At 44.6% G+C, this 94,111-nt stretch carries 76 protein-coding genes (1 of these 76 cut by a window edge); 41 read left to right on the forward strand and 35 right to left on the reverse strand.

The features are described 5' to 3' along the window. Together KIV41_RS07860 and KIV41_RS07865 are read right to left on the reverse strand one after the other, a co-directional pair. Nucleotides 1-1,362, reverse strand: partial view of a solute:sodium symporter family transporter gene (locus tag KIV41_RS07860; protein WP_005438848.1) — the 5' portion only. The gene continues 360 nt to the left of window position 1, outside the view; the window shows 1,362 of its 1,722 coding nt (coding positions 1-1,362); it begins with the start codon at nt 1,360-1,362; its stop codon lies beyond the left edge, outside the window. Nucleotides 1,363-1,495: 133 nt separating this feature from the next. Beyond that, nucleotides 1,496-3,598: an alpha-galactosidase gene (locus KIV41_RS07865; RefSeq protein WP_285336021.1), complete on the reverse strand. Its 2,103-nt coding sequence runs from the start codon at nt 3,596-3,598 to the stop codon at nt 1,496-1,498. A gap of 232 nt (nt 3,599-3,830) precedes the next feature. Between KIV41_RS07865 and KIV41_RS07870 the strand changes: the two genes are divergently transcribed. Continuing rightward, the gene (locus KIV41_RS07870) at nt 3,831-4,892 is read left to right on the forward strand and encodes a LacI family DNA-binding transcriptional regulator (RefSeq protein ID WP_285336022.1); all 1,062 of its coding nucleotides are present in this window, start codon (nt 3,831-3,833) and stop codon (nt 4,890-4,892) included. On the opposite strand, the gene KIV41_RS07875 is transcribed toward KIV41_RS07870, so the two are convergent. Continuing rightward, nucleotides 4,889-6,349 (reverse strand): DUF2867 domain-containing protein, encoded by a 1,461-nt coding sequence (locus KIV41_RS07875; protein ID WP_285336023.1) that lies wholly within the window; start codon nt 6,347-6,349, stop codon nt 4,889-4,891. The genes KIV41_RS07870 and KIV41_RS07875 overlap by 4 nt on opposite strands. A gap of 94 nt (nt 6,350-6,443) precedes the next feature. On the opposite strand from KIV41_RS07875, the gene KIV41_RS07880 reads away from it, so the two are divergent. The 8 genes from KIV41_RS07880 (at nt 6,444) to fabV (ending at nt 18,631) form a co-directional block, all read left to right on the forward strand. Continuing rightward, nucleotides 6,444-7,820: an MATE family efflux transporter gene (locus KIV41_RS07880; protein WP_252040796.1), complete on the forward strand. Its 1,377-nt coding sequence runs from the start codon at nt 6,444-6,446 to the stop codon at nt 7,818-7,820. A 132-nt stretch (nt 7,821-7,952) separates the two neighbouring features. Next, nucleotides 7,953-8,624 (forward strand): ABC transporter ATP-binding protein, encoded by a 672-nt coding sequence (locus KIV41_RS07885; RefSeq protein WP_010448552.1) that lies wholly within the window; start codon nt 7,953-7,955, stop codon nt 8,622-8,624. Next, the gene (locus KIV41_RS07890) at nt 8,605-11,058 is read left to right on the forward strand and encodes an ABC transporter permease (RefSeq protein ID WP_038886157.1); all 2,454 of its coding nucleotides are present in this window, start codon (nt 8,605-8,607) and stop codon (nt 11,056-11,058) included. The genes KIV41_RS07885 and KIV41_RS07890 overlap by 20 nt, the downstream gene beginning before the upstream one ends. Then, entirely contained in the window at nt 11,058-12,182 is a 1,125-nt protein-coding gene (locus tag KIV41_RS07895; RefSeq protein WP_285336057.1) for a lipocalin-like domain-containing protein, read from the forward strand. The genes KIV41_RS07890 and KIV41_RS07895 overlap by 1 nt, the downstream gene beginning before the upstream one ends. A 328-nt stretch (nt 12,183-12,510) precedes the next feature. Beyond that, nucleotides 12,511-13,683 (forward strand): Na+/H+ antiporter NhaA, encoded by a 1,173-nt coding sequence (gene nhaA / locus KIV41_RS07900; protein WP_010448555.1) that lies wholly within the window; start codon nt 12,511-12,513, stop codon nt 13,681-13,683. A 583-nt stretch (nt 13,684-14,266) separates the two neighbouring features. Then, the gene (locus tag KIV41_RS07905; RefSeq protein WP_010448556.1) at nt 14,267-14,893 is read left to right on the forward strand and encodes a TetR/AcrR family transcriptional regulator; all 627 of its coding nucleotides are present in this window, start codon (nt 14,267-14,269) and stop codon (nt 14,891-14,893) included. Between the two features lie 69 nt (nt 14,894-14,962). After that, nucleotides 14,963-17,248: an acyl-CoA dehydrogenase gene (locus KIV41_RS07910; protein WP_285336024.1), complete on the forward strand. Its 2,286-nt coding sequence runs from the start codon at nt 14,963-14,965 to the stop codon at nt 17,246-17,248. A 180-nt stretch (nt 17,249-17,428) separates the two neighbouring features. Further along, nucleotides 17,429-18,631 (forward strand): enoyl-ACP reductase FabV, encoded by a 1,203-nt coding sequence (gene fabV / locus KIV41_RS07915; protein ID WP_010448559.1) that lies wholly within the window; start codon nt 17,429-17,431, stop codon nt 18,629-18,631. Between the two features lie 109 nt (nt 18,632-18,740). Here the strand turns inward: fabV and KIV41_RS07920 are convergent, their stop codons facing one another. Beyond that, a complete protein-coding gene (locus KIV41_RS07920) occupies nt 18,741-20,423 on the reverse strand; it encodes an aspartate:alanine antiporter (protein WP_010448561.1) in 1,683 nt (560 codons plus the stop codon). A 214-nt stretch (nt 20,424-20,637) separates the two neighbouring features. Then, nucleotides 20,638-20,904 carry a GrxA family glutaredoxin gene (locus tag KIV41_RS07925; RefSeq protein ID WP_010448562.1) on the reverse strand — a complete coding sequence of 89 codons (267 nt, stop codon included), beginning with the start codon at nt 20,902-20,904 and terminating at the stop codon, nt 20,638-20,640. Nucleotides 20,905-21,265: 361 nt separating this feature from the next. Here KIV41_RS07925 and KIV41_RS07930 point away from each other — a divergent pair, with 361 nt between their 5' ends. Further along, entirely contained in the window at nt 21,266-22,504 is a 1,239-nt protein-coding gene (locus tag KIV41_RS07930) for an iron-containing alcohol dehydrogenase (RefSeq protein WP_088880619.1), read from the forward strand. A gap of 58 nt (nt 22,505-22,562) precedes the next feature. Here KIV41_RS07930 and KIV41_RS07935 read toward each other — a convergent pair whose 3' ends face one another. The 5 genes from KIV41_RS07935 to KIV41_RS07955 all read right to left on the reverse strand — a co-directional run bounded on the left by KIV41_RS07935 (nt 22,563) and on the right by KIV41_RS07955 (nt 28,052). Beyond that, the gene (locus KIV41_RS07935; RefSeq protein WP_005444542.1) at nt 22,563-23,417 is read right to left on the reverse strand and encodes a MurR/RpiR family transcriptional regulator; all 855 of its coding nucleotides are present in this window, start codon (nt 23,415-23,417) and stop codon (nt 22,563-22,565) included. 310 nt (nt 23,418-23,727) lie between these two features. Beyond that, nucleotides 23,728-25,374, reverse strand: a complete 1,647-nt coding sequence (gene panP / locus KIV41_RS07940; RefSeq protein ID WP_285336025.1) for a pyridoxal-dependent aspartate 1-decarboxylase PanP — start codon at nt 25,372-25,374, stop codon at nt 23,728-23,730. Nucleotides 25,375-25,493: 119 nt separating this feature from the next. After that, on the reverse strand, nt 25,494-26,006 hold the full coding sequence (locus tag KIV41_RS07945) for a hypothetical protein (RefSeq protein WP_038884533.1): 513 nt from the start codon (nt 26,004-26,006) through the stop codon (nt 25,494-25,496). A 155-nt stretch (nt 26,007-26,161) separates the two neighbouring features. After that, nucleotides 26,162-27,067 carry a lysine exporter LysO family protein gene (locus tag KIV41_RS07950; RefSeq protein WP_038884532.1) on the reverse strand — a complete coding sequence of 302 codons (906 nt, stop codon included), beginning with the start codon at nt 27,065-27,067 and terminating at the stop codon, nt 26,162-26,164. A gap of 64 nt (nt 27,068-27,131) precedes the next feature. Further along, nucleotides 27,132-28,052 (reverse strand): HDOD domain-containing protein, encoded by a 921-nt coding sequence (locus KIV41_RS07955; RefSeq protein ID WP_045388466.1) that lies wholly within the window; start codon nt 28,050-28,052, stop codon nt 27,132-27,134. A gap of 369 nt (nt 28,053-28,421) precedes the next feature. Between KIV41_RS07955 and KIV41_RS07960 the strand changes: the two genes are divergently transcribed. Further along, the gene (locus KIV41_RS07960) at nt 28,422-29,003 is read left to right on the forward strand and encodes a TfoX/Sxy family DNA transformation protein (protein WP_010448582.1); all 582 of its coding nucleotides are present in this window, start codon (nt 28,422-28,424) and stop codon (nt 29,001-29,003) included. Between the two features lie 153 nt (nt 29,004-29,156). Here KIV41_RS07960 and KIV41_RS07965 read toward each other — a convergent pair whose 3' ends face one another. From KIV41_RS07965 to KIV41_RS07975, 3 genes are all read right to left on the reverse strand, one after another. Beyond that, nucleotides 29,157-29,705: a hypothetical protein gene (locus KIV41_RS07965; RefSeq protein ID WP_038887578.1), complete on the reverse strand. Its 549-nt coding sequence runs from the start codon at nt 29,703-29,705 to the stop codon at nt 29,157-29,159. Between the two features lie 207 nt (nt 29,706-29,912). Further along, nucleotides 29,913-30,410, reverse strand: coding sequence for a response regulator (locus KIV41_RS07970; RefSeq protein WP_010448586.1), 498 nt, complete (start codon nt 30,408-30,410; stop codon nt 29,913-29,915). Further along, nucleotides 30,403-32,346 carry an ATP-binding protein gene (locus KIV41_RS07975; RefSeq protein ID WP_252040790.1) on the reverse strand — a complete coding sequence of 648 codons (1,944 nt, stop codon included), beginning with the start codon at nt 32,344-32,346 and terminating at the stop codon, nt 30,403-30,405. Before KIV41_RS07975 ends, KIV41_RS07970 begins: the two co-directional genes overlap by 8 nt. Nucleotides 32,347-32,532: 186 nt before the next feature. On the opposite strand from KIV41_RS07975, the gene KIV41_RS07980 reads away from it, so the two are divergent. The 4 genes from KIV41_RS07980 (at nt 32,533) to KIV41_RS07995 (ending at nt 38,289) form a co-directional block, all read left to right on the forward strand. Then, complete coding sequence (locus KIV41_RS07980; protein ID WP_010448589.1) at nt 32,533-33,795, forward strand: DUF945 family protein; 1,263 nt, start codon at nt 32,533-32,535, stop codon at nt 33,793-33,795. Nucleotides 33,796-33,926: 131 nt separating this feature from the next. Continuing rightward, nucleotides 33,927-35,021 (forward strand): 3-phosphoserine/phosphohydroxythreonine transaminase, encoded by a 1,095-nt coding sequence (serC, locus tag KIV41_RS07985; RefSeq protein ID WP_162531061.1) that lies wholly within the window; start codon nt 33,927-33,929, stop codon nt 35,019-35,021. Between the two features lie 164 nt (nt 35,022-35,185). Continuing rightward, complete coding sequence (locus KIV41_RS07990) at nt 35,186-36,355, forward strand: extracellular solute-binding protein (RefSeq protein ID WP_285336027.1); 1,170 nt, start codon at nt 35,186-35,188, stop codon at nt 36,353-36,355. Next, the gene (locus KIV41_RS07995) at nt 36,355-38,289 is read left to right on the forward strand and encodes a diguanylate cyclase domain-containing protein (RefSeq protein ID WP_285336028.1); all 1,935 of its coding nucleotides are present in this window, start codon (nt 36,355-36,357) and stop codon (nt 38,287-38,289) included. Before KIV41_RS07990 ends, KIV41_RS07995 begins: the two co-directional genes overlap by 1 nt. Before the next feature lie 119 nt (nt 38,290-38,408). On the opposite strand, the gene dsdC is transcribed toward KIV41_RS07995, so the two are convergent. After that, nucleotides 38,409-39,353 (reverse strand): DNA-binding transcriptional regulator DsdC, encoded by a 945-nt coding sequence (gene dsdC, locus KIV41_RS08000; protein ID WP_285336058.1) that lies wholly within the window; start codon nt 39,351-39,353, stop codon nt 38,409-38,411. Between the two features lie 208 nt (nt 39,354-39,561). Between dsdC and dsdX the strand changes: the two genes are divergently transcribed. Further along, the gene (gene dsdX / locus KIV41_RS08005; RefSeq protein WP_285336029.1) at nt 39,562-40,899 is read left to right on the forward strand and encodes a D-serine transporter DsdX; all 1,338 of its coding nucleotides are present in this window, start codon (nt 39,562-39,564) and stop codon (nt 40,897-40,899) included. A 15-nt stretch (nt 40,900-40,914) separates the two neighbouring features. Beyond that, complete coding sequence (locus KIV41_RS08010; protein ID WP_285336030.1) at nt 40,915-42,246, forward strand: D-serine ammonia-lyase; 1,332 nt, start codon at nt 40,915-40,917, stop codon at nt 42,244-42,246. A 248-nt stretch (nt 42,247-42,494) separates the two neighbouring features. Here KIV41_RS08010 and cydC read toward each other — a convergent pair whose 3' ends face one another. The 3 genes from cydC to trxB form a co-directional block, all read right to left on the reverse strand. Further along, nucleotides 42,495-44,216 carry a cysteine/glutathione ABC transporter ATP-binding protein/permease CydC gene (cydC, locus tag KIV41_RS08015; protein WP_285336031.1) on the reverse strand — a complete coding sequence of 574 codons (1,722 nt, stop codon included), beginning with the start codon at nt 44,214-44,216 and terminating at the stop codon, nt 42,495-42,497. After that, entirely contained in the window at nt 44,209-45,996 is a 1,788-nt protein-coding gene (gene cydD / locus KIV41_RS08020; RefSeq protein WP_285336032.1) for a cysteine/glutathione ABC transporter permease/ATP-binding protein CydD, read from the reverse strand. The genes cydC and cydD overlap by 8 nt, the downstream gene beginning before the upstream one ends. A 103-nt stretch (nt 45,997-46,099) precedes the next feature. Further along, nucleotides 46,100-47,059 (reverse strand): thioredoxin-disulfide reductase, encoded by a 960-nt coding sequence (gene trxB / locus KIV41_RS08025; RefSeq protein WP_045388495.1) that lies wholly within the window; start codon nt 47,057-47,059, stop codon nt 46,100-46,102. A gap of 367 nt (nt 47,060-47,426) precedes the next feature. Between trxB and KIV41_RS08030 the strand changes: the two genes are divergently transcribed. Together KIV41_RS08030 and KIV41_RS08035 are read left to right on the forward strand one after the other, a co-directional pair. Then, nucleotides 47,427-48,086, forward strand: coding sequence for a 2OG-Fe dioxygenase family protein (locus KIV41_RS08030; RefSeq protein ID WP_010448603.1), 660 nt, complete (start codon nt 47,427-47,429; stop codon nt 48,084-48,086). Then, nucleotides 48,070-49,305, forward strand: a complete 1,236-nt coding sequence (locus KIV41_RS08035; RefSeq protein ID WP_285336033.1) for a cysteine desulfurase-like protein — start codon at nt 48,070-48,072, stop codon at nt 49,303-49,305. Before KIV41_RS08030 ends, KIV41_RS08035 begins: the two co-directional genes overlap by 17 nt. 76 nt (nt 49,306-49,381) lie before the next feature. Here the strand turns inward: KIV41_RS08035 and KIV41_RS08040 are convergent, their stop codons facing one another. Beyond that, a complete protein-coding gene (locus KIV41_RS08040; protein WP_088880632.1) occupies nt 49,382-50,206 on the reverse strand; it encodes a DUF2797 domain-containing protein in 825 nt (274 codons plus the stop codon). A 272-nt stretch (nt 50,207-50,478) separates the two neighbouring features. Here KIV41_RS08040 and KIV41_RS08045 point away from each other — a divergent pair, with 272 nt between their 5' ends. Then, nucleotides 50,479-51,804, forward strand: coding sequence for a GGDEF domain-containing protein (locus KIV41_RS08045; protein ID WP_285336059.1), 1,326 nt, complete (start codon nt 50,479-50,481; stop codon nt 51,802-51,804). A gap of 160 nt (nt 51,805-51,964) precedes the next feature. Here KIV41_RS08045 and KIV41_RS08050 read toward each other — a convergent pair whose 3' ends face one another. From KIV41_RS08050 to KIV41_RS08060, 3 genes are all read right to left on the reverse strand, one after another. Continuing rightward, nucleotides 51,965-53,335, reverse strand: a complete 1,371-nt coding sequence (locus tag KIV41_RS08050; RefSeq protein WP_010448608.1) for a DASS family sodium-coupled anion symporter — start codon at nt 53,333-53,335, stop codon at nt 51,965-51,967. A gap of 181 nt (nt 53,336-53,516) precedes the next feature. Further along, nucleotides 53,517-54,218, reverse strand: a complete 702-nt coding sequence (locus tag KIV41_RS08055) for a vancomycin high temperature exclusion protein (protein ID WP_373417598.1) — start codon at nt 54,216-54,218, stop codon at nt 53,517-53,519. Between the two features lie 225 nt (nt 54,219-54,443). After that, nucleotides 54,444-56,132 carry an NAD-dependent malic enzyme gene (locus KIV41_RS08060; RefSeq protein ID WP_038887680.1) on the reverse strand — a complete coding sequence of 563 codons (1,689 nt, stop codon included), beginning with the start codon at nt 56,130-56,132 and terminating at the stop codon, nt 54,444-54,446. 217 nt (nt 56,133-56,349) lie between these two features. On the opposite strand from KIV41_RS08060, the gene KIV41_RS08065 reads away from it, so the two are divergent. The 4 genes from KIV41_RS08065 to KIV41_RS08080 all read left to right on the forward strand — a co-directional run bounded on the left by KIV41_RS08065 (nt 56,350) and on the right by KIV41_RS08080 (nt 62,192). Beyond that, nucleotides 56,350-58,704, forward strand: a complete 2,355-nt coding sequence (locus KIV41_RS08065) for a helicase-related protein (protein WP_285336034.1) — start codon at nt 56,350-56,352, stop codon at nt 58,702-58,704. A gap of 135 nt (nt 58,705-58,839) precedes the next feature. Then, the gene (locus KIV41_RS08070; RefSeq protein WP_285336035.1) at nt 58,840-59,598 is read left to right on the forward strand and encodes a phospholipase A; all 759 of its coding nucleotides are present in this window, start codon (nt 58,840-58,842) and stop codon (nt 59,596-59,598) included. A gap of 235 nt (nt 59,599-59,833) precedes the next feature. Further along, entirely contained in the window at nt 59,834-60,211 is a 378-nt protein-coding gene (locus KIV41_RS08075) for a hypothetical protein (RefSeq protein ID WP_029560994.1), read from the forward strand. Nucleotides 60,212-60,518: 307 nt separating this feature from the next. Next, the gene (locus KIV41_RS08080) at nt 60,519-62,192 is read left to right on the forward strand and encodes an alkaline phosphatase (protein ID WP_285336037.1); all 1,674 of its coding nucleotides are present in this window, start codon (nt 60,519-60,521) and stop codon (nt 62,190-62,192) included. Between the two features lie 92 nt (nt 62,193-62,284). Here the strand turns inward: KIV41_RS08080 and KIV41_RS08085 are convergent, their stop codons facing one another. The 7 genes from KIV41_RS08085 to KIV41_RS08115 all read right to left on the reverse strand — a co-directional run bounded on the left by KIV41_RS08085 (nt 62,285) and on the right by KIV41_RS08115 (nt 68,197). Beyond that, a complete protein-coding gene (locus KIV41_RS08085; RefSeq protein ID WP_285336038.1) occupies nt 62,285-63,388 on the reverse strand; it encodes a phosphoribosylaminoimidazolesuccinocarboxamide synthase in 1,104 nt (367 codons plus the stop codon). 204 nt (nt 63,389-63,592) lie between these two features. Beyond that, a complete protein-coding gene (locus KIV41_RS08090; RefSeq protein ID WP_285336040.1) occupies nt 63,593-63,985 on the reverse strand; it encodes a SulA-like leucine-rich domain-containing protein in 393 nt (130 codons plus the stop codon). Nucleotides 63,986-64,436: 451 nt separating this feature from the next. Continuing rightward, entirely contained in the window at nt 64,437-64,622 is a 186-nt protein-coding gene (locus KIV41_RS08095; RefSeq protein WP_010448626.1) for a hypothetical protein, read from the reverse strand. A gap of 178 nt (nt 64,623-64,800) precedes the next feature. Continuing rightward, a complete protein-coding gene (locus KIV41_RS08100) occupies nt 64,801-65,781 on the reverse strand; it encodes a J domain-containing protein (protein ID WP_285336041.1) in 981 nt (326 codons plus the stop codon). Between the two features lie 76 nt (nt 65,782-65,857). After that, the gene (locus KIV41_RS08105; RefSeq protein WP_010448628.1) at nt 65,858-66,517 is read right to left on the reverse strand and encodes an OmpA family protein; all 660 of its coding nucleotides are present in this window, start codon (nt 66,515-66,517) and stop codon (nt 65,858-65,860) included. Nucleotides 66,518-66,650: 133 nt separating this feature from the next. Then, nucleotides 66,651-67,340, reverse strand: a complete 690-nt coding sequence (locus tag KIV41_RS08110; RefSeq protein WP_010448629.1) for a DUF2786 domain-containing protein — start codon at nt 67,338-67,340, stop codon at nt 66,651-66,653. Between the two features lie 176 nt (nt 67,341-67,516). After that, nucleotides 67,517-68,197 (reverse strand): DUF3334 family protein, encoded by a 681-nt coding sequence (locus KIV41_RS08115; RefSeq protein WP_088880641.1) that lies wholly within the window; start codon nt 68,195-68,197, stop codon nt 67,517-67,519. Between the two features lie 264 nt (nt 68,198-68,461). On the opposite strand from KIV41_RS08115, the gene KIV41_RS08120 reads away from it, so the two are divergent. Both KIV41_RS08120 and KIV41_RS08125 read left to right on the forward strand, forming a co-directional pair. Next, nucleotides 68,462-71,497, forward strand: a complete 3,036-nt coding sequence (locus tag KIV41_RS08120) for an FAD-binding and (Fe-S)-binding domain-containing protein (protein WP_285336042.1) — start codon at nt 68,462-68,464, stop codon at nt 71,495-71,497. A 92-nt stretch (nt 71,498-71,589) separates the two neighbouring features. Beyond that, nucleotides 71,590-72,051 carry an isoprenylcysteine carboxylmethyltransferase family protein gene (locus tag KIV41_RS08125; RefSeq protein ID WP_285336043.1) on the forward strand — a complete coding sequence of 154 codons (462 nt, stop codon included), beginning with the start codon at nt 71,590-71,592 and terminating at the stop codon, nt 72,049-72,051. A gap of 81 nt (nt 72,052-72,132) precedes the next feature. On the opposite strand, the gene KIV41_RS08130 is transcribed toward KIV41_RS08125, so the two are convergent. From KIV41_RS08130 to hutC, 6 genes are all read right to left on the reverse strand, one after another. Beyond that, a complete protein-coding gene (locus KIV41_RS08130) occupies nt 72,133-72,858 on the reverse strand; it encodes a DUF3581 domain-containing protein (RefSeq protein ID WP_038887058.1) in 726 nt (241 codons plus the stop codon). 258 nt (nt 72,859-73,116) lie between these two features. Next, nucleotides 73,117-74,652 (reverse strand): histidine ammonia-lyase, encoded by a 1,536-nt coding sequence (gene hutH, locus KIV41_RS08135; protein ID WP_285336044.1) that lies wholly within the window; start codon nt 74,650-74,652, stop codon nt 73,117-73,119. An 11-nt stretch (nt 74,653-74,663) separates the two neighbouring features. Continuing rightward, complete coding sequence (gene hutU / locus KIV41_RS08140) at nt 74,664-76,361, reverse strand: urocanate hydratase (protein WP_285336045.1); 1,698 nt, start codon at nt 76,359-76,361, stop codon at nt 74,664-74,666. Nucleotides 76,362-76,473: 112 nt separating this feature from the next. Beyond that, nucleotides 76,474-77,487: a formimidoylglutamase gene (hutG, locus tag KIV41_RS08145; protein ID WP_285336046.1), complete on the reverse strand. Its 1,014-nt coding sequence runs from the start codon at nt 77,485-77,487 to the stop codon at nt 76,474-76,476. Nucleotide 77,488: 1 nt separating this feature from the next. Next, nucleotides 77,489-78,739 (reverse strand): imidazolonepropionase, encoded by a 1,251-nt coding sequence (gene hutI / locus KIV41_RS08150; protein ID WP_285336047.1) that lies wholly within the window; start codon nt 78,737-78,739, stop codon nt 77,489-77,491. A gap of 120 nt (nt 78,740-78,859) precedes the next feature. Then, nucleotides 78,860-79,567, reverse strand: a complete 708-nt coding sequence (hutC, locus tag KIV41_RS08155) for a histidine utilization repressor (protein ID WP_285336048.1) — start codon at nt 79,565-79,567, stop codon at nt 78,860-78,862. Between the two features lie 189 nt (nt 79,568-79,756). On the opposite strand from hutC, the gene KIV41_RS08160 reads away from it, so the two are divergent. Continuing rightward, nucleotides 79,757-80,500 carry a sporulation protein gene (locus tag KIV41_RS08160; protein WP_071236197.1) on the forward strand — a complete coding sequence of 248 codons (744 nt, stop codon included), beginning with the start codon at nt 79,757-79,759 and terminating at the stop codon, nt 80,498-80,500. Between the two features lie 5 nt (nt 80,501-80,505). Here KIV41_RS08160 and KIV41_RS08165 read toward each other — a convergent pair whose 3' ends face one another. Next, complete coding sequence (locus KIV41_RS08165) at nt 80,506-81,492, reverse strand: DUF3187 family protein (protein WP_285336049.1); 987 nt, start codon at nt 81,490-81,492, stop codon at nt 80,506-80,508. Between the two features lie 290 nt (nt 81,493-81,782). Here KIV41_RS08165 and thrS point away from each other — a divergent pair, with 290 nt between their 5' ends. The 14 genes from thrS to pheT all read left to right on the forward strand — a co-directional run bounded on the left by thrS (nt 81,783) and on the right by pheT (nt 94,029). Then, nucleotides 81,783-83,711 (forward strand): threonine--tRNA ligase, encoded by a 1,929-nt coding sequence (thrS, locus tag KIV41_RS08170; RefSeq protein WP_010448649.1) that lies wholly within the window; start codon nt 81,783-81,785, stop codon nt 83,709-83,711. A 3-nt stretch (nt 83,712-83,714) separates the two neighbouring features. Next, a complete protein-coding gene (gene infC / locus KIV41_RS08175) occupies nt 83,715-84,266 on the forward strand; it encodes a translation initiation factor IF-3 (RefSeq protein WP_081469140.1) in 552 nt (183 codons plus the stop codon). A gap of 123 nt (nt 84,267-84,389) precedes the next feature. Then, nucleotides 84,390-84,584 carry a 50S ribosomal protein L35 gene (gene rpmI, locus KIV41_RS08180; protein WP_010448653.1) on the forward strand — a complete coding sequence of 65 codons (195 nt, stop codon included), beginning with the start codon at nt 84,390-84,392 and terminating at the stop codon, nt 84,582-84,584. A 40-nt stretch (nt 84,585-84,624) separates the two neighbouring features. Then, entirely contained in the window at nt 84,625-84,978 is a 354-nt protein-coding gene (gene rplT / locus KIV41_RS08185; RefSeq protein WP_004727974.1) for a 50S ribosomal protein L20, read from the forward strand. Nucleotides 84,979-85,200: 222 nt separating this feature from the next. Then, nucleotides 85,201-85,746, forward strand: a complete 546-nt coding sequence (locus KIV41_RS08190; RefSeq protein WP_045390355.1) for an N-acetyltransferase — start codon at nt 85,201-85,203, stop codon at nt 85,744-85,746. 59 nt (nt 85,747-85,805) lie between these two features. Then, nucleotides 85,806-86,090 (forward strand): MazG nucleotide pyrophosphohydrolase domain-containing protein, encoded by a 285-nt coding sequence (locus KIV41_RS08195; RefSeq protein WP_010448672.1) that lies wholly within the window; start codon nt 85,806-85,808, stop codon nt 86,088-86,090. Between the two features lie 15 nt (nt 86,091-86,105). Further along, a complete protein-coding gene (locus KIV41_RS08200; RefSeq protein ID WP_285336050.1) occupies nt 86,106-86,486 on the forward strand; it encodes a RidA family protein in 381 nt (126 codons plus the stop codon). 10 nt (nt 86,487-86,496) lie between these two features. Further along, complete coding sequence (locus tag KIV41_RS08205) at nt 86,497-86,886, forward strand: VOC family protein (protein WP_285336051.1); 390 nt, start codon at nt 86,497-86,499, stop codon at nt 86,884-86,886. A 1-nt stretch (nt 86,887) separates the two neighbouring features. Next, nucleotides 86,888-87,202: a heavy metal-binding domain-containing protein gene (locus tag KIV41_RS08210; protein ID WP_285336062.1), complete on the forward strand. Its 315-nt coding sequence runs from the start codon at nt 86,888-86,890 to the stop codon at nt 87,200-87,202. Between the two features lie 143 nt (nt 87,203-87,345). Further along, nucleotides 87,346-87,801, forward strand: a complete 456-nt coding sequence (locus tag KIV41_RS08215; RefSeq protein WP_038885006.1) for a hypothetical protein — start codon at nt 87,346-87,348, stop codon at nt 87,799-87,801. 339 nt (nt 87,802-88,140) lie between these two features. Further along, on the forward strand, nt 88,141-88,950 hold the full coding sequence (locus KIV41_RS08220; protein WP_010448682.1) for a helix-turn-helix transcriptional regulator: 810 nt from the start codon (nt 88,141-88,143) through the stop codon (nt 88,948-88,950). A gap of 337 nt (nt 88,951-89,287) precedes the next feature. Continuing rightward, nucleotides 89,288-90,406 (forward strand): GGDEF domain-containing protein, encoded by a 1,119-nt coding sequence (locus tag KIV41_RS08225; RefSeq protein ID WP_285336052.1) that lies wholly within the window; start codon nt 89,288-89,290, stop codon nt 90,404-90,406. 233 nt (nt 90,407-90,639) lie between these two features. Further along, on the forward strand, nt 90,640-91,623 hold the full coding sequence (gene pheS / locus KIV41_RS08230) for a phenylalanine--tRNA ligase subunit alpha (RefSeq protein WP_285336053.1): 984 nt from the start codon (nt 90,640-90,642) through the stop codon (nt 91,621-91,623). 18 nt (nt 91,624-91,641) lie between these two features. Continuing rightward, nucleotides 91,642-94,029 carry a phenylalanine--tRNA ligase subunit beta gene (gene pheT / locus KIV41_RS08235; protein ID WP_285336054.1) on the forward strand — a complete coding sequence of 796 codons (2,388 nt, stop codon included), beginning with the start codon at nt 91,642-91,644 and terminating at the stop codon, nt 94,027-94,029. Nucleotides 94,030-94,111: the final 82 nt, after the last annotated feature.

Consider the following 94,111-nt stretch of genomic DNA (forward strand, 5'->3'; position numbering starts at 1 on the left):
GACCAATTGCATCGCAGCGTAAGAGCTAACAAATACGACCAAAGCAACTTTAGCGGCAATAGCAGGAACACGTTTTGAAATGTAGCCCACAAACACGATAGTGAAGATAGGCACACTAAAGAAGCCCGCAACCATTTGTAGGTATTGGAACAAGCCTTCTGGTGCGTACATGATGAAAGGGGCAATACAGACCGAAATGATAGCAATGATAACGCCGAAGATGCGGCCTTTACCGACTAACTCTTCATCCGATTTGTCTTTGCCAAATAGTGGTTTGTAAACGTTCAAAGCAAACAAGGTTGTTGAGCTGTTCAAGACACCGTTAAAGGTACTTAGGATTGCGCCGAACATAACCGCAACGAAGAAACCAACAAGCGGCTTAGGCAACACTTCGTTCACCAAGCGTGTGTACATCGTATCTGGGTTGCCCGCATCTGCGCCAAACATATGGAACGCAATGATGCCCGGAATGATTAGGAAAAGTGGAGAGATAACTTTAATCGCACCCGCCAGAATCACGCCTTTCTGACCTTCTTTCAGGTTCTTCGCCCCAAGTGCACGTTGGATAATTGATTGGTCAGTACCCCAGTAGTACAAGTTCACCAACAATAGACCTGTGAACAGGGTCGAGAACGGCAGTGGATCGGTCTCTTTACCCACGGATTGCAGCTTTTCTGGGGCGGCCGTCAGCAATACGTCCAAACCTTCCATAAAGTTACCGCCGCCTAATGCCATCAGACCAAATACAGGGATCATCAAACCGCCGGTGATCAAGCCTACGCCATTGATCGTGTCTGCTATTACCACGGCTTTTAGACCGCCGTAAATCGCGTAGAAGAAACCCAGTAAACCGATAGTGGCCGAAATAAGGGCGATAGAGCTGAATTCAGAAATGCCCAGTAAACCTTGTACATCAAAGATTTCGCCCAGTACCACTGCGCCAGCGTAAAGAGTGGTCGGTAGAATGTTGATGACGTATTGGCACAAGAACAACAAGGTAACGAACTTCTTCACCGACATGTCGTAACGACTTTCTAAGAAGTCTGGAATAGTGGTGATGCCTTGCTTGAGGTAGCGAGGAACAAGCAGCAGCGCAATGATAACCAGTGTGACGCCAGAGGCCACTTCCCAGCCCATCACACTCATGTTGTGGGTGTAGGATTGCGCACTCATACCAACAAAGCTGGTGGCACTCAGGTTGGTAAGAATCAAAGAGCTGGCAATCAGACCGCCTGTTAAGCTTCGTCCACCAAGGAAGAAGCCGTCTTGAGAGGTGTTTTTATCGTTTTTAACTTTGCTGTAAGTGAACACCACAACAAAGCCTGTAAACAGCAAGAACGAAAGTAATACTGTAATAGACATTTTGTTTCCTTAACAAGTTAAGCAATTAAGTTTTGCTTGTTAGTTGTAGGGTGTCCCTCTAGCGCGTATAGGAGTGTTTTATCAGGAACAACGCGAAGTTGAAACCCGGTCGCTAGAGGGCACAGGTAGAGGTTTAAATTTTCTTAAGGTGTACAATCAGTGCCGATTCTGGATCGAGAATCGGAAGCGTCACCCCAATTTCCTTTAAGTTATCGCCACTTAACGTCAGGGTTTTGTCTAGCCATTGCGGACGTTGCTTCATCAACTGGAAGCTGGTTTTTGGCATTTCAACAATCTTGACTTCGTAACGGGCGTTTTCATCCGCACAACTGACGCGAAGTGGAGATGGCAGTGCATGGTTTGGCATGGCCAACTGACACACCGTAATCAGCATTTCTTGTCCGTTCTCAACGCCATAGATGTTCTGGTTTTGATCGGCAGGATCGATGCGGAATGTACGTCCAGAATGAAGCAAATCGCGATACTGTTTGTGCAGTTGAATGTAATGAGCAAACGCTTGTTTTTCTTCCGCGCTTTCTTTTACTGGATCGAGCTCCACACCCATGTGACCACTTAACGCCGTCACGCCACGCATGTTGATCGCATGGCGACGATTGGTTGAGTGACACTCTGCAGGACCAATGTGAGCACCCATGACTTCAGGTGGGAAGAAGTAGCTCATACCACGTTGAATCGCTTGACGTTCCAGCGCATCGTTACAATCAGAAGCCCAGAAACGGTGAGTGCGTTTAAGGATTTCAAAATCAATACGACCGCCACCCGAAGAGCAAGACTCAATTTCAACCGCAGGGTGTGCTGCTTGAAGCTCGTCTAGCAACCGGTAAAGCGCTTTCGTTTGACCATGCACAGCGGGTTTACCTTGATGTCCTGGTTGAACCAATTCACGGTTCATGTCCCATTTCAGGTAGCTGATGTTGTAACGAGTCAGTAAGTCATTCAAACGCTCAAACAGGTAGTTGAAGCAATCTTGGTTTTGCAAATCCAATACGTATTGCCAGCGACCTGAAGGTTGGTGGTAGCCTTGCAGACTCAATACCCAATCTGGGTGTTTGCGATAGAGATTTGAGTCTTGGCTGACCATTTCTGGCTCTACCCAAAGACCAAACTCCATGCCTTTGTTGTTTACGTGCTCGATGACAGGCTCTAGACCATTTGAGTACTTCGTCTCATCCAAGTACCAGTCACCAAGCGCTGCGCGTTCGCCATCACGACCAATGAACCAACCATCGTCAATGATGAAGCGCTCGACACCCATCTCAGCAGCTTCGGTTGCCATCTGCATGATGTATTCAGGTTTATGATCGAAGTAGATGCCTTCCCATGTGTTTAAGTGAACAGGGCGAGGTTTGTTGTTTGGAAATTGAATAATATTGGCACGAACAAATTCGTGGAATCGCTCTGATATTCCATTCAAACCCGAGTTACTGTATGTCGCGTAAAGCCAAGGTGATTGGTAGGTTTCACCGCTTTGTAGACGCTTTTCACCAGACAGTAGCAGTTCACCTGCTTGAACAAAGCGACGACCGTCACTACGAACGTCGGCACGAAGTTGGTGGTTACCACTCCAACCAAGATGGAAGCCCCAAACTTGCCCCAATTGCTCACTAAAGCCATTAGTGCCCGCGAACAAACCTGGGAAGTTTTCGTGAGAGGTGCGACCGCGGCGGTTTTCTTGCATAAAGCCACCATGCTCAAAGCTCAAACGCTGAGTTTGAAACTCATGACACCAACGCCCGTGGAACGTCATCAGCTCGTTTGCATGGTTAGGAAGTGGCAGGGTAGAGGAGAGCTTACCCAAGCAATACTCACCGGCAGTCGTGTTTTTCACGGTGATGCGTTTCTGTACCACATCACTGTTAAAGTCCAGTTGTAGCTCAATCAATAATTCAAGACCAGCAATGTCATCTTGCAGAGTAAATGTCGCGCTGTTGTCATCGTGCTCAATGGATGTGGTTGTGAACACGGGAGCCCAGTCTTCGCCGTTACGATGCCCCTCAATCCCAGGCGCATTAAAGTGACCGCTACCAAGCTCAGGACAAAGTGATAGGGGTACGTCGACATCAAGACGAGCCTGCGAGATAGGACGCTCGGTTGAGAGCATTAAATCGGGATCGATCTGAGCGATCTTTGCTCCCCAATGAAGGATTTCAGGAACACGATCCACTTTGATGATCATGCTGTGATTCTTGGATTTTAAGTGAACAATTTTTTGCATGTTGTTTCTCTGTTTTCGCAAACATTTAATCTGCAAATAATCATGCGCTTGTTTGGTTTTATTTCGATTGAATAGCCGTTTAAATGTGACTTTGAACAGGTTTTAGAACTTGGTTTTGTGTGCTAGATCTGCTGTTTTCGGGAACATTTTTTCATGTTTTTTACGACATTGTTCACGAGAATATTCGAATGAATTTGGTAGAGTGAACTGCAAATCAGAATAGGAGAACGCAGTGGCAGTCACGTTTAAAGATGTTGCACGGTTAGCTGGAGTATCTACGCAAACCGTATCGCGCGTAACTAATGGCGCGGATAACGTCGCAGAAGAAACACGAAAACGAGTTAACGACGCGATTAAAAAGCTTGGCTATGTGCCGAACAAAGGGGCACAAATGTTGAGCCGAGCGAAGTCGCGGATCATCGGTATTGTCTCTTTGGATATCTCACTGCACGGTGTGGCTCTTATTGCTAATGGCGTTCGCAACCAAGCACATGAGATGGATTACGCGACGGCGCTGGCAGTGTTAGGTGACAACTCCATTGAGGAATTCCGTAGTGCAATCCGAGAGCTTATTGCCCAACAAGTTGATGCCATTATCATCAACGCTCCGGTAACCAGAGAGATGGCAGAGAATCTAGTGGAGCAGTTCAGTCAGCTCACGCTGGTTTTTATTGATGTACCAGAGGGGACGCCCGTCAACTCTCTCAGTTGTGATCATAAAGCTGGGGCAAATTTGGCGGTCTCTCATTTGATTGAGCACAAACGCGAGTCTTTTGTGTGCATTTCTGGCCCCAAGGCATCCACCGCTTCTCAGACTCGTTACCAAGAGTGGCAATCACAGATTCAGCAACATGAACTGGTGCAAGTGGCGTACTATGAGGGGGATTGGCAAGCAGCCAGTGGCTATGACGCAGTTAAAGACGCCGTGTTAAAGGGTGTACCTTTTGATGCTGTATTGGTGGCGAATGATCAGATGGCGCTTGGCGTGTTATGCGCGCTTTCGGAGGCTGGTATTAATGTCCCTAAAACCGTGTCTGTTGTTGGGTTCGATGGCATTCAAGATAGCCAGTTTTTCTCACCCCCTCTGACTACGGTTAAGCAAGATTTCAATGAGCTTGGACGAAGGGCGGTCAAACTTGTACTGAGCCAGATGGAGAAAGGGCAAGGCGTTGTGTCAGAAGTTTTGCCTGTCAGCTTGGTTGAACGACAAAGCACATCAGCAAAGGCGGACACGCTTTATGACAAGCAAGAAATACTGGCTCATCTAGAAAATATCCGCCGATTATTGCCTTAACCGTCAGGTTGGACTTTGCTTTGGCTTTCGAGTGCTTCTGCTTCTTTCGCTATGGCCTTAACCATGCCTTTGAAGATGAACAGGTGAGCAGGCATCATCGCAAACCAGTAGAGTAAGCCCGGAAAGCCTTGCGGGTGCCACCATGCAGTGATATCGAATTCACGCTCCTCACCATCATCTTTAATGGTGATTTCCAAACGACCAAGCCCTGGCCCTTTCATGCCAAAAAATAGCGAGAGGAACTGGTTCTCTTCGCAGCGAATGACTTTCCAAGAATCAATGAAATCACCCACTTTGAGCTCTGGACCGGGAGGGGAAACACGAATGGGTTTTCCGCCACCAAAGAAGATATCGAGCCATTCTCGGGTGCGCCAAAGGATGTTAGCAAAGTAATAGCCTTTTTCAGGGCTCCCGATCTTTTGTGCCACCTTCCAAAGTGATTCGGCAGAAGCTTTAGTCTTGATGCTCGCTCCCGCTTGTTTTGGATAGTACCCATAGCCCGGCTGCCAGCGTTTGAGTGCGGCAGGTTCGAAGCCCCAGACGTTACTGCGTACAAAAGTGCCTTCCGTTGCGATCGTGTCCTTAACAGACTGTTCGTAGCTAATCAGCTGCTGTGGGAATCGCTGATGAATGGCTTTGGTATCGGCAATGTAGTCGTGTTCTAAACCTGCAAGTAACGCTTTACCGATATTTGCAGGAACCGATGTCACGATGGCCAACCAATACGATGCCATTTTAGGTGTCAGTAGTGGTGTTGACCAAAGTCGATAAGGCTTCTTGGTGATCTTACAAATGACTTCAAATTGTTCGCGATAACTTAGTGTATCTGGACCACCAACTTCATATATTTCACTCTCTGTTGGTTTGGTTTCTGCCAGTTTAAGCAAATAGTGATTCAGGTTGGGTAGGGCAATTGGATTGGCTTTGGAATCTACCCATTTAGGTGCAATCAGAATCGGCAGGTTATAGACGAAGTCGCGCATGATCTCGAACGCAGCAGACCCTGGGCCAATAATTACGCCCGCTCGAAGCTCTGTAACGGGCACACCTGCTTGGCGAATAATCTTACCTGTCGCTTTACGTGCTGCTAGGTGTTGAGAGTTACCAGTTTGCGGTTGAATCGCACTCAAGTAAATAACGTGCTGGATGCGACTTTGCTCAAGTGCTTGCTTGAAGTTTTCAGCGAGGCTTAATTCATATTCAACAAAGTCATGTCCTTGCGCCATACCATGCACGAGGAAAAAGGCCAGATCAAAGTTATTGACCACTTCCAAGGTAAGCTCTCTGTCGGCAAGATCAAGATAGAGCAATTCAAGGTTTGGGTGAGCTTCGACTCTAGAGCTCAAGTAGTCAATATGGCGGGCTGCTGCAGTGACGTGATGTCCTTGAGCAAGTAGCAAAGGGATAAGCTGTGAGCCAACATAACCGGATGCGCCTAGTACCAAAATCTTTTTCATCGAAAGCCCTTTTATTTGCTGGTGGAATAATCACCTACAGGTATAATCATGGAATACTTTTCCCTTTCTATCAATAAGTTGTGAGTGGTTTATCGTGACATTCTTATCTCAAGTTATGGCTCATGCTGATAAAGCATTCTTACGCCGTCTAGTCGCTATCGCGTTACCAATAACACTACAGAGCATCATGTTCTCGAGTCGAGGTTTGGTCGATGTTCTAATGTTAGGGCAACTGGGCGAAGCTGAGATTGCAGCTGTCGGCGTAGCGGCACGTGCCACATTTGTCACTACGATTATGCTTGTGGGTGTTACAACTGGTGGGGCGTTGCTCACCGCACAGTATTGGGGAGCGGGAAATAAAGAGGGGGTAAGGCAAAGTACATCTTTAACTTGGCTCATTTCCATGGTTTTTGCTGCCTTTACGGTTTTGCTATTTGTCTTTTTTCCCGAAGCTATTATGGGCTTAACGACTGACTCCCGAGAGGTAATAAGTCTAGGAGCTGAGTACTTAGTTATTACATCGGTTAGTATGTTTGCGGTTGCCTGTGTTGCAAGTATGGCTGTCGGTTTACGTGCTATGCATCAACCTGGCACCAGTACCTTCTTTAGTGGTATTGGCATCGCTTCAAATATTTTCCTGAACTGGGTGTTGATCTTTGGTCATTTAGGTATGCCAGCGCTCGGCATAAAAGGCGCTGCTATTGCTACGGTTATCAGCGGTGCAATCGAAGTGGCGTTTTTGTTTGGCTACTTGTGGCGCAAGAAACACACGATTGCATTTGGTTTAAGTGATCTTGCCGCTATTTTGGTGGTCGACAAGATAATACGCTTTCTTAAGCTCTCTCTACCTACGACGTTTAATTTCCTAGCGTGGGCCGGTGGACTTTTTGCTTATCATGCCATTATGGGACAAGCTGGTGTTCAGGGCTTGGCCGCACTTTCGGTGATGACACCCGTTGAATCAATAGCGTTGGCGATGATGATAGGCATGTCTAATGCGGCAGCAGTACTTGTCGGGAATCAGTTGGGAGCAAAGAACTTCGAACCTGTTTACTATCAGGCATGGGCAACTATAGCTCTTAACTTATTGATTGCTATTGTCGTTGCTATCACGCTTCTGATTACTAATAACCTTATATTGGACGCGTTCAGTGCTTTAACTATTGAAACAAGGAAGTTAGCTGAGCAATTTATGTTAATCCTAGCATTTGGTGTAATACTTCGTTCGATCCCTATGATGGCTATTGTTGGTGTATTGCGAGCTGGTGGAGATGTTAAGTTTTGCCTTTACCAAGATCTTGTTGCTCAATGGCTGATTAGTATTCCTTTAGCTGCGTTTGCTGCGATCAAATTGGGATTGGAGCCTCAATGGGTGTATTTGTTTTTCCTAACTGAAGAAGTCGTCAAGTGGGTTGGATCGCTTATGCGAATGGCCAGTAAAAAATGGATGAAAAATTTGATCGAATCATGATGCTTAGGTGACTAATTGGTTGTATTTAGATATCCAAAGTGTGACCGAGGAATCAAAATACTTCCTACCAACAAGATTTTAGTGTAGATTCGGAACCCAAATTTCTATACCACCATTCGAGCGGCAAAATCAATGTTGAAACTGTCAGACCTATGCAAAGGCTATGTAGACGGGGGCGAATTTCATCCTGTTTTACAAGGGGCAGAATTAACATTACAGCAAGGTGAGCAGGTTGCATTAATGGGCGAAAGCGGTTCAGGAAAAAGTACCCTTTTGAACTTAATCGCTGGCCTTGATACGGCTGATTCCGGTGAGATCACCTTTCCCAACTTCGCGATGCATGATGCTCCAGAGCATTTGCGTACGCTATATCGCCGCAACAATATTGGTAATATCTTCCAGCAGTTCAATCTACTTCCTACCTTGAATATCGCTGACAACATCCGTTTCTGCCGCCAATTAAAAGGCTTACCAGAAGACAAAGGTTTGTGGCGTCAAATTCTTTCAGCCCTAGACCTCATGCCGCTTTTAGGTCGTTACCCTGAAGAAGTATCTGGTGGTCAGCAGCAACGTGCAGCGATTGCTAGAGCCTTGTACATGGAACCCAAGCTACTACTTGCTGATGAACCAACGGGGAGTTTGGATGAGCGTAATGCAGAAGCAGTAATGCGTTTGTTGACCTCCTTGGCTCGCCAACTAGAGTGTACTCTGCTATTGGTAACGCATAGTGAAAAAGTTGCTGAACATATGGAAGGTCGAATTCGCCTGCAAGGGGGACAGCTGCATGTTATGGCCCGTAGTTAAGGCACTACTTGGTCACTACCGCCGTTACCCTCTACAAATTATCTTGGTTTGGCTTGGGCTTACACTTGGTGTGTCCCTTTTGGTTGGTGTTACTTCTATAAACCAGCATGCTAGGCAAAGTTACGAAACAGGTGAAAAGCTATTTTCTAACCCGTTACCTTACCGTATTCGTACAAAGCACTCTGCGAACAAAATTCCTCAAGGATTTTATATCCAACTCCGTCGTGCGGGCTTTAATCAATGTGCGCCGTTTGATGTCCTTCATTTAGATACACAATCTGATCTCAGCTTAATGCTCGTGGGAATTGACCCAGTCGCGATGTTGCCATTGCGCCAAGGTAAATCTTTAGGCGATTTACCAATGCTGAGCCTGATGAAACCACCATACCCGATACTAGTCAGTCAAGACCTTGCTGAGCATATGCAATGGCAAACAGGTGATTTTATTCGCTTGAATGATGGCAGTAAATTAGGGCCAATTAAAGTTGATACCGACCAACTGTTATCGGGTACACGTTTAGTCACGGATATTTCATTGTTACGTATGCTCAAACGTAGCTCCGGTTTATCAGCGATTGCTTGTGGCGAAATGCCAGAGGAGAAAGTTCAAGCGCTCAAGAACATACTCCCGAATGGAATGACTTTAGTTCGTAACAGTCGTTCTGAGCTTGAGTCTTTAACTAAAGCATTTCACATGAATCTGACAGCCATGGGGATGCTGTCATTTTTAGTCGGCTTGTTCATCTTCTATCAAGCAATGTCACTGTCTTTCATCCAACGCCAACGTCTGGTTGGCATTCTGCGTCAGACAGGGGTTAATGGTATTCAGTTAGCCCAAGCACTACTTCTTGAACTAACCTTCCTCATCCTCGTTGCTTGGGCATGTGGCAATTTCTTTGGATTGATTCTAGCGAATGAACTCATTCCTGCGGTATCTGCCAGTTTGAGCGATCTTTACGACGCAAATGTTGGTTTGACCATTGGCTGGTCGTGGGAGTCGAGCCTTTACAGTCTGGCGATGGCTTCAGTGGGGGCATTGATATCCTGTTTATGGCCACTCGTCCGTTTACTTAAATCTCAGCCAATTCGACTTTCATCTCGTTTATCTTTGATGCGATTTGCTGGCAGAGAGTTTTCTTGGCAAGCATTAGCTGCATGTGCATTCTGCGTGGCTGCCGTCGCAGTTTATCAAGCGCCAAAAACACAAGAATCAGGCTTTACCATCATTGCGCTTATGCTCATTAGTGTGGCGCTATTTACGCCATTTTTGATGTGGCACATGTTCCAAAGCTTTTCTTATTCTTTGCGTTGGGTGCGAGTGCGATGGTTCTTTGCTGATGCAGCTGCGAGCATGAGCTACAGAGGCGTCGCTACGATGGCATTTATGTTGGCATTGGCTGCAAATATTGGCGTAGAAACTATGGTTGGTAGTTTTAGAGATACTACTGATAAATGGTTAAACCAACGACTTGCAGCGGACATCTACATTTACCCGACCAACAACTCAGCAGCAAGAATGAGCTCATGGCTACAAGAGCAGCCAGAAGTCGACGCGGTATGGTGGCGTTGGGAAAAAGATTTGCCTACTGATCGCGGTGCCTTGCAAGTAGTGAGTACGGGGTCATCTGAAGGGGAACTAGACTCACTTACTGTAAAACTGGGTGTTCCAAACTATTGGTATCACTTACACCACTCAAAGAGTTTGATGGTGAGCGAATCCATGGCATTAAAGTTAGGTATACGTCCTGGTGATTATATAGACATGGCTCAGCCTCTGGGGGGCGGATGGCAAGTCGTCGGTATTTACTATGATTATGGCAATCCTTACAACCAAATAATGGTTTCACACCGTAATTGGCTGTATGCGTTTGCAGGCACTGGAAACGTTGCGTTAGGAGTGTTGCTGCAAGATAACGTCAAGAGCGAGGGGCTGAAGCGCCGATTGGAAAATGTATTCCGTCTTTCTCAAGACCGAATCTTTGACAACAACAATATTTATAATCAAGCGATGAGAGTCTTCGACCATACTTTCGCAATTGCCGATACGTTGGGCAACATTACTTTGATTATTGCGGTGTTTGGCTTGTTCTTTGCGACCTTAGCGGGTGAGCTGTCAAGGCAGCGACATTTCTCGTTATTACGTTGTATGGGTGTATCCGGTAAAGAGCTTGTTGCGCTTGGAGGAATGCAGTTGTTTGTCTTTGGTGCAATCTCAGCCATTATCGCGGTACCGTTAGGCCTCGCTTTAGCTCATTTAATCGTTGATATCATTATTAAACAATCTTTTGGTTGGTCTTTAGAGCTCCAATTAATCCCATGGGAGTATGCGCAAACTATTGGTTGGGCGATGATTGCTATTATTGTTGCTGGTGCTTTGCCAGTAATCCGAATGATTAAGAGTACGCCAATGAAGTCATTAAGGGATGCATTGTGATGAAAGAGCAAAATCAAAATCGCACTCGCTCTATAACGGCATTGGTGTTCGTCGCGGCGATACTCGCATTGGGCTTTTTTGTTTACGTGACCTACTGGGCAGTAGCAACAGCAACCGAGGATAACGAACTCAACGCTATGCTCAAGAGAGAAGACAAAACGATCTTCGAACCGGTGTTACCTGACGAGCATGTATCACTTCCTAAAGATTTTCGTTTTCACCCTGAGTATCAGCATGAATGGTGGAACTATTTTGCTCGGCTCCAAGATAAGCATGGCACTGTTTACAATGTCCAATGGAGTTACTTTAGAGTCGCGACTGATGAGCGAGAAATGAGAGGCTGGCAAAGTCCACAGCTTTATATTTCACATATCGTTATTAGCCGGGGTAATAAGGTTTGGCGAGAGCAACGAGTAGCGCGAGGTGGAATTGGTCAAGCAGGAATGACTAACCACCCGTTCCGGCTATGGATTGACAACTGGAATTGGCGCTCTTTAGGGGCGACTCCTTTTCCTGGCAAGCTAGACGTGTCGACAGATACATTTGGCCTTGAGTTAAATACCACGACAAGTGGGCCTTTTGTGCTTAATGGTGAACGAGGGTTTCAAGTTAAGCATGCGCTGCAATCAGTTGCCTCGTTTAGCTTTAGTGCACCGTATTTAAATGTAAAAGGAACACTGAAGCTTAATGGCAAAGACGTGGCTGTCTCCGGTGACGCATGGACTCAAAAAGAGTGGGGAAGTGGCTTAATTGGAGATGGGCAGCAAGGTTGGGATTGGTTCATTTTCAACTTGGATGATGGTAGGGCATTAACCGTAAGCCGTTATCGTCATAATGGGCAGTTACCGCATTTATTTGGTACGTTGTCTACTCGATCCGGAAAAGTGATCAATTTGACGGAGAACGACTTTACCATTACACCTCTTCAGGTCACAGGACTATCAAACGGTCGGCGTTTACCACTACAATGGATTATCAACGTGCCTAAGTATGATATTAACTTGACCACAAGGATTACAAAGTCAGATATGTGGTTGCCATTTGTGATTCCCTACTGGGAGGGGCCAACTCTCGCCTCTGGTTCTAATGAAGCTTGGGGATTTATGCAGTTGACAGGGTACTAGATTCTGAAAAAAACCACCTATATGGTGGTTTTTTTGTGTCAGAAACACCTAGTTTTCATCAAGAAACAGCTTGCGAATCACGAAAATGACTACGATATTTAACTAAGTTAATAGTAATCTATGGAATAACAAGTTTGGATATCACGCAGGCATGGAAGTAATAACTGAAGAGCATACTTAAGAAAAATACGATGTATCGTATAGTTAACTTCGGAAATTTCGAGGTTTATACTCTGAACAAGCGATTATTCCTAAGTTTTCGATAGCTATACACTCTAATCATTCTTTGTTAATCGTTTATTAAGATAATAAATATAAGGGCGAAACCATGAACGATGTCATTCGTGACTTTTTCAAAATGGAATCCGCAGGCGGTATCCTTCTAGTGATTGCAGCAGCAATCGCAATGACTATTGCAAATTCACCGCTTGGCGAAAGTTATCAAGCTATGCTGCATACTTATGTATTTGGTATGTCAGTGTCTCACTGGATCAACGACGGCCTAATGGCTGTGTTCTTCCTACTAATTGGCCTTGAAGTAAAGCGTGAGTTACTTGAAGGTGCACTAAAGTCTAAAGAAACCGCGATCTTCCCTGCAATCGCAGCGGTAGGCGGTATGTTAGCTCCAGCACTTATCTACGTTGCTTTCAACGCAGGTGATGCAGAAGCGATTTCTGGTTGGGCAATTCCAGCTGCAACCGACATTGCATTTGCGCTTGGTATCATGGCTCTTCTCGGTAAGCGTGTACCAATCAGTTTGAAGGTTTTCCTGCTGGCATTGGCTATCATTGATGACCTTGGTGTAGTGGTTATCATCGCACTGTTCTACACAGGTGACTTATCCACAATGGCGCTTATTGTCGGCTTCATCATGACAGGTGTCCTGTTCATGTTGAACGCAAAAGAGGTGACCAAGTTAACCCCGTACATGATTGTTGGCGCGATCCTCTGGTTCGCAGTACTAAAATCAGGAGTTCACGCAACACTTGCAGGTGTGGTAATTGGCTTTGCTATCCCGCTAAAAGGCAAAAAGGGTGAGCACTCTCCACTTAAACATATGGAGCACGCACTTCACCCATACGTAGCGTTCGGTATTCTTCCTCTGTTTGCTTTTGCAAACGCAGGTATCTCGCTAGAAGGTGTGTCGATGTCGGGTCTGACTTCAATGCTGCCGTTAGGTATTGCAATGGGCCTACTAGTAGGTAAGCCGCTGGGTATCTTTACGTTCAGCTGGGCAGCTGTGAAGTTAGGTATTGCGAAGTTGCCTCAAGGTGTTAACTTCATTCATATCTTTGCGGTATCAGTGTTGTGTGGTATCGGCTTTACCATGTCGATCTTCATTTCGTCACTGGCATTTGGCAATGTGAGCCCAGAGTTTGATACTTACGCTCGACTGGGTATTTTGATGGGCTCGACTACGGCGGCCATCATTGGTTACGCATTACTGCACTTCTCTTTACCTAAGAAATCTGCAGAAGAAGTAACCGCTGAGAAAGCATAGTAGCAAGTCGCTAAAATGATAAAGAAGCCTCCCTATTGGGAGGCTTCTTTGCGTTTAGTCGTGATGTGGTTATACCAATTCCATCAATTATCTGATCATTCTTGCTGGTTAATAACGGTGTTAAAGATTTTGTAGGTAGAGTAACTAACTAGCTGCAATCTTTGCCTTGTTCTAAATGATTTTACAGATGCAATTTTTTGAACATCTAATTAACGGAACTGGTATTACGTAATCAAGGAAATGCAGACGAAAAAAAGCCCAAGCTAAAAAGCGCTTGGGCGGATACAAACATAGGAGTTAATAAGAAAAAGCAGCAATGTAGCAACTAGAAAGAAACAAGTTTGACGGCCAGAAAAACTTAAAATGCCCTAGTTGTTACAGTAATTAAGACCAACCGCATTCCAAACAGTTCCATTTTTTTTAAGAAATTTTTTCACAAAACAATATTCGCTTTAAATTCATCCCTTTAACTATTCATTTTGTCGCCTGGTCAGACCAATGACTGAAAATGTGATGTTAATCATTTGTTAATCTAAGGTTTCGGGAGTATATTTCAAACAGTTGTTTAATACGAGTGATTGAAATGGCACCGAGAAGTACAACAAAAGAAAAGATACTTGATGTAGCAGAAGGACTATTCGCAGAATATGGCTTCAATGACACATCATTAAGAACCATTACTGGTAAAGCAAATGTCAATCTTGCTTCGGTTAACTACCACTTTGGCGATAAAAAAACATTGGTACGAGCGGTATTAGATCGATATCTAGAGGCTTTAATGCCAAGTATCCAAAGCTCGCTGATCGAGTTAAATACGCGCGATGAGTACAACATGGATGAAGTATTTGAATCGTTGCGTTTGCCTTTGAGGGCGTTGAATAGTGTAAGACCAAATGGAACGGCGCTATTTATGCTTCTAATTGGCCGAGGTTATACCGACGTGCAAGGGCACTTGCGTTGGTTTATCAGTACTCGATATGAGGAAGTGCTGAACCTGTTCATGTTCTCTATCTCGAAAGCCAACCCTGAACTGACTGAAGAACAGCTGTTCTGGCGATTGCACTTCACATTAGGCACTTGTGTTTTCACTATGGCATCAAGCCAAGCGTTAACCGAGATTGCAGAAAGTAAGTTTGACAAAGAGGTCGACGCGAAGTCTGTCGTGGACCTGTTAATTCCATACTTGTCGGCAGGTATGTCCGCTAAGTAAACCACATTAAACCAATAAAAAAGATAAGCTAAAGCCGCAAGCGGTGACGTGAACAAAAGGATCTGAACTATGAGCTCTCTACGAAGAAAATGGATTAGTGACCCAGCATTCAAAATGTTTAAAAAAGTACTGCCTCCATTGTCCAGTACTGAAAAAGAAGCAATGGAAGCAGGTAGCGTGTGGTGGGATGCTGAGTTGTTCTCAGGCAAGCCGAACTTTACAACACTACATCATTACCCGAAGCCTGCACTGACGCCTGAAGAGCAAGCTTTCATGGACAATGAGCTAGAGACTTTACTAGCAATGCTGGATGATCAAAAGATCGTAAAAGACGATAGAGATCTTCCACCAGAAGTATGGGAGTTCTTACGCAAGGAGCGCTTCTTCTCGCTGATCATTTCAAAAGAATACGGTGGTCGTGAGTTTTCTGCTCTGGCTAACTCAACCATTGTTTCTCGCATTGCAACGCGTAGTATCAGTGCGGCAGTTTCGGTCATGGTGCCTAATTCACTTGGGCCAGGCGAACTACTTTCTCACTATGGTACTCAAGAACAGAAAGATTACTGGCTGCCACGCCTAGCAGACGGTACAGATATCCCGTGTTTTGCTCTAACTGGTCCTGAGGCAGGCTCTGATGCCGGTGGTATCCCAGACCAAGGTGTGGTTTGCTATGGCACGCACGAAGGCGAAGAAGTGCTTGGTATCCGACTTAGCTGGGATAAACGTTACATCACACTGGCACCGGTCGCGACTGTACTAGGGTTAGCATTTAAGCTTCAAGATCCAGATGGTTTGCTTGGCGATAAGAAAGATGTGGGTATTACTTGTGCGTTGATTCCTGCTGATCACGAAGGTGTGGAGATTGGAGAACGCCACGACCCACTAGGTTCTGCGTTCATGAACGGTCCAACACGCGGTAACGATGTATTTATACCTATGGATTGGTTGATTGGTGGCTCCGAGTATGCAGGTAAAGGCTGGCGTATGTTGGTAGAATGTCTATCAGCTGGACGAGGTATTTCCCTTCCTGCATTAGGCACCGCGATTGGTCACCTCACAACACGCACAACCGGCGCTTATGCTTATGTTCGTAAGCAGTTTGGTATGTCGATTGGTAAGTTTGAAGGTGTAGCAGAGGCAATGGGGCGTATAGGTGGTTTAACTTACCTACTAGAAGCGACTCGAACGCTAACCACAACTTCTCTGGATATGAAGGAAAAGCCAGGCATTGTGACTGCGATTGCGAAATATCACATGACTGAAATGGCACGTACCATCCTGAACGATTCTTTCGATATCCATGCTGGTCGCGCTATTCAAGACGGCCCAATGAACTACCTAGCGAAACACTACCTAGGTATTCCAGTCGCGATTACGGTTGAAGGTGCAAACATTCTGACTCGTAACCTAATGATCTTTGGTCAGGGTGCGACACGTTGTCATCCATACGTTCTGAAAGAGATGGAAGCGGCGGCAAATCCTGATCCGAAAGAGGGGGCGAAAGAGTTTGATGATCTGTTGTTCAAGCACATCAAACACGCAATGGGTAATACCTTTGGTGCATTAGGTGCAGCACTGACAGGCTCTCGCTTTGTGAAAGCGCATATGAGTGGTCCAACTCAGCAATACTACAAAGACATCACACGCTTAAGTCGCGCGCTGGCAGTGAGCGCAGACTTCGCAATGTTAACCCTAGGCGGTGACTTGAAGCGTAAAGAGATGATCTCAGCTCGCCTAGGCGATGGCTTAAGCTACTTGTACATGGCGTCAGCGGCGCTTAAGAAGTACGAAGACGAAGGTCGTCAGCAAGGTGATTTGAACTTTGTTCACTACGCGGTGCAGCACTGTTTGTACAACGCATCGAAGTCACTAAATGAGGCATATTCTAACTTCCCTGTGAAATATGTTGGTGGTGTTCTTAAAGGCTTGCTGTTCCCATTGGGTAACCACTTCAAAGCGCCAAGTGATGAACTTTGTGTTGGTCTTGCTGAAGCTATGATGACACCAGGAGCTCAACGTGATCGATTGACTCACCTGTGCTACATCGGCAAAGAGGAAGACGACAGCGTTGGTCTAATGGAGCAAGCGTTTTTAGCAATGTACGATGTAAAGCCGTTGGAGCGTAAGCTAATGAAAGCAGCGAAAGATGGCAAAGTAGCGCGTAAAGGCCTACTACATGATCGCTTGCAACAAGCATTTGAAGCTGAGGTGCTGACTGAGCAAGAAATTGATCAAATCATGGCCGCGGACAAACTACGATACAAAGCAATTCAAGTTGACCACTTTAGTCACGATTTCTCAGAAGTTCGCACTAATGTCACCTCGAAAAAGTCGCACTTAAACTCAGCAGCTTGAAGCGTTTGAGTATAAAATGAGACAAGCACCTCAATGAGGTGCTTTTTTTTGTGTTTGAGCCTCTAGGTTTTTCTGTTGAGTGCTCCAACCACTTGCATTTTCGCAGCATTTTTACAGAAATTAGGTGCGAAGTAGGGCTGAACCTTTTATCCTAGCAACGTTTTTTAAAGGAAGTTGAATATGATCATCAAACCTAGAATTCGTGGATTTATCTGTACTACTACGCACCCAGTGGGTTGTGAAGCTAACGTAAAAGAACAAATTGCTTACACCAAAGCGCAAGGCCCAATTAAAAACGCGCCAAAACGCGTTCTTGTTGTGGGTGCATCAAGTGGCTATGGCCTATCTTCTCGTATCGCTGCGGCATTTGGTGGCGGTGCTTCGACTATTGGTGTTTTCTTCGAGAAAGAAGGCTCAGAGAAGAAGCCAGGTACAGCTGGTTTTTACAACTCGGTAGCGTTTGAAAAGCTAGCTCGTGAAGAAGGTCTGTACGCGAAAAGCCTAAACGGCGACGCTTTCTCAAATGAAGCAAAACAGAAAACAATCGATCTGATCAAAGAAGACCTTGGTCAGGTAGACATGGTAGTTTACTCACTGGCTTCTCCAGTACGTAAAATGCCAGAAACGGGTGAACTTATCCGTTCAGCGCTTAAACCTATCGGTGAGACTTACACGTCGACTGCTGTTGATACCAACAAAGACGTAATTATCGAAGCAAGTGTAGAGCCTGCAACAGAGCAAGAAATCCAAGACACCGTAACCGTAATGGGCGGCGAAGACTGGGAACTTTGGATTAACGCACTATCAGAAGCTGGCGTTCTAGCGGATGGTTGTAAAACAGTTGCATACAGCTACATCGGTACTGAGCTAACTTGGCCTATCTACTGGGATGGCGCGCTGGGTAAAGCGAAAATGGACCTAGATCGTGCAGCAGCAGCACTGAACGAGAAACTGTCTGCAACCGGCGGTAGCGCAAACGTAGCGGTACTTAAGTCTGTTGTGACTCAAGCAAGTTCTGCAATTCCTGTAATGCCTCTATACATCGCCATGGTATTCAAGAAAATGCGTGAAGAAGGCGTACATGAAGGTTGTATGGAGCAGATCTTCCGTATGTTCAGCCAACGTCTTTACAAAGAAGACGGCAGCGCTGCAGAAGTAGATGAAGTGAACCGTCTACGTCTGGATGACTGGGAACTGCGTGAAGACATCCAACAGCACTGTCGTGACCTATGGCCACAAATCACCTCAGAAAACCTTAAAGAGCTAACTGACTACGTTGAGTACAAGGAAGAGTTCTTGAAGCTCTTCGGCTTCGGTGTGGATGGTGTGGATTACGAAGCAGACGTGAACCCAGCAGTAGAAACAGATTTTACGCAAATCTAATCGTTTCTTATTGAATTGAAAAAGGCGCTCAATGAGCGCCTTTTTTATGTCCTAAACCTTGGCGATGAATAGAGAGCACTTCTTAGTCAGTAATGCTCATTCAAAGGTGTTAACTTAGAATAATCAGGATCGTACCAGCGAGGGTCATCAATATATTAGCGATAGCGTATGTACCAGCATAGCCCAATGCCGGGATAGTTGATTTAGCGTACTCATTTACCACGTCCATAGCAGGAGCACATGTACGAGCTCCAATGATGGCACCAAAGAGTAGAGCTCGGTTCATCTTAAGTACATACGCACCGACTAGGTATGCTAGAACAACAGGCACCACACTAACGATAAATGCAAGACCAATTACTTGTGGACCAACTTGTGTCAAATGTTCAAACATTTTGCCACCAGCGCTTAAGCCGATACCCACCATAAAGAACATCAAACCTAGATCTTTGACCATGTTTAATGCCCCTTGAGGAACATAACCAAAAGTAGGGTGGTTGGCTCGAAGAAATCCTAGGGTAATGCCCGATAGTAACAAGCCTACCGCGTTACCAAGGCTAAAAGATACCTGTCCAAATGTCATGGTTACCAAGCCAAACATAATGCCCAAGATAAAGAAGCTACAGAAAGCCAATAAGTCTGCCATTTGGCTGTGGATAGATATGAAACCGATTTTTTCTGCTAGGCCATGAACACGGCTCTTCTCACCACTGACTTGTAGTACGTCACCTTTAGCAAGAACAATGTCCAAATCCATTGGCATTTCAATCTGAGCACGTACAACGCGGTTTAGGAAACAGCCATACTCTGATAGGTTGAGATCAGAGAGGCGCTTGCCAGAAATAGCATCACTTTTTACGACGATTTCTTCTTCTACAATTCTAAGGTCAAGTAGGTTACGGTCGAACACCTCTTTACCGTTACGGAAGCTTGGATCAAGACGAGCGTGGCTATCAGGGAAGCCTACCAATGCAATCTCATCTCCTTCTTGAAGAATGGCATCACCATCAGGATGGGCAAGAATGCCATTACGACGAATACGCTCAATGTAGCAACCTGTCTGGCGGTAGATACCGAGTTCACGTAGGTTCTTTCCATCAGTCCAGTCAATCAGTTCTGGACCAACGCGGTAGGCGCGAATAATAGGCAGGTAGACCTTACGTTGACTCGAGTTGCCAAGTCCACGCTCTTGCGCGATTTGTTGTGCTGAATCTGAAAGGTTCTGCTTTTGCAGCTTTGGCAGCAGTTTGGCGAACATGATCATGCTGATCAAACCAACCAGGTAAGCCATCGCGTAACCGACAGATAGATTTTCTAATACTAGAGAAAAATCCATATTACGTGGAATCGTGGCAAGACCAGAGTTCAATGCATCTTGAGCGCCCACCAACACAGGCGTAGCAGTAAGAGCCCCTGCCATCATACCGGCAGATAAACCGAAATCGAGTCCCAAGTAATGGCTGCAAAAGTAAGTCAAACTTACTGCCGAAACTAATACTGTCATGCTCAAGATGAAGTAATGTTTTCCGTCGCGGAAAAATATACCAAAGAAGTTTGGACCGGCTTCAATTCCTACACAGTAGATAAACAGCATAAAGCCAATTGTCAAAGCTTCTGCATTGAATGAGAATCCTAAGTGGCCCATTATCAACGATGTAATAAGAACGCCAATTGAATTTCCTAACTGTAGGTTTCCAAAGCGAATTTTTCCAATTGCAAGGCCAATGGCCAATACAACGAAGATTAGAAGAATAGGGTTTTGATCGAGAAGGTGTACGACGTCTATGTTCACAGCGTGGCTCGGTAAAATGTGTGCCAATGAGAAAGATTAAGAATGGCGAATTGTAACTAAATATAGCAAAAAGATAAGTGAAATTTTTTAGCTTTTTCTATTAGTTGCACTAGGGCTGTAATTGTCATTGTGAAATATACCCAACCAAATAGAGGTTACTTGGGTATAAAGAAAAAGCCGCAATAAGCGGCTTTTAAACATTCAGTAATTAAGATTACTCGTCGAATAGACCTAGGTGCTCTTTTGCGTAAGCTTCAAAGTCATCACAGCCACCGATGTGCTCTTGGTCGATGAAGATTTGAGGAACCGTTTCTACTGGTTTGCCAACTGTTTTCTCTAGGTCAGCTTTAGAAATACCTTCAGCGTGGATGTCTACGTAACGGTAGTTGAAGTCATCACGTTTTGCTTTCAGCGTTTCTGCGTGCTCTTTTGCACGAACACAGAATGGACAAGCTGGGCGACCAAAGATAACTACGAACATAATCTCATTTCTCCTAAAATCTATTCTAATTGAAAGTGCAGCTAGACCTCATGTCGGCATACGCTTTCGTTTGTTAGGATAACTATGCCCGATCCAGATACGGAAATAAAGCAGCAATTACCTCTTGTCTCGATAGGTGAAATCTATCGTGTAAAAACTGAACACGAGTTTGGCTTAAAGCCAAGAAAGGTGGGGTTATTGCCTTATTCAACCATAGAATTCAACGCTGTTAAGCGTGTGAAGTGACGCATAAAAACATACTTTTAGAAGGGTTATTAATGGCACAAGGTGCACTTGGTCAATTTATTTTGGTGCAAAGCATAGCACTCTAGTGTGAGTTGTTGTTTTGGGGAGGAAGTGTATGTTTCAGTTTATGACTGCGACACGGATTATCTTCGGCGAGGGGGCGCTCCAATCTTCGCTGTCTGTAATCAATCAATTTGGCTACAGCGTTTTACTGGTGACTGGTAAAGATACGCAGCGTGCCACACCTATTGTTAACTATCTAAAAGCGCAAAATATGCGCTATCAGCATGTCGCCATCAATGGTGAGCCCAACATTACTATGGTTGAAGAAACCGCAGTACTTGGACGCAAGTTCCAGCCCGATATGGTTATCGCGATTGGTGGGGGAAGTGTCATTGATATGGGTAAAGCGCTCGCGGCGATTATTCCTAACCAAGGTGACGTCTACGACTATGTCGAAGTAGTAGGTAGAAATGTTCCTTTAAAAACCAAACCGATTCACTTTATTGCCATTCCAACCACGGCCAGTACCGGCTCAGAAGTGACCAGAAATGCAGTGCTTAAATCGGGGCAAGACCAAGTGAAAGTCAGCTTGAGAAGCCCAGAAATGCTTGCCGACGTTGCGATAGTCGATCCAACCTTAACTTATGGCACTGATCAATATACCTCGGGTCGCGGCGCAATGGATGCGTTTACTCACCTGATGGAAGCTTATGTATGTGGTGACCCGAATCCGCTCACTGACATGGTTTGTGAGGAAGGGTTACGTCGCCTAAGCCGCTCGGTAATAGCTGGGTGTAAACAAGACTGTCACAAAGCTCGTGCAGATCTTTCTTTTGCGGCACTTTTAGGTGGTATGGCCATCACTAACGCTAAGCTTGGTGCGGCACATGGTTTAGCTTCAGCATTGGGAGGCAAGCTCGATGCGCCCCACAGTGTTATTACTGCCCGTTTGGCTCCTCATGTCATGCATGAGAATATAAATGCAGCGAGGAAAGCAGGACGTAGTGATGTGATTAGCCGTTACAAGCGATTGGCACAGCTCGTTACAGACAGAACCAATGCCAATGAGCACGATGGCGTACTTTGGGTGAGAATGGTGCTGGATAAACTTGAGCTACCTCAGTTAGGAAAATTTGGTGTGTGTCAGACGTCGTTTGAGCAAGTCGCCGATGATGCACTGAAATCGGTCGCTATCAAAGGCAACCCATTACCACTTACACAAGATCGATTAGTGTACATTCTTCGCCAAGTGTGTGATTGCAGCGATGCGTGCATAGGGGAGAGTTCGCATCATGTGAGCTCCGTGGAGGTGCTGGAATCTCGCACTGATCTATCGGATGTGAATCAATAGAATTCCGCTTGGGTTAGAAACGCAAAGGGGAGCTATTCGGCTCCCCTTTGTTAATTCGTTAGTACTGACTTAGCTTGTCGTAACGGCTGTCTTTCAGTGCGTCTTTTACGCGTTTAAGGTTTTCACGGAAGCCAGTGCCTCGGCGCAGCGTGAAACCGGTTGCTAGAACATCGATGACCGTCATTTGTACTACGCGACTTGCCATTGGCATGTACACGTCTGTGTCTTCAGGTACATCTAGCGTGATAGCCAGTGAACTTGCTTTCTCTAGCGGCGAGTCTTTCGCTGTGATGGCAATCACCGTCGCACCGTTTTCACGAGCAAGATTTGCAATCTCAACTTGGCTCTTAGTACGACCGGTGTGAGAAATCAAAACGATAACGTCATTGTCACTGCAGTTAATGCAGCTCATACGTTGCATTACGATATCTTCGAAACAAGTAATTGGAATGTTGAAGCGAATAAACTTGTTTTGAGCGTCACGCGCCACAGAAGAGGAAGCACCTAGACCGAAGAATGAAATGCGCTTCGCTTGAGTCAGAAGATCAACTGCGCGGTTAACTTGCATCGCATCAAGGCTGTTTTTCGCAACATCTAAACACGCCATTGTTGATTCGAAAATCTTATGGGTGTAGGCATCTGGGCCGTCGTCTTCTTCGACATTACGGTTTACGTAAGGTGTACCATTAGCAAGGCTTTGTGCAAGGTGAAGCTTAAAATCTGGGAAACCTTTGGTATCCAGACGACGACAGAAACGGTTTACAGTGGGCTCACTTACGTCAGCCATTTTAGCTAACGTTGCAATGCTTGAATGAATCGCAGTTTGTGGTGACGCCATGATTACTTCTGCAACCTTGCGTTCCGACTTACTGAAATTCTCCAGGTTTTTTTGAATTTTTTCTAATGTATTCATAGTGTTCACGAGGGTAAGAGAACAACTCGCTGGCTCTGTTAACGGCAAGAAATACGTCAGTTTCAATCTGTACTGAGGCGTTAACGAAAACTACCAGCGCCATAAAATTAGTATAAACCCGATCCTCAATCTGGCTAAAACAAATACGGTTACTATTTAGTGAGAATTTGACAAGCCTCAAACAAAATTTTGTAAAAACTACAGAATTGAATGTAGAAGGGGTGGTATTCGCCTCAAGTGGCACAATAATGATGTTTGAGTTACATCAAAAAGAAAGAAAATTTCAATTCAATGTAACTCAATCGGAGCCTTATTGATTCAGAATCTTATCGACTAATTCTTGAATCTTTCCAGTAAGGGTTGGGGCTTGTGTCGCGATCTCTCGCTGCTCATCAAGCACCGATGAAAGGATATCCCTGCTTGTAAGAGGGTTAGCAAGAACGACACGAAATACTATGGTATTCATTCGCTGCCATTTTTCTGGGTTCAACCGAGTCCGAGATACGAAAGACTTACCAGTTTCACGCTGGCGCTTCTGAATAAATTGAGTTAGCTGGTTGATAAGCTCATTGAGCTTTTCACGCTGGATGCCATCTGCTTGTGCAAGAGCATCCCGATAACTTTCTGGCAAGTAACGGTAAGTAAGCAGGCAAAGTTCTGGTTCGGAAACAAGCTCAAAGTCTGCCTGTTCTTTGATCAAGTCAGCAAAGTAACGTGCTTTCTCAATGCTCTGGTTAATGAGTAACTCATAGCCTGGGCGGCTGATGATATGCATTGCCGCATAGACCAACATCGCCATGCCTGAACGGGAGCCTTCCAGGGTATGACTACCAAGATCCTTTGAGCCTTTACGTAGAATATATTGAGCGTGGTGTTCAATAGATTTCATCGCATCAGGGTCTTTAAATAGAACCATACCAGCGCCCATAGGGATATAGAGTTGCTTGTGCGCGTCAATGGTCACAGAATCGGCTAATTCAACGCCAGCAAGTAGCTTGCGGTAGTGGTTTGACATTAATGTCGCGCCGCCCCATGCGGCATCGACATGGAAATGACAATCATGTTGTTTACATACCTGTGCAATTTCTTCAAGAGGGTCAATCGTGCCAGTTTCAGTCGTTCCAGCCACACCGACAACTGCAATTGGTTTAATTTTCTGGGCTTCAAGCTCAGCAATTTTTGCTCTTAAGTCGGACGGAACGATACGATTAGCGCCATCTGTTTTGATTGCAACTAGGCCTTCTTGGCCCAACCCGAGCACATCAGCTGCTTTTTTTAGAGAGTAGTGGCCACGCTCTGAAACTAAGATTGCTAAACCTTCATAGCCATAATGTTTCATGGCTTTGAAGAGGCCTTCTTTTTCTACGCCTTTGAAAGTGCCGTCTGCTTTTAGCGCTTTATTTCGCGCAACCCAAAGAGCGGTAATATTGGCGATAGTACCACCAGAACAAAACGCACCAAGAGAGTGTTTCGCGCTGTGCATCCACTTTGCGTAAAACTTATCGTCCTGACCGTATATAAGTCGATGGAGCATACCGAGAACTTGACGTTCAAGCGGAGTGAATGCTTTTGATGTTTCAATTTTCACCAAGTTTTGGTTTAGAGCAATCATGATCTTTGACAGCGGCATTAAAAAATACGGTAGGGCAGAAGTCATGTGTCCAATAAAGCTTGGTGCAGAGGTGTGTACTGAGTGCGAGACGAGCGTATCTAACAAGTGCTCGGTATGATCAGAGACGAACTCTGGCTGCTCAGGAATCTGAGCAGAAGAAAAGTCTTTTTCAATTTCACGCAAAGGCTTTTCTTCTGCCACGATATGCTCGCGTAGAAACTGGTTTAGATTTTGAGACAAGCTCTCTTCGATTTTAGTTAACGTTGAGTCTGGCCCTTCAGGAATAGTGAAGATCTTTAACAAGCTCTCAAAGCTAACATCTGCGGTTTTTTGTTCCTTAACCATGGCAAGAATTATTTGTAATTATATTAGTAAGACGAGCGCAACAATCTAAACCAAAACGGGAGCAAAGTCCCGTTTTAATTGTTGAAAACCAATTTGCTGAAATGAAAAACAGGGAGCGTTTAATCACACTTTTGCTTTTCGATTTTACTAATGGATTGATTGTATTTGTTCAGTGCAGCATCAATTTGCTTTGGATGGCTTAGGAGATCAGCAAATGCTGAGCGAAGATCATAATTCTTCTCATGATTTGCAGACTGTCGGTCAGAAAACGTTTTTTGTGCTGCCTTACCTAGATCATCATTTCGAGTCGCAAGCTGTTTGACATCATGCTGATCGAGCTTTAGCCAAGCTTCGACTGGCTGACCTGTTGCTACTCTGCTAGGGTCATTTTCTAAAAAATAATGTACGGCTTGTCGGTTTAGTTCGAAGTGATGCTTACGTCCCTCTAAAAACCAATTACTAACCTCATCTAGGTCAGGATATTGAGTCACTGTTAGGTCCACTAAGTCCTGATACCATTGCAGTGAAGCATCGATATAGGAATCGTATTTTTGAGCGAGACATTGCTGATCTGCAGCGAAAGTGTAGCCTGAGCAAGAAGCAAGCAAGGCTGCTACTACAAAGCGTTTCATTCTATTTCCTTTTGGGCTGTTGCATTAAGCAACTTTTAATTGGTATACCTGCCATGAATTCACATTCTTATCTCAGTGAGATACATAGCGGCAAGTATTAGCGTTTTATAATATTTTGCCGCATTGTAATAGATGTTAAAGAAAAAACCTGAGATCTAGCTAGCAAGTGACACAAAGAACAGCATCATGACAGGGACTAATAAGCTGAGAATAAAGCCACTAACAATTGCGATAGGCACACAGCGGACGCCACCTGTCGTTTGAATGACTGGTAGAGTAAAGTCCATAGCGGTTGCACCCGCATATCCGATAGAAGTACATGGATAACTTCTTATAAGAAGAGGTATTGCGACAAGAGCGACGAGTTCTCGCATAAGTTCAATTAGAAAAGATGCGCCACCAAATACAGGGCCAAAAGCATCGCCCATAAGAATCCCTGCCAAAGAGTACCAACCAAAGCCTGATGACATCGCAAGGGCTTGGTAGAGAGGAATATCTAATAGGAACCCAGCGATAACTCCACCTAACATACATGTCATTATTACCAAAGAAGCAATGGCCATGCCTTGCTTATTAAGCAAAATTTGACGCAAAGTAAGTCCGCTATTACGTAATTGAATACCAATGAAAAATAGTAGAAGGAAAAGAATCCATTCACTAGCGGTATCCACCCACTCAAGTCCAATAGGTAATATAAGGCCTGCTAGCAACCCTCCACCTACAACCAATACCAACTTAACGGACTCCATTGCCATCGATGATAAAGGTAATGCTTTGTGTTGAGCGTCTGTTTTAAGCGGTAGCAGCTTATCAATAAGAGGAAGAGCAAGAAGGTTACAAGTGCTTAAACAGACAAAAAACGTACCAGCATAGAGCAATATAGACTGCAAGTTGGTGCTGAGGTTATCAAGCGCCGCAAGGCTAAGGCCCATCAGCGCGAGAATGACGTAGATTAGATTTGACGTAGCGGCATTAATTCTAGCGAGCAACGAAGCTTGCGAAATTGGAATCAGATAGCCAACGACAAGAGGGGCAAATATAAACAACATCCCTGAGAACATAAAACCCTCAATTTCCTAGTAATTATAAAGTAGTAAATTGAGCGTATTGTAGTGTGATATGTCTCTAAAGACCACTTGCGTGAAGCACTTCCTTAATCATATTTTGGAAATCGTCATCGCTGGTATTACTTAATTCAAACAGTACCTCTGCTCCAGTCAAATTAAACTCTACTTCATGTTCATCTATACGTTCGTCTTGGTTTCGGAACATTAGAAGGTGATTCGCGATACGGGCAACATCAAGATAGCTTACTTCAGGACGGTGTGGGGTCAGCTTTTCATTGGAAGAAACTTCACTGAAATCGTTATCAAAGCCCCACTTCTCCAGAACTAGTTTGCTGGTGGCAGAACAGCGTGTTTGGAAGATCTGTAGCGCGATATCGCTATCGAGGTAATTGCCTCGGTCTAGGTAAAGGTGATACTCATTAACTAAACAGAATAAACCAATGTCAGCTAGCAAACCGACAAGTAACGCTTTTTCTTGCTCCAAATAAGCATAGCAATCTGGCTCATGCTTTTTGAAGTGCTGCACGACCAGAACCATAGTCGCGCCAAGCTCTCGTGATACAGCCGCGCTTTTTCTTAAGATTGAATTACATTCGCTGGTAAGGTTAACGGAGTGTTTGAGTTGTTCGATGGCTTGCGCTGTGACGATATCACGGACTCGAAGAATCCCTAGTCGAGATACTGCTGTCGTCAGATCATTGCAGGTGATATTGCGTCGGTTGAAAATCACGGAGTTGGCCACCCTTAGAACAACAGCGGCTAATCCAGGATCTTCAATTAAGCAGTTAGCAATATCTGAGATCGCGGTATTTTCTTCGGTGCAAAGCTGTTGAATCTTCAGTACCACATCCGGAATGGGTGGTAGTGATATTTTTCCAGTTGAAATCGATTGTTTTACTAAGTGTGAAAAATCGCTTTCAAGGGATTTTATTAGTTTTTCTTTGTTTTGCGGTAGCCAGTAAAATGATAAATGTTCCATAAAATGCTGTGCTGGAGAGCTTTCGTACAGTGTACCCTCGACTAAAGTCTATTATCAATTTATTGCTTAACTGGGTGGTGTATTTGGATGCTAAATCACCTACTTGACGGATGTTTGTTGTATTAAGTGTCAAAAAAACATCGTACTAGAAGGTGTAATGTGAAACTAATCACGTATCTTGTATTTATACTTTTCTATCTGTGACACAGATCCTAACTTATTTTTCAACGTTAAGTATGATTAGAAAAGTTGGTGAGCACAAATCACAAAATATCGCCAACAAACTGACAATTTTTCGCTACAAGCTGCTGTTTTATCTGGTGACATCGCTAATCGGGGTAATTTATTCAGATTAAGAGGTCAAAGGAAATGACAGACCAAGCTTTTTTTACTTATATAAAAAAATTTAAATCTTTCCAAAAGCGCTCTATGTTTGGTGGTATAGGGCTTTTTAGTGACGATGCTATGTTTGCATTAGTAAGCAATGACTGCTGCTACCTTCGCGGCGGAAAAGAACTAGACCAAATATTTGTCGACTTGGAGTGTGAGAAATACAAACACGTTAAAAAGCAAACAACGGCCACAGTAAATTACTACGACGTTACTGAGCTGTTTGAGGCTCGCGCACCAGAGTTAGATAAGCTCGTTGTTAAGTCAATAGCATGTTCTGTACGAGAGAGAGAGTTCCAAAAATCTTCTGCTAGTAAAAGACTACGTGATTTGCCGAATATGCAGCTTACGCTTGAGCGTATGGTTAAGAAGGCAGGCATTGACGATGTTGAAACATTCTTAGCGTTGGGACCTGTAGAAGTTTTCAATAAAGTTCGAGCGGCTTACGGCAGTGATGTTGATCTAAAGTTGCTTTGGAAGTTTGCCGGAGCGGTAGACGGCGTTCATTGGAAGCTTATCCAAGAGCCAAGAAAGAAACAGCTATTATCTCTTTGTCAATAGATTGATTTTATTGATTTTAAGTGGAGTTAGCGAGTCAATAAAAGGATGAGAGCTGCGCCTTGATATGGAAGTTAAAGTACGCGGTCACTTCACTGCAATAGATCAAAAAGCCGAGGTAGGAGTTGCCTCGGCTTTGTCATTTACGCTCGAAGTTTAAAACTTGAAGCGAGTAGTGAACATAAACTGGTCACCGTAGAAATCGTTAATTCTTGCTTCTGCACCGAGAGAGAATAGCTCTGTTGAGTGGAAGCGAGCATAAGCAGAACCTATCCAATCATCATTGTTATCGATGGAAACATAGCCAGCTTTACCACCAACCTCTAGCTGAGGACCAAGCCATTGACGAATGCCTACATTTAGCTCCATACCAACATCTGCACTGCTTGAAGATGTCGGTTGAACAACTCGCATCAGCATCGCGCCAGTTAAGTCTGCCCAGTTGTTTACTGGAGAGTGGAAGCCGAAGCCCGCTGCTGAATCAAAATCACCGTCAAACTCGGAGTCGATGCGAGCAATAACATGTGCATTTGGGTGGATCGACTTGCTGAAACCTGCACCAAAAGTAACAGGGCTAGCGCCGATACGCGCTTCGAAATAGTCGTAACTAAAGTTGCTCATGGTAGCTGGGCTATCACGATCTTCATAAGCCATTACTTGACTTGATGCTAGCAGAAGTGCTGCTGCTAAAAGTGTTTTACGCATAATCAACGATAAACCTTGTTAGTTGTCATTCCTTTGGTTCAATAAATAATTGAACCTTATCTAGATTGTTCGACATCATAATCAAAACATGGCGCTACGACCAATAAAATTGTGTCGAACATTTGTCATTTTAACGATACTCAAGCAAATAAAGTGCCAGCGGACTAGCGTAACCTCTATCCGAATGTGAGTTTGCTCAAAGTTAATTTACTCTCCGAAACTGGTTCTTCGTTCAGACATGGCATTTAGTATTGCTTCAGAGTCCAATATCGAAACCCAAGAGAGCAAATTATCATCGTGCTGAATCATAAAAGTGGTTAGCTGTTGAACTAGTGCAGATCGGAGTTCGTCTCCCCGCCAAGGCTTCGCTACGTAATAGTCAAGGCTTGCATTATTTACTGCTTCAACGGTGTCTTCTAACCCAGCTTGACCAGTGAGCAGTACCTTGCGAGCAACGCGAGTGTCATCTGCTTGATTTAGTTCAATCAAGAAGCTAATACCAGTTTGTTCTGGCATGATATGATCACATAGAATAAGCGCAAGCTTGATACCTTCCCCCTTCATTTCTGCGATCACTTCTTTCGCTTCTGTAACCGATTCTGCTCCTTCAATTACAAAGTTATCTTCAAACACAGCAAGATCTTGAAGTACGCTATCCAAGACCTCTCTTTCATCATCAACACATAAAATTAGATACTTAGACATGTTCTTCTCCTTTTGAATTAATCGGTAGCCACACAGTCATCGCGGTGTACTCTCCGAGCTTAGAATCTACTTCTATCCATCCGTGATGAGCAGACACAATTTGCTGGCATATAGACAAGCCAATCCCAAGTCCAAAGTTACCTTCTTTCTTGGTCGTAAAGTTGAGCTCAAATATCGCTTGTTGTTGAGACTTAGGTATTCCTGCGCCATTGTCTTGGAAAGACACAACGATATATCGTTTGTGCGCTTTCTTTTTTATTTCTGAGGTAATATTGAGCTCGCCTTTTTCTGGGAAGGCATCGATCGCGTTGGAAATGAGGTTGGTCCAAACTTGTTGCAACGCAATAGGCTGACAAAGAATTTTCGGAACTGGGGTGTAGTCCTTAGTCAAAGTATGCATTTTGAGCTTGTTCTCAAAGATCACTAATGTGTCTTCAATGCCCTCATGAATGTCAACAGAATGCATCACTTCATCATCTGCTCGTGCATATCCCTTTAGGCTTTTAACCATATCTGCTATGCGTGCAGCACAAACGTTTATTGAGCGCAAAGCAGAACCTGTCTGATGATAACTTTCAAATAAGTTGAGCGTGTCGATAGCTTGGCTGGGTGCAGAAGCCAAAGATTCCAACATAGAGTTGTCAGCATCAAGATTTAAGTTCACCATTTTTTTTGCAATATTTCTATCGACGACATGTGGTTTCAGCTGATTCACTCGCGCCCGAAGCTCAGCAGTAGAAGAGGGTTTAGAGGTTTGAGCATCATGCAATATTGCAACCCCTTTGGCTCTTTCTGGTGGCGTTGGTGATTGAGTTAATAGCTTTTCCAGTGTCATCGTGAGATTTTCTACACCCCTTAAAATGGCGGCTATGGGGTTATTAAGCTCGTGAGCGACACCGGCGACAAGTTGCCCCAGCATCGCCATTTTTTCTCTCTCTATGAGTTGCTGGTGTGCTGACTCGAGTGACTCGAGTGTTTTTTGCAGTTCTAATTTTGTGTTGATACTACGTTGAAGTCGACGATTAAAATGCCTCAACAATAGATTTGTAAACAGAGGAAGCAAGTTTGAGTCTGTTTGCATTACTTTTCGAAACTCTTTTCTATCCAGTTTAATAACTTTGGTTGTGGTTAGCGTCAACGCAGTAGAAAAAGAGTTCTCACCCGTCACGAAAGACATGCCACCGACAATGTTACCTTTGCTATGACGGACAACTTCTCTTTGCATTCCTAGCTCATCACGCTTGTAGAGCGCGACCTCTCCACTAGTGATAAACCATAAAAACGTATTCGGCTCCCCCTCTACTGTCAGTAAGTGTTCCGGAGAGTAGGTGCGACAAGCATTTGAGTCCTCTTTCTCAGCGAAAAAGTTTTGTAGAGCGCCAATAACTTGTTCTGCAAGTTCAAAATCAGATAGCGCATGATAATCGTTTAAGAAACCTGCTTGATAACTTTTCATTTGGGTTTCTATGTGCGCGCGGAGCAACTTTTGTTGATCCAGTATTTGGCTGTAACTAAGAAGGTTGTCTCGATCGTGCTTCAATACAAATTGAGTCAGTTCTTTCTGTGCGGTATTAAAAAGCACTTGGTCTGGCAAAGGTTTGGTCAGACAGTGGTCGAGGCGGCCTTCGTTAACCGCTGTAAGAATAGCGTCGATATCAGAGGAGCAACTGATGAGTATTTTCCTCGCTTTCTCAGTATGTGCTGCACGAGAAAGCCCAATCAAAAACTCAACACCATTTAAGTTTGCGTGGTGACTGGTTATAACCAGAGCGACGCTCTGTTGCCTTTCTTCTAGATACTCTAGAGCACTCTGTGCTTCTTCGATGGACTCTACAGAATGAATATCAAACCTACTCGCCAAAGGAGAGAGCTCTAAGCGAAACTGCTCTGCACTGACAGGGTTGTTATCTAGACAAAGTACGGCGTATCGATTCACAGGGCTAAAGGCTCCAGCTAAGACTTGGCCGTAACACCATATCAAGAAATAATGAATACGGTTGGGAGCTAAGTATGGTTATAGAGCTATCACTGGTACTAAGCCTCAATAGTCTGATTTATCTCAATGTTTCCACTGGCTAGTCTTTGCGTTAGACTGAGTTAAAACACATCAAGTAAAGACACTATGCAAAACTTAAAAAAATTCGGTGCCATTGGTGGCGCTATTTCTTTGGCATTATGTTGGCCATTAGCCGTTGGACAAATTGGCCAATCGATCATTGAAGATGGCATCGCGAACATGAATGATGACATGGTGAAGGGCGAAATCGTGGAATACGATCGTGGTTACCTTTCTTCCGTTGTGCTGACTCGCTATACGGTGGTTGACCCTGAAGTTAAAAGCCAGCTTGAGCGTGATGGCCTACCAACAGCTTTTGATGTTACAAGTGATTTGTCTCATGGCTTAACTAGCCTAACCGCAGACTCAAAGTTAGTTGATGCCGATTTTTTACCGCTAACCATGCACAGTACGACTCAGCTGAATGGGAATACAGATTTCACTCTCAATCTAGCCAGCTGGAGTTACCAAAATGAAGCTCAGGGGATGCACCTTTCTTCTAGCCCGGCGCATATAACCGGTAATGTAACAGTGCTTGGTGATCTGAATTACCAGGTATCAGTTCCTTCTGTTCAGATTGATTTTGAAAATGGTGAAGAAATTCATTTAACAGAGCTATCTGGAGAAGGAAAAGGTAAGCAAGCAAAAGGCTACTGGTTAGGTGAGCAGTCTTTTGCATTAGAGAAGTTAGACGTTGTTGATTCTACGCTTACACCGATGTTTCTCATTGAAAATGCGAACTACAGTGGGAAGACATCGCTAAATGAGACTGGCGATAAGCTGAGCACCAATCTTGTTGTGGGTGCGCAGAAAATGCGTCTTACTGATGGTACCGACGTGGATAGCTTTAAGCTTGATTTCGCCATTGGTGATGTTGATAGCCAATCATTCGATCAGATCATGTCAATGTATCAGAGTTCACCAATGCTGGATGAGCAAGAAATCCAAAAGCTATTGCCGCATGTAGATACACTATTTAGCAAAGGTTTTAACCTTTCAGTCAATGAGCTATCTCTAGCGTTTGGTGCTGGTAAGTTCCGTAACCAGTGGAAATTATCTATTCCTCAAGGGACAGACAACGTTACGCAAGACCCAATGAAGTTGGTGACAGCGACTACTGGTTCCCTAAACACCTATTTTTCTGATGAACTGGTCAACTTATACCCATTCATTCAAGAAGGTGTTGATGAGTTGATGGTGATGGAGCTTTTAGAGAAGACAGAAAGTGGCTATGAACTAAAAGCAGAAATCTCTGACGGGAAACTGAAGTTCGAAAATGGACAAGAATTTCCTTTAATCGCGCTGCTTATGCCTGCATTGATGCAATAGAGAAGTTTACAAAGTAAGTTTTTAGCTTTTTCAGTTTAAAAAGAGGTCGTAAGACCTCTTTTCTTGTTTTTATCCCTGCAAAAACGTGATATTAATTTCGTAATCTTTACTTAGCAGGAGCAATGAGCATCATGGAACAAAATACGGACAACGTATTTAACTTCAGTGCAGGACCCGCAGGTCTGCCAAAAGCAGTCATGCAGCAAGCACAAAAGGAGCTAATCAACTGGCAAGGTCTTGGTACTTCAGTGATGGAAATCAGTCACCGAAGCAAAGAGTTCATTAAGGTTGCAGAAGAAGCAGAGCAAGACCTTCGTGATCTTCTGAACATCCCAGACAACTACAAAGTACTGTTTTGCCAAGGTGGTGCTCGTGCTCAATTTGCCGCTGTTCCACTAAACCTACTGGGTAACTCGGAAACTGCGACTTACATTGATGGTGGTTACTGGGCAGAAAGCGCAGTGGCAGAAGCGAAAAAGTACTGTGAACCTGACGTCTTCAACGCGAAAACCACGATTGACGGTAAAGCGGCGGTTCTACCTGCAACAGAATGGAAAATCTCACCAGACGCAGCCTATGTCCACTTTTGTCCGAACGAAACCATCGATGGTGTTGAAATCAATGATTTGCCGGTGACAGATAAGCCAATCGTTGCAGATATGTCTTCGACGATTCTTTCTCGCGAAATCGATATCTCTCAATACGGCGTTATTTATGCTGGGGCGCAAAAAAACATCGGTCCTTCAGGCATCGCAATTGCAATTGTTCGTGATGATCTTCTTGGTTTGGCGAAAGATGTATTGCCAAGCATTCTCGACTACAAAGTGTTGGCAGAAAAAGAATCGATGTTTAATACGCCGCCAACATTTGCTTGGTACTTATCTGGGCTTGTGTTCAAGTGGCTAAAAGCGCAGGGCGGTGTAAAAGCGATAGAGCAAGTTAACCGAGAAAAAGCTGCGCTGTTGTACGATTACATCGACCAGTCAGACTTCTATCGTAATGGTGTGTACTCTGCTAACCGCTCTTTGATGAACGTACCGTTCCAACTAGCGAAACCAGAACTTGACGGCACATTTTTAGAACTGGCTGATGCGAAGGGGTTGAAAGCGCTTAAGGGGCATCGTGCGGTTGGTGGTATGCGAGCTTCAATATATAACGCAATGCCACTAGAAGGTGTCCAAGCTCTTGTCGACTTTATGCGCGAGTTTGAACAAAAGTACGCTTAACTAAGAGCTGTGATATAATTTTTGAAAGCGTCGCAATTGCGGCGCTTTTTGCTTTTTAGAGATTAGCAATCTCATGGAAGCACTCGCACATTTTTGTGGCGGAACTTTGAACAACCATAATAGGTTCGCTATTTTTGTGGCACCATTTACTTATGAGAACTTTAGTGAAAAATCTCTATCTGACAATCCTGTTCTGTTTATCTTCTATCGCTCATGGACAAGAGATCCAAGTGTGGAGCGGTATTGAATATTCAACGGTCGCTGAAATCAAAGAACGATTTGAAGCGGAGACTGGCAACACGTTGGCGATTCGAGAATTCGATGTGAATAATATTCGCTCAGAGCTGTTGTTAGCGAAGCAGACCAGTATCACTTTTCCAGATGTTATTTGGGTGCCTTCCGATTTCTTGGGTTTACACGATTATTTTGACCTAGCAAAAGTACCATCTAGTTGGATAGATGAAGATAGCATGGAGCCCAAAGCTCTAGAACTAGTGACTGTTGATGGGGGCGTATATGGCGTGCCTTTAGGCTTAGGTAATCACTTAGTTTTATATGTGAATACTAAGTTGACTCAAGATGTTCAGCCCACTTGGGAGGCATTATTGGAAGAGGCTAAACGAGGCGAGTTTCCATTAGCCATGCAGTACCCAAATATGTATTTCTTGATGGCATTTGTTCCTATGTTTTCCGACTATCGGGCGCAACCAGTCACAGATATCGATGTAGGCGCGTTAGCGGCAGCGTTAAAGTTTTATGGATCACTCGCAACCAATAATATTGTGAAAGATAAGTGCACCCAAGAGCAAGCTCGTGAGCAGTTTATTAATGGTGAGGTGGCTTATCTCATTGATGGTGATTGGGCTCTTGGTGAGTTGAAGCAGCACTTTAGCAAAGAGCTTAGGGTCAGTGGCTTACCGACTTATAACAACCATCACATGCATTCATTAAGTGGTGGCAAGGTATTGGCTTTCAACACTGAGGCAATGGCTAATCCTGAAAAACGAAAAGCGATGCGCACTCTAGCTACTATTGTTCAAAAGCCAACGTTTATTGAAGATGTAATCATTAATCAGAATCTTATCTCTACCAATCGGTCGATTAATCGTAAATGGTATGACACTGACAGCACTTACTATAGTGATTTATATAAACAATTAAGTCCCGCATATGCTATGCCAAGTACGGTAGAGATGGCAGTGACTTGGGAAGCGCTAATAAGAGGTTACAAACGCTATACAGCGGGAATGCCAGCCAAAGACGCCGCTCAATTTGTTGTCAAGTTCATTAATGAACACTCTCAACACATACATCAGCGTAGGAAGTCACAGTAATGGTCAGTTTACGAAGTATCTTAACCCTGATTGTGGTGATTGGTTCATTGCTACCAGCCTATTGGGTTGGTACCAGCATGATCGATAAACACCAAGAAGACTTACTAGCACAGAAAGCACTTAAGCTTGAAAATAGCAACCAAGGTATTCGAAAAACCGTCGAGGATGATCTTACCTTTATTGCAAACTTAACACGCTGGTATTCAAAAGATCGGCTTTTAGTTCAAGGTATGGACAATGTCCTGTATTCGAGCATTATTTGGCAAAAAATCCAAACGTTTGAAAAGTTGGCAACCAATGTCAGCGCTACTTACATCATCGACAAAAATTGGCAGCCAATGTATGAAAGTAATGGCTCGGTCTATCACCTAGAAGAGAGTAAGTTACTTCAGAAAATAAGGACTGCCGGAGATGTTTATAAGCAAGGGAAGATGTATCACACCACATACTTCGATGAGGGCTTAGTAATGCAAGGAGGACAAGCGGGAATCGCCTTTGTCAGCCCTCTGCTGCCTTACACTTTATTACCGAATTCGGAATATGAACCCCAAGGGTATTTGGTGGTTCTCATCTCTTATCAAGATCTAATGAAAGTATCGCAACCTTTCTTGTTCTCGCAAGAGAGTGTTGATTTTCATTATGGAAGTCTGAAGAAGGTCAAAGGGGAAGTGAATCGAAATCTCAGCATCATTGAAATAAACAGTGCGGGCTTTATGTCTCCTTTGACGGTAACAATGGTTCATACTTTCTCTGATCTAGCGAGGAACCAGGAGTTAACTAAGTCAAAGCAGCAGCTATTGAATATCATTATTGCCACATTAGTTGTGACCTTATGTATTGCCATACTAGTAAGCCGCTGGTTAACTCAGCCAATTAAAGAAATGGAGTTGGTGGTCAGAAGCTTTAAGAACAACCAAAGACCCAATTTAGAATCAAAGCGGTATCAATTTAAAGAGTTCAAACAGCTAATGTCATTATTGGACTCTATGTGGTGCCAGTTAACTTCGAATATGGAAGAACTTGAAGTTCGAAACAAAGCACTTCGCCAAGCGAACCAGCAAGTTCATGACTCCAACGCACAATTGGCTGAGTTCAATCAAGGGCTAGAATTAATAGTTGAAGAAAAAACAGCTGAACTCAGAGAAATGCTGGCAAGAGAAGAAGCTTATCAAACGAAGCTAATGTCGCTAATCAACTTTGCGACTAGCCATGCAGGAATAGGGTACCACGCGATTCCTGGGGTGATTAATACAGGTTTAGATAAGCTATTCCCCAATACTGAAATGCGTTTTAGTTTTTATAAGGTGTCTGGTGAAAGAGTGAAGACCATGCGTTCTTCGACGGGTGCAACGTTAGGGTACTTTAATTATGGGCAAAGTGACCTCAACGAAGATGAGGTGATTTTGATAGAGTTATTTAAGAAACAGCTCTATTCGTGGTTAGAGTTAGAAGACTTCGCTAGACGCGATAAGCTATCTAAATGTTCAAACCGAAAAGCATTTGATGAAGATTTTGAATATGCGTGCCAGTGTGTCGCTCAATCAAAGTGGAAGTCGATGTCGATTCTGGTTGTAGATATTAATGGGTTAAAGAAACTAAATGATAACTACGGCCATGACAGAGGTGATTTGCTTATTTCAAAGAGTACTCAGCTCATGCGAACCGCGTTAGATGATGAGTCTAAACTTTATCGTATAGGCGGTGATGAGTTTGCTGTGATTGCTAAGAATTGCGGTGTAGAGCAACTTGGTTGCTTAATAAATAAACTGGAGTCGGCTCAAGAAGATAAATGGATCGAGTTATCTGATAATCATCGTCATGCTATTCAGTTTTCTGTCGGTGGGGCTTCAAGCCAAACCGCAGCATTGGATAAATTGGTTTCCATTGCTGATGAAGAGATGTATTGCAAGAAAAGAGAGTTCTACTCAAGTTAAGCACCCTAATCAATAAGACCTCGCCATCCGCGAGGTCTTTTTATATCCAGACTGCCATTATTCAGATTCAGCAAACAAGCCGAAGCTGACTCGAAGAATCAAGCATCTTGGCATATCCACTAGGGCTTTGCTTCCACTTCATTGAACAGCCAAGAAATAAACAGCTCGAGTTTCCGAGAGTGCTTCTCATTGGCGGTAACGACATAGTACTTCTGCTTGCATTGCAGAGTTTGGTTTTTAAAAGGGGTGATCAGTTCGCCGGATTTAAGTCGTTTTTCCACCAGCGATAGTCGACCGATAGCAACGCCCGCATTATGCATTGCGGCACTAACGGCTAAATCGGAACGGTCGAATGAAATGCTTGGAATATCGTCAATGTCTGTTATGCCATTTTCCTTTGCCCACAGCGTCCATTCATCGTGATGGGAGTTGTAGTCCCATGCTTGGTTGTCGTGAAGCAGGGTGGTGTTTACCAAATTCGCTGGCTTTTCAAATAGGTTAAATTGTTCTGCATATGTTTGAGTGCAGACCGGGATTATCTCTTCGCTCATCAATTCTTTCGACCACAACTTTTTCGGCATTTGCTCATCGAAATAGATCGCGGCATCGATGCCATAGCCTTGGAAATTGACGTTCTCATTGCCAGTAAGAATATTCAGCTCTATGGAAGGGTGTTTTTGCTTAAATAGATACAATCTAGGTACAAGCCAACATTGGGCAAAAGAAGGGCGAGAGTAAATCGTCAGCTCTCCGGAGACTTCGCCATTTCTGACTTCCATTACCTCTTGATTTAACTCGTTGAGTGTTCTGTTCAAGGCGAGGTAAATACGTTCCCCTTCTTCTGTGAGCGTGATTTTTCGGTGAGAGCGGGTAAACAAGGCAATGCCAAGCTCCTCTTCGAGCTTGTTGATACGGTGAGAGATGGCGCTGGGCGTCATGGAGAGCTCTTCTGCCGCAAGAGAAAATGAGCTGTGTCGTGCTGCCACTTCAAAAGTATGAAGCTTGGAAAGCTGAAAACTATTGATGCGTTGGTTCTTGGCGAAAATATTGTCTCTGGTGTACATGTGCGTTATTGAGTCGAACTTGATAGAACACATAATAACGGCGTTGTTATAGTTGGGCTCACCTATGGGTTGAAAAATTCACTAAACGTCGTGTAAATCACGCTTTTGTTTAAATTCACTTCATCTAAAGGTGAGTTTTGATCGTTTGTCAGGGCTATGGATTCCTCGTTTAATTGCAGTCAATTAAAACAACAACATAGGTCTGAACATGGAATCCAACCTTTGGGTCATTACTACCCTCATAACGAGTATCTTAATGATCGTTTTTGCGATCGTTAAGTTTAAACTCCATCCTTTTTTAGCGCTGTTACTCGCCAGTTTTTACGTTGGCGGGATGATGGGCATGCAACCTTTAGAGATGGTCAGTGCTATCGAAAGTGGCATTGGCGGAACGCTTGGTTTTCTTGCTGTCGTGATTGGTTTAGGCACCATACTTGGCAAGATGATGGAAGTGTCTGGGGCAGCTGAACGAATTGGCCTTACCCTACAAAAGATTCGCTGGCTATCACCTGAAGTCATTATGGTGTTAATCGGTCTTGTTTGCGGAATAACCCTATTCGTAGAAGTTGGCGTGGTGCTGTTAATTCCACTGGCTTTTTCGATTGCGAAAAAAACCAATACCTCACTTTTAAATCTCGCCATTCCGCTTTGTACCGCCTTGATGGCAGTGCACTGTATTGTTCCTCCACACCCTGCCGCATTGTTTGTGACCAATGAGCTTGGTGCTGATATCGGTTCTGTGATTTTCTATGGTTTACTCATAGGTTTGGTTGCGTCTTTAGTTGGCGGTCCGTTGTTCTTGAAGGTGATGGGCGCACGTCTACCTTTCAAAACTGTACCTGAAGAGTTCACCTCACTAGAAGTGAAAGATGAAGCGCAATTGCCATCTTTGGGGGCGACGCTATTCACCGTGATGTTACCCATTGCACTGATGCTGTTAAAAACGGCGGCAGAACTCAATTTGGAACATGGCAGTGCGCTGTACACCACTTTGGAATTTATCGGCAACCCAATTACAGCAATGTTTATCGCCGCTTTTGTTGCTTATTACATGTTAGGTATTAAGCAGAACATGGGCATGAGTGTGCTGCTTGAGAAAACGGAAGGTGCATTTTCTTCGATTGCCAACATCTTGCTGATTATTGGCGCTGGTGGTGCATTCAACGGCGTATTAAAGGGCAGTGGCTTGGCGGATGTATTGGCACAGTTACTTTCTAATCTCGATATGCATCCGATCCTTCTTGCATGGCTTGTCGCGATTATTCTACATGCGGCAGTGGGTTCTGCCACCGTTGCCATGATGGGCGCGACGGCAATTGTGGCTCCGTTACTCCCACTTTATCCGAACGTAAGTCCAGAAATCATTACTCTGGCTATAGGCTCTGGCGCAATTGGTTGTACGATAGTGACCGATTCGCTCTTTTGGTTGGTGAAGCAATATTGTGGAGCCACGATGACAGAAATCTTCAAGTACTACACGACAGCGACATTCATTGCCTCTTTTGTTGCATTAGCAGGCACATTCCTTCTGTCGTACATGATCTAATAAAGGTAAACAATAATGACTACGCATAACGTAAACGCACTAGTAGCAGAATTCCCTTTGGTTGAGCGACTCATTGGGTTAGAAGAGGTGGTTTGGTTTAACCCAAATATCACCACACTTGAAGAAGGTCTACCGTACGTTGGCTTATGTGCTGCCAACATCAAAGACGCGAGTGAACGACTAAAACGCTTTGCTCCATACTTAATGAAAGCCTTCCCAGAAACGGCGGCTTCTAACGGAATTATTGAATCGAACGTTGTTGAAATCGACAAGATGAAGTCCTGCTTGGAAGCGCAATACGGCACTCAAATTCTTGGACGTTTGATGCTTAAAAAAGACAGTCATCTGCCTATTTCAGGTTCAATAAAGGCGCGTGGTGGCATCTATGAAGTGTTAACACATGCAGAGAAGTTGGCGATTGAAGCTGGGCTTCTATGTGAAAGTGATGACTACAGCAAATTGTTCAGTGAAGAGTTTCGTCAGTTCTTTCAGCAGTACAGCATTGCCGTAGGTTCGACAGGGAATCTGGGCATGTCTATCGGTATCATGAGTGCAAAACTCGGCTTCTCTGTATCGGTTCATATGTCAGCGGATGCAAGAGAGTGGAAGAAAAACAAGCTGCGCTCTCATGGAGTAAACGTGGTGGAGTACGAGCAAGATTACGGTGTAGCTGTAGAGCAGGGACGCAAAGAAGCAGAGAAAGATCCAACTTGCTTCTTTATTGATGATGAAAACTCTCAGACCTTGTTCTTAGGTTATTCCGTTGCAGGCGAACGCTTGAAGCAACAGTTTGAGGATATGGGTATCATCGTTGATGCAGAACACCCTCTGTTTGTTTACCTACCTTGTGGTGTGGGTGGTGGTCCTGGCGGTGTGGCGTTTGGTTTGAAGATGGCGTTTGGTGACCACGTTCATTGTATCTTCGCGGAACCGACACACTCTCCGTGTATGCTGCTCGGGGTACACACTGGCTTGCATGATGATATCGCGGTGCAAGATCTTGGTATCGACAACATTACTGCAGCTGATGGTCTAGCGGTAGGGCGTGCGTCTGGTTTTGTAGGGCGAGCAATGGAAAGACTTCTTGATGGTTACTACACCATGACGGATGAGCGCATGTATCATCATCTAGGTGAGCTAAGTGAACAAGAAGACATTCGTTTAGAGCCTTCTGCACTGGCGGGCATGATGGGGGCAGTGCACGTTTCACAAGCCCAAGCTTACCAAGCTCGAATGCAATTTAGTGAAGATAAGATGAAGAACGCCATTCACCTAGTTTGGGCGACGGGTGGCGGCATGGTACCGGAGGCTGAAATGTCTGCGTACCTTGCGAAATCTGGTCGATAATCGAGTTTGCTCTTGCTTTGGGAACTGCGAGAGTAATACCAATCGTAGCAAATAACTGTTCATTCTAGCTGGTTATAACGCTTGATAACTTTGTTTAAAATTTTGAATGTAGAGTAACTACTTATCGAAAATTTTAGCCTTGTTCTCAAGCGTTTTTCCTGCGCTACCTCTGAACACTTGCTTACTGTGATTGGTATAAAAAAGGGCTCATCAATGGATGAGCCCTTTGTCTATTTTGAATCCCTGTATTACAGAGATTGTAATAGCTGGTGGTAACGACCTTTCTCAGCTAGTAGCGCTTGGTGGTTACCTTGTTCGATGATCTCGCCTTGCTCCATCAAACAGATGTTGTCCATGCTTTCTAGCTCAATTAAACGGTGGGTGATAAATACCACGGTTTTGTTCGCAAAGTGCTCTTTGAACAGTTCCATTACCGTTTGCTCGGTGCGTTTGTCCAGACCTTCAGTCGGTTCATCAAGAAGCAGGATTGGGGCATCACGCAATAGAGCGCGCGCAATACCAATTCGACGCTTCTCACCACCAGACAGTTGACGACCGCCGTCACCTAGCCAAGCATCCAGTCCTGGTTCGTCTAACAGATTCGCCAAGTCCACTTTGGTCAGAATATCAGCTAGCTGCTCGTCCGTGGCTTCAGGGGCTGCAAGCAGCAGGTTGTCACGCAATGTGCCATTAAGAATATCAACACGTTGGCTGACTACTGTGATTGCCGCGCGCAGATCAGACTCACTCCAATCTTGCAGAGGCGCACCACCGATGCTCACTTGACCTTGGTTTACATCCCAGTAGCGACAAAGCAATTGAATCAGCGTCGATTTACCTGAACCAGTTTGACCAACAATCGCCGTTTTTGAGCCCAGTGGCAGTGATAGCGTGAGATCTTTCAGTACTTTTTGCTGACCATCAGGGTAGGTGAAATCTACCTTACTGAACTCAATATCTAGCGGCTTATCTTCACGTTTAGATTGTTCTGGGAAGATAACGTCTGGTTCCGCTAAGGTGATTTCGTTCAATCGACGCGCTGATGTCAGTGTTTGACCTAGATATTGGAAAGCACTGGCGATTGGCATCAGAATTTCAAAGCTTGCCATGGTGGCAAATGCGAACAGCGCAATCCAAGGATCTGGCGCACGACCACCAACGCCATCCGCAGCAAACCACAGCATAGCAACGAGCGTTAAACCATTCGCTAGCATCAGCAGACCAGAAGCCATACCCGTTAGGTTAGCGTTGACGAACTGGTTGGATAGCAGTTGTTTTTGCTTCTCTAGAATCACGTTACGGTAACGCTCTTCTGCACCGAACAGGCTCAGTTCGCTGTAACCTTGAAGCCAGTCCAGTGTCGCCACTCGCAGCTGTGCTTTATTTTGTGTCAGATGTTCGCCGTTATGCTTACCAAGTTTGTAGAACAGTACCGGCCACACTAACAGCATTACCGTTAGAATACCGCCAAGCAATAGGGCAAGATGCCAGTCAAAGAAAGCAAGTACTGCGGTTAGCGACAAGATGCCGAATACGCCAACAATCACAGGACTGATTAGACGCAAGTACACGTGGTCCATTGCATCTACGTCTGCCACTAGGCGGTTCAGTAGATCCGCATCACGCATGGTAGAAACGCGGCCAGGGATCAGCGGCGCAAGCTTCTTGAAGAAGAAGATACGTAGATCCGTCAGTAGCTTGAATGTAGCATTGTGGCTAACGACACGTTCGCCCCAGCGGCCAGCAGTACGCGCCATCGCAGCGCCACGAACACCTGCGCCAGGCAGCATGTAGTTAAAGGTCTCACGAGCAATGGTCAAACCCGCTACAGCGGCTGCAGAGATAAACCAGCCGGACAGCGTTAATAGACCGACAGAAGCGGCCAGCGTCAGAAACGCTAGAAGCATCCCAAGGGACAAACCAAACCAGTGCTTTTTATACAGTTTTAGATAAGGGAGTAAATCACGCATCTAAGTTCCCCTTGTCTGATTCACGTTGAGCTAGGTTGGCAGCCAACATTTCTTTAAATAAACCATCTTGCGATGCCAACGTTGCGTAATCACCACGTTGGACAATTTGTCCTTGCTGCATCACCAAAATCTGAGACACATTTTGCAGTGGTGCCAATTGGTGAGTGATCATCAAGTTAGTGGTGGACTCGGTGTATTTACCGATGCCTTCCATAACCAGTTTTTCGCTTCGAGCATCCAAGCTGGCAGTTGGTTCATCAAGCAACCAAAAACGACCGTTTTGTAGCATCGCACGAGCAAGTGCAAGACGTTGTGCCTGACCAACAGATAAACCACCGGAGCGGTCAGAAATTTGGTAATCCAAGCCATGCATTTCAACAAACTCTGCGGCGTGAGAGTCGTTGAGTACTGAATGGACTTGTTGGTCTTGAATATCTTGCTTACCTAAGGTGACATTGTCACGAATACTGCCGTGCAGGAGCATTGGGTTTTGCCCAATCCAACTGACGGCTTCTCGCCATGTAGACAAGTTCAGTTCAGACAACTCACAGCCGTTAATTTTCAAGCTGCCCTTGTATGGCATAAAACCAAGGATGGTATTCACTAAGCTGGTTTTACCTGCGCCACTTGGGCCGACTAGTGCGGTGCTTTGGTTGGCATCTAGGGAGAAGGATAAGGGACCGACAAGTTGCTTACCTTCAGGGCTGAAGATAACAAGATCGTTCGCTTCGATGTGAACCGCTGCGTTTTGATCAACAACTTTGTGACCATCTTTTACTTGGTCAACGTCTAGCTCTAGGAATTCAACGATGCTTTCTGCTGCACCGACTGCTTGTTGCTTCGCATGATAGAAAGTACCAAGGTCACGAAGTGGTTGGTAGAACTCAGGCGCAAGAATCAGAATAAACAAACCGGCGAAGAGGGTTACGCCAGCACCGTAGTAACCAAAGTTAAGTTCACCGATATAGCTAAAGCCAAAGTAAACCGCCGTAATCGCAATTGAAATCGAAGTGAAGAACTCAAGAACCGCTGAAGATAGAAAGGCAATCTTCAAGACATCCATCGTACGTGTACGGAAAACTTCAGATGCACCTTTTAACGTCTCGGTTTCTGATTGTGTACGGTCGAACAAACGAATAGTAGTCATCGCCTGCAAACGGTCATAGAAGTGACCTGAAAGACGCTGTAGCGCTTTAAAGTTCTTACGGTTTGCATCCGCGGCTTTCATGCCGACCAATGCCATAAACATAGGAACAAGAGGTGCAGTGACAAGGAAAATGAGGCCTGCCGCCCAGTTGATTGGGAAAACCACCACTAGGATGATGAAAGGTACCAATACAGACAACGACATTTGTGGAAGGTAGCGAGAGAAGAAATCTTGCATGTCTTCTACTTGTTCCAAAATCAACGTTGCCCAACTACCGGCTGGCTTGCCTTTGATGTAAGCAGGACCAAGTTGGTGGACTTTATCGAGAATAAGTTGGCGAATGTAAACGCGGATCTGTTCGCCGCAACGGTAACCGGCAATTTCGCGTCCCCAAGTACAGGCTGCGCGACCGACAACGGTGACACCCAATCCGACGAAGTGCCAAATAAGTTCACTCTTGTCGACATGCTCGATGATTAATTGGTGAAGAATGGAGGCGAGCAGGGCTGCTTGAGCCAATAAAAACACGCTTGATAGTACGCCTAGGCCTATCGCAACCATCAGCCAGCGCTTGGCCAACTTACTCTGTTGCTTAAGCCACTTATTCAAGCTGCTTTGCTTTTTCTTATCCATTGTGAAGGCTTAATGATAATTGTTTTAATGAGGCGGTAGTATACAAAAGAAAACCCAGCGGGAATACCGCTGGGCTTTAAGGATATGACACAAATGTGAAAAGTTATTTGTCAGTAAGTGCGTCTAGGAAACGTTCTGCATCCAATGCGGCCATACAACCGGTACCAGCAGAAGTAATCGCTTGGCGGTAGTTATGGTCCATTACGTCACCAGCAGCAAATACACCTTCGATGCTAGTTTGTGTGGCATTACCTTCAAGACCAGATTGAACGATGATGTAACCGTCTTTCATGTCTACTTGGCCTTCAAAGATTTGCGTATTTGGTTGGTGGCCGATCGCGATGAATGCGCCCATTACTTCCAAATCCTCTGTCGACCCGCTGTTCACATCTTTGATACGAACGCCAGTTACGCCCATGTCGTCGCCCAGAACTTCATCTAGTGTACGGTCTGTGTGAAGAACGATATTGCCGCTTTCAACCTTATCCATCAGACGCTTCACAAGGATCTTCTCTGCGCGGAATGAATCACGGCGGTGGATCAGATGAACTTCTGACGCAATGTTTGATAGGTAAAGCGCTTCTTCGACAGCAGTGTTACCGCCACCGACTACCGCCACTTTTTGGTTACGGTAGAAGAAACCGTCACAAGTGGCACATGCCGATACACCACGACCTTTGAATGCTTCTTCAGACTCAAGGCCTAGGTATTTTGCTGATGCGCCTGTAGAGATAATTAACGCATCACACGTGTACTCACCAGAGTCACCTTTTAGACGGAATGGACGTTGAGACAATTCCACTTCGTTGATGTGATCGAACACGATTTCTGTTTCGAATCGTTCTGCATGCTCTTTCATGCGTTCCATCAAACCTGGGCCAGTAAGACCTTCAGCATCACCAGGCCAGTTTTCTACTTCTGTCGTGGTCGTTAGCTGACCACCTTGTTGCATTCCCGTCACCAGCACAGGGTTTAGATTGGCACGCGCTGCATATACTGCTGCTGTGTAACCTGCTGGACCAGAACCAAGAATTAATAGTTTACAGTGTTTTACGTCGCTCATTATGGCTCCATAGAGGGCTGAACATTTCATCCGATTGTATGGAAAATCGTAGTGCTTTAAAAGCATAAACGGATTGAGCTGATCGAATTATTGGTTATAGGTTAGAACTTGCTGATGTTTACGGAGAACTGTTTTTCGCTAGCATAAAATGCTGTTCATAGTGGAGAGTTCTAGTTTCAAATGCTGTCTGTTATCTAATTTGAATGTTTAAGCTAACATATGGTTATATCATAGAGATGTATGTCGTTTTTTTGTTTTTGTTGAAGCTATCAACGTCAAATTCTGGTAATTACAGAATATTTGCGTATCCTAGAATGTAAATTAAATGTTAATCAAATAAACCAGATGTGCCTCATTAAAGGAGCCAATGATGTTACATTCACGTGAGAACACCCTACATTTAACTCAGCTCAGCATGGCAGCGATTGAGCAGCTTTCTCCTTCCTTCGAAGGTTTACCTCGTACTGAACACGCTGACGGCCAATATCGTCTTCGCCGTTACTCGGTGGTGGGGTTCGAAAACGGTCAGGTAGTCGATTTAAACAAAAACAGCTTTGTACAATCTTCTGATATCAACCGTTTCCAAGGTGATGTCATTCGTCAGTTTGAGCCGATTGAAAAAGGAATTCTTTCCAGTGAAGGTTTCCGAGAAATGTGTGAGCTGTTTGTTAACGCAAACCACTTACCAAACGGCCAGGAAATCGAAATCCACCAAATTCGAATCACTGCAATCTACGATGAAACTCAAGTTGCACCGGAAGGGGTACACCAAGATGGCTTTGATCACATCGCATTAGTTGGTGTAGGGCGTCACAACATCATGGGTGGTGACATTATGCTTTATAGCAGCCATAACCAAGCGCCTTTCTTCCGTAAAGTGTTGGAAAACGGTGAAGTGGCAATGTTGGCAGACAGCAAATTATGGCACAACGCCGTACCAATTCGCTCAGTGATTAATGATCAAGAAGGTCATATGGACGTATTTGTACTGACAGCGACGGACAAGCGAAATGAACTTCAATCTTAACCAAATTCGAGAGCAGTTTCCGGCATTAGCGCAATACCACAACGATCGGCCAGTGACGTTTTTTGATGGCCCTGGCGGATCACAAGTGCCGCAGTCTGTGTTGGATAGTATGGTTAGCTACCTTGGACGATTCAACTCTAACCTTGGTGGTCATTATTTCTCAAGTAGAGAGACAGTTGATGTTATGCAATCGGCTCGCGAATCGGCACAAGCTCTGCTAAACGCACCGTCTTCCGGCAATATCGTGTTTGGTGCGAATATGACTTCGCTGACATTCCAGCTTAGTCGTGCGATTAGCCGCGATTGGCAAGAGGGCGATGAGATCATCGTTTCAGCTCTAGACCATTACTCTAACGTGTCGAGTTGGCAGCAAGCGGCTGAAGACAAAGGCGTGGTGGTTCATCAAGTCAGAATTAATGAAGAAGATTGTACGCTGGATCTTGAGCACCTTCAGAGCTTGTTGAATGAAAAAACGCGCTTAGTCGCGGTGACTTACGCATCGAACACCACCGGTTCGATTGTCGATATGCACCGTGTGGTTGAAATTGCACACAACATTGGTGCCCAGGTCTATGTGGATGCTGTTCATTATGCGCCACATCATTTAGTTGATGTACAAGCGCTAGGTTGTGATTTCCTTGCTTGTTCTGCTTATAAGTTCTTTGGGCCACATGTAGGAATCGCGTACGTAGCAGACCAGTGGTTACACAGTGTTAAGCCCTACAAAGTTGAACCTGCGACCAATATTGGGCCGGGGCGCTTTGAAACCGGAACACAGAGTTTTGAAGGCTTGGCAGGCGTCACGGCTGCGGTTGAATACTTAGCCCAGTTTGGTGATGAAGATGCATCACTTCGTCAACGCTTAGAGCAAAGTTATGCGTTATACAGCCAACATGAGCAGCAATTGAGTGAGCATTTCTTGCAGCGTTTAGGGGCGCTGGACGGCGTGAACCTGTTTGGTATTAACAACGAAAGCAACCAACTGAGAACGCCAACTTTTGCGCTGACTTTTGATAAATACTCTCCAGAGTTCATCGCTAAGACATTAGGTGAGCACAATATCTGCGTGTGGAATGGGCACTTCTATGCACTAGGACTCGTTCGCCAGTTAGGCTTAGAAGAGTCGGGTGGTGTGGTGCGAATTGGTTGTATGCACTACAACACAACCGCAGAGATCGATATGTTGTTTGATGTGTTAGAGAGCATACTCGACGCGTAATCATCGACGATTCCACAAATCAAAAGCTCGAGCACTTGGCTCGAGCTTTTTTGTTTTTTATTGATTGAAGAAGTGCTTATTCGCTCACTTCCACTTCGTACGAGGTAAATTTACGCACGTTGATCACGCCAGTATCAAAGATAAGGTATTGGCCTTTAATGCCTTGCAATGTACCCGTTACAACTGGGTTTTTATCGAAGTTGTGTGAGGTGATTTTAGTCGGATGCTGCTGAACTGGGTAGCTTAGAGAAGTGATGCTTTCGCTTAACACTTCAATTGCGTCATCGCCGTACTGTTGCTTAATCTCTGCGATTTTGTCTTCCACTAATGGCAGTAGTTCTGCAAAACGATCTTGCAGTTCAATTGGGTCGCCATCGCCTTTCAACAGCGTTCGCCAGTTTGTCTTATCAGCAATGTGTTTCGCTAGCTCGATTTCAATCAAGCCAGAGATGTGACGAGTTTTCACTTTGAAAATAGGCAGACCTTGTGTCGCGCCTTGATCGATCCAACGGGTTGGAATTTGCGTGTGGCGCGTGATGCCCACCTTTAAACTTGAAGTATTCGATAGGTAAACGAAGTGGTCCACCATGCAGTTCTCTTCACCCCATTGTGGCTCACGGCAGGTGCCTTGTTCGTAGTGGCAAGTTTCTGGCTTCATGATGCACATGTCGCAGCTCGCCAATTTTTTCATACAAACAAAACAGTGGCCCTGTGAATAGCTTTTCTTAGTTTTCTTACCGCAAGAACAACAGTAAATATTGCCAGTATGAGTCAGGGTGAGTGTTTGACCGAGAAATGGGCTTAGGTCCACTTCTTCATCACCCACAGGGAGGCGGTAGCTCACGGCACCATCAAGGGAAGCACGCATTTTGTTTAGCGTACCTGTAGCAATTATTGACATGACATTACTCATTATTGTGTTTTTGCACAGTATACCAGAATGGCTTGCTCACTGCTTGTAGCACATGCTTGTGAAGTGTTTCGCAAACCAGTATTTAATTAAGTCCTAATGTTTTATGGAATGAACATCACAAGTTAGGATTGTTACTGTTTCATCGTTGAGAACGTTATTCTTTAGGCGTTTTAGTGGCTTGATAAATATCTTTATTTGAAGTTCGAAAAAACATTCAGTACATTGCACTATATAATCATCAATTACTCATGGCTGAAAATATGAAGTGGATACATAAACTCATTTTTGCGTTGTCTATATGCACTATTACCCTAGTCGCGCTTTATAGCCTGCTGGGCGATACTCGCAAATTGGTTGTGACTCCAGAGAAATATAAGTTCCATGCTACGAATGATTCCGCGGAGGGTGGGGCTAGTCAGTCGAGTATTAAGTGGGATGATGGTGACCTGCAGCTGAACTGCGACTTAAAGGAAAGTAGCTATGCTTGGCCTTACTGTGGGATCTCTATATACACAGACGTTAAAGAAGCAACCAAAGGTATTGATCTATCAAACTACCACACGGTTCGTATCAAGCTTCGTTATGCAGAGTCAGGTCAGGGAACAAAGAAAATAAGGTTGTACCTGAGAAACTTTAATGAAGTCTACTCAAGCCCACAAGATGAATACACAATCAAATACAACGGTATGCAGTTTGACTCCTCAGGCCATACACAAAGCATCGAGATTCCAATTCAAAACCTTCAGGTGATGACCTGGTGGCTAGCTGATAATAAAGTACCTATTGAGCATTCTGGGCCGGAGTTTTCAAATATCACTCGAATTGATTTAGCTACAGGAGCGGGTGCTGGACTAGGCCATCACAAAATCATCATCGAGAAAATGGAGTTTGAGGGAGCATATCTAGCCCAAGAAACGCTGTTGTTCACGTTACTGTTTTCATGGATGGCATTAGGGTTAGCATTCTCTTTAAACGAGTTGAGAAAAAGTAAGCGTGCTTTTGATAAAGCACAAAAGCGGCATCTTCATTTAGAAAGAACAAACAACACGTTGCGAGCGCAGAACTACGAGTTTGCAGAGTTAGCTCATCGAGATGCGTTGACCGGAGCAATGAACAGACACGCAGTTCGAAACTGGATGGAACAAAAAGCCCGCCAAGTGAGGTGGGGGACTGAGTCGTTCTCTATCTTGTACTTAGATTTAGATCATTTTAAAGCTGTTAATGATAAGTACGGACACCAAATGGGAGACGATGTGTTGCGAGAGTTCGTGATGGTTATTGCCAGCTCAATCCCAGAAGATCATCGTCTTGTTCGCTGGGGGGGAGAAGAATTTGTTGTCTTTTGTCCCGATTGCTCTGTTCATCAGGCCCAAGAAAGAGCAGAAAAGCTTAGAAAGAATGTAGAAAATCACCTTTGGATACATGGCGAAAAGTTAACTTGTAGTATTGGTGTTGCTGAGATGCAAAAGGAGCGAATGACTGAAGCGATGGCGAGGGCTGATGAGGCGCTTTATCAAGCGAAGCATAAGGGCCGCAATCGCGTTGAGGTTAACTTCGGGCTAGTTTCACTGAAGGTGGTGAAGTAGACCCTAGATATAAAAAAGGTGGTCGTACGACCACCAAAAGGGAAACTGCTGAACATGACTAGGGGGTAGTAGTTAGGTACTCACATTGATTACCGAGAACAGCAGCTGTAGTGCTAAATTTCCTAAAGAGAGCTGCGTATAAACGCGGCTCTCTTTGTTTTTACCAGAACAACCAAGCGAATAAAGTAAGAGCGGCGATACAGGCGATGTTGAGTACCATACCGATTCGCATCATCTCTTGCTGCTTGATGTGGCCTGTACCAAATACAATGGCATTTGGTGGCGTCGCTACTGGAAGCATAAAGGCACAAGAAGCAGCAACAGCGATTAGGGCTGATAGAATCACTGGCGATAGACCAAGTGCTTCTGCAATGGTGGCGAAAACGGGTACTAATAGTGCGGCGCTTGCTGTATTACTTGCAAACTCAGTCAAAAATACTACGAAAGCGACGACAGACAGAATCGTAATCAGAATACCTGCTTGCTCTAGGAAACCAGCTAGACCGTTAGCTAAGAATACGCTTGTACCCGTCGCTTTAAGCACGTTACTTAGACAGATACCGCCGCCGAATAAGATCAGTACGCCCCAATCGGTGGTTTTTTCAATGTCTTTCCACTCTACCGCGCGAGAAGCACCAAGCAAAAGAATCGCGCCAATCGCCACCAAAGTATCGAACTTCGCGAAGCCACCAAGCATTGCGTTAATTGGCTTGCTGAAAATCCAGAATGTAACTGTTAAGAGGAAAATCGCTAGGGTGATCTTCTTACCGTTTGTCCACTCAACAGGTTTGTGGTCAAGCTCGAACTCGTGACTCAAATCCGGCTTCGTCATGGTGTAAAGAATCAAAATTGCAATTGGCATCAGAATGAGTGAAATCGGCAAACCTAACTCCATCCATTCGGTAAAGCTCAGGCCAACTTCCGCAGCCGCGATGGCATTTGGTGGACTACCTACCAAAGTTGCTATACCACCAATAGAAGCACTGTATGCAATGCCTAGGAGTACAAATAGGTAGGTACTGTGGTTCTTTTTTGCATCCAATTTACTCATCACGCCTAAAACCAGCGGTAACATCATTGCGGTAGTCGCTGTGTTAGAAATCCACATTGACAGACCCGCGCTAACACCGAAAAGCATGAATACTGCGACAGACATTTTTCCGCGCGCAATGAGCAGTACCTTATCGGCAATTGCTTGATCGAGCTTTTGCTTATGTAGAGCGGCTGCTAAAGCAAAACCACCTAAAAATAAAAAGATGATTGAGTTAGAAAAGTTGTTTAGCGCGGTTTGGGTATTAAACACGCCAAGGAACACGGCGAGTAGAGGGACAAGCAACGCTGTGATACTAACGTGGATGGCTTCGGTTAACCAAAGTATCGCGACAAATACTAAGATACTCAAACCCGTTACTACTTTAGGGTCGAAAGGAAGGGTAGTGAGTAAGACTAAAAACAACACGATATTAGCGGTTAAAATCATACTGTTTCGGGTGAAGAACCAGTTCTTCAATGTCACGGCGAGTGCGGTCATATTTGAGCTCCTTGTTCAGCGCCTTATTAATTATTATTTATGGCAAAGTAACTGACTTGTTTTTATTTATTGATTAAATGTTACTTTGCTTGAGGCGTTAAAGTTGGAGAGTTTGGGGGAACTGTTACGGAAATGTGAGATGAGGATTTAGAAATGGGTAGTAATCTACCCATAAAACATTTTACAACGGATCTGAAGTGTTTGGCGTTTGGGGCTCTTCTGCCAAATGGGGTGTACTCTCTAGCTCTTGTTGCTCATCGTGAGGGACGATAGGTTCTTGTGGGCCAAGAAATTTTGGTTGAGTGTTCATCACGTAAAGATCGAGAAATGCTTTAACTCGTGCGAGTAACTCCCTCATGCGCATAGAGGATTTCTGTTTTTGAGTATCCGGCCCTGCTACCGCTAGGCACTGTGCATCAATATTGTAGGCGTTTGCGATAAAGAGGGCGCGTTCACAATGAAATCTTTGAGTTACGATGAGAAAACGCTCAGAGGCAAAGATCTTTTTAGCTCGGACGATAGAGTCTAGAGTACGAAAGCCTGCATAGTCGAGATGAATTGATTCCTCAGGTACACCTGCCTTCAGCAAATCACGCTTCATCGTCCAAGGTTCATTATAAGAGCGATGCGCGTTGTCGCCACTTAATAAAAACTGCTGCACTTTACCTTGATTGTAAAGGTCTATGGCAGCGTTGATACGATGGATATAGTAAGTATTCAGTATTCTCCCAATATACTTACTTGTGCCAAGGACGACGGCAACTTCGTGGGAAGGTACTTGTTCATAAGACGTAAAAATACGATCCTCAGATTGTGTTGCAACCCAGCGATCAATGGCAAAAATTACCGTGATGAAGCTAACTAAAATGATCGACAAAATCAAAGCTATTCGCTTCCATGAAAGCAACAACAAGCACTTTGACTTTATCTGAGACAAAAACAAACCAGAGATATCCTTGAGTAATAAGATGTTTCTCATCATATCCGATAGTCAGGAAATTAGAGAAGTCCATTTATGCCAAAATCTGGTTAGAATGGTAAAAAAAAGCATAAAAAACAAAAGCCCCCGTACTGCGGGGGCTATTTATTGTGCATACTGTCTCAAAAACTAGAAGGCTGTGCGCTTATAGCGACGGTATACAGGCTGCCAGAATGCTTGTTCAATCGCATCATTTAGCGCTTCATCTGTGATTTCTAGCGCAACGCCTTGCTCAATTGCTTTCTTCGCAACAGCGAATGCTATCTTCTTCGATACCAAGTGAATTTCTTCCAATGGTGGAAGTAGTGCGCCATTACCGTTGATAGCCAATGGTGAACATGTTGCCAACGCACGGCTTGATTCCATCAGCATTTCATCGGTTACGCGCTTCGCGTTTACCGCAAGTACACCTAGCCCAATACCTGGGAAGATGTAGCTGTTGTTACATTGTGCGATAGGGTAAGTGCGGCCTTCATGAACCACCGGCTCAAATGGACTACCTGTTGCAACCAATGCTTCGCCGTTTGTCCAACGAATGATGTCGTTTGGTGTAGCTTCGACACGGCTTGTTGGGTTCGATAGTGGGAATACGATAGGGCGCGCACAGTGCTTGTGCATCTCTTTGATCACTTCCTCACTGAATAGGCCTGGAGCCCCGGAAACACCGACAAGAACGGTTGGTTTGGCATTATGCATTACATCTAGAAGCGAGAAACCAGTTCCTTCATTTTCCCACTTCTTAGTGTTGTCGAATTTCTGAACAAGACGCTGTTGGAAATCGAGAAGGTTAGGCATGCCTTCTTGCAATAGACCCCAGCGGTCAACCATGTACACTTGTGAACGTGCTTTCTCATCAGAAATCCCTTCTGACACCATTTGTGCGATGATCGCTTCTGCGATACCACAACCTGCTGAGCCAGCACCTAAGAAAGTAATACGTTGATCAGACAGCTTAGTGCCTGCCGCTTTACACGCCGCAAGCAGAGAACCTACCGTTACCGCAGCAGTGCCTTGGATGTCATCGTTGAAACAACAAATGCGATCTTTGTAGCGCTCTAGAAGCGGCATTGCATTTTTCTGTGCAAAGTCTTCGAATTGGATCAGAGCATCTGGCCAACGACGTTGCACTGCTTGGATGAACTCTTCCACAAATGCATCGTAATCAGGGCCCGTGATACGTGGATGGCGCCAACCCATGTACATAGGGTCTGCAAGGCGTTGTGGGTTGTTCGTGCCCACATCCAATACGATTGGCAGTGTGTAAGCAGGGCTGATGCCACCACATGCGGTGTACAGAGCAAGCTTCCCGATAGGAATCCCCATGCCGCCGATACCTTGGTCACCCAAGCCCAAGATACGTTCGCCATCGGTTACCACGATAACTTTAACGTTGTGGTTTGCTGCATTGTTTAGCAGGTCATCGATACAGTCGCGGTTTGGGTACGAGATAAATAGGCCACGACCACGACGGTAAATATTAGAGAAGTTCTCACACGCGGCACCAACGGTCGGCGTATAGATGATAGGCATCATCTCAGAAATGTGATTTTGAACTAGGCGGTAGAACAGTGTTTCGTTGGTGTCTTGGATATTACGCAGGTAAATGTGCTTATCCATGTCACTTTCAAAGTTTTTGTATTGTTGGTATGCACGCTCTACCTGCTCTTGGATGGTTTCTGTTGTTTCTGGTAGAAGACCTTCCAAGTTGAATGAACTACGTTCTTCTGCAGAGAACGCACTGCCCTTGTTCAAAAGAGGGGTCGCTAAAAGAGCCGGACCCGCATATGGGATATAGAGTGGGCGCTTGTCGTTGTTCATTAGGTGCCTTAAATGTAGGGTTGAAGGATGCGTGTAAAATTCTAACGGGTTCGCCATTTAGTTGTAAACATTCGTTGATGTACATCAACGTAATGTCGCAAAAAAATCGGCTTCTAGACGAAAATATCGTCACTAAATCGAGCATAGTGAATCTTAGAGCAGGGATTTCTGACTCTGGTATACTCTCTCGCTATCTAATATCACTTTCTAATCTATTATGTCTCAATTACCTATCGATAGCTTACAAGCTGAATTTGACCGACTGGTGAATCAATATCACTTGGTGGTAGAAGCCGAAACGGGTTCAGGTAAATCCACACGCTTGCCGCTTTGGGCTGCCAATCACGGTCGAGTATTGGTGATTGAGCCACGTCGAATTGCTTGTACATCTTTAGCTGAGTTTCTAGCTGAGCAATCCGGTCAACAGTTAGGTAAGCAGATTGGTTACGCGATTAAGCTTCATGCTCACTACGATGAAAACACCAGTGTTGTTTTCGTGACACCCGGAGTTGCACTGCGTTGGTTCGCGGAAGACAAACTGACTAGCTTCGATATCGTGATGGTGGACGAATTTCATGAACGCCGCTGGGACATTGATCTCCTTACAGCGATTTTAAAGCAAGAAAAACAGCACCGTTTGATTGTCACGTCTGCAACCTTAGAGGGCGAAAAGCTGGCGAATTATCTGGATGCAAAGCGCTTACGTTCTGAAGGGCGCTGTTTTCCTGTCACCGTGACTTATCGCTCGGTGGATAGTCGTTATTTGCCGAACAAAAAAGGTTGTGAGAACGATGTCGTTCGAACAGTGAAAGAAGCGCTAGAAGACGAAGAGGGTGATCTTCTTGTTTTCTTACCGGGTCGTAAAGAGATCACTCAATGTTCACAGATGCTGCAAAATCTCGATGATGTGCTGGTGGTAAAGTTACATGCTTCTGTCAGTGATGAAGAGCGCCACCGTGCACTGACAGTGCAAAAGCAACGCAAAGTCGTACTGGCTACTAACGTCGCGGAAACCTCTCTGACTATTCCAAATATTCGCGTGGTGATCGACAGTGGTTTGGAGCGCAGAACCGTACAACGAAATGGACGTACAGCACTGACGTTAACCAACATTTCTAAAGCCAGTGCAGCGCAGCGAATGGGGCGTGCAGGTCGTGTTGCTGAAGGGGCGTGCATTCGTTTGTTTGGTGAACATGCGCCGTTAGAATTAGTTACGCCGCCTGAATTGCATCGTGAAGAACTTGTAGAGCCAATGCTCGCAGCGGCTTGTTGTGGTTACAGACTTTCTGAACTTTCATTCCTTGATTCTGTGCCTGAAAAGTCACTCAACTCAGCACTCCAAATCCTGCAAGGGATGGAAGCGATCGACGAGCAAGGTGATATCACCGAGCATGGTAAAAGAGTTTACCCTCTACCAATTGATGCCTTATTTGCGGATTTAGTGACTCGTATCCAAACCAAATCAGAAAAAGAAGCGATGATCGACTTAGCAGCAGCGCTTTCTGTGCCGGCTCAATTGTATCAATTGCAAGGCGGGGAATCGGCCGAAGCATTAGCAATAGAAGAGCCATTTGGCTGTGATGCCTCGATGATGATTCGCTTGGTGCGCGGGGAGCAACTGCCCGGCGTTAACATTGATCTGAACGTGCTTGAAGAAGCGCAAGGTTTAGCAAAGCAGATGCGAGAAGTATTTGAATTGCCAGAGCTTGAAGTCGCATCTCGATACAAGCGTGATGAGTTAACCAAAGCTATCGCCAAGTTACATCCTGAGCTTGTATTCGTGCGCCGAGAACGACGTCGTGATGCATTGGGTAATGGTTTGATGGAAATGATGGTCGGCCGTAACAGCCGTTTTCCTGATAGTAGCGAAGCAGCATTAGTGCTAGATAGCCATAGCGTTCCCGCAAGAGGTGTAAAGCAGACACTGAACCTTGCCTCTGTGATGCTACCTATTTCACTTAAGTTGCTGCGTGAATTAGAACTTGGTGAGTGGCAACAAGGTGAAACCAACTATGAGGAAGAAGCTCCGCGCGCCACCATGCACTTGATCTATGCAGGACGAACCATTTGCACTGAATACCAAGTGCTTCAAGGTGGTGTCGCTGTTCAATCCATCGTGGAGATGATTGAAGACGAAACACTACTGCCGGGTTTCGCCCCGTTAAGAAAACAACAAATACAACATTGGAAGATTTATAACACGCTTGGGTTAAATCAAGAGCCTATCGATAAAGCCACGCTTGATGATTTGTCTTTTTCAACTTGGCTCGTGGAACAGTTAGAAACGCTTGGCGTGGAAAGCATGGAAGACATTGAACTGTTTGAAGCGGACGACATCCCATTTGAAGGCATACCAGATTGGGAATATCAGGACTTTGCAGAGCAGTTTCCGCTTAAATTGCTGTTGGCTGAATTAAAACTCGACGTAGAGTACTTTGTATCTCGTAAGTTGGTTCATGTTATTTACACAGATGGCAATCGAAAGGGCGATCCTAAACGCTGGGAGTTACCTCGTTGGTCAGGTTGGAAAGTGCAGTACAAAAAAGCCAGTCGTGTCATCGATGTGAAGTAGCCTTCAACGAGATAGCGAGATTTTTGTACTGGAACGGTATTTGCTACAGATACCGTTCTTTTTATTTATGGCTCAAGTATATGAGCTTAATAGGAATACAATTGCCGCTCTGTGGGCGGCGAGAATAGGAGAGTAATGAAATTTAAGATCCTTCCGCTTCTTTTGTTTCCAATGTTTGTGCAGAGCAAAAGCCTCACTAACATTGCAACATACGAAGACAACTATGTATTAGGTACGTACACGACAGATATTAATAGAGATGTTTTGAGAGGAAAGGCTGAGGACGTCGATCAACTTCAGCAATTTGAAGTAAAGTTCCAACTCTCCGCATCAGTGCCAGTGTATCGCTTTAACTCGGGTACTGCTGTGCTAGCTTCCTATACCCAAAAATCTTTGTGGCAGTTGGCGAACAACGATATTTCTTCACCTTTTAGAGAAACCAACTACAAGCCCCAAGTCTTTTTGGCACATCAGTCGAACATGTTGCTCTTTAACCATCTAGAGACAGGGTACATGCACGAGTCAAACGGTCAGTCGACAGCCTTATCGCGCAGTTGGGATCGCCTCTACTTATCTTTGGAACGCGTGTCCGGACCGTTCGAATATGGCGTTCAAGGTTGGTGGGTATTTAAGTCTGAACATGATGATATGGAGGACTTTTATGCACCATATAAACTTTGGAGCAAATTCTATACTGGACCTGGCGTAATCGATGCACGGGGTTTTTATAATTTCTCATCGGATAAAGGTGGGGTTGAACTGGGTTATACGCACTCGATTAACGATATTTTAGGTATCTATCTACAGGGTTATCATGGGTATGGTGAAACCTTGATCGATTACAACCACTCTCAGACTCGGCTTGGGCTTGGCATTAAACTTATGAATTTATAAATATTTTCCATCTAATTTACTAATGAAGTCGCATTTTTCTTTACTCATTAAAATATTAATCAATTGAATGCTTATATATGGCGAAGCTGTACATCGATTGTTACAAGTCTGGTTCTTATATTTCCTTTTGAATGTAAATTAGGGCATAAAAGACTATTGTCTTATATCCTATTGCTATATCAAAACAGTTGAACGATATTTGGTATATCTAATAAAAAGCGTGTCGAGGCCTATGATGGAACAACAAGGAAAGAGAAGCATTGAATTCGACTACACTAGCTTTCTAGGCGCATCTGGTAGCAAAAAGTGGACCTTTCTAGAAGCGTTTTCCACCATCGCTCCTATTTTTGGCATAATGTGGAAACAGAACATCGCGGAATTAACACAGCCCGAAGATCGTCTTTGGGAAGCTGCATTGAAATCGATGTCTTCACGTCAGAGTGATGAGTCTAATTTGGTTACTTTAGTGAGGTTAGCGCAAGGTGAAGGTATACATGAGCTGCGCGTGGTTATGCCTTATGCTTTGGAGGCTCAGCAAATTGAGTACATTGAACAAAGAAGTAAACTCAAAATAGAGAGTAGTGAACCGGATGTTTTGACTGTCAAACTTTAGCCTTTCTTTTTCTTCACTTTAAACATCTAATAACAAGCGACTGATCCGACAGTCGCTTTTTTGTCTCCAAAAGCAACATTTCCCTATTTGTTATTAATGCAGAATTGATAATAAGTGTGATGAATATAGAGTATTTACACTTAATTTAACATTTTTGTAACGTTTTGACATGCAATTGTCATAACGTGCTTCTAAGTTTGTGTTTCACAAACAATGTTTAGACGCTATTTGTGATTGATAACTTATTCGCATTAGGCCGAACAATCGCTCTTAGCGAAAGGAATAAAAAATAACAAGGGAAGTTAATATGTCTTTGTCACGTAGAGATTTTATCAAAGCCATGTCTTCGACAGCAGTTGCAACTGGTCTAGTTGGATGTAATAGCGATGATGATACGTTAGTCGCGAGTGCAGCTTTTGAGCATGGGGTTGCGAGCGGGGATCCAACACAAAGCCAAGTCATTATTTGGACGCGAGTCTCAACCGAGGCAGCAAACGTCGACGTAGAGTGGCAAGTTGCTTCTGATATGAACTTTTCAGATGTCGTTCAGCAAGGCGTGTTTTCAACTGATACCAGTCGAGACTTTACCGTAAAAGTTGATGTGATGAACCTCAACGCCAACACCAAATACTATTATCGCTTCCTGGTTGGAGACGCTTCAAGTGTTATTGGAGAGACGCACACTCTACCGGAGGGCGCTATTGATGAAATATCAATGGCCGTCGTATCGTGTGCGAATTATCCAGCGGGTTATTTCAATGTTTATCGTGAAATCATTAACCAACATAAAAGCAAATCTATCGATGTGGTTTTACATTTGGGGGACTATATCTATGAATATGGTTCAGGTGAATACGCGACTGAGAATGCTACTGCTCTTGGTAGAGAGCCAAGCAAAGGGACAGAATGTGTCACATTAGAAGACTATCGAGCTCGTTACGCACAGTATCGACAAGATTCTGATTTGCAGGAACTGCATGCGACTTTACCAATGATTGCCGTTTGGGATGATCACGAACTCGCGAACGATGCTTGGAAAGAAGGCGCCGAAAACCATCAAGATTCAGAGGGGAGTTTTTATGATCGTCGAGCGGCAGCGGCAGCTGCCTGGGTAGAGTGGCTACCAGTACGTGAAAACCCAATATCAAACATGTTGATATATAGGCAGTTCGCGTTTGGTGACCTTGTTAACCTGATGATGCTTGATACTCGCTTGGTAGGACGTGATAAGCCTTTAGATTACTTTTCCATGTCACCCCCTTCTATGGAGGGTATTGCTCAACTTGTGGCTGAGTCGAGAGCAAGCGATAGAGAGCTTCTTGGGATGGACCAGTTAGGGTGGTTAGTTGAGCAGTTTACAACTAACAACTCAAAGTGGAATGTGTTAGGCCAGCAAGTACTAATGTCGAAGATGGAAATTCCAAGCAGCGTCATGCTAGCGATGTTTCAACTCTTTACCGCCACAGATGAGCAGAAATCGGCAGCGTTATTGGCCGTTAACTCCGCAATGACAGCGTATCTTGCTGACCCAAGCTCAGACCCAGTGACATTACCGTATAATCTTGATGCGTGGGATGGTTACTATGTTGAACGAGAAAAGCTGTACCAGTTAGCACAATCCGTTTCTGGCAATTTCGTTTGTCTAGCAGGGGATACCCATAACGCATGGACCAGCGAGCTGGCAGATATGTCGGGTAATCCCATCGGTGTGGAGTTTGCAACAAGCTCTGTCAGTTCTCCCGGTTTAGAAGCTTATTTAGGGTTGGATCCGGTTGCGATTGCTCAAATGGAGTTTACGCTTCCTCACTTATCGAAAGAGCTTCAATGGACAGATATCAAACAGCGTGGTTTTATGCGTGTAACCTTTACTCCGGAAAAAGCAGAATCAACGTGGTACATGGTTTCGACTATTACAGATAAAGAGTATCGAGTTACGACTAAGTCGGCTTCTACTACCGATGGTGTAACGCTAGATATTTAGACAGTTAACGTTGATTTTAGTTTGAACAAAAAAGTCCGCATTTTGCGGACTTTTTATTTGGGTCATTTTAACCATTCATCTTAGAGGTGAAGTTAGTCGATCAAACCGTACTCTTTGCTTAAGATCTCAATGATCTCCGCTTTGGGGTTGTCGCTTAACGAGATTGGCTGACCAGTGATTTTTTCTGCGATACCGATGTAAGTTCGTGAGATGTCCATCAAAGAGTCAATAGGCAGGTCGTTATCACGAGCGAGCGCTTCGCGCTCTGGCATTCGTTCTTTGTTAAGCAGAATATCAGGGTCAGGGAAGTGGTTTAGCAAGAACTGACGGAAACCTTCTTTCGAGTTCTCTACGATATTGCCCGCTTGGTATTCTTTTGTATCCCAAATGCGTGAAGAGTCTGGCGTGCCTACTTCATCCATGTAAATCAGCTTTTCTTTACCTGCTGCATCGTGCACGTAACCAAATTCAAACTTAGTATCAACGAACGTTTGGTCAATGGTGTTGAGGGCATCACTGATTACATTAAAACCCTCTTTTAGTAGCTTCTCGTATTGTGCAATGTCTTCTGCACTAGAGAAGTTAAAGGCTTCGAAGTTATCTACGATGTTTTGGCGAGTGATGTTCACGTCATCCGCTTCAGGTACGCCGGGAATGCCTTTCAAGATACCTTTGGTTGAAGGTGTCATTAATAATTCAGGTAGCGCTTTATCTTTCTCAAGGCCTTCAGGAAGCAGAATACCACAGAACTCGCGCTCGCCATTTGAATAAGCGCGCCACATAGAACCAGTAATGTATTTACGACAGATCGCTTCAATCTTCACTGGCTTTGCTTTTTGCACAATCCAAACGAATGGGTGAGGGATGTCTAAGATATGGCTATCAGCAAGGCCGTTGTCTTTAAACAATTTGAACCAGTGGTTAGAAATCGCGTTTAGTGCTGCGCCTTTTCCTGGAACGCCTTTTAGCCCACCTTCGCCGTGCCAGATACAATCAAATGCGGAGATACGGTCACTGATCACCATGATTGCCAATGGGGCATCAGGAGCAACATCGTATCCTTTTTCTTTGATCAGTCGTGCGCTGTCTTCTTCAGTTAACCAGTATACAGAGCGAACTTTTCCGCTGTGTACAGGCTTGTGGGTGCGAATTGGCAGGTCGTCATTGACGGCAAGTACTTGATTAGCAAGGCTCATTGCGACATTCCTATCATCTTAATCAAACGTCATAAAGAGAAGATATCCAGCGAACAATGTGCGCTGAATAAATCGAATGAGGGCATCATACCAGAACTATTTTAACTCGCCAGAGAAAAAGCAAACGTTTGCCTTAATTTGTTGAAGTACAAAAAAAGCCTCCTTAAAAGGAGGCGAGATGCAGGATGGATAACGTCGATCTTGTTAGTGGTACTTGTTCACTCTGCCTTCGACGAAAAAGACTTCACACTGATAACGTTGGGCAATATCGCGAAGCATTGATTGATTCATTAATGCAATCTCGTTCGATGCGACAACAGCGCTAGCATTACCAGATTGAATAGCTTTAATAACGATTTCCACTTCAGAAAGCTGTTGAGATGGCTTCATTTGAATGATGTTTTGACAGCGAATGTTAGAAGCAGCAAGTTGCTCAAAATCAGGGCGAGGACACTCAGCAGTAAACAGAATCCACTGTTGCTGTTGAGACAATACAGCCAACTTAGAAAGAAGTTGGTCAGACACATCCATAGGTTGTGTTGCTTGTGCCAATACGTTGTAGCGAGAGTATGTATGAGATTGACTTTGTAACTGCATCTTACTGTTCCTTTATACATGCTGTATGTGTATACAGTAGTTTGTTTTTGGTGACAGATCAACCGATTTTTAAAAGTTTAAGTTAATATTTTCCTATGGTTATTTATGTTTGTTTTTGTAACTTATTGAAGTTTAGAGGAATTATTTTTGGTTTTGCTTGTTTTTATGAAAGGGGATAAATGTGAGATAAGTAGTGTTCTTTCTCTAGCTACAGGTCATTACAACTGTATATACAGTACTTTTTTTCGTCTATACAGTGTTTTGGATAAAGGAGGGAGCGCTTTGAAGTGCGCTTATCCACTCAAAGGTACAACCTTAGAAAGTGATTTGATTTAGTATTGTCGCAAACTAGAGTGCGTCGTTGTTTGATACAGTTGGTATCATGTTTAGAGATCAAAAAAGCGCCTCTAAAAAGGCGCCTTTGAAAATCAGTTCCATTGATTTGTTCTGATTAGCTCGCTTGGTGTGCCATGCGTTCACGCATTTGCATTTCGCCTTGGTTAAACAGGCGAACGTCGATTTTCGCGATGTCGAAGCAAGATTTGCAAGAGCGATGGTACTTCCCATCAAGGTAATCATGACGAGTTACAAAGCTAGGTTTTTTACACCAGTCACAGGTGCCTTCTTCAGTGAACATTGATTTTCTCCCCACCTAAATTAGTTTTGAGTCGCTAGGTGTTATTTTTCGCCCCGTATTATGGCATACAAACGAACGTTAAGTTAAATGTCTGTTAATTTGTTTGAGAGGGAGATCGATTGCGAGCCTTTGTTTTCTAGGATGAAAAGCTCGCAAGGAAAGGGAGTATTGCTTCAGTTTACTCTTTTGTAACATTTTGTGAGATAATTTTAAACGCTTGATTTAAACGCTTCATCTCATCTTCACTTCCCCTAGAATCAGGGTGATAGAGTTTCGATAATTGTCTGTAGCGCAATTTCACTGCTTTACTGTCGGGAATACGCTGTGGTGTGTAGCCAAATGTGGCACATGCTACTGCGAGTTTTTGATTGTCAGATTGCCCCTTAATTTTCTTAAACTCTTTGAACACCTTTTCGAGTTGGCGTTTAAGTTGTTTATTAGCAAACTGCAGTTCTTTCACCTGAGTCTCTAATTGCAGAGATTGCGATGCTTCATGCGCGATATTGGCTTCAACTTTTTTGTTGTGTCTTCGGTAACCAAAAGCAAAGCCACCAACCAATACACTTAACCCGAGTGCGCCTGAGGCATACCACATGTTCGTGGTCTCTGCTTTCTGTTCCTGTTCAACAGATGCTTTATCTTGCGCTTGTTCATGTGTGGCATTTTTGTCTAACTCAACAATCTCAGAGACTTGCTTAGCCCTTAGTTGATTAAAGCGTTCTTCTAAAAACTGATTATACGCTTCTTCGGCTTGAGGGTTTTTTAGTGCGGCTAATTGGTACCAAGCCTCAAGTAGATCTTCGGTGCTGATGCGATTTTGATGGTACTGAACAAAGTCTGCGAGGAGGAAGCCTCTATCGGTTGGATCGTTTAAGGCAACTGAAGTAAACCAATAAGTTGCTTGTGCGAAGTCAACGTTTCCTGTTAATCCTCTGGCGTAGTCTTCAGCTAATTGTTTCTGGGCTGGAATATAGCTTTGTCTTGCCGCTTGCTCTAGCCAATAACGCACGTCAGAAGGAGAGTCTGGGTTGGGTTTTAACGCCAGTTGTTGCGCTAGATCGAATTGAGCTTCAGGCTGCGTAGGACTTTGAGAAGCGAATGCAGTGCTTGTAAGGCAGGCACTTAAAGTTAAGGTAAGGGCGATGGTTCTGAAAGACATTGGGTATGTCAGGTCTAGCGGAGTTCGCTAGACCTGCTCCGGTAATCGTTATTATTACCGATATGGTGCAACCAAATTACTTCAGTGGCAAGATCTGGATTTCAACACGGCGGTTGCAAGCACGACCTTCAGAAGTTTGGTTTGAGCATAATGGGCTACGTTCACCATAGCCACGAGCAATTGCACGACCTGGTGCGACGTTTTGCGATACTAGGAATTGACGAACTGATTCTGCACGACGCTCAGATAGCGTTTGGTTGTATGATTCACTACCAGTGCTGTCTGTGTAACCGTCGATGACTAGGCTTGTGTCAGGGTATTCTACAAGAATGCGCGCTACACCACGCAGTGTATTGTGGATACCTGCATCTAGTTGGTATGAGCTAGATGAGAAACCGATGCCATTTTCCATACGAAGTAGCAGCTGGTTCTCACCAACACGCTCTACTTGTACACCCGAGTTAAGTAGTGCACGACGCAGTTCTGCTTCTTGTTGATCAAAGTAGTAACCTACACCAGCACCTGTTGCACCACCTGCAGCTGCACCAATTAGAGCATGCTTACGACGTTCTTTTGCGTTGTCACCTGTTGCTAGACCGATTGCAGCTCCAGCAATAGCGCCAATTAGAGCACCTTGAGTTGTTGAGTTTGTTTCGTACTCGCCTGTAGTAGCATTTTGACGTTGAGTAGCTTGACAGCCAGTAAGAGCAAGCACTAGTGCAAGTGCAATAGACATCTTTTTCAAAGGAATATCTCCATATAAAACAGAGGCGATAAAGTGAGCCTCACATTAGGAATCGAATTATACGTAGGGTGTTATTGATATTTGTTATGTAAAAGTCAGACTGATAATGAACTCAGCCAAAAAGTTATTTGCTATCAAGCATTTTTCTAGCTTGTGCGCCACCAACCCCGCGGTTAACAGATACTTTGCGTCCTTTCTTTAGCCCGACTTCATAATCTGCGGTGAGATTTTTCATCGCTTCTTTTAGCTGTTTCTTGAACGTCTCACGGTCGATGTTTTTGAACTCTTTATCAATGTAGTTATTGATTTTGTTTGCCGACTCTTCATCAGGTGAAATGGTCGGTAGTTTTTCTAACGCACCTTCCACCCAACCAGAGACAAATGAGTTAACTCGACGAGTCACTTCCATGGATGATGTGCCTGAACCAGCAAAACTATTGCGGAACTGTCCGGTGCTTTCGTTCATTTCGCGATAGATAATGTCGAAGGCAAATGCAGCAAAGATGGCTCGATCAGCTTCACCGATAAACTCTACTCGTTTTAGACCTTTATGGTTCAACAAAACTGCTTCAACACCAAACTTGGTATTAATGCCTCGAATCACGCGCAGTATAGTCGAGCTGATGTTAGCAGGTAACAGGTGGGAAGATTGTGTCTTACCCATCTTGATAAACTCAATGTCATCTTTATCTAGACCGTATTTGAGCATGAGGCGGTGCGCCATTTTGATAGCGTTTGCAGCCTCGTTTACATTGGCGGAGTTACCTAGTTCTAGACACTTAGCGATTTTCTTAAGAGCTTTTTGCTTATCCATTGACGACCAATAACAAAAACACAAAATTTGAGAAGTCGGATATATTACCTTTTTTGGCGTAAAAACGAAACCAAGGACTTTATGTCCAAAGGTTTAAGCTTGCTGGGCTATGTGCGCCACAAAAGAAAAGCACCCATAGAAGGGTGCTTTGAAAAAAGAGGGGGGCTGGCATTAAATTAGATGCCAAGCTCATCAAGTAGGTCATCTGCCGCGCTATTCGCTGTTGTTTCAGGCTTTGACTTTTCTTCCATACTCTTACGGGTTGCTTCCAAGATATCATCTGGCGTTTCATCTTCAGCAACTTCAAACTCTTCTAGCTGGATAAACTCGGTTTTATCCATTGCTAGTTCCAAATAGAAGATGTTGTTATTTGCCGTAGAGAATGTCACGCGACGCGCTTGTGGGCGGTCAAGGTTAGTATCAACTTGCAGAATCACTTGCTTGTTCAGAGCCAGCATCTTAGGTTGGTTTTGCGTGATGTTTGTTTGTAGCTCTTTGCGGATTTTATTCGTGAAGTCACCCACTAGTTGGTTCATCAGCTCACCAAGGACATCACCGACTTCATCAGACGTATGCGAGATTGCAAGTTCTTCTTCCGGCATGCCCATATTACGCATGTAGTCCGTATAAATCTCTAGCGCCGCCTTTGCGGTAAAGTTAATGACAACTAAGCCAGTAAAACCACCGTCAAAAAGGACAAAGCAGCCAAAATCTGGCTTAAGGCTGGTTTTGTTGATCTTTTGCACCATTGCTGAATAGTGAACTTGAGAAGATGTTGCTGAAGTTAAGACGCCAGAAACCGACTGACAAAGTTTTAAAAGGATATCCTCAGTAGTGACTACTTTATTTTTTTTCATTCTAAATGCTCAATATAATGGTCTTAAAAGCGAGTTTTGCATCAATGTAGGTGTGAATAGCTAAAAAAGAAAGCATAAGTTCAATTGTTGCAATGAGAATCTGATTTGATCACTTTTTTAAATGTTGTAAAGTGACGAAATTCAAAGAATATTACTTAACCTATCAACTTCTTCAATTATCGCAATAATTGATTGGAGAGTCGGCCAAGTAAACAAAAACAATACCTATCACTGATCGGAATAGTGTCGTAGGGGCAGGAAGCAATGTTACCAAGATTACACTCTCAAACGGATGTCGATCCTCTTGTATTATCTTTCCTAAAAGAGTTGGAAAATGCAGGATTCACTGGCGACATCGAAAGCCAATATTCAAGCCGCCTAGCAGTAGCGACTGACAACAGTGTTTATCAACAGCTACCTCAAGCGGTAGTCCATCCAAAAAACACACATGACGTCTCTCTCATTGGTAAGCTGGGCAATAAAGAAGAATACGAGCGAATTACCTTCTCGCCGCGTGGCGGAGGGACGGGAACCAACGGTCAGTCGTTGACGAAAGGCATTGTGGTTGATTTATCTCGCCACATGAACAAAGTCTTAGAAATCAACGAAGATGAAGGTTGGGTTCGTGTCCAAACTGGTGTGGTTAAGGACCAACTTAATGATGCTGTTCGCCCTTACGGTTTCTTCTTCTCTCCTGATCTATCGACGAGTAACCGAGCGACTATCGGTGGGATGATCAATACCGATGCGTCTGGTCAGGGGTCTCTGAAATACGGTAAGACATCTGATCACGTGCTATCACTTCAAGCGGTTTTTGCTGACGGCTCGTTGTTAGAGTCGGATCTTTCAAATGGTTTGCCAAGTGAAGGTGAGTTTGCGCACACCGCAATGCATGTGACCGAGTCGGTGTGTCGTGAAAAGCGTCCGCAAATCAATGACAAGTTTCCACCTTTAAACCGATTCTTAACGGGTTATGACCTCAAGAATGCGTTTGATGAGGGGGAAGATAGTTTCGATATCACACGTGTGCTGTGTGGTGCAGAAGGTTCACTGGCCTTTATTACTGAAGCCAAGCTTAACCTAACCCGTATTCCCAAGGCGCGCACCTTGGTGAACGTTAAATACAACAGTTTTGATTCTGCATTGCGTAACGCCCCATTTATGGTTGAGGCGAACGCTTTGTCGGTAGAAACCATTGATTCAAAAGTACTTAACCTAGCGAAACAAGACATCGTTTGGCACACAGTGAGCGACTTAATCACCGACGTGCCAGATAAAGAGATGCTTGGCATCAACATGGTGGAATACGCAGGCCAGGATGAAGAAGAAGTCGCTTCTCAAGTCGCTTTCCTGACTGCCAAGCTAGATAGCATGTTGGAGACAGAAGAAGCAGGTATTATCGGTTATCAAGTATGTAGCGACGTCGCGAGTATCGGCCGTATCTACAATATGCGTAAAAAAGCGGTTGGCCTGCTTGGTGCAGCCAAAGGGCGTGCGAAGCCAGTAGCCTTCGCAGAAGATACTTGTGTACCACCGGAAAACCTAGCGGATTTTATTGTTGAGTTCCGTGAGTTACTAGACGCGAAATCACTCAACTACGGTATGTTTGGGCACGTAGATGCGGGTGTACTTCACGTTCGCCCAGCGTTGGATCTGTGTGACCCTCACCAAGAAGCATTGATGCATGAAATCTCAGATGAGGTGGTTAAGCTGGTGGCGAAATACGGCGGCTTAATGTGGGGTGAGCACGGGAAAGGTTTCCGCTCTGAATATGGGCCTGAGTTTTTTGGTGAAGAACTCTTTACTGAGTTACGCCGAGTAAAAGCAGCTTTCGACCCGCATAATAAAATGAATCCGGGTAAGATCTGTACACCGCTAAATAGCGATGCAGAGCTGGTAAAAGTCTCCGATACCAAACGCGGCTACTTTGACCGCCAGATTGACGTTCAAGTCCGTGACAGCTTCAAACAGGCGATGGAGTGTAACGGTAACGGATTGTGCTTTAACTACGACACCAGTTCACCAATGTGTCCTTCAATGAAGGTGACAGCAGACCGTCGCCACTCGCCAAAAGGGCGCGCAGGATTAGTTCGTGAATGGTTACGCCAGCTTACAGAGCAAGGCATTGACATTCTCGACCTAGAGAAGCAAACGCTAGAAAACAAAACGTCCATCAAAACCATGATCGATCGTGTGCGACATTCGATAAATCGCCGTCATGAGTATGATTTCTCACACGAAGTTTACGAGGCGATGAATGGTTGCTTGGCATGTAAAGCATGCGCTAGCCAGTGTCCTATCAAAGTTGATGTGCCTAGCTTCCGCTCTCGTTTTCTCAATATTTATCACTCACGTTACCAACGTCCAGCAAAAGACTATTTGGTGTCGAACATCGAATCTATGCTGCCATTAATGGCAAAAGCACCAAGTGTGGTTAATGGTGTGCTTAAGCAATCTTGGGTTCAGAGCTTAACGGCTTCGACCGTAGGGTATGTTGATGCGCCGCTGCTTTCTGTTCCGACCTTGAAGGAGCGAGTTGAGACGTTAACCACTGCTTATGATCTTCAAGCATTAAGTGGTCTATCAAGCGAAGATAAGCAAAAGCATGTGCTGATTGTTCAAGACCCATTTACCAGCTACTACGACGCTGAAGTCGTGGAAGACTTTGTGAAGCTAGTTAAAAAACTGGGTATGAATCCAGTTCTACTTCCATTCAAACCGAATGGCAAAGCGCAGCATATTAAAGGTTTCTTACGTCAGTTTAAAAATACTGCGCAAGACACTGCTAAGTTCCTTGAAATGGTCGCGGATTTAGATATCCCAATGGTAGGGGTCGACCCTGCGTTAGTGCTTTGTTACCGCGATGAATACGCTGAAGTATTAGGCAGCAAGCGAGGCGAGTTTGATGTTCTTACTGCCCATGAATGGCTTCACCCAAGGCTAGGTGAGTTCGAGGCCCTGGAATCTAATGATCAAGCGCCTTGGTATTTGTTCGCGCATTGTACAGAGAAAACCAAAATGCCAAACGCTGAGAAAGAGTGGGGGGCTATCTTCGCTCACTTTGGCGCGGTCTTGAATACCGTACCAGTAGGTTGCTGTGGTATGGCGGGTACTTTCGGTCATGAGGTGGATAAGCTATCAATGTCTCGTGATATTTATGATCTGAGTTGGAAGCCAAACTTGGATAAACTCGATAATGAGCGTTGTTTAATTACCGGATACTCCTGCCGAAGCCAAGTCAAACGCTTTGAAGGGGTAAAACCTAAGCACCCGGTTCAAGCTTTGCTAACCTTGATATAATACTTTACGAAAGCCCAGTTTAACTGGGCTTTTTGTCAGTAGCGAAACGTTACCAATGATGACTATGATTTTTTCTCATAAGGATATGAAGATTGAAAAAGCTAGAGCTTAAAGTACCACCTGTTGCTCTTTTTTTGCTGATGGTACTGCTGATGTACTGGTTAAAGGGTACGTTGCCAGAGATGAAGATTACGGTGCCTTTTGTTGAGTTTGTTAGCGCAGGGCTAATCGCGCTTGCAGTTGCGGTCGGTATTGCTGGGGTTTACGAGTTTCGTAAAGCCAAGACGACGGTAAACCCCGTTAAGCCAGAAACCGCATCGATGGTGGTTGATACCGGCATTTTTGCATATACGCGTAATCCAATGTACGTCGCTCTACTGTTATTGATCATTGCGGTTGGCTTATGGTGGCAGCATCTAAGTGTCATTTTGTGTAGCGTATTGTTTGTTGTATATATGAATCGCTTTCAAATCAAACCAGAAGAGCGCGCATTAGAAAGACTGTTTGGTGAAGATTATTTGGATTACAAGAATCAAGTGCGTCGCTGGATTTAATGAAAGTCCGTGGACACTGGCAGTAAAAAGAAAACCCAGCTAAATAGCTGGGTTTTCTTTGATACTTTTGTCGGCGGCTGGTTAAGCTGCCTTAGCGAACTTTGCTAAAAAAGCGTCTTTGCGTTCGTGGAAGCGTTGAACTAAATCGTCTACCGCCTCTTGGTCGTATGGCTTAAGGCCACTAGCTACCATGCGCTTAATGCCTTTACCAACAACTTCACCATCTTCTTTGAAAGCGAAGTTTAGCGTCACTAAGCCTCGTTTGCCTTCAACGTCAAACGTTGCACCCGTAAAGTCCACTTCTGGATGAGTTAGGTCCAGACGGCTGAATTCCACTTCCATACTCTCGTAGATTACTAGAGGTCGTTGGCAGTTGATCATCATTTGTTTCTCTTCCATTAGAGGAACCATGATGTGAGGGAAGTTCATGCCAGAGAATTGAACGTAGTTTGTTACGACATGCTCAATGAACGCAGGGTTGTGGTTAGTTTCACCTTCACGCGACATGTGCAGGTATTCTTTGCCCGCATCATCGACTACCGCACTCTCTTTTTCACACTTATTTTCAATGTGAAGTGCAACACCATCATTTACCATTCCGGAGAAATCGAAACGCATCTTTTGGCTTACGCCTTCTTTGCTCAGCAAAACAGCAAAAAGCAGATCGCCAGGCACACAAAAGCGTTTGTTGTCTTCATCATGGATAGGGTTGTAATCACCAGCTACGCGCTTTGCGAAGTGACTTGCTTGCTCACGAGTGAACTGAAATTGGTGATTAGTGTTTGAAAAATAAGGTGTTAGAAACATAATTTTTACGTAGTAACCAAAACTGTCAGGGATTATATGCGAATATCTGCGTAGCAATGGTCCATCCAGTGAAAACTTCACTGTATCTTAACAATGAAACGATAACGCAGCGGAATAAAGCACCAAAAATGGCGTTTTTGTATTGCACTATTCAGTATGGCTATAAATCAGTAATTTACCATATCATTGAAGGACGAGATGCGTATAAATACAATAAAGGCTCCACGGAGGAGCCTTTAGGGTTATCAGCAATAATGATTAATGCACGCTAGGGAGCAAGCTCTCTGGCATCAATGCGTTATGAAGAGCAAGCTTGAGTAGTGCGTTGGCTTGCTCGATATCTGGTGCGAAGTAGCGGTCTTTATCGTAGAACGACACTTTTTCACGCAGCATTTGTTTTGCAATCTCGATACGTTCAGAAGATTTGTTTGGCGCGCGGAAATCCAACCCTTGCGCGGCAGATAAGTATTCAACCGCCAAAATGCCACGCGTGTTTTCACCCATCTCTTTCAGACGACGAGCAGCGAAGGTCGCCATTGATACGTGGTCTTCTTGGTTTGCGGATGTTGGCAAGCTATCGACAGAAGCAGGGTGAGCCAGTGTTTTGTTTTCACTCGCCAGCGCAGCCGACGTCACCTGAGCGATCATAAAGCCCGAGTTTACGCCGCCATTGTCGACCAAGAACGGAGGAAGTTTAGACAAAGCACTATCAATAAGCAGTGCCATGCGACGCTCTGACAAGCTACCAATCTCTGCAATCGCAAGTGCAAGGTTATCCGCCGCCATAGCTACTGGTTCAGCATGGAAGTTACCGCCTGAGATGATGTCGTTGTCTTCGGCGAACACAAGTGGGTTGTCTGAGACGGAATTTGCTTCTACTTGCAATGTTTCTGCGGCATTACGGATTTGCTGCAAACAAGCCCCCATAACTTGAGGCTGACAGCGCAGGGAGTAAGGGTCTTGAACCTTTTCACAGTTGGTATGGGATTCACCAATCTCACTGGTCGCTTCTAATAGGTGTCGATACGCTAACGCCGCATCCATTTGGCTGCGATGGCCACGAACTCGGTGGATACGAGGGTCGAACGGACGACGGCTGCCTAGTGCTGCTTCTACCGACATCGCGCCACAAACTGTCGCAGATGAGAATAGGTCCTCGGCAATGAACAAACCTTCGAGTGCAAACGCCGTTGATGCTTGAGTACCGTTAAGCAGTGCAAGACCTTCTTTCGGTGCCAGTGTGATTGGCTCTAGACCCGCAATTTGCAGCGCTTCTAAGCCAGAAATAACTTTACCATTGTGACGCGCTTGGCCTTCACCAAGAAGTACCGTACTCATGTGGGCTAGCGGTGCTAAGTCACCCGATGCGCCGACGGAGCCCTTTTGAGGCACGCATGGATATACTTGTGCGTTCACAAGGTCAATCAGCATGTTGATGACTTTCAAGCGCAAGCCTGAGAAGCCACGCGCAAGGCTATTAATTTTCAGCACCATCATCAAACGAACGGTTTCATCTGACATAAATTTGCCGATACCTGCCGCATGAGAAAGTACAATACTGCGTTGCAGCGTTTCTAGATCTTCCGGCGCAATACGAGTGTTTGCGAGTAGACCGAAACCCGTATTGATGCCATAAACGGTGCGATCTTCTGCAATCACTCGGTCGACAACTTGAGTGCTTTCCTCAATCGCCGGAATGGCTTCTGGGTCGAGAGTAAGGTTAACAGGTGAGCGGCTCACCTGACGCAGTTCGTTTAAGCTAATATGGCCCGGCTTTAGCGTTAAATTGAGCATGTCTTTCATCCTTACTTCAGCTTTTTCAGTTCTTCATTGAGCATTGGCAAATCCAGTTTTTGCTCAGCTGCACATTGTTTTGCGATGTCATATCCCGCATCGGCATGACGCATAACGCCCGTCGCTGGGTCATTGTGAAGTACGCGAGCAATACGCTCAGACGCATCATCACTGCCGTCACAACAAATCACCATACCTGAGTGTTGAGAGAAGCCCATGCCAACGCCGCCACCATGGTGAAGTGATACCCAAGTTGCACCACCTGCGGTATTCAATAGGGCATTAAGTAATGGCCAATCCGATACGGCATCAGAGCCATCCATCATGCCTTCAGTTTCACGGTTCGGACTAGCTACCGAGCCAGAGTCTAAGTGGTCACGGCCAATAACAACCGGTGCTTTCAGTTCACCGTTTTTCACCATTTCATTAAAGGCTTGGCCAAGGCGCTCACGGTCTTTCAGACCTACCCAACAGATACGTGCAGGCAGACCTTGGAACTGAATGCGTTCACGTGCCATATCTAGCCAGTTGTGTAGGTGAGGGTTATCAGGGATCAGCTCTTTAACTTTCTGATCGGTTTTGTAGATGTCCTCTGGGTCGCCAGACAATGCTGCCCAACGGAATGGCCCAATACCTTCACAGAATAAAGGACGAATGTAAGCCGGTACGAAACCCGGGAAATCAAACGCGTTTTCGACGCCTTCTTCCAGCGCCATTTGACGGATGTTGTTACCGTAATCCAGTGTTGCAGCGCCGCGGTTTTGCAGTTCTAACATGGCTTGAACTTGCACAGCCATTGATTGTTTTGCCGCTTTAACTACGCCAGCTTCGTCTTGTAAGCGCATTTCTGCTGCATGAGACATGCTCCAACCTTGAGGCAGGTAGCCGTTCAATGGGTCGTGCGCGGAGGTTTGGTCTGTTACTACGTCTGGCGTGATGTTACGTTCCACTAGCTCAGGGAAGATGTCTGCTGCGTTACCTAGTAGACCGACTGAAATAGGCGTGTCGGATTCTTTGAGCATCGCTAGGGCTTCATCTAGCGATGTGGCTTTCTTGTCGACGTAGCCTGTGCGCAGACGGTAATCGATGCGTGACTCGTCACACTCAACAGCAATCATTGAGAAACCTGCCATTGTGCCAGCTAGAGGTTGAGCGCCCCCCATACCGCCAAGGCCGCCAGTTAAAATCCAACGACCTTTCGCGTCGCCGTTAAAGTGCTTTTTAGCTACTGAGACAAACGTCTCGTAAGTGCCTTGAACAATGCCTTGTGAACCGATGTAAATCCAGCTACCTGCAGTCATCTGTCCGTACATCATCAAGCCTTCTTTATCGAGCTCATTGAAGTGCTCCCAGTTGGCCCAATGTGGTACTAGGTTTGAGTTCGCAATCAGAACGCGTGGCGCATTTTTATGAGTCGGGAAAACGCCAACTGGTTTGCCTGATTGGATGAGAAGAGTTTGGTCATCGTCGAGTCTTTCTAACACTTCAACAATCTTATCCAAGCATTCCCAATTTCGTGCTGCTCGACCAATACCACCGTATACAACGAGCGAGTGAGGGTGCTCGGCTACATCTGGATCAAGGTTGTTCATCAGCATACGAAGCGGGGCTTCCGTCAGCCAAGATTTGGCGCGCAGTTGTGTACCGTGTGGAGCACGAATTGTTCTGCTTGTATCAAGTCGTGGATCTTGTCCCTGGCGCTGTGTCATTTTAAGACTCCTTTAGTTTCACGTGTGTACCAAGTCTGTGCTTGGCTATTTCTACTCGAGTAAAGTGCTGTTTGAGCTGTGCCTTGTTCGAGTTGATTCTTATTGGGTTAGGTTATTTTGGTTTATGGTCTTTCTCTGCCATGGCATTGGCAATGTCCCAACATAGGCGGGCTGCCAATCGAGCGGTTTGGCTATCGACGTCATAAGTGGGGTTATACTCGGCAATGTCTGCCAGCATGAGCTTGTTTTTGTAATGTATTATTCGGTCGAGAAACGGCGAAATGATGTCGTAGCTGACCCCTCTTGCTGCTGGAGCGCTTACACCCGGAGCTGTCGCCGCAGGGAACACGTCCAAATCAATCGTTAGATACAGGTAATCGCAGTCATCGATAAAGTGCTGTAGTTGCGTTAAATGATAGCTGTGGTTCATGTAGCAAAGCTGTTTGTCTTCCACATACCAAACGTTGAGCTCGTCTGCTTTCTGGAATAGCGCTTTGGTATTGCTGCTGCGACTGACGCCAATGCAAGCGTAATGAAACTTCCAATCATTGCGTTGGCAGAAGTGATGAATCTGATTAAATGGTGTGCCTGAGCTCGGTTTTACATCTGCCAGCGAACTTTCAAAAGCGCGCAGGTCGAAATGTGCATCGAAGTTGATAATGCCAATCTTCGGCTGCTTGTCTGGGTGATGGGTTTTGAAGTACTCGGCCAAGCCGGAAAATGATGCCCATGCGATCTCATGCCCGCCGCCTAGTACTACGACAGGTGAATGGGGTAGTGCTTGAGCAACCGTCGCTGCGCATTGCGATTGGCTGCTCTCTAGCAGGTCGTCTTCGCAAACGACAGTTCCGAGGTCATAAAGCGGCGCATCTTGGTGCCAAGCGAGATTGGCTAGGGCACGACGGATTAAATCCGGTGACTTTTTCGCTCCAATACGGCCTTTATTTCTAGCAACACCCGCGTCGGTCGCAAAACCAAGGATTGAGACGCCTTCGCTTCTGCTCGGTAACTCTTCAACAGAAATATTTTTAATCACGTGGTGAACGCGCTTACCCAGTTCTCCATCTTCTGCATCGTGGCGACCTTGCCAGTGAAATGGAGCGGTATTTGGATCTGATTGAGCCATGTTACAGTCCTCCGTGAGAGACATATTCACCATTTACTATACGACCTACTAAACGTTTTGCGCCGACTTGGTAACTAAGGTCTGCTGGGTGTTCGATATCCCAAATTGAGAAATCCGCGTCATAACCGATTTCAATCACGCCACGAGACTCCCCATAACCCAGTGCTTTTGCTGCGTTTTGAGTGACGCCACGCAGTGCTTCTTGAGGGGTTAAACGGAAAAGAGTGCAAGCCATGTTCAGCATCAAGGTTAAATCAGCAAATGGCGATGTCCCTGGGTTGATGTCTGTCGCTATCGCCATTGGCACCTTGTGCGCTCTAAGTAATTCGATAGGAGGCAGTTGGGTTTCACGTAAGAAGTAGAACGCTCCAGGGAGCAAGGTTGCCACGGTCGAGGAATTGGCAAGCGCACGCACACCAATTTCATCCAGATATTCAATATGATCGGCAGAAAGGCCATTGTATTTTGCCGTTAGCGTAGTGCCGCCTAAATCAGAAAGCTGTTCAGTATGCCCTTTTACATGCAAACCGTGCTTTTTTGCGGCCTCAAAGACACGCTCGGTTTGAGCTAAGTTAAAACCTATCGATTCACAAAACACATCGACGCTGGTGGCGAGCTTTTCTTCTGCCACGAGGGGAATGATGTCGTCACAAATATGCTGGATATAATCGTCAGCGCGGTCTTTAAATTCTGGTGGAAGTGCATGAGCGGCGAGTAGGGTTGTGGTGATGTTTACTTTGCGCTCTTGCTCTAAGGCTTTCGCTGCGCGCAGCATCTTGATTTCATCTTGCAGTCTCAGCCCGTAACCGGATTTCACCTCTATAGAAGTCACGCCGCTGGCGAGTAGGCCATCAAGGCGTGGTAGAGCAAGCTCGATAAGTTGTTCTTCGCTTGCTTCGCGGGTTGCACGAACGGTAGAAAGAATACCGCCGCCTTGCTTGGCGATCTCTTCATAAGGCACACCGTTAAGGCGCATTTCAAACTCATTGGCACGATTTCCGGCGTACACGAGATGAGTGTGGCAATCAATTAAACCTGGTAGCAACAGCTTGCTTTGAAGATCAATGGTTTGTTCGTAGTGGTCTGGATTCAGGATGGATTCGGTTTCTGCGCTGTCTTCGCCTCTTGCTGCGGTACTGAGTGCAACAATTTTTCCTGACCGAATGCCGACGCGAGCAAGGGGAGAGGGTAGGTAGCCTTGCTCTCCTTCTTGCATAGTGACGAGGCGTGCATTTTCAATCAGCAAATCCATTCTGATACTTCCTTTTGATTTGTACTTTTAAATGTATATACAAATAAATAGGAGAAAAAAGCATCACTGGCAAGGCTAATGTTGCTGAAATGTGATCAAAACGAAGAAGTAACGCCTAGTTTATAGCAGGATCTTAGAGCTTAATTTGTACTTATTGCCCGGATGGTAAAGTAGCGCAGTACTCACCAGTTTATCTTGACTCCACGTTCGACGGTTGAGCAGTAAACAAGGCTCGTTAGCTTGCATTTTCAAGTCTTGTTTAACGCGTCCTTCTGGCACTATCGCCTCAACAGTGTGCTCTATTGCACTGAGAGGACAGTTATCAGAAAGGTACTGGTTTGGAGTCATGCAAGTAAAGTCTTGTCGTAGGTAACTAGGCGCGTACTGGCTGTTGACCCAACGCAGCTCAAGCTGGATTGGATTACCGTCTTCAAAGTGGATGATCTCGCTGTAAAACACTGTGGTACCTAGCATCACACCAAGTTTTGTCGCAATACTGTCATCGGCTTTGATAGCGATTTGTTGCAGCACTTCACTGTGGTGAGCGCGGCCCCGATTCATGATTTCATCGGCAATGTTGCGTATGTCTAATAGGGGAGATTCAGACTTCTCAGTCGGATCACAAACAAAGGTGCCGAGGCGAGGTCGGCGTTGCAGTTTGCCTTCATTAACTAAGTCTCGAATCGCTTTGTTAACGGTCATTCGGCTTACACCAAACTGTTCCGTCAATTCGATTTCAGTTGCGATACGATGTCCAACCATCCACTCACCCGAATCAATTTTATCGAGGATAAACTGTTTGATTTGCATGTAGAGGGGCGCAGACATAATGACTTCCTTTTAATTGACTATACAAATAGTGCGTAATCTATGCACAAATTGCAAACAGATAGAGTCATTTTGTGCGCTGATAAAAGGAATTACTCCGCATTCTTGCAGTCTATTACTTGCAGGAGCCGTATCTGTTGTGTAAACAGATATAAAAATAATGAAAACAGACAGTCACGAAGGAATCACATGTTTAAGAAACTAAAAGCGTCACTTGGTATCGGCTCAGCAAAAGTAGATACGATTTTAGATGAAATGAGCGTATATCAAGGCGCGACTTTACGCGGTCATGTTCAAATCAAAGGCGGTGATGTGGAGCAGCAAATTGATGCCATCACCATCAAACTAAACACGGAAATGAAAGTGGAAGTAGATGACAGTGTTAGCTATCAAACTTTCACTATCGATCAGCTGAAAGCAGTAGAGCCGTTTGTTATTCAACCCAATGAAGAAAAGCAAGTTCCATTTGAGCTCAAATTGCACGATGAAACGCCTATCACCGCAGTGAGCGCGCTAAAAAACCAGTGTCACGTGTGGGTTGAAACCACGCTAGATATCGACTTTGCAATTGACCCTCGAGATAGAGATTACATCGAGGTTAAGCCGTTACCAGTGGCTTCACGCGTAATCCAAGCAATTGAGCAAGCTGGTTTTACCATGGTGAAAGCGGATGTAGAGAAAGGCTTCTTACGTGGTAATACTTTCTCTTCTCGCTCGGGTATTTACCAAGAACTAGAGTTCCGCAATAACGGTTTCGTTTCTACTAAAGAGATTGAGCTTTCCTTTATTTTGGATGGTGGAACGATCCATTGCTTAGCAGAGATTGACCGCTCATTTAGCATGTCTGGCGACCAATACCGTTCTTTCTCGCTACCGATCGGAGCGTCTGATTCACAAGTTGCGGCAGCAGTCGCGCCAACGTTAAATCTGTAATACTCCTAACTCTCCGTTTCTGGAGAGAACAAGTACCGATATCCAAACGTAAAGGCGATATCGGTACTGTTGTCCATATTTCTCGCATTCTCAATCGCCATTATCTCAATAGCTGAGTTCTCCATTAAATAGCGATATCCAATCACAAACTCATTTGATGCATCGGCAAACTCGCTAGGTCCTTCTGTCGAACCTTGATACCAATGATATTCGAGAATGAAGTGATGGTTTTCTTTGAGTGCATACCGATAGCCGAAGGCAAATGCAGCGGTGTTGTGGCGGTAGGGGAAGTCTTTTAGAGCACGATCGCCAGAGCGGAATGTCATTCCAACCATCGAATAGAACACATTGGCTGAATTCAATTGGTAGGTGTAATTAATTTGTAGGCCTTGCTCAAAGCTTGTACCTTTGAAGGTACCGTGTGGCACATCGTTGTAATAGAGACTCCCGCCAATAGACAGACCATGATGCTCATTTTGTAATAGCTGATATTGAAGGTAGGTAGAGAGATTATTCGCTAGCGTTTCGCCTTCGAAATCTTCTATTAATATGTCGTATTCAGGCATCGACATATAGAAACGGTTCTTATCGACCTCATCACGTCCATTCTGTCCAATACCAAAAAAGTCGTGAAAGCTTTCGGTCAGTCCATCTAAATGGTTATCTGCTGCAAAAACCCAGCGATAGTTCAACTCCCATTGCCACTTTTCATTGATTTGCCACTTGCCGCCTAACTCGAGTTGGTTGTGGTAATAGTCGAGTGAATAGTCGCTGGTATGAGCCCAGACGCTAGCAATTGTGCCTGACGTATACGCTTCAACATAACCGGAGGGGAGGCTATATCCAGAGCGAAGGACATTGGTGTGGCTGACAACCTGGATAGGAGATTGAGCATATGAACGAAGCGGGCCGTAAAGGTCGCTAGTAGCATATGTAATAGAAGGATAAGCAGTGAGTAAGGAAATAACACTTAGTCTCAATCTAAAATACATAAGATGCTTTCTTAACTATATCTTTATCAATAAAATTAATTATAGTTTCATTGAATATCGAACGCCGTTCAATTTAATTAATTCATCAATCCGCAGCTTCTGATGAATATGAAATAACTTAGCTCAATTTAATTCCACCTTTGCATTCTAAATGTGAGCTATGTACAATCCTCGTTCCGATGAAGGTCCGGTATTCGTGTTACTGAGCGACCGTCATCGACTCTCGAAATATCTTCTAATTTGAATAACATGTGTTGCTTGGTGTGCAACACCACTGTAAAGGACATAGCATGCCTATTATTACTCTTCCTGACGGCAGTCAGCGTCAATTTGACAACCCAGTTTCTACTATGGAAGTTGCGCAATCGATCGGTCCTGGTCTTGCAAAAGCAACTATCGCTGGTCGTGTAAACGGTAACCGCGTTGATGCGTGCGATCTAATTGAAGAAGACGCAAGCCTTGAGATCATCACAGTAAAAGATGAAGTAGACGGTCTAGAAATCGTTCGCCACTCTTGTGCTCACCTTCTTGGTCACGCTCTTAAGCAGCTTTACCCTCAAGCTAAAATGGCGATCGGTCCAACCATCGACAACGGCTTCTACTACGACATCGACTTAGATGAGTCTCTAACGCAAGACGATCTTGAAAAGATTGAAAAGCGTATGAAAGAGCTAGCGAAAACCAAGTACGAAGTTGTTAAGAAAAAAGTTAGCTGGCAGGAAGCACGTGATACATTTGAATCACGTGGCGAACCATACAAAGTGGAAATCCTAGACGAAAACGTATCTCGTGATGATCGTCCAGGCCTTTACCACCATGAAGAATACATCGACATGTGTCGTGGTCCTCACGTCCCTAACATGAGCTTCTGCCAACACTTCACTCTATTGAATGTTGCAGGTGCTTACTGGCGTGGTAACAGCGACAACAAAATGCTTCAACGTATCTACGGTACCGCTTTCCACGATAAGAAAGCATTGAAAGCGCACCTAACTCGTTTAGAAGAAGCAGCTAAGCGTGACCACCGTAAGATTGGTAAGCAACTAGACCTATTCCACATGCAGCAAGAAGCACCAGGCATGGTGTTCTGGCATCACAACGGTTGGTCTATCTTCCGTGATCTAGAAGTATTCATCCGCGCTAAGTTAGATGAGTACGGTTACCAAGAAGTAAAAGGTCCTCTAATGATGGACCGTGTTCTTTGGGAGCGCTCTGGTCACTGGGACAAATACGCAGACGCGATGTTCACAACTTCTTCTGAGAACCGTGAATACGCGATCAAGCCAATGAACTGTCCAGGTCACGTACAGATCTTTAACCAAGGTCTAAAATCGTACCGCGACCTACCACTACGTATGGCTGAGTTCGGCTCATGTCACCGTAACGAACCATCTGGTGCACTACACGGTATTATGCGTGTACGTGGCTTCACTCAGGATGACGCTCACATTTTCTGTACTGAGAGCCAAATTCAAGAAGAAGTAACAAATTGTATCAAGATGGTGTACGATACGTACCAAACATTTGGTTTCGACAACATCGTAGTGAAACTGTCTACTCGTCCAGAAAAACGCGTAGGTTCAGACGAAATCTGGGATCAATCTGAAGAAGCATTGAAACAGTCTCTAGAATCAATGGAGATTCCATACGAGATTCAAGAAGGCGAGGGTGCATTCTACGGTCCTAAGATCGAATTTACACTATACGACTGTCTAGACCGTGCATGGCAGTGTGGTACTGTTCAGCTAGACTTCAACCTACCAGGTCGCCTAGGTGCAACTTATGTAGGTGAAAACAATGAACGTCTTGTTCCGGTGATGATTCACCGTGCGATTCTAGGTTCACTAGAGCGTTTCATTGGTATTCTTATCGAAGATTATGCAGGTTTCTTCCCAACTTGGTTGGCGCCGGAACAGGCAATTCTTATGAACATTACTGATAAACAGTCAGATTATGTTCAGGAAGTAGTACAAAAACTACAAAAAAGTGGAATTAGAGCTAAAGCGGACTTGAGAAATGAGAAGATTGGCTTTAAAATCCGCGAACACACTTTGAAGCGTGTACCGTATATGCTTGTTGTCGGTGACCAAGAGATGGAAGCAGGCGAAATCGCAGTACGTACTCGTAAAGGTAAAGATCTCGGCAAATTTAAAGTGGATGATTTCATTTCATACATCCAAGACGAGATTTCAAGCCGTAAGCTCAATCTGGAGGAATAAGCTATTAAAGGCGGAAGACGCGGCCAACAGCCGGTAAAACAAAACCCACACCGTATGAACGGTGAAATTCGTGGCGTTCGTGAAGTTCGACTAACAGGCGCTGACGGTGAATCAGTTGGTGTTGTATCGATTCAAGAAGCGATCGCAGCTGCTGAAGAAGCAGGCATGGATCTTGTGGAGATCAGTCCTAACGCTGAGCCGCCAGTATGTCGTGTTATGGACTACGGCAAATTCCTCTTTGAGAAGAGCAAATCTGCTAAAGAGCAGAAGAAAAAGCAAAAGCAGGTTCAGATTAAGGAAGTAAAATTCCGTCCTGGAACTGATATTGGAGACTATCAGGTAAAACTACGCAACCTGACGCGTTTCCTTGAAGAAGGCAACAAAGTGAAGGTAACAATTCGCTTCCGTGGCCGAGAAATGGCACACCAAGACATCGGTGTTGACGTTCTAAATCGCTTGAAAGAAGACACTGTAGACTTTGCTGTAGTGGAATCTTTCCCAAGTAAGATTGAAGGTCGTCAGATGATCATGGTTCTTGCCCCTAAAAAGAAGTAATTAACGGCTCATCAAGTAATTAAGACCTAGCCGCCTTTCCTTCTAATAAAAGGTATAGCGGCTGGGTTTTGTTCGCCCTAATTACGTTGTTTATTAAACCTACTCAATGCGGAGTTATTCATCATGCCTAAGATGAAAACCAACAAAGGTGCTGCTAAGCGTTTTAAGAAAACTGCTGGTGGTATTAAGTACAAGCACGCTACTAAACGTCACATCCTGACTAAGCGTACTACTAAGAACAAGCGTCAACTACGTCCAAATGCAATTCTTCCACGTTGTGAAGTTGCTGCAGTTGTTCGTATGATGCCATACGCTTAATTCTTTTTAGTTATCAATCGTTTAGTTTAGGAGAAGCATAATGCCTCGCGTAAAACGTGGTGTACAAGCTCGTGCACGTCATAAGAAAGTTCTAAAACAAGCTAAAGGTTACTACGGTGCACGTTCACGTGTTTACCGCGTAGCTTTCCAAGCAGTTACTAAAGCTGGTCAATACGCTTACCGTGACCGTCGCGCTAAGAAACGTCAATTCCGTCAACTATGGATTGCACGTATCAACGCAGCATCTCGTCAAAATGGTCTATCTTACAGCCGTTTCATCAACGGTCTTAAGAAAGCATCTATCGAGATTGACCGTAAGATCCTAGCGGACATCGCAGTATTCGACAAAGCAGCATTTGCTGTTCTAGTTGAAAAAGCGAAAGCTGCTCTTTAATTAGCAGTTTAGGATTAAGAGAAGGAGAGCATTAGCTCTCCTTTTTTATTGCCTTCAGCTTTCGCTGGCGTAAACTTTCCCGTTTCCCGTTTCCCGTTTCCCGTTTCCCGTTTCCCGTTTCCCGTTTCCCTGCTTACATCCCAACTCTAACCAAATCAGTTGCTCTGATGACTGGATTTGTTATTTTGCCCCTACTCATCACATCATGGATAAGGAGTATCTGTGTTACCGAGCTATTGGGAATCAAAGAATTTAATTTTTTCAACTTTCAACACCACGCAGGCCGAATTGGCTAAGTCTCTATTTGCCTCTAATCATCCAAAAGTGGCTCAAGACCATACCTTTCGTGACTGGCCGATTTGCGAGTATGAAGCGCTAATTTCAAAGAGTGCTTTGCTGAAAAGGCCGGAAGACCTAGAAGCCTTCTACCTCAGGAAAATCTCGACAAAAGAGGGGGATGCTATAGGTTATATCCAACTCGAACTGAATTTTCCTGAGAAAGAATGTTTATGGATACCAATGTTGTGCCTGACTCCTAAGTATCAAGGTAGAGGTTTAGGAAAGGAAATCGTTGATAGCACACTGGCAGTTGCTCTTGAGTATGCGCCTTTCGATAAAGCTATGCTGAACGTGTACGTTGAGAATATCGACGCTTTTCGTTTTTGGTTTAAGCAAGGCTTCAATCAGATAGAGCAATTTGATGATACTGAGCATGAGTTAGGGCGCGACTATCACTGCATTGTTTTAAGCAAAGGAATATCACGTTAAATCATTCTGTTATCTACTTATGGTAGGGTGGAATCGGACAACAAGCAAAAGGACTAGGAATGAAAATCCGTGAACTACAAGCGCATATAAAAGAGTTTGATCACGACCCGGAACAGAAGCACCATTACTTTCTCAAACTCATTGAAGAAGTAGGTGAACTGTCTGAGTCGATTAGGAAAGGCGCTACAGGTCAGCCGACAGAAGACACAATTAAAGGAACAATCGCGGAAGAGCTCTATGACGCACTCTATTATATTTGTGCGCTGGCCAATGTTTATGAGATAGATTTAGAAAAAACGCACCAAGTGAAAGAGATACTGAACAAACGAAAATACAACCGCTAGGGAAGGGGAGACAACATGGTTCAACGAATCAGTTACGAATTTTTGCCGCAAATTTCTGGTCCTTATGTTCATGCCACGAGACATTGTGAGACTTTATATGTGTCAGGGCTGACAGCTATGGGTTCTCCAAGCCAAAGTGAAAGCCTAATCGAGCAAACAAAAACGATTCTGTCTTACTTGTCGCAGATACTCACAGAAGAACAAAGAGAGAAACGCGATTTGGTCAAGCTGACGATATTTGTAACCGACATGAACCAATTGCCAGAGATTCGTTCGGTGTTATTCGACTTCTATGAAGGTTATTTGCCAGCTTGTTCATTAGTCGAGGTGAGCCGTTTGATTCACCCCGACTTATCTATTGAGATTGAGGCAGTCATCTCGTTTGAAGCATTGTAGAGAGGCTTTAATGAAAATAAATCGCTTGGATCACCTTGTACTGACTGTTAAAGACATTCAAACCACACTGGATTTTTATACTCAAGTTCTAGGTATGGAAAGTGTTATTTTTGGGGAAGGGCGTGTTGCTTTGGTATATGGACGGCAGAAGATAAATCTTCATCAGCTTGGCAATGAATTTGAACCTAAGGCTAGTCAGGTGACCTCTGGGAGTGCCGACTTGTGTTTTGTATGTGATACGCCAATTGCAAACGTGCTTTCCCATTTAGACGTCCATTCTATCGAGGTTATTGATGGCCCCGTCCAACGGACAGGTGCAATTGGTAACATCCTATCGGTTTACATCAGAGACCCAGATGGTAACTTAATTGAGTTATCTAACTATCTTACTGAGGTATAACATGATTTATTCAACAACCGAGACGATTCCTGGACGAGAGATTGCCGAGATAAAAGGTGTCGTGACGGGCAATATGGTTCAGTCAAAGCACATTGGGCGTGACTTCATGGCCGGTTTAAAAAGCATTGTTGGCGGAGAGATTCGAGGCTATACCGAAATGATGACTGAAGCCCGTAATATTGCTATTCAAAGAATGGTTGAAGATGCAGCGAACCTAGGAGCAGATGCCGTCGTCGGCATCCGTTTTACCACCAGTTCGATTGTCGATGGCTCTTCGGAAATTCTTGCATTTGGCACCGCAGTAAAGCTCGTTTAGAAATAGGTAGCACTGTACGGTGTGTTGCAAAGTCATGATTAATAAGATGGATTTGTAAACTCTCCCTCGACTAACCCTCTTAAGCAAAATGCAGATGGTCGATTGTGATTCATAATCCGCCCCCTGAAAAGGGAGGTGTATTTATGCGTGATACGGTGTTAAACAATACGATTGTGACTTTCTGCGTTTGCTTGCTCGTTGCGACGTTAGCAGCTAAAGGTAATCTACTTGCCACCATGTTGTCTTTTCCTATCGACTTCTTGGGTTTGCTTGCTTTATTACTATTGTCTTGGCTTGTTTCCATTGTGGCTATTCTTCACTTGGAGAGAGGGCAGTGGAAAGAATCTATCTTGATGTATCTAATGTTGTATTATCTTGCTTTTGGTATTTTTGCTGATGGCAATATCAAAGGAATTGAGCATTCGGTTGGAGCAATTGAAAAGCTCAAAATGACTTTGGTTCACATCGCGGTATCAGTGCCGAGCATCTACATTCCTATCATTATTTTTGGAATCTCTGTTATCCACTTACTGTTTTTACGTGCTCACTTGGTTGATGTCGATCGTAGTGTTTGCAAAAAAGCAATTCACCGAAAATAAACATTACGACTTTGCATAAAGATGCAATTTTGCCAACATGCTTTTTAGGGTGAATATTCTAAATTAGGGTTATGCTTTGAGTAGGAAATACTCAAATTGCCGCTTAAAAATAGCATTAAATGCGACGAATAGCATGTTGTTTACAATGTTTATAATCTAAATGATTTGTAATTTATAATGAAACTGAATGCATTTTGTGGGCAGGTATCGGGTTGATAAATGTGATCAATGATATATTAATTCATGTTTTTCTTATAAAAATATGAACTTATGTCTTGCTACTTGGTTCTAAATTGTTACAAATATAATATAAACGTAACAGAGAACTAGGAACTTTTAATGAGAGAACTCACTCCCGAGTACTTGTTGGCAGCGTTAAGGCAGGCGATAAAAACAAAAGGGCTAACGTATCGAGAGCTATCAGAAAAAATGGGGATGCCGCTGTCAACCTTCAAGCGCCATCTTACTAGTACGAACCTAGCTTTAGATAAACTACTAGAGTACTGTCGAGCAGTAGATTGCACATTAGATGAGTTACAAAAGCTGGCTAACCAACTTCAAGCTGAGGATCAGGACTACTTTAGCCACACGCAAGACGAAGTCTTTTTCCAATTTCCCCACCTTTACGATTTCTACCGTGAACTACGTATGCTACGAGGAAAAGACGGCTATACCATTCTCATGAAAAAGTATGATCTTTCAAAACAAAGCATGTCAGATTATCTGGGAGCGCTTGAACTGCTCGATCTGGTTTATGTCGATGAGGAAAACAACATCACGTTGCATGGTCCTCTCTATTATAGTTATGCCGACAACTCAAAGCTTAATGACAAATATACAGAGATCATAAAGGAACAAACAACGAAACAGGAAAAGTGTGTTCGTGTTGCATTATCGAGAATGAAAATAACAGAGGAGCAACTACTCGTACTTGAAGAGAAAGTTGCCAAAATCGTATTAGATTTTCATTCAAAGAACGTGGTGGCAGAGAACTTTAATGTATCAGATTTTACCAACGTACTTTTGATTGCCGGACCTCATGAACCCGTTACCTTTTCAGACGGTATAATCGAGACTCAGCAGCATTTTATTGATGACATTCGCTATGCAATAGCATCGGCAGGTGATAAACCTAGCTTGTCTATATAGGAGTTTTCCGGAGTGTTAGGGAGAGTTTGAATGCTAAGTTTTTAACTCAACCATACACAGTTGGCGTTGACACTTAGCTTTTCATGAAGGAAATGCTTATCGGCTTGTAGCTTCTTGTTCATGGAGGGGAGTTTATTTAGCTCTATTCAATACGACTTTAGATTAAATTTGAGGGTTAAGTCAAAAGTCGTACGGTATAGAGATCTACGTCATTATTTTGACTGACTATTAAAGCAATTACTGATATTTATCGTTACTATTCCTTGTATTAATTGTGGTATTAGTTGCTGCACATAAGCAACTGAATATGCCAGTTCGTTGGTTAGGAGTTGTAACGGTGAATTCATTTCGTTGGGATAAGTATTTTGAAACTGGAATAGAGCTAGTCGATGAGCAGCACCAGTATCTCGTGGAATTCATCAATAAATATGGTGAACTCCTAGCGCACAACAATATATCACTTCAAGACATACAATTGGCTTTATTCGAGCTGTCTCGTTATGCAGAGTTCCACTTCAAGGAAGAAGAAAATCTAATGCGTGAAGTTGGGGTGCATTACGATCATATTCAAAAGCACATACAAGTTCATCGCTCTTTCATGACAGACATTGTTAGCATGCAAAGCTTTATTAGCGAAGAGAATAAAAAAGCAGCAGAACAACTTCTTGATTTTCTAATTCACTGGTTGGCTTACCATATTCTAGGTATTGATCAAAATATGGCTCGTCAAGTTGAAGCTATCAAAAATGGTAGCTCGCCCTTGGACGCCTATGAAACCGAAGAGCGCAAAGCAGACAACTCCACCGAGCCTTTGCTAGAGGCATTAAGCGCACTTTTTCTTCAAGTATCAGAGCGGAATCGTGAGTTATTGAAGCTTAACTTGGTTCTAGAGGAAAAAGTCGCAGAGCGAACGAAACAGCTATCTCAAGCAAATAAGCAACTTGAAGAGCTGTCACTCACTGACTCGCTGACAGGATTACCCAATCGCCGTAGTGCAATTCGCACTTTAAAAAACTGTTGGCAAGAACAGGACATGCAGCTCGAGCCTTTAGTTTGTATCATGATTGATGCTGACTACTTTAAACAGGTTAACGACACTTGTGGTCATGACGCTGGAGATGTTGTACTCAGCGAGTTGGCCAAGGCGTTAAGACATTATTTCAGAAGTGATGATATTGTCTGCCGTCTAGGTGGGGATGAATTCTTGGTAATTTGTCCAGAGACTCAACTTAAAGGCGGTTTACATGTCGCTGAAGCGGTAAGAAAGCAAATTTCTCATATCCTCATACCAACAGGTCTTGAGCCTTGGCGAGGCAGTATAAGTGTCGGTGTCGCTGAACGTCGCAACGAGATGAAAACGTATACTGATCTCATCAAGGCTGCCGATGAATCTGTCTATTTAGCCAAACAAAACGGTAAAAACACAGTGTGTTCGGTCCAAGCGTCATCGCTGTGATTAAGTAAGTAAAAACACAATCATAGTGCATCCAAATCGCACTTGAGTTGATTGAGTGCGGTTGAACGTTTGTATGGTTAGTTGTTTTTTTACGTTTTTGCCTTCTTTTTATTCAATAACCTCTTCTTTTCGTAATTCAATTTGGCATTGGTGGCTGGTTTGGCTACTATGTACAGCTATCAAAAAACCAATCACTCCTTTATGGACACTACCAATAGGTAGATGAGGAAACGATGCAACATCTAGAAGAGATCATTGCTAACGCGAGTGCAGCAATTGAAGCTGCAGAATCGCTAGTCGTACTTGATGAAGTGCGTGTTCAGTATCTAGGTAAAAAAGGTGAGCTAACTGCTCAACTTCAAAGCCTAGGTAAACTACCACCGGAAGAACGCCGTGAAGCTGGTCAAGAGATCAACAAAGCGAAAGGCGTAGTTCAGCAAGCTATCGCAGCTCGTAAAGACGCACTACAACGTGCAGAACTAGAAGCGAAGCTAGCAGCAGAAACGATCGACGTAACACTACCAGGTCGTCGTATCGAGAACGGTGGTTTACACCCAGTTACTCGTACTGTTGAGCGTATTGAGAAGTTCTTCGGCGAACTTGGCTTTAACACAGAGTCTGGTCCAGAAATCGAAGATGCATTCCACAACTTTGATGCACTAAACATCGCAGCTGATCACCCAGCGCGTACTGACCACGATACTTTCTTCTTCAACCCAGATTTGATGCTTCGTACTCACACGTCAGGCGTACAGATCCGTACGATGGAAAATGGTAAACCACCATTCCGTTTCATCGCACCAGGTCGTGTATACCGTAACGACTACGACCAAACGCACACGCCAATGTTCCACCAAGTGGAAGGCATGCTGGTTGATGAGAACGTAAACTTCGCACAGCTGAAAGGTATCCTGCACGAATTCCTATGTAACTTCTTCGAAGAGGAAGTAGAAGTACGTTTCCGTCCATCATACTTCCCGTTCACTGAGCCTTCAGCAGAAGTTGACGTGAAAGGCAAAAACGGTAAATGGCTAGAAGTACTAGGCTGCGGTATGGTTCACCCGAACGTACTACGTAGTGTAGGCATCGACCCTGAAAAATACTCTGGTTTCGCATTCGGTATGGGTGTTGAGCGTCTAACAATGCTTCGTTACGGCGTAAACGACCTACGTGCGTTCTTCGAGAACGATCTTCGTTTCCTAAAACAGTTCAAGTAATCCAGGGGATAAATCACTATGAAATTCAGCGAATCATGGCTTCGTGAGTGGGTTAGTCCTTCGATTACCACTGACGAACTAACTCACCAAATTACAATGGCGGGTCTAGAAGTTGATGACGTGCTACCTGTAGCAGGTACGTTCAACGGCGTTAAAGTTGGTCACGTTGTTGAATGTGGTCAACACCCAGATGCAGACAAACTGCGCGTGACTAAAGTTGACGTGGGTGAAGAAGAGCTTCTAGACATCGTTTGTGGCGCACCTAACTGTCGTCAAGGTCTGAAAGTAGCAGTAGCAACTGTTGGTGCTGTTCTTCCAGGCGATTTCAAAATCAAAAAAGCGAAACTACGTGGTCAACCATCTCACGGCATGCTTTGTTCATTCACTGAACTAGGTATCGACGTTGAGTCAGATGGCATCATGGAACTAGCAGAAGACGCAGTAATCGGTACCGATTTCCGTGAATTCCTAGGCCTAGACGACGTAACGGTAGACGTAGACCTAACAGCAAACCGCGCTGACTGTTTCAGCATCCGTGGTCTAGCTCGTGAAGTTGGCGTACTTAACCGTGCTGACGTGACTGAGCCATCAGTAGAAGCAGTAGCAGCTTCAATCGAAGACAAAGTGTCTATCGAAGTAAAAGCACCTGCTGCATGTCCACGTTACCTAGGTCGTGTGGTTAAGAACGTAAACGTTCAAGCTGAAACACCACTATGGATGCAAGAGAAATTGCGCCGTTGTGGTATCCGCTCTATTGACCCAGTAGTAGACATCACTAACTACGTTCTTCTAGAGCAAGGCCAACCAATGCACGCGTTCGATCTAGCGAAGATCGATGGTGGCATCGTAGTTCGTATGGCTGAGCAAGGTGAGAAGCTAACACTTCTTGATGGCAGCGAAGCAGAACTAAACGCAGATACATTAGTTGTAGCTGACCACAACAAAGCACTTGCAATCGCAGGTATCTTTGGTGGTGAAGAGTCTGGTGTAACAACTGAGACTAAAGACGTTCTACTAGAGTGTGCATTCTTTGCACCTGACCACATCCGCGGTCGCGCTCGTAGCTATGGTCTTCACACTGATTCTTCAATGCGTTTCGAGCGTGGTGTGGATTACGCACTACAAGTGAGCGCAATGGAGCGTGCAACTCAGCTTCTTGTTGAAATCTGTGGCGGTGAAGTAGCACCTGTTGTTGCAGTAGAGTCTGAAGCAGACCTACCTAAGCCAAACAAAGTTGCTCTGCGTCGCACTAAACTAGACAACCTACTAGGTCACCACATCGCTGATGCTGACGTAGTAGAAATCCTAGAGCGCCTAGGTTTGACTGTTGAAGCTTCTGAAGAAGGTTGGGTGGCAGTAGCGCCAACATGGCGTTTCGATATCGCTATCGAGCAAGACCTGATTGAAGAAGTTGGCCGTATTTACGGTTACGACAACATCCCTAACCAACACCCAGCAGCAGCACTTAAGATGCACAACCACGTTGAAGCGGATCTTCCACTGAAACGCGTTCGTGATCTTCTTGTTGACCGTGGTTACCACGAAGCAATCACATACAGCTTCGTTGAGCCTGAGCAACAAAAGCTAGTGGTACCTGGTGTTGAGCCTTTAGTGCTTCCAAACCCAATTTCTGCAGACATGTCAGCAATGCGTCTTGGTCTTATCCAAGGTCTGCTGAATACGGTTGTTCACAACCAGAAGCGTCAACAGCCACGCGTTCGTCTATTCGAATACGGCCTACGTTTCATCCCATGTGAATCTGCAGAAAACGGCATGCGCCAAGAGCCAATGCTTGCAGGTGTTATCGCTGGTACTCGCGGTGAAGAGCACTGGGATATCGAAACTAACACTGTTGATTTCTTCGACCTTAAGGGCGATCTAGAAGCAATTCTAGAGCTATCTGCGAACGAAAAAGCATACTCTTTCGCTGCAGCTAAGCACCCAGCACTTCACCCAGGTCAATCTGCGGCAATCATCGTAGATGGCAAAGAAGTGGGCGTGATCGGTACAGTTCACCCTGAGCTTGAGCGTAAGTTCGGTCTAAACGGTCGTACTATCGTATTCGAAATCGAATGGTCTGCAATCAACAGCAAAGTGATCCCAGAAGCGGTAGCACTTTCTAAGTTCCCTTCAAACCGTCGTGATATCGCGGTAGTCGTGGATGAAGCTGTTGCATCTGGTGACATCGTTAACGCTTGTCTAGAGCAAGGTGGCGAGTTCCTTAAAGATGCGAAACTGTTCGACGTTTACGTAGGTAAAGGCGTTGAAGAAGGTAAGAAGAGCCTAGCAATCGCTCTGACTCTACAGTCACTTGAGCGTACGCTTGAAGATGCAGATATCGCTGGTGCGGTTGACGCTATCGTTGCTCACGTTTCTGAGAAGTTTGGTGCGTCTCTACGTGACTAATCTCGCGTAACGTATCTTCTTAAGAAATGAAAACCCTGCCAAACTGGCAGGGTTTTTTTATATCTAGAGAATAGAGAATAGA

The organism is Vibrio sp. D401a (assembly GCF_030248515.1).
GTDB lineage: Bacteria > Pseudomonadota > Gammaproteobacteria > Enterobacterales > Vibrionaceae > Vibrio > Vibrio rotiferianus.

Excerpts from the sequence above, each read along its gene's own strand:
- KIV41_RS07865 (WP_285336021.1), bottom strand. The coding sequence starts at position 3,598 with ATGCAAAAAATTGTTCACTTAAAATCCAAGAATCACAGCATGATCATC.
- KIV41_RS07875 (WP_285336023.1), bottom strand. The coding sequence starts at position 6,349 with ATGAAAAAGATTTTGGTACTAGGCGCATCCGGTTATGTTGGCTCACAG.
- KIV41_RS07885 (WP_010448552.1), top strand. The coding sequence starts at position 7,953 with ATGTTGAAACTGTCAGACCTATGCAAAGGCTATGTAGACGGGGGCGAA.
- KIV41_RS07890 (WP_038886157.1), top strand. The coding sequence starts at position 8,605 with ATGTTATGGCCCGTAGTTAAGGCACTACTTGGTCACTACCGCCGTTAC.
- KIV41_RS07895 (WP_285336057.1), top strand. The coding sequence starts at position 11,058 with ATGAAAGAGCAAAATCAAAATCGCACTCGCTCTATAACGGCATTGGTG.
- nhaA (WP_010448555.1), top strand. The coding sequence starts at position 12,511 with ATGAACGATGTCATTCGTGACTTTTTCAAAATGGAATCCGCAGGCGGT.
- KIV41_RS07905 (WP_010448556.1), top strand. The coding sequence starts at position 14,267 with ATGGCACCGAGAAGTACAACAAAAGAAAAGATACTTGATGTAGCAGAA.
- KIV41_RS07910 (WP_285336024.1), top strand. The coding sequence starts at position 14,963 with ATGAGCTCTCTACGAAGAAAATGGATTAGTGACCCAGCATTCAAAATG.
- fabV (WP_010448559.1), top strand. The coding sequence starts at position 17,429 with ATGATCATCAAACCTAGAATTCGTGGATTTATCTGTACTACTACGCAC.
- KIV41_RS07925 (WP_010448562.1), bottom strand. The coding sequence starts at position 20,904 with ATGTTCGTAGTTATCTTTGGTCGCCCAGCTTGTCCATTCTGTGTTCGT.
- KIV41_RS07930 (WP_088880619.1), top strand. The coding sequence starts at position 21,266 with ATGTTTCAGTTTATGACTGCGACACGGATTATCTTCGGCGAGGGGGCG.
- KIV41_RS07935 (WP_005444542.1), bottom strand. The coding sequence starts at position 23,417 with ATGAATACATTAGAAAAAATTCAAAAAAACCTGGAGAATTTCAGTAAG.
- panP (WP_285336025.1), bottom strand. The coding sequence starts at position 25,374 with ATGGTTAAGGAACAAAAAACCGCAGATGTTAGCTTTGAGAGCTTGTTA.
- KIV41_RS07945 (WP_038884533.1), bottom strand. The coding sequence starts at position 26,006 with ATGAAACGCTTTGTAGTAGCAGCCTTGCTTGCTTCTTGCTCAGGCTAC.
- KIV41_RS07950 (WP_038884532.1), bottom strand. The coding sequence starts at position 27,067 with ATGTTCTCAGGGATGTTGTTTATATTTGCCCCTCTTGTCGTTGGCTAT.
- KIV41_RS07955 (WP_045388466.1), bottom strand. The coding sequence starts at position 28,052 with ATGGAACATTTATCATTTTACTGGCTACCGCAAAACAAAGAAAAACTA.
- KIV41_RS07960 (WP_010448582.1), top strand. The coding sequence starts at position 28,422 with ATGACAGACCAAGCTTTTTTTACTTATATAAAAAAATTTAAATCTTTC.
- KIV41_RS07965 (WP_038887578.1), bottom strand. The coding sequence starts at position 29,705 with ATGCGTAAAACACTTTTAGCAGCAGCACTTCTGCTAGCATCAAGTCAA.
- KIV41_RS07970 (WP_010448586.1), bottom strand. The coding sequence starts at position 30,410 with ATGTCTAAGTATCTAATTTTATGTGTTGATGATGAAAGAGAGGTCTTG.
- KIV41_RS07980 (WP_010448589.1), top strand. The coding sequence starts at position 32,533 with ATGCAAAACTTAAAAAAATTCGGTGCCATTGGTGGCGCTATTTCTTTG.
- serC (WP_162531061.1), top strand. The coding sequence starts at position 33,927 with ATGGAACAAAATACGGACAACGTATTTAACTTCAGTGCAGGACCCGCA.
- KIV41_RS07995 (WP_285336028.1), top strand. The coding sequence starts at position 36,355 with ATGGTCAGTTTACGAAGTATCTTAACCCTGATTGTGGTGATTGGTTCA.
- dsdC (WP_285336058.1), bottom strand. The coding sequence starts at position 39,353 with ATGTACACCAGAGACAATATTTTCGCCAAGAACCAACGCATCAATAGT.
- dsdX (WP_285336029.1), top strand. The coding sequence starts at position 39,562 with ATGGAATCCAACCTTTGGGTCATTACTACCCTCATAACGAGTATCTTA.
- KIV41_RS08010 (WP_285336030.1), top strand. The coding sequence starts at position 40,915 with ATGACTACGCATAACGTAAACGCACTAGTAGCAGAATTCCCTTTGGTT.
- cydC (WP_285336031.1), bottom strand. The coding sequence starts at position 44,216 with ATGCGTGATTTACTCCCTTATCTAAAACTGTATAAAAAGCACTGGTTT.
- cydD (WP_285336032.1), bottom strand. The coding sequence starts at position 45,996 with ATGGATAAGAAAAAGCAAAGCAGCTTGAATAAGTGGCTTAAGCAACAG.
- trxB (WP_045388495.1), bottom strand. The coding sequence starts at position 47,059 with ATGAGCGACGTAAAACACTGTAAACTATTAATTCTTGGTTCTGGTCCA.
- KIV41_RS08030 (WP_010448603.1), top strand. The coding sequence starts at position 47,427 with ATGATGTTACATTCACGTGAGAACACCCTACATTTAACTCAGCTCAGC.
- KIV41_RS08035 (WP_285336033.1), top strand. The coding sequence starts at position 48,070 with ATGAACTTCAATCTTAACCAAATTCGAGAGCAGTTTCCGGCATTAGCG.
- KIV41_RS08040 (WP_088880632.1), bottom strand. The coding sequence starts at position 50,206 with ATGTCAATAATTGCTACAGGTACGCTAAACAAAATGCGTGCTTCCCTT.
- KIV41_RS08045 (WP_285336059.1), top strand. The coding sequence starts at position 50,479 with ATGAAGTGGATACATAAACTCATTTTTGCGTTGTCTATATGCACTATT.
- KIV41_RS08050 (WP_010448608.1), bottom strand. The coding sequence starts at position 53,335 with ATGACCGCACTCGCCGTGACATTGAAGAACTGGTTCTTCACCCGAAAC.
- KIV41_RS08060 (WP_038887680.1), bottom strand. The coding sequence starts at position 56,132 with ATGAACAACGACAAGCGCCCACTCTATATCCCATATGCGGGTCCGGCT.
- KIV41_RS08065 (WP_285336034.1), top strand. The coding sequence starts at position 56,350 with ATGTCTCAATTACCTATCGATAGCTTACAAGCTGAATTTGACCGACTG.
- KIV41_RS08070 (WP_285336035.1), top strand. The coding sequence starts at position 58,840 with ATGAAATTTAAGATCCTTCCGCTTCTTTTGTTTCCAATGTTTGTGCAG.
- KIV41_RS08075 (WP_029560994.1), top strand. The coding sequence starts at position 59,834 with ATGGAACAACAAGGAAAGAGAAGCATTGAATTCGACTACACTAGCTTT.
- KIV41_RS08080 (WP_285336037.1), top strand. The coding sequence starts at position 60,519 with ATGTCTTTGTCACGTAGAGATTTTATCAAAGCCATGTCTTCGACAGCA.
- KIV41_RS08085 (WP_285336038.1), bottom strand. The coding sequence starts at position 63,388 with ATGAGCCTTGCTAATCAAGTACTTGCCGTCAATGACGACCTGCCAATT.
- KIV41_RS08090 (WP_285336040.1), bottom strand. The coding sequence starts at position 63,985 with ATGCAGTTACAAAGTCAATCTCATACATACTCTCGCTACAACGTATTG.
- KIV41_RS08095 (WP_010448626.1), bottom strand. The coding sequence starts at position 64,622 with ATGTTCACTGAAGAAGGCACCTGTGACTGGTGTAAAAAACCTAGCTTT.
- KIV41_RS08100 (WP_285336041.1), bottom strand. The coding sequence starts at position 65,781 with ATGTCTTTCAGAACCATCGCCCTTACCTTAACTTTAAGTGCCTGCCTT.
- KIV41_RS08105 (WP_010448628.1), bottom strand. The coding sequence starts at position 66,517 with ATGTCTATTGCACTTGCACTAGTGCTTGCTCTTACTGGCTGTCAAGCT.
- KIV41_RS08110 (WP_010448629.1), bottom strand. The coding sequence starts at position 67,340 with ATGGATAAGCAAAAAGCTCTTAAGAAAATCGCTAAGTGTCTAGAACTA.
- KIV41_RS08115 (WP_088880641.1), bottom strand. The coding sequence starts at position 68,197 with ATGAAAAAAAATAAAGTAGTCACTACTGAGGATATCCTTTTAAAACTT.
- KIV41_RS08120 (WP_285336042.1), top strand. The coding sequence starts at position 68,462 with ATGTTACCAAGATTACACTCTCAAACGGATGTCGATCCTCTTGTATTA.
- KIV41_RS08130 (WP_038887058.1), bottom strand. The coding sequence starts at position 72,858 with ATGTTTCTAACACCTTATTTTTCAAACACTAATCACCAATTTCAGTTC.
- hutH (WP_285336044.1), bottom strand. The coding sequence starts at position 74,652 with ATGCTCAATTTAACGCTAAAGCCGGGCCATATTAGCTTAAACGAACTG.
- hutU (WP_285336045.1), bottom strand. The coding sequence starts at position 76,361 with ATGACACAGCGCCAGGGACAAGATCCACGACTTGATACAAGCAGAACA.
- hutG (WP_285336046.1), bottom strand. The coding sequence starts at position 77,487 with ATGGCTCAATCAGATCCAAATACCGCTCCATTTCACTGGCAAGGTCGC.
- hutI (WP_285336047.1), bottom strand. The coding sequence starts at position 78,739 with ATGGATTTGCTGATTGAAAATGCACGCCTCGTCACTATGCAAGAAGGA.
- hutC (WP_285336048.1), bottom strand. The coding sequence starts at position 79,567 with ATGTCTGCGCCCCTCTACATGCAAATCAAACAGTTTATCCTCGATAAA.
- KIV41_RS08160 (WP_071236197.1), top strand. The coding sequence starts at position 79,757 with ATGTTTAAGAAACTAAAAGCGTCACTTGGTATCGGCTCAGCAAAAGTA.
- KIV41_RS08165 (WP_285336049.1), bottom strand. The coding sequence starts at position 81,492 with ATGTATTTTAGATTGAGACTAAGTGTTATTTCCTTACTCACTGCTTAT.
- thrS (WP_010448649.1), top strand. The coding sequence starts at position 81,783 with ATGCCTATTATTACTCTTCCTGACGGCAGTCAGCGTCAATTTGACAAC.
- rpmI (WP_010448653.1), top strand. The coding sequence starts at position 84,390 with ATGCCTAAGATGAAAACCAACAAAGGTGCTGCTAAGCGTTTTAAGAAA.
- rplT (WP_004727974.1), top strand. The coding sequence starts at position 84,625 with ATGCCTCGCGTAAAACGTGGTGTACAAGCTCGTGCACGTCATAAGAAA.
- KIV41_RS08195 (WP_010448672.1), top strand. The coding sequence starts at position 85,806 with ATGAAAATCCGTGAACTACAAGCGCATATAAAAGAGTTTGATCACGAC.
- KIV41_RS08200 (WP_285336050.1), top strand. The coding sequence starts at position 86,106 with ATGGTTCAACGAATCAGTTACGAATTTTTGCCGCAAATTTCTGGTCCT.
- KIV41_RS08205 (WP_285336051.1), top strand. The coding sequence starts at position 86,497 with ATGAAAATAAATCGCTTGGATCACCTTGTACTGACTGTTAAAGACATT.
- KIV41_RS08210 (WP_285336062.1), top strand. The coding sequence starts at position 86,888 with ATGATTTATTCAACAACCGAGACGATTCCTGGACGAGAGATTGCCGAG.
- KIV41_RS08215 (WP_038885006.1), top strand. The coding sequence starts at position 87,346 with ATGCGTGATACGGTGTTAAACAATACGATTGTGACTTTCTGCGTTTGC.
- KIV41_RS08220 (WP_010448682.1), top strand. The coding sequence starts at position 88,141 with ATGAGAGAACTCACTCCCGAGTACTTGTTGGCAGCGTTAAGGCAGGCG.
- pheS (WP_285336053.1), top strand. The coding sequence starts at position 90,640 with ATGCAACATCTAGAAGAGATCATTGCTAACGCGAGTGCAGCAATTGAA.
- pheT (WP_285336054.1), top strand. The coding sequence starts at position 91,642 with ATGAAATTCAGCGAATCATGGCTTCGTGAGTGGGTTAGTCCTTCGATT.